Raw genomic sequence first — 107,555 nt, forward strand, 5'->3', positions numbered from 1 at the left:
TGGTACCGGAGGTCGGAATCGAACCGACACGGGGTCGCCCCCGCTGGATTTTGAGTCCACGCATATTCACTATAATTATTTATATTTTTCAACGTGTTACTATCAACACCCCTTGTCTTTCTCCTTTTTTGTTCCACTGTCCGTGCGCCCTTTTACTTTACAGGGTAGCCATGATCGACATCGTCATCAACGAAGGCTCTACCTCCTACCACACCCTGCATTTTCTCAGCCCCGATGGCCGCACACATGTACAGCCCGAGGCCCTGCGCTACTGTTACAACTCCTCAAACGGCGCGGAAATCATCCCCTGGACATCACTGCCGGCCGACGCCACAGAGATAGTCATCCCCGGCGCTGCCAACCTCATCGGCGAGGGCGAGCCCTGGCGCCACCTCACCATCGAGGCTACCCACGACGGTGGTCACATCATCACTGGGGAGGCCCGCTACCTCCTGCGCAACCTCAAGGGGCACTGATTTTCCTCGGCCCACGTTTTTCCCCTTTACAATGTATCTCAATTGAGATACATTGTAACCATAAGAGATGGCCATAAGGGCCGCTCATAGTATGCCTCAGGAGGCGACAATGATCCAGCAAGACATCACCACCCTGCGACTGAGCATCCAGCGTCATTCCACCGTTGAGTCCACAAGCGAGTGGCAGGCCGACGGCCGCCATCGGCTGTACGTCAACCTCGACGGTCTGTCCCGCCGCTACCGTGGCGACTCCAGCGCCAAGATTTGGCTCGACCTCAAAACCGGGCGGCTGTACTGGACTGGGGGCAAAGGCATAAATAGCTCGGCCTTCCTGGCTAGCCGCGAGCAATTCCTGGCCGCATTTCCGGCCACCCTCGTAGAGTAGGACAAAAAAAAGAAGAGCCAGGGCCGCTTCAGCGACCTGGCTCTTAGAAAAAACAAAACAGCTAAGGTTTCAATTCACGCCCCACGAAAGGGCGACACGTACATGATCATATTGCCCCAGGAGTCTGAGGCTGTCAAGGAGGATGTATGCCTGTCGGAGCAGTGATGTACAAACTCGGCACGTTGTGCCGAGTGCTTTGGCCTGGGGCAGGGGAGATGCCGTCAACCGTCACTGAGGTGGTCCTGACGAGGCCGGCGTCCGGATTGGCGTTGGCTCTCAAATCGAGAGCCAACGCCAACACTAAACAAGGGGCAGTGATGGATATCGTCTCCTCCTTGTCCGATATCACAGATCCTCCCAACGGAGTATCGGCTGAGGATCAGGGACAATTTTGGCTCGGCTACTATCACTACCTGACAGCAATCGAATATGCGCGTAAGTATGGGGCTACCGAGCTCTGTAGAGCTGGTGAGGCTCTGTACGGGGCCAGATGGCAGAGCGACCTCAGTAGGGCGCTGGGTCTTTCTGATCCCAGCCGGCTGCGGCAATGGCTATCCGGCGCGCGTCCTATCCCCGTCGGTGTATGGGCCGACGTCTGCACCCTCCTCCGTCAGCGCCAGACCAGCATTGATATGATCCTCGCGGGGCTTGATACAGGGACCGCTGGCTAGCCTCTGTTTATCATTTTTTCTGATACGGGCGGCCGCTCCGTCTTTTCACGCCTGTCGCAGGCAGTGGAGCATGAGCACCGGGCGTGATTCCCACCGGCTGGCCGCTTCCCAACGGTCCGGCCGACAATCCTGCACGGCAAATACCTGGCGGAGTGGTTTTCCGGGTTTTCACCCTGCCGATCCCGGCTAATGCAGCGGTTGTCCGTGTTCGTCAAGGATCATGTTGGCCTCCATTCCTGCTGTGCTTTTAGATGGAAAAGTATTCCATTCTTTCCAGTTCTTTCTGAATGTTGGGTATGTTTTCCGGGAAGGACCGGCCCGAAGATTCGTTCTCGATTGTGTTCAGCACGTTGGTTGCAGTCTCTTCGACTCGGGATTCAGGATGCAGGAAAACAGGGAAACACCCCCGGCCGCCATTGAACGTGTCCGTTAAAAAAGCATCCCACTCCGCCTTGATCGATCTGGTTGCGCTCAGGTATGGGGCCAGATCGTTTCCGGTCCGGTAGCCTTCCATAAAATCAAGAGCCAAGTCTTGCGTTTTGCTGCGCAACCACCGGACCTTTTGCCGCAGCTTTTGCCGTTCGGCCAGCGCAACCTTGAGCCCGCACTGAGACTGCGGCAAAAGTGCGCCCGCATAAAACCCATTATCGTCTTGATGCACTGATGCGAAGTTCAGCCTGTTGGTTTCCTGAGCACAAAGGGAGACGAAGGCGCTCTTGCAGCAGGATCGATCCGGATTGGATAGCAGGACCGCCTTGAGCAGTTGTTCGGCCTCATCCGGGGTCAAGGTCAAGATATCCGCGCCTGGAAGGGAGACAAAATAGTTGATTCGGGTATTGCCGCGCTGCTCTTTAGTAATGGTGGTTCGTTGAGAAAGTTTCTGCAATTTTTCAGACAACTGCGCAGGCTCTACTTCCGGTCTGATTCCTCCGGCTGGCGGGAGGAGTGCTTTGGTGTATTCAGAAGTGTGGACCTCTCTGCCTTCGCACAGAGACGCACACGGTCTTTTGGGTACGGTCAGGCGGGAGCCATCACGAGATATCTCGAAAAAACAGCTGTGGCCGTTGGTGACGTAATCGCCGATGACAAGCGAAGGGGATTCCTTTACTTTAAATACGACGCTAACTCGTTCGGCCTCCTTGGACGACGCAAAAGAAAAATTGTCTTCAATTCCTCGAAATTCAATGATGGATGAGTACTTGTCAAGCCCCGGACAGGCAGCCTCCACTTTGGGCCAGGCGGTTTCGACAAGTAACTTTACTTCAGGGGACAGACTGTCCAACTGAGTGGTTTTGCTCAGCAGCTGGCTCTTTTGCCTTTCCGTTTCAACGACCCGATCCTTTTTCTCTCTTTGCTCTGCAATTACGCCTAAAAGGATGATGCCGCCGATTATCAGCCCGGAAATGGCATAGATTCGTTTGTTGATCCGTCGTCGCCTATCGCGCTCTTCTTTTTCCATTGATCCCCCCGTCTTAAAATACCTTGAATGGCCTCACCACTTTGCCCTGGTGGCTGTATTCCCAATCGCGGCGGCCAAGTTTTACGACGATTCGCCGGCCGTGTTCATCAAGAATCATGGCATTCTCCGTTTTCGTCTTGTTTGGGTATGTTCACTTCTTGACATTTATTCACTGGAATTAGACACTTTCGATAGGGGTCCAGGTACCACATTTCCGCCGCCCCTTTTTTTAAGCGCCTCTCTCAGTTCATCTTCTTTTAGATGCTTCCAGAGCCGGTAATCTGGTTCTGTCATGAGAAACTGTTCCAGCTTGGCGGCGAAAGATTCTACTCCTACCTGGTTGTCTTCGTAGGTCTCCTCCAGGAAATCAAATAGGTATTTGAATCTGATCACAAGCTCTTTCCTTCGGCCCGTGGGGCCAGCGCTGTACGCATTCCCCGGTTCTGCAACTTTCGATGTCTTGGATTTATCGCTGGCCGTCTGAAGTTCCCGACAAAGCTCATCTTTGGTTATCGATAACCTATCCCTGACTACATCGAACCACCGCTCTGGTATCTTTTTGTCTTTTTTTGCTTTCGAGAGGTTTGTCCCTTCTATCCCAAGGATTTCTTTTGCGAATCTTGTCTGAGATTTTTTGGAAGCCTTAACCATTCTCTCAATAATTAGAGCGGCGTTTTCGTATTTTTTCCCGTTTTCTTCGAAGGGCATTATTTTCTCCTTGACCGATAGTCTATCGATAGGCTATCGGTATAGCCATGAGAGCAAACGAGATTAGGGCGGAATTGATCCGCCGAGGCATAAAGGTTTCGACAGTGGCCTCTTCGCTGGGCATTGCGGCTGCGTCTGTTTCCCAGGTCGTTGCCGGGGTTAAGTCCACTAGATACGTTCAGGAGTATATTGCCGCCGCCATCGGCCTGTCGTGGGAAAAGGTTTTCCCCGTCGACAAGGAGCCGAAATGCTGACCGCCGGCAATATATCGGCGCCTTTTGTTTTTTTAATGAGGGCAAATGGAAACTCCAGTTTGGAATGATTTTCTGAGAGAGACTGTTGGCGACTGCGTGCCGCTATTGCAAGCTTTCATGGGCAAACGCTTAATGAATGGTTCCGCTCTCATGCTTGGCGACCTCCATAACTCCACGGGCAAGCCATGCAAGGATACCGGGAGCCTCTTTTCTGAAGTCGGTGATTAGTTTTTGTGCTTCGTGGTCAGGAACGATGTCGTCCCATGTGCCGCCAGGATGAGATTTTCTGAAATGAGACAGTAGTTCTGCAACTTCTGCTTTTGGTTTTCCTGATACTTCGGAGATTGTTTGAATGAATATTTCGGCTCTTGTCATGCGTTCTTTCCGCTTTGCAAAGGCTAACAAAAATATAAGCAACTCTACCAGATAGTTTTTTTGCAAACAATGTCAAACCCAAAGCAAATCGACAAGGAAGCCACCCTCAAGGCGATCAAGGACCGGGGATATTCCGTTTTGGGGCTCGCCCGCCGGTTCCGATGGAATCCGGTGCTGTTCTATCAGACTCTCGGGGGCCAGCGCGGCAAGACCGACCGGGCCGTGGAGAGCGCCCGGATCATCGATGAGCTGGACCGGCTGGACCTGCTGGTCTATCGGGAGCAGTGCGTGCATGAGCCGCACAATACAGCGGCCGCGTGACGGGGACCATTTGTGATGACGCCTGAAAACAAACACCTGGCCGACCCGTTCGAGGTCATGGATTCCGTGCTCCGCCGCGGCGACGCCCAGCGGTTGGGGCAGCGGATGCACGTATCGGCCCAGCTCATCCGCAACTGGTGCCGTCCGCCGGAGACGGAAGAGGAGTACACGTCCACCGGCCGGCCCGGGCCGCTGCAACGCCTGGGCGAAGTCATCGACTACGTGATTATCGAGGACGGTTCTTCGGAGCGCGCCCATCCCCTCGGCCATCATATCGCCCGCCGTCTGGGCGGTGTGTTCGTGCCCCTGCCGCCGGCATGCCGATGCGTTGATTCCGAGATGCTGCGGCACATCTCGGCGGTACTGCAAGAGACCTCGGCTGCGGTGGAGAAGGTGAGAGTGGCCTGGTGCGAAGAGACGCCGCGCGCTTTCACTTGCCGGGAGACCAGGGAGACCACGGCCGCGATCCAGGAAGCCATGGGCGCGCTCCAGGCCATGATGAACTGGGTGCGGGAGCAGGCGGATAAATGAACCGGATCGGGAATGCATTGTCGGACAGGGAAAAAACCCTGATCTACGTGAGCCTGTGCCCCCATTACGGCCCGTCGCTCTGTCCGGATTGGCCGGCCGGCGTGCAGCGCGAATTGACTGCCGCCCTGGATAAATTACGGCTCGAACTGTACGGCGATCTGTCGGATGAGCAGATCCTGTCCCTGGTGCGGGGCGAGCTGAAGGTGCAATCGTGACTCAGGATACGATCGAGCGCAGGCTGGCGCAGCTCGAAGCCAAGCTCGACCGGCTGCTGGCCGCGACCGGGGACAAGCCGGCCGGGCCGAACATGAGCCTGGCCGAGGCTGCCGCGTACCTCGGATATTCCACCCATCATCTACGCCGGCTGGCGGTGGAGAAACGGATGATTCCCTGCCGGCAGGTGGGGAAAGGCGGCAAGTTGAGCTTCAGGAAAGCGGATCTGGACGCTTTCGGTCGCCAGGATGCCGTCAGGCCGGTGCGCAGGGGCCGGAAACGGCTGCCGGCCAAGATACCGATATTGTGATTTCAGGCCCTGACCACGAGGAGGCGACACGAAATGTACGATGTGATGATCGACCTGGAAACAATGGGCACCGGCCCGAACGCGGCGATAGTGGCCATTGGCGCGATTGAGTTCGACGCGGCCGCCGACAGCCTGGGCCGCGCGTTCTACCGCGCGGTGGACCTCGCAACCGCAGTCGCCGACGGTGGCGAGATCGATGCCGGCACGGTGATGTGGTGGCTGCGCCAGAGCGCCGCTGCGCGCATGGATATTTCCGGCGGCGGGCGGCCGCTGCGGCAAGTGCTCAGCGAGTTCTCGGCGTGGCTGGGGGACGGCCTCGGCGAGGATCGGCGTGTGTGGGGGAACGGGGCCGGGTTCGACAACGTGATCCTGGCCCAGGCGTACCGGCGGGCCGGGTTTCCCGTGCCATGGTTGCCCTGGAACGACCGCTGCTACCGGACGGTGAAAGCGATGCGGCCGGACGTTTTGATGGAGCGCGTCGGCACCCACCATAACGCCCTCGCCGACGCCATCTCACAGGCGCGGCACTTAATGGCGGTGCTGAGAACGATGTGAAGGAGGGGCCAACATGAGGAAGACCAGAAAATCGTGCCGGGAGAAAAAACGATATGCCAGCCAAGCGGCGGCAAATCGCAGGGCAGTTGAACTCAACCGCAAGGGCGTGCGGATCAAGCCGTACTGGTGCCCGGTCTGCGGCGGTTGGCACATGACGCACCGCTCGCCGACGGCAGTGCTGAACGAAGCCTTTGTCGAGGCGGGTCTGGCGCCTGTGTATGTGTGAGGCGCCGAAGCTCACCGTCCTCGACCTGTTTTAGGGCATCGGCGGGTTTGCGCTTGGGCTGGAGCGGACCGGCTGATTCCGCACGGTGGCATTCTGCGAAATAGAAGAATTCCCGCGCCGGGTGCTCCGTAAGCACTGGCCTGATGTGCCGATTTTTAAGGATGTGAGGACGTTGCATGCCGGAGACCTGCCCGAACCAGTTGACGTTATTTGCGGAGGATATCCATGCCAAGATCTGTCAACAGCAGGGAAACAACAAGGTTTTCATGGGGAGAGGTCGTCGCTTTACACGGAAATGCTCCGTCTTATTGGCGAGTGTAGACCAAAATACGCGATTTTTGAAAACGTCCCAGGGCTGCTTGACGGAGATAACGGGAGGTGGTTCGCAAAGTTTCTGTATGACTTGGCCTCTGTCGGGTTTGATGCGGAATGGGACAGTTTACCGGCGTCGTTCCTTGGAGCCGACCATCGTAGGAAAAGAATATGGATTATTGCTTACCCCGTCGGCGCAACAGTGGAGGGCGTGGACATTCAAAAATCCCTTCTCGCTTATACGAAAAAGGCATTCGGATGGGAACTTGCAAGAGCGGTTGATGCGTGTATACCAGCGGATGATTACGCCCGAATGCGTGGAACACATGATGGGGTTCCCGCCATCATGGACCGACTTAGAGCGTTAGGCAATGCCGTGGTTCCACAAGTGGTTGAAGTGATCGGGCGGGCGATTCTGGCCGCCACTGCTCAATACAAATAACCGCCATGAGCCGTTTGCCGGACAATATCTTTATCGTCCCGCGCCGTGGAATGATGGGCCAGATCGAGCTGGGAGCCGACTACATGATGACCGTCATGAGGCGGGCAAAAAGAATGAATCGGGTCTGCAGGGTTCATGGCCGCCGGTCCGAATTGAGGGGCACGCGACAGATGGCTCTCCCCTCCCCCTTCGAGATCAAGCTGGGCGGTCCACGTAAAACGGAAAGCCCATGAGCAACAAACCATCGCCGAGTCGCGGTGAGTATTTGAGGGGCAATTGGAAACGCGGGTGTGAGGTCGCGGGAGAGTGTTTGCCCTGTTTTACCGTAAACCTTTGGTTGACGCGATGCGGAAGAAACAAGTCGAAACAATGGAATGGCTCGGCATGCTTTCCAGGTTGGTCAGGGCCGCCGGACATCGTGTCGCAGCGGCCGATGAACACGAGCTTGCCAGATTGGTGCAGGTCCACCGTGAATTAGAGGCTGCCGTACATGTGGCGGTCGAAGGACAGCTTGCCAGCGGCAGGTCATGGACGCACATCGGTCGGGCTCTTGGCATATCAAAACAGGCGGCGTTTAAGAAATTTGCTCGAAAGCAAGGCACCCTTTGCCGAACGCAACAACCGGCGAAGGGCGCTGAGTACCCGACCATCAATCAGGCAACAGGAGCATAGCTGTGGAACGGGAAACAATCATGTGCGTGTGGCGCGAGGGCAGTTTCGATCCCGATGAACTCGTTGAGAGCCGATTTCTCGGCGGGTTGGTGTGCGCTCGGTGCGACGCCGACGAAGGGTCGAGGACTTTGGGCGAGGGCATCCGCCGGTTGAAGCATCGATCGGCCAGATCAATCGAACAGGGTGTGGGGCGGGTGAAATGACGCGGGACATCATCGCCATAGATGCGGATGCAGCCCTGATGGTTGCGAGGGAGCGGCAGCGCCGGGCCGAGGAAGGGGAGCAGATCGCCGTCCACAATTACACCCTGGCCGTCAAGCGGATCAACAAGCTGACGGCGGACCTGGTCCGCGCCCGGCAGCGGAATGCCGAGTTGTTGCGGCACACCAAGGAGGCATCATGCCCAGTTTGAAAGCGCTGATCGCCCTGGCGTATCTCTGTGGCGTGATCACCGGATGGATCGCGGCGGTCATCGCTATCTCCGCCTGGATTGCCTGACAGCGGGGCGCCGATGGGCTGGGCAAGGGATCATCTGGGCGAGGGGCAGCGCCGCGCCATCGCCAAGTCGCTGTTCGAGGTGGAGAGCGAGAAGGGCGCGTGGATGAACGGCAAGTGCCCCCTGCACGCCGATGACAATCCATCGTTCGGATACAACGCCGCCGAAGACGTGTTCCATTGCCTGGCGGCGTGCACCGACGACGGCGACCTGATCACCTTGTTTTGCCGGGTGAACGGCTACAACGACAAGGACGGCTTCAAGCGGTTCAAGGAACAGTTCGGCGACGGCTCGTACACACCGCCGCCGAAGCAGGTCGCGGCCGCGGGGAAATCCGGCAAAAAATCAGCGCAGATTGATCCGAAAATAGCGGCCGCCATCGTGGAGCACATGGCCGGCGACTGGGAGCTGTTTCCGCCGTTGCCCGATGGCTGGATCAATCGGCTGGCCACGGAGAGGGCCTGGACCAAGGAAGGCATCCGCAAGCTCGGGTTGCGGCTCCAGACGCACCGTCGGGACAAGCAGACCGGCGAGCTGAAGGAGGTGCGGGTCGAGCATCAGCGCATCGCCATTCCGGTCCACAACGACGACGGCGCGCTGGTCAACATCCGCCTCTACCTGCCGGGCGACAAGATCAAAATCTATTCCTGGGCGCCGGGCAGCGGCGAGGCCAGGCTCTTTCCCCCGCCGTCATCCTGGGCGCCGGACGGCCCGATCGTGTTGGCTGAGGGGGAGCCGGATACCATCTGCGGCATGTGCCAGGGCTTTCTGGCCGTGACGCAGACGTCGAAGACCAACAGGTGGAGCGCCGCGCATCTCAGGCCGTTCAAGGGCCGCGACGTGATCATTGCCTACGATGCGGATCAGGCCGGGCAGCGCTACGCCGAACGCGCCGCAGTCAACTTGGGCAAGGTCGCCCGGTCGGTGCGGGTGATCTGCTGGCCGGATTTCATGCTGGATGCCGCCGGCAACCTGCCCAAGGATCACGGCCAGGACCTCACTGATTTTTTCGCGCGCCACCGCCGCACCGGCAAGGATTTCGAAGCCCTGTGGACATCGGCCAGGGCGATGGAGACCGAATCTTCAGGACCGGAGTTGGGTTCGGCATGGCAGTTTTTCGAGGAAGGGGTCAGCGGCAAGATGGGCTTCAAGAGCCGCCTGCTGGCCGACCGCATCCTCAAGGATATCCCGCTTCTGAGCGATCCGCTCACCAGCCTGACCTACCGATGGTCCGGCAAATTCTGGGAGCCGTACGAAACCGATCAGGTGCGACGCCTGGCTATCGAATACCTGGGCATTGAGGCCACCAAGGGGCGGGTCGAAGACGCTGTGTTCCAGGTGCGGATGATGAGCACCATTCCGCACGGGCGGAAGCTCAACGATACGCCGGATCTGATCTGCATCAGGAACGGCATGTGCCATATCGACACCTTCGAGGTGCGGCCGCACGCCAAGGATTATTACGCCACCATTCAGATCGACGTGGATTTTGATCCGCATCATCCGGCGCGGTGCGATCGGTGGTTGCGGTTCCTGCTGGAAACCATCGTGACCCCGGCGGCGATCAATCAGTTACAGGAGTTCTTCGGGTATTGCCTCACCCGGGAGACGCGGTTCGACAAATGCCTGTTGCTGCTGGGGCCGGGCAGCGACGGCAAGAGCAAGGTTGTTAAGGTGCTACGGCAGATGGTGGGGCCGGCGAACACCGCTGCGGTGTCGTTCGAAAATTTACAGGATCAGTTCCACCGGGCGACGCTCTTCAACAAAATGCTGAACGTGTCCACCGAGATCAGCAACAAGGCCATGGAGAGCGACTATTTTAAGGCCATTGTCACCGGCGACCCGGTCAACGCGGCCTTCAAGAATGTGGATCCTTTTGAGTTCACGCCGTTTGTCAAGCTCTGTTATTCAATGAACAAGATGCCCAAGGTGATGGACAACTCGGACGGGTTTTACCGGCGGCTGCTACCTATATCGTTCAAAAACCAGTTTTTCGAGAACGCCGACCATTACCTGGAGGAAAAGCTGCTCGCCGAGTTGAGCGGCATCTTTGCCTGGTCCTTGGTGGGGCTGAAGCGGCTGCGCGAGCGCGGTGGCTTCTCGACGTGCGAGGAGACCAGGGACCTGCTGGCTGATTATCGACGGTTGAACAACCCCGTGTACGCCTTTGTCGAGGATCGCTGCTTGCTGGACGCTTCGCCAGGTTCGTACACGGATAAGGATGGCCTCTACAAGGCATATGCCACCTATTGCCGGGAAAAGGGCTATCAGCCCTATCATTACGAGAATTTTTTCCGGGAGCTGAAGGCGTCCACCGCCAGTCTCCGGGACTACAGGCCGCGCAACGGCGACGGCAAGCGGGAACAGTGCATTCGCGGCCTCATCCTCAAGCAGGGAGAGGCCGACGGGCCGCCCCTTGCCGGCTGGGGTGCCGACAGTTGATCACACTTCAAAATCATGATGGGGAACGATGGAACGCGAAGAAGTCACAATGGAGACGCTCAGGCGGTTTTGCTCTGCCAATGCCAAGGACACCGGTTTTGTCCGTCCATGGATGTCCATTCCGTTTTCGTTCGGTGGGTTCTCGTATGCCACAGATGGTGTTGTTTGCGTACGGGTGCCGCGTCTGTGTGGTTCGAGACAATTATCAGAAGATTTCCAATTTGCTTCCGCTGTTGAACATTTATTTGCTCAATCTCCGGCAGGAATATGGACCCGGCCCCCTTCAGTTCCCCTGCTTGCCGAATATAAAACCTGCGATGAATGCGACGGCCTCGGGAAAAAAAAGATGTGTCCCGAGTGCGGGGGTAGCGGCAAGATTAGAGTTCCAAGCCTGATACAGTTTGGCGATCCTGCCAGCGGCCCGATATTCGGTGGCCAGACATACGCCATCAATTCTGATGTTTTGGAAAAGATTACGACGTTGCCGGGATTGGAGATCAACACGTCTCCTGTAGATTGCGGGGTATTCCATTTTCGATTTCGTGGTGGCGCCGGTGTTTTTATGGGGGTGAGGATGCAATCGTGGAACAGATCCATCTGAACTATCAGGCGCCAACAGTGCTGGACGCTGCCGGCAATGTCCCCGTGGGAAAGACGCTATATGAGCAACGCTATGCAAACATAGTGGCTTCCGGAGAGATGCTCCGGCGATTCAAAGCGTTAGCCGCCCTCCGGGATCTCCCTTTGGCGGAGAAGATTGCAATGGCCAACTCAAGGATTCGAGAGTGGTATGAAGCCTTCGATGGGCAGGTTGCGGTGAGTTTTTCCGGCGGCAAGGATAGCTCGGTCCTGCTGCACTTGGCACGGACCATGTACCCGGATATCCCGGCTGTATCCGTGAATACGGGGCTGGAATATCCCGAGATCGTGCGCTTGGTAAAATCCACTCCGAACACTGTTATTTTGCGCCCGAAGATGCCTTTTCATCGGGTGATATCAGTCTATGGATGGCCATTGGTCAGCAAAAAGGTCGCGCTCGGCATATCGGTGCTGCGCAACCCAACAGGACGCAACAAGAATATCGTGCGACTGTATGAATCCGGAATCAACAGGTTCAACCAGCGCGTCAATGGGTTCCGGGTCCCAGACAGGTGGAAATTCCTGGTGACGGCTCCGTTTAACTGCTCGGATAAGTGCTGCGCGGTCATGAAAAAAGAGCCGATCCGTCGCTATGCACGTGAAAGCGGCCGTGTGATGATGGTCGGAACACGTGCCACGGACAGCAAGATGCGTGAGCGAGCCTACTTGCTGGCCGGTGGTTGCAATGTGTTTGATGCGAAGACACCTAAATCGACTCCGCTCGGGCCGTGGACAGAACAGGATGTCCTGGCATACATCCGCGCCCACCAGGTGCCAGTCGCCTCCGTGTACGGTGCCTTGCGCGAAAAGGATGATGGCAGACTGGAGTTCTCCGGTGTGAAAGGGACTGGCTGTGTCTTTTGTTGCTTCGGGCTGCACCTGGATGGGCCTCGCAACCGTTTTATCAAGTTGCGAGAGACACATCCGAAACTGTGGGACTATTGTATCAATAAACTCGGACTAGGGGAGGTGTTGGCTTATATGCGCGCACATTGCCCGGACAAACGAATGAAACAATGTTTTCTCCCCCAAGCTCCGGCGATTTCGCAGGGGAACCTGTGGGCACAGGGGGACGAGGATGTCTAAAGAGCGACCCATACTGTTCAACGGCCCGATGGTGAAAGCGATACTTGACTCAAGAAAAACTCAAACCCGGAGGATAATCAAGCCGCAGCCTGATGAAGTCCCCCTCGGGGTGAATTGGAGAGGATGGTGCTATCCAACCATAGAAAATTTGGGCGCAACCGCGCATTGCCCATACGGCCAACCAGGAGACAGGCTGTGGGTGCGGGAAACGTGGGGTAAGACCATCGAAGGGACAGTGTGTTTTCGGGCAGACGAGCCAATGTCTATAGTCACAAGATGGCGTCCATCCATCCACATGCCGCGCTGGGCATCACGCTTGACGCTCGAAATCACAGGTGTGCGCGTCGAGCGATTGCACAAAATTAGCACCGATGATGCGATAGCCGAGGGGCTCAACTGCTTAACAAAAGACGGGACGTTGTACAAATACGGAATAGCAGATCGTGATGGACTGCCAGGAAATGATGATTACGGCTGGCACTGGAACTTATGGAAGAGTGATCCGCGATTAGCTTACCGAACTCTATGGGAAACCATCCATGGCCCCGGTTCGTGGAATGCCAATCCCTTGGTGCTGGTGATCGAGTTTCAGAGGGCCGCGTGATGGATGGAAACAATATCCTTCTCGATTTTGCCGCCGTCCCCTCCCCGGACCCCTCCCTTTTGTTTGGCCGGCCAAGTCTGAGCCGCCCGTGGTCAGGGGTTGGTCAGGGGTTGGTCAGGGGTTGGTCAGGGTCAGCCACTATTAAAAATAAACGGATTTATACGCTGTTATGAATTGTGGTCAAGGTGGTCAGGGTGAAAAACAACTTATCGCACATGTGCGCGTGCGCGCGCGCGTTAGACAGCGTTTTCTGATTTGTTTTTTCATTTCAATAGAAAATGCCCTGACCACCTTGACCAAATCGGAATATCAAATAGTTGCGAGACGTTTTACCTTGACCACCACCTTGACCAACCCTGACCAAAACAGAAAAAAGGCAACAAGACAAGGAGTTAACCCTTGACCACTGATCCCATTGCCACAAAATATCCATCCCTCTTCACTCTGTTCGGCGGTTTGCCGGTAGCCGAGGGCGCCGTGGGTACCTGTGAGCATGAGCAGCCGCAACAGCGGGATGATTCCCCGTGTGAATCATCTGGGCTCGAAGCTGACTTGAAAGAGCTGTCAGAGATCATGCGGCAGCATCCGGTGAGGCCGTACAGATCATCAGACGGGTTGGCGGTGGGCATCAAGTATGACCTGGCATGGGCTTGGCAACATTGGGACGGCGTGTTCGCCCGCTTCTGCCAGCTCTTCTGGTTGCACGTCGACGTGATATGCGTCCGCCACTGGGACACCATGCAGGTCATCGACCGTGCGGACGCGATGGACCGTGTGGGTCCCTCTGGCGATTTCCCCGCCTACGGATCAACGAACCCCGGCGCTCGGGTCAGTTTATAACTCAATGATATCGCGGAATAATGGAAAGTTTAGCCCTCTCCCCTGAAATTGCCGCCGCTCCGGACGCGCTCGACCTCGCCGCATGCAGAGCGCATTGGATCGGGCGGCTCCACGGATCCATCCCTCGGTGCCCGGTCTGCGAGTCTGCCCTGACCGCGCGGCAAACTGAGCGGTTCGCCGTCGGGGGGCGGATACATTGCAACTGGTGCGATAGCTGGTTCACCTATCGGACAGGCACTCTCTTCCATGGGACCACGGCAGACGACCGACAGTTGTTTCTGCTGGCCCTATTGATCGCCGCCGGGTGTTCGGTGGCGGTGACGGCTGCCGCGTGCCGGCTGTCGGAAGATACGGTGCGCGTTTGGCGCTGCCGCTTTGAGGCCTTGGCCCAGGCAGGACGATGATGGCCCCGGACACCATCAAACAGGCGTACCGGAATCGAGCCGAGGCGTTCGATCAGTTCGTTTCCGCCGGCCAACTCCCGGTCAAGCGGGCAAAGTTTTACGAAGATTGCAAACGCCTGAAGATGGTTCAGCTTGACAAAACCATCCTGCTGGCTGATTTGATGGCCTATGCCAAAACCGAGCTGCGCATCGACCCGGTCAGCGGCCAGTCCCTGGCGGACAAAAGTCGCGCCTCGGAAAAGGAAGATCTAGAAATCCGCAAGCTGCGTGCCGACGTTGAGGCCAAGGAGTCGGCAAACCGCAAGGAAGACGACCGGTGGATGGAGGTGGTGGAACATGAGCGGCAGATGGCCGCCTTCGCGGGGCTCATGGAGGAGTCCCTGTTGACCATCGCCGCAATCAAGCTCTCCGAACTGGTGTATCTCTGCGGCGGTGATCAGCGGCGGGCCGGAGAATTCAATCAAGGCCTGCGGGATCTCATCGCTTCGGCTATGTCCGAAGCCGTCAAGGAACAGACCAGAACTATCACATTCGATGGAGACGATGATGCCTGAATTACAGCAACTCACCCTGATCGCACCCAGGCGGCAGCACGTGCGCCCATGGTGGCCGGCATCCTGGCGCCGATCCGTATCAGGGCGAGAGGTTGAATTGATCATCCCGGCTCCCGTCCGCCGGCGGTGCAAGGCACCAAAAAAGCTGACTCCAAGCGAATGGTCGGTTCTCCGGCGCCGGCTTCCGTCAGCAGACGCTTCGCCCGGCCCGTATCGCCCCGAGCTTGCCCGGTACGCCGCTCAAGTCATGGATACCTGGGCGTTGCCGTGGGTGCGTGAAGTGTGGCTGTGCGGGGTCGACCAAGCGAGCAAAACCAACACCATGCTGTCGTGTATCGGATGGTCCATAGATCAGGCGCCCGGGAACATTTTCTACCAGATGCCGGACGAAGGCTCATCAAACAAGATCATGGGGCAGAAGCTCATCCCCATGTTCAGGGAGTCGCCCAGCTTGGCCATGCATCTCAGCCCCCGCGCCGACGATACATCGCTGGCAATGGTCAAGTTGTCCAACGGCGTGTCCATCATGCCGTCCTGGTCAGGATCTCCGACCAGTACCGCCACCTTCACGGCAACCTATACCTTCACCGATGAAGTCGATAAGGCCCGGATGGTGGGAAAGGAGTCAAGCCCAATCGATCGGATCCGGAAACGGATCCGTACCAAACGGTTCGGCAAGAATTTTTTTGCCTCCAGCCCTGCCGGCATGTGGATTTACAAGGGCGCCATGTCTTGCGTGCAGGTGTGGGAGGCCGGGGCCCGGTGCCCGGAATGCGGTGAGTTGATCCGAATGGATGAGGATCACGTCATCATCCCGGATGGCGCCACGGAAGAGAGCATCAAGGCCGAGCCTGAGACCGTCGCTTATGCCTGCAACGCCTGCGGTTCGCTGTGGGATGAACGTGCGCGCCGGCATGCATGTGAGCGCGGCGGGTGGGTGTGCATCAAGGGGCAGGATGTCTCCCGGCCGGTTGATGTCGGCTTCACCCTGCCGGCTTTTCCTTTGCCGGACGTGTCCCTGGCCGAGATCGCGGTGATAATCCTGCGGGCCAGGGCCGGTGACGTCTCGGCTCGGCGCGACCTGGCGCACAGTATCAAGGCGGTTGATTATCAAGAGGATGCGGCCGCTATCGAGGGAGATTTCATCTTGCGGTTGCGCGACGACCGGCCGGAAGGGCTGGTGCCATCCGTGCCTATCGCCGCCATCACGGCAGTGGCGGACATGCAGAAGCGGGGTTTATGGTTCTCCATCCGGGCCTGGGGGTTCGGCCTGGAGCAGGAAAGCTGGTTGTTGCGCGCCGGATATGTCGATTCCTGGGAGTCGTTGCGCCGCTTGTTCTACGAGACGGAATTTCAGGATGTCCACGGCGGTAGGTACGTCATTACCCTGCGGGGAATCGACTCGGGCGGCGGTGAGAGCGAGCAGTACGTGGACATCAGCCGTACCGGCGAAGCCTATTTGTTCGCCTGCGCCAACTCCGGCATCGTGTTGTTCAAGGGTGTGCGGACCCTGGCCAGCCCGTACAGGATGACCGTGATCGATCGGTTACCGGGGACCAACAAGCCCCTGCCATCGACCCCACAGCTCTATACCCTCAATTCCAAGCATTACAAGGACCGCCTCGCCGCCAAGATAATGGTGGACCCCAACAGCCCCGGCGCCTGGCATCTGCACAGCGGCTACACTGCCGCCCAACTGGAGATGCTGCACCGCGATCCCGCCACGAAAATGGATCACAACCTGGGCGAATTCGCGCGGCAGATGGCCGCCGAGGGCAAAGACGAGAAAGGGGGGTTCTGGGTCAATCCCAAAAACCGCCCCAACCACTACTGGGATGCGGCCTATATGGAGATGGCCTTGGTGGATATCGCGCAGGTTAAATTCTGGAAACAGCCGGACTTGGCCGCCCAGGGCGGCAGACGGGTGCTCAGCACCGGAATATGATGGAGGATCGCATGAAGCAGAGGGAAATGATTGAGGTGAGGGCAAGGGAATCGTCGCCGGAGCGCCCGGAGCAAATTACCGTGTCGGATATCAACGCGACCAAGCGCGCGTTCATCGAGCGCAACCTGAGCCTGAGCCCGGAAGAAGCTGGCGCAATGTTCGGCAAATCGGCCCGCTGGGCTCTGGGCAAAGTCAAGGACGGCGTGTTTGTCGCCATTGACGGCGAAGCCAGGAGGGCACCAGGCGGCGGCGTGCTGGCGTCCAGGTATCTGCGGATCACCGCCGAATCGGTGGAAGCCTACAGACAATCGATCCAGATCGATCCGGAGCAGTGGGGAGAGTGATATCCGCAACTGAGCAGATGCCGCTCTTCGGTTGATTGGCCTTGTTAGCAGTTTCTGGAGGGAAAGTTGAAAGTTTGAGCGGAGGGATGAGTGGGAAAACAAACAGGAATATCCTGGACTGATCATACTTGGAATCCGTGGCAAGGGTGCCGTCCAGTGTCTCCAGGTTGCGCGAATTGCTACATGTACCGCGAAAAGCGCAGATATGGGCAAGATCCGGCAACCGTGATGAGATCAAGCAGGGAGACGTTCAACGCTCCGTTGAAATGGATGGATCCTGCAAAGGTGTTTGTGTGTAGCTGGTCCGACTTCTTTATTGATAATGCAGACCAGTGGCGCGATGAGGCGTGGAAGATCATGCGGAAGACTCCTCATCTTACCTTTCAGATTTTGACGAAGCGGCCAGAGAATATTGCCGGAAGGCTGCCGGATGGTTGGCCGTTTCCGAATGTGTGGATTGGGATAACTGCCGAGAACCAAGAGATGGCTAACAAAAGAATCCCGATTTTGCTGAAAATTCCGGCAGAACTTCGGTTTGTCAGTATTGAGCCTATGGTTGGACCAGTCGATCTTACAGATATCGTCTCCGGTGAAGAAGGGGATGAGCACCACTTCAATGCGCTGTTTTGCGATGTTGACATAGAAGACGATGTGGACTTCGGAGGACGCACAGTTGGTTGGGTGATCGTCGGTGGAGAAACAGGTCAGAAAGCTAGGACTATGCAACCCGAATGGGCTCTGGCTGTCAAGGAACAGTGCTGTATCTTTGGAACTCCATTTTTTATGAAGCAGATGTCGGGAAAAAAACCAATTCCTGAATATCTGTTGAAGCGGGAATTTCCAGGATTGATTGCAGAATAACGTCCTGGAACGAAGCGATGCAGTTCGGCATACGCTCGATCAAGGGCCGTGCACTAGCTACTATGGTCTACAGACTTTGCAGGGGACATATCCGGCGGCAATTGCTTGCGTTCGGGAAAAGAAGGTTGCGGTGCAGTGTTTGCAGCCGGCGTATCGGCAATCGGGCGAATGAAACTTGCGGGTATTCGTGTTGCCGATAAACATCCCCCCAATGTCGGCGGCCACCGCGGCCTTGGCCATCTGTTTGCCGGTTGCTCCGCCGTGGCGCCATTCCCAGGGTGGGATAATGTTGGATTCCTGCCAGATGCCGATCCTGGCGTTCTTCGCCGCGGCCTCACTGTTCTTCCAAGCGGCGCAGAACGACTCCTCGCAGTATTTGGTATACACCCAACTCCAGCCCTCGCCGATCATGGCTTCGTTCACGCTTTTTTCCCCGGCGTAGACCATGGCAACGGTGCGGCCGTAGCGGTCGCGGTCCATGGGCCGGATGGTGATGTCGCCGCCGGCGATGAGGCGCTGCACCGCCCTGGTGGCCTGCTTGCCTCCGGGCTGGTCCGTTTCCGGAGCATCGATGCCGTACAGCCTGATTTCAACCAGCTTGCCCTCGATCGTTGCCTTGAGCGAATCGCCGTCGACAATGCCGATGATCTTAGCGGGGACAGCGACGGCCGTGGCCGAGGCGAAAAGGATCAGGGTCGTGACGAAATATCTGATGCATTTGGTACCGAACATTTTGAAGGCTCCTTGTTTGATTGACCGATAATTCAAGGTATCACAAATCACGATGATGCTGTAAGGGCCGTTTCGGTTCCGAAGCGGCCTTTTTCTTTTTTTCGCCCTCCATTTTTTTTTGTTTTCGTGACGCTAGCCCTACACTAGCCCTACTCCAGGCCCCTTCTGCCCTGCCCAAAAAGCCGGTACCCTCCCGCATAATCAAGGAGGCTCCATGCCGGACGATAACGGAATCACCCTCTCCGAAGCCAAAAATCAGCTTTCCAAATGGCTCGCCGCCGATGCGGCGGTGTCGGAGGGGCAGGCCTACACCTTGGATAACGGCGGATCCGGCGGCGAGCGGCGACAGCTCACCCGTGCCGATGCCGGCGAGATCCGCCGCAATGTCGAATTCTGGGACAGCAAGGTCCGCCAGCTCTCGCGCGGCGGTATCCGCGTCTATGGAGTGATTCCGCCGGCATGAGCAGAATACAGCCGCAGAAAAACGGTTTTCTGAACCGCCTGTCCACCGGATACGACCGGCTGGTGGCAGCCTTTGCGCCGGAGCGGGCCGTCCGCCGGTTGCAGGCGAGGATGACCATGGCGGCGGCTGACGAATTTTTCGGCTCGGGCGGATTCGACGCCGCCGATCGGTCCAGCCGGGAAATGTCCGAGTGGAACCCGTTCGGCACCGATGCCGACAGCGCGATCCTCGGCGGGCTGGACACTATGCGCGCCCGGTCCCGAGACGCGGACCGCAATCAACCCCTGGCTGGCGGCCTGATCAACACTGCGGTGCTCAACACCGTGGGCGTCGGGCTGGCGCCCCAGGCCCGCATAGATCGCGCTGTCCTCGGCCTGTCCGAGGACAGCGCGATCGCGTGGCAGAAGCTGGTGGATTGGCGATGGTGGCTGTGGGCCGGATCGAAGGACTGCGACTTGGCCCGCAAGCTCACCTTCAACGGATCGTGCCGTCTAGCCCTGCGCGCCCGGTGCGTGGACGGTGAATCGCTCACCCTGCTGCCCTACCGGCCCTTGGCCGGGCTGTCTAATCCCATCCGGTTGCAGGCCGTCGAAGCGGACCGGCTCTCTAACCCCGGCTTGGCCCCGGACTCCGCTACCATGGCGGCCGGCATAGAAAAGGATGCAGACGGCGCCCCGGTGACCTATCACATCATGCGCGGCCACCCCGGCAACGTGCTGTATGCCGATTCCCGCCGCTGGCAGTGGGACGCCTATCCCGCGTTCAACGCGCAGACTGGCTTGCCTAATGTCGTCCATTATTTCCGCACCGAGCGCGCCGGCCAGAGCCGCGGCTTCCCGTTGCTGGCGCCGGTGCTGGAGCCGCTCAAGGACCTGGCCCGTATGGGCAAGGCCGAACTCAAGCGGGCGGTGGTGAGCGCCTTGTTCACCGTGTTCATCAAGTCGGTCGGCGGCGGCGGACTGGCCAACATGCCGGCCGCTTTGCCCGGCAGCATCGCCTATCCCGGCGGCATGCGGGTGTCGACCAACCCCGGCGAGCAGAGCGCGGCCACCACCGGCAACATGCGGCTCGGGTACGGAGCGGTGTTGGGGCTGGAGCCCGGCGAAGAAATCCAGGTTGCGGACCCCAAGCTGCCCAACGCCAATTTCGACCCGTTTTTCCTGGCCAACGTGCGCCAGATCGGCATGCGGGTGGGCATCCCGTACGAAGTCCTGATCAAGCACTACACGTCGTCGTACTCGGCGGCGCGGGCGGCAATCGAGGATGCCCACCGGTTTTTCCTTTTTCTGCGGGCCGAAATGGTGGAGGACTACTGCGACCCTATCCGGACGGTCTGGTTTTCCCAGGAGGTGGCGCAGGGCACCATCTACGCGCCTGGCTTTTTCGCCGATCCGCTCATCCGTGCCGCTTGGCTCAACTGCGACTGGATCGGCCCCTCCAAGCCAGTGATCGACCCCACCAAGGAGGTGGAAGCCGCGTCCCTCCGCGCCGAACTGGGCATCAGCACCCTGGCACAGGAGACGGCCGCCATGACCGGCGGCGACTGGGAGGCCAACATCGAGGAGCGCGGCCGGGAGGAACGGCGGCGGCGTGCGGCCGGACTGGCCGCGGCTGAACCGTCCGCAGCAGCCAACCCTGACCTGCCCGAAGGAGTCGAAGCACCGTGAGAAATCTGCGCATCGCCGAGTTGCTCTTCAACCGGCCGCTGATGATTGCCAAGGAAAAACTCGACGTGCTGCTGCATGTGTTCGGCCAGCGGGCCGGCATCGACCTCATCGGGTTGCCAGCCGTCGAGGCGGTGGCAATGGATGATCGCGCGCGTGCCCGAGCCGGCTATCAGGTGCACAACGGGATCGGCATCATCGGTATCCACGGCCCGCTCATGCACCGAGTGCTGGCGATGGACTTTCCCTCGGGCGGGCCAACCACCTATGCCGATATCCGCCGGGCTTTCGACACCGCCCTGGCAGACGACGGAGTGCAAGGCATCGTCCTTGATCTCGATTCACCCGGCGGCGAGGTGAACGGGGCCTTCGACTTGGCCGACCATATTTTCCAGGCGCGCGGCATCAAGCCGCTGACCGCCGTGATTAATGAATCTGCCTTTTCCGCAGCCTACTTGCTGGCCTCTGCTGCGGACAAGATAGTGGTACCCCGCACCGGGGTGGCCGGGTCCATCGGCGTGATCGCCACCCATGCCGATTTTTCCCGCGCCGAGGATGCTGCCGGCATCACGGTGACCCACATCTTCGCCGGGGCGCGCAAGGCGGATTTTTCCCCGCACCGGCCCTTGGACGCCGAGGCCGCACGGGTGTTACAGGAGATGGTGGACGGTACCTACGACCTGTTCGTGGAGACCGTAGCGCGCAATCGCGGCCTCTCGACCGGAGAGGTGCGCGACACGCAGGCCGCCATATTCGAAGGGCATAAAGCCGTGACCGCCAGGCTGGCGGACGAGGTGGCCGCCGTCGACCGGGCGATAGCCACCGCCCGCAAGGGCAAGGGAACAAAACTGATTGCCGCAGCATCGGCACGAACCAGGGAGAAGACCATCATGAATGTGCAGGAATTGAGAGAGACCCATCCGGATCTGGTTGCCCAGGTCGAAACAGAAGCGCGCCAGGGCATGATCAGCAAGGCAGAAGCCGACGCTGGCCGCACCGAGGCGATCACGGCCGAGCGCACCCGGGCGTTGGCCATTCTCGGTATGCCGGGCCCGGCGGCCCAAGCCCACAGGGACCTGCTTATCCAGGGGATCGAGGCCGGCCAGAGCGCGGGCGACGTAGCCCTGGCCATCCAGCACAAGGAAGCGGAGCTGCTCGGCAAAATGGCCACGGGCATGAAAGAGGGCGCCCCGCCGGCCGCCCCCGCCGCTGAACCCGGCGGTGCCACCGTGGCCGAGGCCCAGGCGGCCGTCGCCGGCGAGGAAATGGTCAAGGCTGCCGCCGCCTGGAACGCGCGCAACTGATCACGGCATCCATCAATCACTACGGAGGAACGGACATGCCCGAGTACACCCCTGACAACCTGCTGGCCGGCAACGAGTTCCCGGCCCTGGTGACGGCAGTCACCATCAAGAGCGGCCAGAATCTTCAGCGCGGTGCCGTGCTGGGCGAGATCACCGCGACCGGAAAATATCAGCTCGTGGACAAGACCGCAGAGGACGGCTCCCAGACGGCCAAGCACATCCTGGCCGCGGATGTGGACGCCACGGCGGCGGATGCCCCCGGCGTCGTGTATGACACCGGCATTTTCAACCCGGCGGCCCTGATTCTGGCTGCGGGCACCGTGGTGGCCGACGTGTCCGCCGCCCTGCGCAGCCGCAGTATTTTCCTGCGCGCTGTGCGTACCCTGTAATTTTCAGGCCATCTTACCTGACAACAAGGAGAAGCGACCATGCCCCTCGACGATTTTCTGAAGCGCTCCATGCACACCGCCATTGAGCGGATTCCGGTGCCAACCAAGTTCCTGCGCCAGCGTTTTTTTGGCCGGACCTTTACTTTTGGCACCCGCCACATCGATATTGATCTGGTCATGCCCAAGCGCGGCATGGCTCCCTTCGTGCACCCCATGCACCCCGGCAAGCCGACGGCCAGCCAGGGCTTCACCATGAAGACCTATATTCCGCCGACGCTCAAGCCCACCAAGTTGATCACCCCGGAGGATCTGGATTCCCGCCGGCCCGGCGCCACCATCTACGATGAGGGCGACGAGCAGCCGGTGGCCCTGTCCCAACTGCTGGGGGAAAAGATCGCGGAGAACAACGACGAAGTCGCCTTCCGTTGCGAGTGGATGGCGGCCAAGGCACTGTTCTCCGGCCAGATACCGGTGGTGGGCCCCGGCTATGATCACATCATTTCCTTCGATTTGCCTGCCGGGCACAACATCGTGCTGGCAGCCGGCGCAAAGTGGGATCAGGCCACGGCCACACCCTGGGACGATCTGGTGGCCGCATGCCGGGCCAACCGCGACGACGGCCAGGTGGTGAGCGACACCGTGGTGTTCGGTTCCAATGCCTGGAAGCTGTTCCGGCAGTACCTGTTAGCCGAGGAAATGATGAACCAACTCGACCTCAAGCTGGGGATGATCGCACCCATGCCGGTGGACAAGTACACCACCTATCTCGGCTCCATCCGGGATGCGGACATGAGCGTGGATCTGTTCGCCTACAGCGCCCAATACGAGGATGACGACAACGCCATGAAGCCGTTCGTGCCTGCGGATGAGGTCTTCGTCGGGTCGAGCCAGGCCACCGGCAATCAGGAGCTATACGGCGCCATCCTCAACCTGCACGCCCAGAGCCGCCGGGGACAGGTATTCCACGATTACGAGGTGAAGCGGAATCCTTCGTCCATTGAGATCCTGTCGCAGTCGGCGCCGTTGGTGGCCCTATTGGAGCCCAAGGCGGGCACCAGGATCAAGGTGGTCTGATCCACGGCGCCGCGAAGATTCATAACGCCTGAAGCTTGAATGAATTGTTAGCCGTCATTGGCTAGGAGACACGAATGGAAACGAATCATACGCCAGGACCGTGGACTTGCTACGCGGACTTGCCGAGTACCGGCCCAAACTGGCACATCGTGACGGCCAATAGCCGTATGCGCGTTCTGGCTAATGTGCATATTGAGCCTGGTAACAAAATGGACGCGGCCAACGCCAGATTGATTACCGCAGCGCCTGATCTACTTGCTGTGCTTCAGGAGTTGCGCGAGTCCGCCGAATACTGGAGTGAGTACGACGTGCCTTGCGGCATTGTCGAACGGATGGATGCCGCGCTTGCGAAGGTGTACGGCATGACGGCTAACAAGGAGGACAAATGATGGCAAAGAAGATGCTCACCTGTGAGGTGCTGGCCACCATCAAGGGCCTGGACCCCAAAGACCCGCAGGGATACACCCGCGCCGGCACCACGGAGCGCCCGGTATTGGTCGAGTTGGCCGACAGCGCCGACACGCAGGCACTGATCGCTGCCGGTGCGGTGCGGATCTGGCCCGGCCCGCAGGAAAAGCCTGCCGCCCCCGCTGCCGGGCCAGATCTCAAGAGCCTGCGCAAGATCGAGGATGTCTTGACGCGGTTCGTCGATCGTTGCCGTGGGGAACTGGAGAGCGCGGTCGATGCCGATAAGGGCGCTCTCCAGACCGCCCTAGACGGCGCCGAGTCCGATCTGTCCCTGGTGCGTGAGCTCATGAAATAAGCGCTGCGATCTTTTCCGGAGGGGTGAGCATGAATGACCTGATCCTGGCCGCCGCTGTGGGTGCGGCGGCCGGCTGGCTGGTACCGAGGGCGCTGACCAAGCTCTTCGGCACCGTGTACCGCACCGAGAAGGAATGCCGGCAGTGCGATACCAGGCGCGCTGTATACGATATCCGGACGATGGTGCAGGAACTGGCCATAAAGGCCGGCGTGCCGGTGTCCGAGGCCCTGAAAGTGGGCGCCGACCTGGGGGACGGACCGTGATCACCGCCGACCGGCTCAAGAGATGGTTTCCCCGCATCCAGGATCCGGCGGCATGGGCGGCGGCAATCACTGCCATCTTGCCCGGTTACGAGCTTGTGTCCCCGATGCGGTTGGCCGCCTTTCTGGCCCAATGCGGCCACGAGTCCGGCGGCTTCACTGTGCTGGTCGAAAATCTCAACTACAGCTCGACCGCCCTGGAGCGGGTCTTTCCTAAATATTTTCCCAGCGGTTTGGCCGCTCAGTATGCCCGGCAGCCGGATCGGATCGCCAACCGGGTCTATGCCGACCGGATGGGGAACGGGCCGGAATCATCCGGCGACGGTTGGCGGTTTCGGGGCCGCGGCTGCATCCAGATCACGGGCCGGGAGAATTACCGGCGGTTGGCTGCCGCCCTGGACAAGACAATCGCAGAGACCGTGCCCTATCTGGAGACCATCGACGGGGCAGTGGAAAGCGCCTGCTGGTACTGGCGCATGCGCAATCTCAATCCGCTGGCCGATGCCGGCGACATGGTGGCCCTGACCCGCCGGATCAACGGCGGCCTCCACGGCCTGGATGCCCGGCAGCATCTGTATACGCAGATCCTGCACACTCTGACACGCGCAAGCGAGGAAATATCATGAGACTTTACGTTATGTTGTCCCTGTTGCTGTTTGCCCTGTCCCTCTTTCCCGGTGTGATTCTGGCCGCCGACAATCCGGTGGGCGAGGCTGCCGCCGGGATCCTCACCGGGGTGGTATTCCCGGTGCTCACCGCCCTGTTACTCGGCCTGATCGGGGTGGTGCTCAACAAGGTGCGGCAGAAATTTAACCTGAACATCTCGACCGCCCAGCAGGAAATGCTGGAGAGGTTGGCGGTTCAGGGCATCGCCTATGCCGAAGAGCGGGCCGCCGTGGCGATCAAGAGCGGACTGACCCAACTCACGGGCAAGGAAAAGCTTGATATGGCCATCGCCCATATCCTGGCCGCTGCGCCCACGGTTTCTCCGGATACGGCGGCCCGGCTGGTCGAGGCCCTGCTGGGACGGTTGACCGGGGTCGGCGCGACCGGGTTCGAAGCGATCAAGTGACGGCTCTTCTTCTTGAAATCCTGGCCGCCCTACTCCCTTTCCTGCTGGACTGGTGGCAGGGGCGGCAGCAACCGGAGGCACAGAGCAATGCGCGTATTGACAGATCCCGTCAGACGCTGGCCGAGGATAACGGCGCTGGTTTTGATGCTGTGGCTGCCGATCAGCACGACAGGGTGCGTGCCTCGTTACGTGGTGATTGACGGCGAGGAGACGATGACGGTGAAAAAGTCGACCCTCGACCATCTCTATCAGGACAACGAGCAGTTGCTTCAGGCCCTGGAGGCCTGCCGGAATGGCCGTTGATCCGTTCGAGGTGGGCCGTCTGGCGCTGGCTGACTTCGGCGTGGCGGTGCAGGTGACGCCGGCGGGCGGCGGCGAGCCGTACGTAATCGCCGCCTTGCTGGCCACCAGGCCGGAAGATATCCACCTTGGCCAGTCCCAGGGGCATCTGGGCGGCCATGTGTTCCGGTGCCTGCCCGAGGCGGCGGCATTGCTGAACGAAGGCGACCTGCTCGCCGTGGATGGCCATGAGTATGCTGTTTTCGAAATCTTCAGTTTTCCGGGGCAATTGACCGAAATCAGGGCGTTGGTGAGATGAGCATGCAACCACTGATCAATAGCGGCCTCCTTATCGAGGTCGACACCAAGCCGCTGGCTGGGCTGTTCGCCCCGCTCAAGCCGGAGCGATTGCGCCGGGCGGCGCAACGGGCGGCAAAACGGACCCGCGATTGGTTGCTCACCCAATTGCGGCGGGAGCTGGCGGCGGCCACCAAGGTGCCGCAACTCGTGTTCAAGTCGCGGTTTCGTAAGGGCAGCCAGGGCGGCGACGACCCGGGCGGCAGTGCTATTTTGTGGATCGGCGTCAATCCGGTGGTGGCCTCGAAGATAGGGCCGGGCGTCATGACGGCAAAGGGCGTGCGGGTTGGTCGCCGCACCTTCGATCATGCCTTTCTCGCCGTCATGCCGACAACCGACCATCAGGGCATTTTTATGCGCCGCGGCGCGGGCCGGTTGCCGATCGTCAAGGTGGTTTTACCCATAGATGCCGAGGCATGGGACCTCCTGTCCAAATACGAGGCCGCCGCCGGCCGCATGTTCGGCCAGCGCCTGGAGCACGAAATCAATTTCGAGTTGGGGTTGACGAAATGACACCGTTTAGCTTCGAAACCTATTTCGCCACCCTGATCGCCTTTCTGCAGGCGACCTTTCCCACTGTGCCGACGGTGGCGGAGTATCCGCGGCTACGGAAAAAGATCGAAGCGCCGGCCATTCTGGTCGAGTTGGCCGACCTCACCCCCCTGGACGATGCCGGCACCGAGCAGTTGTGCCTGGCCGCGCGTTTCGAGGCTCGCATCGTGTTCGATCAGGTACCGATTGCCGGCGGCAACCAGAACCTGGCCGCCTTGAGCCTGGCCGCATCGACGGCCTTGGCCATCTACCGGCAGGGGCGCATCGTTGCCGGCGGCGCCGCCTCGGCGAAGAACTTCAAGCTCGAACCCGATCAATTCAAGCCGGACCTGGCCGGATATGCCGTCTGGCTGGTGGAGTGGGTCCACGACCTTCGCCTGGGCGCATCGGTGTGGGACGGCGAGGGCATCAGGCCATCGACCATCTACGTCGGTTATGCCCCGGAGATCGGCGCCGGGAACGAAGGACGATACGACGAGGTGGCGCCGTGAGCGATGTGCTGTACCGGGCGAGTGAACTGGAGCGCCGGCTGGAGAATATGCTGCGGATCGGCACGGTGGCCGAACTGGACGAAGGCGGCGCCCGGGTGCGGGTGCGCGCCGGCAACCTGCTCACCGCCTGGCTGCCCTGGCTGACCCGCCGGGCCGGCGAGGATCGGGATTGGTGGGCGCCGGAACCTGGCGAACAGGTGCTGATCCTGGCGCCTTCCGGAGACCTCGCCCAGGCCGTGGCCCTGCCGGCCCTGTACCGGCAAAATTACCCGGCCCCTGCCCAGAGCAGAACCACGCGGCGGGAGACGTACAGCGACGGCGCCGTTGTGGCATACGACCGCGCCGGCCATCATTACCTCGTGGATATCCCCGCCGGCGGATCGGTCACCATCCGCTGCGGGGCGGCGAGCATCGTGCTGACCGACGCGGGCGTGCAGATTGCCGGCCCGAGGGTCGACCTGAACTGAGGGGTGGCCATGCCGGCGGTGACGCGACTCGGAGATATGTGCAGCGGCCATGGCTGCTGGCCGCCGCGGTCCAGCACCGGCGGCAGCCCCGATGTCTACGCCGACGGCGTGCCGGTGCATCGCCAGGGGGATGGATGGGCGGCCCATACCTGCCCATCCATCCCGGAGACGCACGCCAGCACGCTGGCGGCCGGCAGCGCCACGGTCCACGCCAACGGCAAGCAACTGGGTCGGGTGGGCGACCCGGTGGCCTGCGGCTCGACCGTGGCCACGGGCAGCGGCACGGTCTTTGCCGGCGGCTGACCGCACTGAAAACAGCAAACATGGAGGCCTGTATGCCCAGGTATTTAGTCAACAAAGCATTTCCCCAGCCCTCCGGCGCGATTGCCCGGCAGGGCGAAACCGTGGAACTGACCGAGCGGCAGGCCAAGTATCTGCTGCTGGCCGGCAAGATCAGCCCTGCGGCCCCGGTCGGCAAGAAAACGCCCGAGACCGCCAAGGCCGCCAATACAACCGCACAGGAGAACTGAGCCATGCCCGAGACCTTCCTGCACGGCGTGGAGATCGTGGAGATCGACAACGGCCCGCGCCCCATCCAGACCGTCCGCTCCAGTGTCATCGGTCTCATCGGCACCGCACCGGATGCCGATGCCACGGCCTTCCCCCTCAACACTCCGGTGCTGATCGCCGGCAACCGCCTGGAGGCGGCGAAACTCGACACGGTGGGCGATGGCGACGGCACGCTGCCCGATGCCATCGACGGCATCTTCGATCAGGCGGGCGCCGTGGTGATCGTGGTGCGCGTCGAGGAAGGCGCCGATGCCGCCGCGACCATGGCCAACGTCCGGGGCGGGGTGGACGCGGAAACCGGCACCTATACCGGGGTGCACTGCTTCCTGGCCGCCGAAAGCGTGCTCGGCTTTGCGCCGCGCATCCTCTGCGCGCCGGGCTTCACCTCGCAACGGCCCGAGGACCTGCCCGACAACCCCGGCACCTATCTGGCCAACCCGGTGGTATCCGAGCTGTTGGGGATCGCCGACCGGTTGCGGGCGGTGATCATCGCCGACGGTCCCGACACCAACGATGCCGATGCCATCGCCTATGCCGGCGACTTTGGTTCCAAGCGCGTTTATGTGGTTGATCCTGGCGTCAAGGTGATGGCGGTCGACGGCTCGATTGCGACCGAGCCCGCCTCGGCTCGGGTGGCCGGGATGATCGCCAAGAGCGATGCCGAACGCGGCTTCTGGTGGAGCCCCTCCAACCGGGATATCTACGGCATCGTCGGCACCACCAGGCCGGTAGATTTCACTTTGGGGGATGCCAATGCCAGAGCCAACCTCCTCAACGAGCAGAACGTGGCCACCATCATCCGTCAGGACGGCTACAGACTGTGGGGCAACCGGACCCTGGCCAGCGATCCCAAATGGGCGTTTCTGTCCGTGGTCCGTACCGCAGACATGATCAACGAGAGCCTGCTGCGGGCGCACCTCTGGGCCGTAGACCGGAATATTACCAAGACCTATTTCGACGATGTGCAAGAGGGCGTCAATGCCTACCTCGATCATCTGACCGCTCAGGACGCCATTCTGGGCGGCAAGTGCTGGGTCGACAAAGATCTCAACACCCCGGTGGCCCTGGCCGCCGGCAAGGTGTTCTTCGACTTCGACTTCACCCCGCCTGCCCCGGCCGAGCACGTCACGTTCCGCAGCAGGCTGGTCAACGACTACTTTGCAGAGGTGGTGTGATGCTGGACGATATCCTGCGCAATTTCAGCCTGTTCGTTGATGGCCGGGGCTATGCCGGCAACGTGGAGGAACTCACTCCGCCCAAACTCACCATGAAGACCGAGGAAATGCGGGCTGGCGGCATGGATGCGCCGGTCGAGGTCGAGCTTGGCATGGAAAAGATGGAGTGCAGCTTCACCTTGACCCGGTACGACAAGGAGCTGCTGAAGCTCTTCGGCCTGGCGCCCGGCTCCACGGTGCCGCTCACCATGCGGGGCTCGGTGGAGTCGGAAGACGGCACCAAACTGCCGGTGGTGATCAACCTGCGCGGCAAGATCAAAGAGCTGGAACCGGGCAACTGGAAACCCGGCGACAAGGCGACGCTCAAGATCACCGTAGCGTTGCGCGCCTACAAGTTCACCCATGGCAGCGAGGTGGTCCACGACATCGACGTGCTCAGCATGCGACGGGTGATCGGCGGGGTGGACCAACTGCTGCAAACCAGGCTGAATATCGGCCTGTAACTACCTATCAAAAAGAAGAGGGCTAAAAAATGGCGACAATCACGCTGAAGGACCCGGTCACGGTGGCCGGGCAGGAATACAAGGAACTGACCATGCGCGCCCCCAAGGTGCGGGACATGTTGGCTGCGAGTAAGGGGGGCAAAAACGATGCCGAGCAGGAACTGGCGCTCTTTGCCAATCTTTGCGAGGTGGCGCCGGATGTCATCCTTGAGTTGGATATGGCCGACTACGTCAAGATGCAGGGGATGTATAAAGGTTTTTTGTCCTGAGTGCGGATGAGGCGCGGCGAGGGATGGTTATGCTGGCGCACATCACCGGATGGCAGCGCTCTGAGTTGCTGGAGATGGACGGTGAAGAGCTGTGCGCTGATCTGGCGGCGGCTATCGCCGCGGGAATCTGTAACAGGCCCTGATCATGCGGAATGCAAAGGCGGTCATTACTGCGACGGGGAGCACCAGCGGGATGGCGACGACGAACCCGGCGAGCATGGCCGATCCCAGATTGGTGGCCGGTGAGAGATGCAGCACGAACCCGGTCATCGCTGCCCAGGTCAGGGCGAAGATGACCACTCCCGGAAAGAGATGAGGCATGGAAAAAGGCGTAGCGATAGGCGTTGTCATTGGCGCGGCCCTCTCGGGTAGTTTCGGCGGGGTTATTGGTTCCGCCAAGAAACAGTTTAACACATTGGGTGAGACGGTCAAGGATCTGTCGCGCCAGCGCGGGCTGATCGAACGTTTCGATGCGGACCAGGCAGCCCTGGAAAAAGCCCGCCTCAAACTCGCCGCGGCCCGGAAGGAGGTGGTCCAGCTTAAGCTCGCCCTGCGGAGCGACCCGGCGGACGCCGGCACCGCGAAAGCACTCGCCCAGACCGAGGCCAGAGCGGAGAAACTGGCCATTGCCCTGGACAAGCAGCGGCAAAAGCTACGCCAGAGCGAGCAGGCCATGCGCGCTGCCGGGGTCGAGGCTAAGGACCTGGCGGCCCAACACATCAAGCTGGGGCAAACGATCGACCAGACCAGAGCCAAGCATGCCAAGCTGGGACAGGCTCTGGCGCGAAAAGAGGACGCTGGCCAGAAACTCGGCGAGATGCGCGGCAAGGCCCTGGGCATGGTGGGCGCGGCGTACGGCGTCGGCCGGATGATTGGCCGTGCCGCCGATTTCAATTACGATCTGCGCATGTTCGGCAATGTAGCCAATCTTGACGACGGCCGGTTGGCTCAGATCAAGGTGCAATTACAGGATATTGCTGCCGCGACCGACCAGAAGCCAGGTCGATTGCTGGAGGGGCTCAACACGCTCACGGCCAAGGGCCTGGACCCGGACCGCGCGTTGGCCTCCATCGGCATCATCGGCAAGACGGCCACTGCCACCGGCGCCGATGTCAATGACCTGGCCACCACCGTGTACACCTTGATTGATACCATGGGGCTGAGCCCGGATGAATTGCCGCAGGCCCTCGATATGCTGGCCGCCGCCGGCAAGGAGGGCAGCTTTGAGCTGAGGGACATGGCGCAGTATTTCCCGATGCTGACCGCCCAGGCTAAATCCCTGGGGTTGGTCGGCATGGAGGGGATCGCCACCATGGCCAGCGCGTTGCAAGTTGCCACGAAAGGGGCGAGCGATCCCAGCACCGCTGCCAACAATTTTCAGAATTTTCTCGCTAAACTGACGGCCCCGGACACCATCAAGCGATTCAAGGGGTTCGGGGTTGACCTTGAAGAGGCCGTGAAGGGCGCGCTGGCGGCCGGCAAGAACCCGATTGAAGAGATGATCCTGCTGATCAATGAACTTACCGCCGGCGACAAATTCCGTATCGGCGAACTCTTCGGCGATATGCAAGTGATCAACTTTCTCAATCCGATGTTGCAACAGTTGGAGGAATTCAAGCGGATCAAGCGGGAGGCATTAGGGGCCAGCGGGATTGTGGATAACGACTTTGCCCGCATTGCCGCCGAAAACAAGGTGCGGACAGAGGCTTTCGGAATCGCGGTTGACCGAGTGGGGTCCGCCTTTGCCAATTCGTTGATGCCGGCAGTGAATTCGGTCTTGAAACCCCTGACCGCTATTGCCAACTGGATCGGCAAGACGTTGGAGGAGTTCCCCCAGATCGGGCAGGTGGTGGGCGGGGCGGCCACAGCAATCGGTGTCTTTGCCGGCGGCCTGGGGGCGGTGACGGCGGCGACATGGCTGTGGAACGCCGCCCTGCTGGCCAACCCCATCGGTGCAGTGGTGGCGGCTGTGGGGGCTGGTGCGGCCTTGGTGGTAGCGTATTGGGAACCTATTTCCGGTTTTTTCGGCGAGATGTGGGCCGACATCAAGGCCTTGTTCGCCGATGGATTGAACTATATCGGCGAGATGTGGGCGAAGTACAACCCCGGAGCCCTGCTGGCCAAGGCTAAAGACAGCCTGGTTTCCTTCGTGACTGGCATGCCGGCACCGGGAGAGGCCCTGGTGGCCAGTGCTGCTGGTGCCGGACGCCAGGTGGAACGGGGATTACCGCCGGGCGTGGCCCCGGCTCTGGCCACCAGGGCCGGGGCCGGCCAGGGAAGGATGGCCACCGTCCACAACCAGCAGCGCTACCAGGTATCGGTGCACGCCGCGCCGGGCATGGACGAACGGGCCGTGGCCGCCGAGGTGGACCGGCAGTTGCGGGAGCGGGAGCAACGGGAAGCGGCGCGGCTCCGAGGGGTGCTCTATGATTATTGACATCATGATGGCGCTGGGGACCTTCCGCTTCGGCCTCTCCACCGCCGCCTACCAGCAGCTCCGTCGGTCCACGGCCTATCGCTGGCCGGTGCAGGAACGGCTGGGCCGCCTGCCGGCCCGCCAGTTCGTGGGACCGGGCGACGATACCGTGGAGATCGATGGCGTGATCTACCCCACCTTTGCCGGGGGGTTGGCCCAGCTTGACCACATGCGCGCCCTGGCCGGCACGGGGGAGCCGCAATCCCTGATCGACAGCCGGGGGTGGGCCTGGGGCCGCTGGTGTATCGAGCGGGTCGAGGAGACCCGCACCGAGTTCGGCGCCGGAGGGCCGCTCAAGATCGAGTTCCGCGTGGCCCTCGGGCGGTACGGGGAAGATTGATGGCCGCGCGCTACCTGACCAGCGATGGCGACATGCTCGACTGGATATGCCACCGCCATTATGGCCGCACCGCCGGCGTGGTGGAGGCGGTGCTCGACGCCAACCCCGGCCTGGCCGATCTGGGGCCGGTGTATGCGGCCGGGCTTGAAATAGTGCTGCCGGATGTGCCGCCGGCGCAGACTGTGCAAACGGTGAGGCTCTGGGACTGAGATGACCCCTGATTTCCGCGTGACAGCCGACAGCAAGAATATCACCGAGGCGATCCGCTCCCGGTTGCTGGAGTTGCGGGTGCGCGACGAAGCGGGGCTGGACAGCGATACCTGCGAGATCCGTCTGGATGACCGCGCCCCCCATATCGCCCTGCCGCGCACCGGCGCCAAGCTCGAAGTGCACCTCGGCTATCGCCAGACCGGCCTGGTGGCCATGGGCAAGTGGACCGTGGACGAAGCCGGCGTATCCGGTCCGCCGGCAACCCTCAACCTGCGCGCCCGTGCCGCCGATCTGCTCGCCGCCATCAAGTCGCCGCGCGAACGGAGCTGGCCGGACGGCACCACCCTGGGCGCCCTGGTGACCACCATCGCCGGCGCACATGATCTTGTCCCGGCGGTGTCGGCCACGCTCGCCGGCATCGTGCTGCCCCACATCGACCAGACCGAGAGCGACCTCAACCTGTTGACCAGGCTGGCGCGCGATCACGACGCCGTGGCCAAGGCCGCCGGCGGGCGGTTGCTCTTCTGCCCGCGCGGCGAGGCCAAGAGCGCGGGAGGTACACCCCTGGCCCGGATCGAGCTGACTTGGACTGACCTGGGCACGTACGAGGCCGTCTATACCGAGCGCGGCAAATACAGCGCGGTGATCGCGCACTGGCAGGACGTGCAGGGCGGCGAGCGGATTCCGGTGAAGGCCGGCGCGGGCGAACCCGAGCTGACCTTGCGGCGCACCTACCCGGATGAAGCCACCGCCTGGGCGGCAGCGAAAAGCAGGCTGTCGGCCCTGGAACGAGGCGCCGCCACCCTACGGCTGAGTTGTCGAGGGAATGTCCGTCTGATGGCCGAGGCCCGGCTGGTGATCTCGGACGTGCGGCCGGGCGTGGACGGCGAATGGAGCGTGGTGCGGGTGGAGCATGTGTACAACGGCCAGGGCTACCATTGCGAGGTGGAGGCCGAAACGCCCAAGGAGGATGCATCATGATCGGCATGGACAGCGGCACCGGCAAGCACCTGGAAGGGATAGCCCATCTGCGCCAGTCGGTGCGGGACATCCTGACCACCCCCCTCGGCAGCAGGGTGATGCGGCGGGACTACGGATCCCGACTGTTCCGCCTGATCGATGCCCCGCTCACCCCTGGCCTACTGGTGGATCTGTACGCCGCCACCGCCGAGGCCTTGGAGAAGTGGGAGCCTCGTTTCCAGTTGATCCAAGCAAAGGCGGAGAGTGTTGCTGACAGCGGGCGGGTGGTCATGATCCTGGAGGGCCGTTATCTGCCGGACGGCCAGCCGATAACTCTTGACGGCATCGTGGTGCAATAATGGCCGGAGCATTCACCGCAGTGGATTTGTCCAAGCTGCCGTTCCCGGCGGCGGTCGAGGAACTGGATTTCGAATCGATCCTGGCCGCGCTGATAGCCGATCTGCAAGAGCGGGATGCGTCGTACTCGGCCTTGGTGGAGAGCGACCCGGCATACAAAATCCTGGAGGTGTGCGCTTACCGGGAGATGCTGGTGCGGCAGCGCAACAACGAGGCCATCAAGGCAGTGACGTTGGCCTGCGCCGCCGGATCCGATCTGGACCAGATCGCGGCCCGCTACAACGTCGAGCGCCTGACCATCGTCCCGGCCGCTCCGAACGCGATCCCGCCGACCCCGGCGGTGATGGAATCCGATACCGAGCTGCGCCGCCGGGTTCAGCTGTCGTTCGAGGGCTTCAGCACGGCCGGCCCGGAAGGCGCCTATATTTTCCACGCCCTCGGCGCTGACGCGCAGGTGCTGGATGTGAGCGTGCACGCCCCCACCTTCGCCTCGGTCGAAGTGTCGCCCGAGGCGAAGGCCCTGCTGCCCGAAGGGGCCATGGTGCTCCAGGTGGTTGATGATGCCGGCCTGGCGGATCCAATGCCCGGCGATGTAGCCATCGCGGTGCAATCCAGGGACGGAGCCGGGGAAGCCCAGCCGGAGCTGGTGGCCACGGTGGCCGCCACGCTGTCGAGCGAGACGGTGCGGCCGCTGACCGATCACCCGAGGGTGCGGAGCGCCACCGTGGCCGAATACTCGGTCGAGGCCGTGCTGACCTTTTTCCCGGGCCCGGACCGGGAGGTCGTCATGCAGACCGCCCTAGTTGCGCTCGAATCGTTTGTCGAGCGGCAGCATCGCCTCGGTCGCGATGTGACGCTGTCCGGACTGTACGCCGCTCTGCATCAGGAGGGCGTACAGAACGTGGAGCTGATCGCGCCGGCAGCCGGCATTGTCGTGCCGTGGGATACCGTGGCCTACTGCACCGGCATCGACCTGACCGACGGGGGCACCGATGAGTAGCCTGCTGCCGCCGTCCGCCACGGCCCAGGAACGGGCCCTGGCCGAGACCATTGCCCGCATCTCGGACGTGCCGGTGTTGGTGCGGGAGTCCTGGAATCCCGACACCTGCCCGGCGGCCCTGCTGCCCTGGCTGGCCTGGGCCTTTTCAGTGGACGAATGGCAGAGCGAGTGGAGCGAGGCTTCGAAACGCGCCGTGATCAAGACCGCGCTGTATGTCCACAAAAAGAAGGGGACGTTGTCCGCGCTCAAGCGTGCGGTGGAACCGCTAGGCTATATCATCCGCATCGTCGAGTGGTACGAGGAGGATCCGCCGGGCGTGCCCTACACGTTCCGCCTGGAGGTGGGGGTGCTCGACAAGGGCATCAACGAAACCATCTACCAGCAACTGGAGCGGATCATCCAGTGCTATAAGAACGTGCGCTCGTACATGCAGGCCTTGACGATAAAGGGCGAGGTGAGGGGGGCTCTCCGGCTTGCCGCTGCCATGACCAGCGGTGTGGACACTACGGTGTATCCGTGGAGCGCATCGGCGGTGGAAAGCGTGGGCGGCATGTATTGGGGCGCCGCTGAACAGTCGGTCGATATCGTGGCCGTTTACCCGGATTTCTGAAGCGCGGTGATGGGTCGCGGGAGAGTGTGCGCTCTGTTTTACCGTAAACCGTTGGTTGACGCGATACAGTAAACAAGTCATCACATGGAGGGAGCAGTGCCGACATACTATACATTGTTGACGGCGGTGGGCCGGGCGAAAATTGAAAACGCCATCGCCCTCGGGCAGACGATCGAATGGACACACATGGCCGTGGGCGACGGCAACGGCAACCCGACCGTGCCGACGGACACGCAAACCGCCTTGCTGCGCGAGCGGTATCGTGCGGGCGTCAACTCGCTGACTGTCGATGCGGAAAACCCTCAATACGTGGTGGCCGAGCTGATCATCCCCGCCAACGTCGGCGGATGGTTGGTGCACGAGGTGGGCATCTTCGACAGTGATGGTGACATGGTTGCCGTGGCCAACTTCCCGGTGACGTACAAGCCGGTGCTGGATGAGGGATCCGGTCGGGACTTGGCGATCCGCATCCTGGTCGAAGTGGCCAACACCGCAGCGGTGACGCTCAAAATCGACCCGACCCTTGTGCTGGCGTCAAGGCAGTACGTGGATCAGTCCGTCGCTGCCCATGAGGCCAAGTCTAACCCGCATCCGCAATACGCCACCAAGACGGGCGTGCAGGCGCAGGCACATACTTCCTCTGCGGCCGGTGGCACTGCGGACGCCATCACCGCCAGCTTTACGCCGGCCATCGGCGCGCTGACCAACGGCATGATGCTCCTGGTGCGGGCTGGCGCAGCCAATGCCACGACGTCGCCGACATTCACCCCCAACAGCGGGCCGATCACCGCCAAAACAATCGTCAAAGGCAATGGACTGCCGCTTGTAGCCGGCGACATCGCCGGCGCTGGGCATTGGCTCGCGCTGCAATACGACAGTGCGCTGGATAAATGGGCGCTAATCAACCCGGCGTCGAGCGTTGTTACCCGCCGCGTTGACGGCATAACGGCCATTACTGTGGAGGAGGAATAAAAATGTACGGTGTGCCCCGTTACGGTCTGCGCACGCGGGCCGATTACGATCTGTTGCAGGGCCTGGCCACCAAGGGCGAGATCCGCCCCCAAGGCGTGGCCACGCTCAAACGGCACTGGGAGGGCCTGTTGGCCAGCCGGTGGGTCTATGACTACGATCGCGATCTGGCCGACGGCGAGGATCCGGACGGCGAACAGCCTGAATACTTGGTGCTGGCCGGTGACGATGGCCAGGGTGGACTCCGGCGCCGGCAGATGATGCGGATCGAAAGCCCTCATGCGGAGATTTTCCGTCTGGGCTACACGGTTAGCGACGTGGAACAAGCAATTGCTGATCTGGAGGCTATCTGATGGCGCAGCGGACGTATGCAATCCCTGCTCAGGGAGCGGGACATTTCGGGCTGATGGGATCGATCGTGGCGGCCGGGGCTATGCGCCTGGATATCCCAGAGGGTGTTTTGAATATCGGCGGCAACGGCAAGGGCTACGTGCTGGAAGAGCGCACAAACTGGGACCCGACCGCCATGGCCAACCAAGATGGCTCGCTGGATGGCCTGGCGCTGGGCGATGACGTGTATCTGTACGCCGTTCAGGGCGACGACGGCCGCGCCGACCTGGTGGCCAGCACCAATATCACGGTGCCCGGCGGCTACACGGCCGCCACCAGCCGCAAGGTCGGCGGATTCCATTATGGGCGCGTGCGTACAGTGGCGCAACGCTACGACACCGGCATAACGCCGGCGGTGCAGATCGTCCCTAACAGCGTGTGGGATCTCGGGCATCGCCCAACCTGCGACCCGACCGGCATGGTCGAGGTGGTGCCGGGCAGCCTGTGGGTGGACATCTACTTAAACAGCGAAGGTAGCGGCACCTGGCCGGAGAATGTCCCAGTGAGCCGCTACGGCGCTCAGCCGATCCGGAACGATATTTATGCGGCGGTTGATTTTCACCTGCTGGCCCGTAATGCCGGCAAACGCCTGCCAACGGTCGAGGAATTCCTGACGTATGCCGAGGGGGCACCGCAAGGCGCTAATGCCAACAACAACACAGCCTGGGCGGCCGCCACCAACACAGGCCCGACTACCACCGGCGCGATTGCCAGGGCGGTCTCTATGTTCAATGTCACGGACGCGGCCGGGAATTTGTGGGATTACATCGATAATCATCACGATATTGGAATTGAAAACATAATTATGTGGAAAGCCGATATCGTGAATGTGGGCAAAGATGCCGCTCGCGCACGCGGACAGTCGTATGTCTACGTTTTTGATGCCAGTTCAGCCGCTTCTTGGCGCTGCTTCGTAGGTGGCGGGCCATTCAACTACGGCGCCTACTGTGGCGCTCGGTGCCTGCACTCCGGTGCGATCCCGTGGGTTGCGGGCGGCAGCGTGGGCCTGCGCTGCGTCTGTGGCGCCCTGTGACATGAGCCCTGGCGCGGTCCCGCGGCAGCGGGGCCTGGCTATCGTGAATAAGGCCGAACGGCTGATCAATAGCCTGGCACCGTACATTGATAAGATCCCTAAACATCAACGCTACCGCTACGCCATGCGGCTAGAGGACGCGTTGTGGGAGCTAGCGCTACGCTTGATCGAGGCTGCGACGAGTAACCAAAAAAGCAAAATTTACCGCGCGGACGAACAGGTTCGTTATATCCATGCCCTGCTACGGCATGCTGCGGAGCGCAAACTGTTGGGCATCAAGCAGGTGGGCGATGCCAGCAAGCAATTGTCCGAGATCGGCGCCATGATCGGTTCCTGGCGTCAACGCTTGTGTACTTGATTAGGGGTGGGTCGGGTTTCGACGCTTCTTGGCGCTGCTTCATAGGTGGCGGGCAATTCAACAACGGCGCCTACTGTGGCGCTCGGTGCCTGAACTCCAATGCGAACCCGTGGAATGCGAACGGCAACGTGGGCCTGCGCTGCGTCTGTGACCACCATACCAGAGAAGGCGGCAACGGGGTTGCCGTCGCCTGAGATCCCTAGCAGGGGGTCAGCCGATCCATCCCGGTCCCGTTCCGGCGGGCCGAACACGATAGCCCGGACGGCGTGAGTAGCGTCAGCGAAAGCCCCTCCCGGGCGCTTTGTTAAATGATGATCATGGGAAGCAAAAATAAGCATCTAATCGAACAGATCGTAGACTGGGATAATTTATTGATGGCCCATCGCTTGGCCCGTCGCGGCAAGCGTGACCGTCAGGAGGTTGCCGCCTTTGAGGCAAATTTGTGGGAAGAGCTGGGCGCCCTTCAGATGGGGATGTTGTGGGGCACCTATTTCCCTGGCCGGTATCGTTCCTTTATTGTCTACGAGCCGAAGCGCCGCGAGATCCTTGCCGCGCCTTATCGAGATCGGGTGGCGCAACATGCCATCTGTAATATCTGCGGGCCTATCTGGGACCGCGCCATGATCTTCGACAACTACGCCTGCCGCGTTGGCAAGGGCACGCATCTGGGAGCGGATCGCGTAGAAAAGTGGCTGCGCGGCATGGTGACCACTGGCGACGCTTGGGTGCTGAAAATGGATGTGAACAAATATTTTTTCTCTATCCGGCATGACCTGGCCAAGTCTGTGATTCGTGACCGCATCCGGTGCGCTGGCACGCTGCGGGTGTTAGACGCCATCATCGACAGTACCGCCGATCCGGCCGACCCTGATCCAGTGGGCATTCCAGTGGGTAATCTAACCAGTCAATGGATCGCCAATCTTGTAGGCAACCGCATCGACCAGTGGGCCAAACGTTTATTGGGCCTGCGCCGGTACGCTCGATACATGGATGACATGGTAGTGTTGGTGAGCAGCAAGCAAGGGGCGCTGGAGTTGCGCGACGCCTTCGACGACAAGCTGGCCAGCATGGGACTGCGATTCAGCAGGGCCAGCGTGCTGCCGGCCAGTCGTGGTGTAAATTTTCTTGGATATCGAATCTGGCCGCACAAGCGACTGCTACGCAAAAACTCCGTGCGTCGCATGAAGCGCCGAATGCTGGAAATGGAGTGGCAATATGCTATAGGCTTGATCGACATGGCTTATGTCAGAAGGCGCATAGCATCTTGGGTGGCCCATGCGAGCCACGCGAACAGCGCAACGATACGGAGGTTGGTGCTGGGAAGCGCAGTGTTTAAGAGGCAGATAAACGCTGGCTAAAACGTGCGGACTTTAATAGCCGCCACATCAGCTATACAGGCCGCTAAAATGTTCCCTTGATCCCTAAATCTCCTATCCGGTCCACGGCCGCTCTTTTGTGCTCATCAAGGAGGTGGGTATACCGCCGCACCATTTGCAACGTGCGATGCCCCAGGATTTCCGCCAGGGTGCGCATATCCACACCCCGCATCAGCATCCAGGAGGCGGCGGTATGCCGCAAATCGTGCATGTGTAGCCACGGCAATCCGGCGGCCTTTTTGGCTTCGTTGAACGATTCCCTGAACACCTGGGATGGAATTATTGCCGCATAACCTGTTGCCTGCCGGTCGGTCATAAACACCAGATCATCGTCTTTCCGGTTCTTGACCAACGGCCGTAACGCCTCGGCCGCCGCCTCGGTCAGTTGCACCCTCCGATAGTCCTTGTTTTTGGTGAGTTGCAGGTCGATGGTTCGCCGATCGATATCGATCTGGCCGCACCGCAGGGCCGCCGCTTCGCCGGGACGCATGGCCGTATGCAGCAACACCAGCACGTACGGGTAAAGCAAGGGGTTGCTTCTGGCACGGCATTGGGCGAGCAGATCCTGCATCTCTTTTTCTTTCAAAAAATGTGTACGGCCAGGCGGTGGCGCGGGGCGTTCGATGTCGTTCACCGGATTTTCCACCGGTAACTCCCACTCTTTTTTCGCTTTGCGGAAGAGATGTGAGAGCAGGGCCAGTTCCAGTCGAACCGAATAGGCGGATACTTCCTGCATCCGTTCATCCCTGTACGCAGCCACCATCGAGGGCGTGATCTCTGGCAGCAGAGTTTCCTTTCCCAGCCGCTCCCGTAACACCTTCATGCACCACTTTTCCCTGGCCTGAGTGGTGGTTGCCTTGGTACTGGACACATTGATTTCGTACCGCTCCAAGGCCTGGTCCAGGGTGATATCAGCCCGCCGGGGATCATTGTAGCGCTTGGCTTTGATTGCCGCTTCTACCTCTCTGGCCCAGTCCCTCGCCATAGCCATGCGATCGAACGTCCGGGCAATGGGAGGATGCCCTTTCAGCCGCACCGTGGCCGTGTACGTCGTGCCCTTCTTTCCTTTCCGAGTCTGGATCCGTGCCACATCGCCGCCTGTCTGTTGCCTTGTTCCATTTTTGTTCCACTCACTACGGAAAAAGATAGCAAGAGACAGCAAAAGACAGCAAGAGAAAATCTTGACTGCATAAAACAGAAAACGGGTTTTCTCCGCGCCACGGCTGAGAAAACCCGTTGTTTCGTTTGGTACCGGAGGTCGGAATCGAACCGACACGGGGTCGCCCCCGCTGGATTTTGAGTCCAGTGCGTCTACCAGTTTCACCACTCCGGCGTAAATGTGGGGCTTCTATTTACCGTATCGGCCTTTTTGCTGTCAAGGGGAAAGCTGGGACGGACCGGAGGGCGGCCGGCCCAAAAAAACGTTGCAATTGACGGCAAGCATGGCAGAGTGCGGCGAGACCGGCAACACGCCTCTCCCCTTAATTTCCAGAGATTCCGGCATATTTTTCCGTCCGTGCCGCCGCAGCCCAGCCATGACCGCATCCCCGCCGCCCACCACTCCCCGCGCCGCCGCCGTCGAGATCCTCTGCCTGTGGGCCACCACCCACAACTCGGTGGATATCCTCTTCCAGGCGGCCGTCGAGCGGCTGGCCGACCTCGACCGGGGCCTGGTCAAGACCCTGGTCTACGGCGTGCTCCGGCAGAAGGAGTATCTCGACCACATCCTCCGCTCCTTTGCCAAGCACCCCCTGCGCAAGATGAAGCCCCGCACCCTGATGACCCTGCGGGTCGGGATCTATCAGCTTTTGTTCTTAAGCCGCATCCCGGAATCGGCGGCGGTCAACGCCACGGTCAACACGCTCAAGGAGGCCGGCCAGCCCCCCTGGCTGATCGGCTTCGTCAACGGCATCCTCCGCGCCGTGGCCCGCAGCCGGGCGACCCTGCCCACCGCCGACCAGCTGGCCGCGGCCGAGCCGCCGCTGCTCAATCATCCCGCCTGGCTGCTCGAATGCTGGCAGGCCCGCTTCGGCCCGGAAACGGCGCGGGCCATCTGCCGGATCAACAACACCGAACCGCCGCTCTCCCTGCGGGTCAACGCCCGCCGCACCAGCCGGACCATGATGCTGGAAGCGCTGACGAAAACCGGCATCGCCGCGCGCAAAGGGTTGTACAGCCCGGCCGGCCTGATCATCGACGCCTTTCCCGGCGCCATTGCCTCCCTGCCCGGCTACGAGGAGGGCCATTTCCAGGTGCAGGACGAGGCGGCGCAACTAGCCTCCCTGCTGGCCGGCCCGCTGCCGAGCGGCTGCCGCGTGCTCGACGGCTGTGCCGGCCTGGGCGGCAAGACCTCGCATCTGGCCGAAATGCTGCCGCCGGACGGCGCCATCGTCGCCGTCGAACCGGACCCGCGCCGCTACCGCCTGCTGCGCGACAACCTCCGCCGCCTGGGCCACGGCAAGGCCGTGCTGCCGGTGCGCACCGACCTGCGCAGCTATGCCGCCGGTCGGCCCCAACCCTTCGACGTCATCCTCATCGACGCCCCCTGCTCGGGCACCGGTGTCATCCGCCGCCAGCCCGACATCCGCTGGAACCGCCAGCCCGAGGATCTGGCCACCTACCAGCAGGCCCAGGTCCATCTGCTGGAGATCGCCGCCACCCTGCTCAAACCCGGCGGCATCCTCCTCTACGCCACCTGCTCGCTGGAGCCCGAGGAAAACCAGGAGGCGGTCCGGCTGTTCCTCGAACGCTGCCCCCGCTTTTCCCCGGAGAGTGCCGCGCCGTACCTGCCCGAATCTGCGCGCCGCCTGGTCTATCCGTCGGGGTTCTTCAGCCCCAGCCCGGCCGACGGCCTCGACGGCTTTTTCGCCGCCCGCCTGATCGATGGCCGCAACTTGTAGTTTGTGCCGACAATGTTTATAGTCGCAAGCCACAGCGATCACCCCAAACCACCAAGGAGAACCCGTTCATGGCAGGAATCAAGTCAACCATGGATCTGGTCATGGAGCGCGCCGCCCGCATGGGCATGGCCACCCCGGACGAGATGCGCCACGAGGAAAACCTGAAAAAGGGCATGCAGTGCACCGCCGAATATCTCAACGGCACCAAGCCCTCCCTGCTGGCCCTGCTGGACGAGCAAGAACCGGCGCGGCAGACTTCCATTCGCAAGGGCATGCTGGCTTCCCTTTTGCGCAACCTCTTTCTGCCCCGCGACGAAGACGGCATCAAGCGGCTTGAGCGGGCCGTGCAGGGCATCGTCGAACTCAGCCGGAACTCCGCCGACATCGCCGCCCTCTGCCAGGAGCTGCAAACCATCGCCACCCAGTACGGCCAGCATCGCACGCAACTGTACGAGCAGCTCAAGGAGCAGATGCGGATGCAGATCGAACAGCTCCTCATGCGCAAGGGCATGAAGGCCGACGGCATGAAGATCGACCCCACCATGGAGCCCCAGTTCAAGGACCAGTGGTCCCGCCTGGAAATGGATCTTGACCGGCAGTACGGCCAGGCCCTGGAGCAGTTCAAGGCCCAACTGCACGAGTGGACCGGGGCCTGACCATGACCGCCATTCAGGTTGACCGGCTCGTCCGCGCGCAGGCCCTGCTGCGCCGGAAGAACATCGACGCCCTCCTGGTGTCGCAGCCGCACAACCGCCGCTATCTGAGCGGCTACACCGCCCCGGATCACGGCATTCAGGAAACCAGCGGCTTTTTGCTCATCCCCGGCGACGGCCAGCCCTTTTTGCTCACCGACTCCCGCTTCACCCTCCAGGCCGAGGCCGAAGCGCCGCTGTACCGGGTGGAGCTGTACAGCAAGGGGCTGATCAAGCTGCTGGAGCGGCTGCAGAAAAAAATCGGCTTCCGGGCGCTGGCCTTCGAAAGCGACTACTTCCTCCATTCGGCCTTTCTCCGCCTGGCCGATTTCTGCGCGAAAAACAGGCTGATTCTCCGGCCGGAAAGCGGGCTGATCGAGCAGATGCGGCTGATCAAGGACGAGGACGAACTGCGCCTCTTGCGCCAGTCGACCGCCTTGAACGAGCAGGTCTTCCAGTCGGTGCACCGGACCATCGAACCGGGCATGACCGAACGCGAGATCGCCCTGGCCATCGAGCTGACCATGCGGGAGATGGGCGCCGAGGGGCCGAGCTTCGACACCATCGTCGCCTTCGGCACCAATGCCGCCCGGCCGCACGCCGTGCCCACCGACCGCGAGTTGCAGGCCGGCGACCTGGTGCTGATCGACATGGGCCTGGTCTTCAAGGGATACTGTTCCGACATGACCCGCACCTTTGTCTTCGGCAAGCCGGACCAGACCTACATCGACCGGCACCGGCTGGTGCGGCGGGCCATGCTCGCCGGTCTCGGCGCCATCCGCGCCGGGGTCACCGGGGCGGCGGTCGACCGGGCCGCGCGCCAGGTGCTGGCCGACGGGGGCTACGGCAACGCCTTCGGCCACGGCCTGGGCCACGGGGTGGGCATCGCCGTCCACGAGGAGCCGCGCCTGTCGCCGCGCTGGCGCAAGCAACTGCGGGCCGGCATGGTGGTGACCGTCGAACCGGGCCTCTATCTGGCCGACTGGGGCGGCATCCGCCTGGAAAACATGGCCGTGGTCACCGAACAGGGCTGCGAGGTCCTCAACCGCGACACCACCGGCCTCGATCTGTAAAAAATCGTTCCCCGCAACCACACAATCCACGGAACCCGCATGTCCAGCAAGTTCTTCGTCCTCGACACCAACGTGCTCCTCCACAACAGCGACGCCATCACCTGCTTTGCCGACAACACCGTGGTCCTGCCGATGACGGTGATCGAGGAGTTGGACAAGTTCAAGAAGAACAACGACGAACTGGGCCGCAACGCCCGCGGCGTCATCCGCTGCCTCGACCGGCTGCGCGGCCAGGGCAGCCTCGGCAAGGGCGTGCCGACCGACGACGGCGGCGTGGTGTGGATCACCATGGAAAAGGAGGAGGACTGCGGCACCTGCATCGACCTGACCATTCCGGACAACCGCATCATCGCCACCGCCTTCCGGCTCTTCCGCGAAGGCAAGCGGGTGATCTTCGTGTCCAAGGACATCAACGCCCGCCTCAAGGCCGATGCCCTGGGCATCGAGGTCCAGGATTTCGAGCGGGAAAAGGCCGACTTCGACCGGCTGTACACCGGCTGGCGCGTCCTTATGGTCGAAGGGGCCGTCATCGGCCGCCTGCACCAGGACAAGGAGGTGGAACTGGCGGACCACTCCTTCCAGCCCAACGAATTCGTCCTCCTGAAGGAGGCGGGCAACGAACGGCACACCAAGGTCGGCCGGGCCGTGGGCGCCACCCGGCTGCGCGCCCTCGATCCCCGGTACGACAGCGCCTTCAAGCTCCGCCCCCGCAGCCTGGAGCAGCGGGCGGCCCTGGAGCTGCTGCTCAATCCGGACATCTCCCTGGTGTCGCTCATCGGCCAGGCCGGCACCGGCAAGACCCTGCTGGCCCTGGCGGCCGGCATGGCCAGTACTCTCAAATCCGACCAGTACGAAAAGCTGCTGGTTTCCCGCCCGATCATCCCGCTGGGACGGGACATCGGCTATCTGCCCGGCACCAAGGACGAGAAGATGAAGCTGTGGATGCAGCCGATCTTCGACAACCTCTCCTATCTGATGGGTCTGACCAACGGCGGCAGGCAGGACGCCGCCGCCGAGCTGGGCATCAAGCGGCTGCTCCGCGAAGACCGGATCGAGCTGGAAGCGCTCACCTATATCCGCGGCCGCTCGATCTCGCGCCAGTACGTCATCGTCGACGAGGCCCAGAACCTGACCCCGCACGAGGTCAAGACCATCATCAGCCGGGCCGGCGAGGGCACCAAGATGATCCTCACCGGCGACCCGGAGCAGATCGACAACCCCTACCTCGACGCCAGCAGCAACGGCCTGAGCTACACGGTGGAGCGGCTCAAGGGCCAGGAGGCCTGCGGCCACATCACCCTGGTCCGCTCCGAACGCAGCCATCTGGCCTCGCTGGCCGCCGAATACCTGTGATGCCCGCCGCCCCGAAACCGCCAAGGATTACGCCATGCGCCAATACCTGATCGACGAGATCTCCTTTCTCGAACGCGACAACCTCGACAGCTACCTCAAACGGACCCTCAAGCCGGGCGGCCTGGAGGGGGTTTTCTTCCTGGCCATCCCGCCGGACCTCATCGGGCCGGAACAGCTGGGCCACGAGGACTGCGGCCCCTTCTACTGCACCGTTCTCCTGGAGCAGACCTCGATCCGCTTCGAATTTCTGGTGCGCAGCGCCAGCACCATGCACTGCTCTTGCATTGCCCAGGCGACCCCGGCCCAGCGCCAGTTCATCCTCGATTTCGCCGACCGCATGCTGGCCGAGGAGATGATCCGGGCATGAAGGCCACCGACATCCCGCTGGAGGAGCGCATCATCTTCGCCCCGGACCTGGCCGATCCCCATGCCGCCATCGCCGCCACGCGCCGGAAAGTCGCCGCGGTTTCGAACTGAATCCCCCACGACCAGGAGGCCTTGCATGTTGATCGATCTCTTACGCAGCCGCAGAAGCATCCGCCGGTTCACCGAGCAGCCGGTCGAGCCGGAAAAAATTGACCTCCTCCTGGAGGCGGCGCTCCGTTCGCCCTCCTCCAAGGGCAACAATCCCTGGGAACTGATCGTGGTCACCGACCGGGAGATGCTGCGACGGCTGGCGGTGGCCAAGGCCCACGGCGCCACCTTCCTCCAGGGCGCGCCGCTGGCGATCGTGGTCTGCGCCGATCCGGTCAAGAGCGATGTCTGGGTGGAGGACGCCGCCATCGCCGCCACCCTCGTCCACCTCGAGGCCACCGACCTCGGCCTGGGCAGTTGCTGGGTGCAGATCCGCCTGCGGCAGCGCGAAGACGGCAGCGATGCGCAGGCCTACCTGGCCGATCTCCTCGGTTTGCCCGAAGGGGTGATGGTCCTGGCCATTGTCGGCATCGGCCATCCGGCCGACAGCAAGAGCGGACATCCTTCTTCTTCCCTGCATTTCGACCAGGTCAGCTTCGAACGGTTCGGCCGGCGCAGATGATCCCGTCTCCGGCCCGGTCGCTCCATCCCTGGCCCGGCAATCAAACGGCCCGCCGATAGCGCGGAAATGCATCGGCCGCCGCGATATTTTTGGTTCGCACCTTGATTTTCTCTTTTTCCCTGTGCGATAATGGCCGTAGCAATTGAGTGCCGTCATTTCGTGCGCCCGGCACTGTTCGACTCTTTTCATCGATAAGGCGAAGATTATGCGTTGCCCTAAATGCGGCTTTATTTCCTTTGATCACCTGGAAACCTGTAAAAAGTGCCAAAAATATCTCGGCGACATCGTGGCCGAACTCAACGGTACCACGTATGACGCCGCGCCTCCGCTGTTTCTGACCATCGCCACCGCGGAGGAAGAAACCGTCCCGTTTTCCTCGCAGCAGGCCGGGGAGCGGGAAACGTCCTCCATGTTTACGGATGAGCAGGTGTTTGCAATGGAAGGGGACACCGGGGATGACGTTGCACTCGACCAGGAAATGCCCCAGGAGACCGAACGGCACGAAATAGAGTTTGCGGGGTTTGACGAGGAATTGGAGGTGGACCTGGGAACCATCGCCGAAATGTCGGCCCAGGATGAGTTTACGCTCGAGGAGGAGCTTGCCGACGACGAGGCGCAGCCGTCCCTGCCTGCCATGGATTTCGGCGATCTCGACATTTCGGACCTGGCGCCGCCCCCCGCAACGGAACAACCCGAACCCATCCGCTTCGAGGAACCGCCGGTGTTGAGCGATCTGGAACCCGTGGCGGCCCTCTCCCCCACGCCGCCGTCCGTGCCGCCAGTTTCTGCTTCCCGCAAGAGTCAGGGCGGCCTTGAAGATCTCAACTTCAACGGCCTGGATCTCGAATCCCCGGCCAAGCTGGTCAGCGGCAGCGCCGCCGGCAAGCGCTTCCTCCCCTCGGTGAAAACCGGCACCGCCCTCGACAAATTCGATATCGACCTCGGCGAACTCTTCACCGACAACAAAAAATAAAAAAATCTTGACAATAAACCTGCCTTCTTGCTAAGTATGCAGGCCTTCAGATTCGGGTGCCGAGATAGCTCAGTCGGTAGAGCAACGGACTGAAAATCCGTGTGTCCCTGGTTCAAATCCTGGTCTCGGCACCAATACAAGCAAAGGGTTGCGGCGTATCGCCTGCAACCCTTTTTTTGTCAATGCCGATTCGGCGCCTACTTCGTCACGCCAAGGTACTTTGAACTTCCGTTTTTCGTGTAATCACATGCCAAACCGAAATCTTCGATAATCAATATTCAATTTGTCTATCCGCAGACGGAGTGCATGCCGGGTCATGCCGAGTTCACGTGCGGCGATGCTCATGTTGCCCCGGCTTGTCTTCAATGCGTCCACGATTATTTCGTGGGCAACAGTATCAAGCCTGGCCTGTAGACCGACCTTGACGGCCGTACCGGAAGCGCTGGCGGTCTGGAGCGAAGGGGGAAGATTGAAGGCATGGATCACGTGGTCGTCAGCCAGAATCGCGGCGCGCTCAATCACATTCTCAAGTTCCCGCACATTGCCGGGCCAGTGATAACTCATGAGCAGATCAAGCGCTGGTGTCGTGATCCTTTTGATTTCCTTTCCATTTTCCTTAGCGAATCGGGCCGCGAAGTGATCGGCCAAGGTAATGATATCGCTGCCGCGTTCGCGAAGCGGCGGGATCATGATCGGAAAAACGTTCAAGCGATAAAATAGATCCTCACGAAATTGACCCTCAGCCGACAATGTCGCCAAGTCCCTATTGGTGGCGGTGATGATGCGAATATCCACCTTTATCGGCCGATTGCCGCCTACGCGCTCAAACGTGCGCTCCTGCAGGACGCGCAGGAGTTTCGTCTGCATGGCCAGGGAAAGTTCCCCGATTTCGTCCAGAAAGATCGTGCCCCCGTCGGCCTCCTCGAAACGGCCGATGCGCTGATTGCTGGCGCCGGTGAATGCCCCTTTTTCGTGCCCGAACAGTTCGCTTTCGATCAGGTTTTCGGGAAGGGCTGCGCAGTTGAACTTGATGAACGGACCGCGGGACTGGGCGCTGGCATAATGGATCGCGTTGGCGACCAATTCCTTGCCCACTCCGCTTTCCCCGAGAATCAGCACGGTCGTCTTGGTCTGAGCGATCCGTTCGATCATCGCGTGAATTTCACGCATGGGCTTGGAATCGCCAATAATGTTATCCGGCCGGTATTTCTTCTTCAGCGCGTCCTGGAGGCGCTGATTTTCATTGAGCCAATACGAACGCTCCTCGTTCTCAAGCAAAAAAAGCTCGGCTGCATGGGCGGTCATCGTCGCAATGATTGTCAGCACCTCAAGCACACGATTAAGAAACTCCTGTGAAGCGGTGTTGATTTCGGCGCTGATGGTTCCCAAGACTTTTTTTCCACGGACGATCGGCACGCAAATAAACGAAAGACGCTGATGGTCGCCGGCGGACATGCTTTGAGTGCGGTTGAGGAACTTCGGTTCATTGCCGATCTCGGGAATGATGACGGCTTTCCCGGTTTCTACGACTTCGCCGGTAATGCCCTCGCCGGGCGAATAAATGCCGCGCCGCTCCTCTTCAGAGGTGAGGCCGATGCTTTTGTGAATAAAAATTTTACCCGTTTTGCGACTGTATAAATTCACCATGCCACGAATAACGCCCAAATTGCGCTCCATGATCAGGAGGAGGATGTCTATGGCCTGGGAAAGACTTTCGCTGTCATCGAGGACCTTGCTCAATTGAAAAAGAGGCGGCAGCACCTTGACCCGGCACACTTCCCCCATCACGAAGCTGCAGTCGCGCTTTTCGGAGTGCATGGTGGTGTTCTTCAATTCACGATCTCGAGACATAATTCGGGCAGCCGCAGCATGTTCTGACATCCGTCAACCTGTAAAAAACAAGATAAAACTTAGGTAGATACCACCAGCTTCCCCTGTATCCGCATCGATGAGCCGTCCGGGAAAGCCGGTGTGCTTTTTGTCGTTCAGGTTTTGTGGGCGCATCTTCCGGAAAGAAATTCCTTGAAAATACGGTTTACGTCCAGGCCTTGTTCGCGGGCCATCCTTGCCCTGATATCCGCAAGGAATGTGGTGATTTGTTCGTCGTCCAGAGTGAGGGACTCAAGCCCGGCAAGGTAGCGCACAGCGGCCCGGCCGGAATGCTTGCCAAGGATCAATTTTCGCTGACCGCCGACGATCTCGGGCGGGAAGAGTTCGTAGGTCTCGGAGGCCTTGAGCAGGCCGTCGACATGAATGCCCGATTCGTGATGAAAGATATCGCTGCCGATGATGGGTTTCTGCGGCGGTATGGGCCGCCTGCAGATCTTGCCGACCTCCTCGCACAATTGCTTCAGAGCAATGAAATCAAAGGTACCGTAATACCCCTCGATAAAGTGCAGCGCGCCGACGAATTCTTCCAGCGGCGTGTTGCCGGCCCGCTCGCCGAGTCCCAGGAGCGAGCAGGAAACCATCTGCGCCCCGGCTTTCCAGGCTGCCACCGCATTGGCCGTCGCCATGCCGAAATCGTCATGCCCATGAAAATCAATCGGAACCGGCAGGCAGCCCGCAAGATACGACACGACCGCTGCGGCGCGGTCCGGAGTCAACACGCCCAACGTATCCGCATAACGCACCCGCGAGGCGCCTGATTCGACGGCAGTTGCGAAGACTTCGCGCAAAAATTCGGGATCGGTGCGGGAAGCATCCTCGGCGCCAAAGGAGATGATCGCCCCTTGCTCGACCGCAGGGCCAACAACCCGCTTGATGCGATCGAGAATCCATGCCCGGTTCTTGCCGAGCTTCAGGTCGATGTGCGTGGGACTGGTGGGTATGGAAACATGGACATGCCTGACCCCGCAGGCCAACGACGCGGCGATGTCTGCCTCAACGAGCCGGTTCCACGATAAAATTTCAGCCGCAAGACCGGACCGGACAAGTTGGGCAAGGACATGCTGTTCTGCTGGTCCCATGGAAGGGATGCCGGCTTCGATCACGCCAACGCCGAGCATATCCAACTGCCGGGCAATCAGGATTTTCTCATCGCTGGTAAAATAAAGACCAGGACTTTGCTCGCCATCGCGTAGCGTTGTGTCGAGTAAAACAGGGGGGTGCGTTCTCAACGATTGTTGACTGGCTCGTGGATTCAACATACGCACAGTGAGGGAGAGTTCACACAATCAAGAAGAGACAGCATCGTACCATCCAATTCTGCGAGCAACCGCGCTTCTTTTTTGATTTATATTTTTTTCGAGATAACGCAATGCGCAACATTGCGCTCGCTAACTCTCATAGCATCCCCGGCCGCCACCGCCACAGACACTGCTTGTACAGCGGATTCCGGCTTGTTGCCGTACAGCGGGACGAGCGAGGATTTCAGGGCGGGCCATGGAGTGAAGATTGCCACCGGTGACGATCAAACGAAGCGCGTCGACGATCAAGCCTTCAACAATATACACCATGATTCCCTTGTTGACCAAGATCTTGAAGGGCGCCTCACCGATGCCGGGAACCAGCAACCAGCCGCAATCCGAGAGAACCTTGCCCAATTCCATCCATCGCCCCAGGCCCTTGCTGGGGATCGGAATGGCCCGTCGTTCCACCAGTTCGGGCTCAGCGGCGCCAGCCCGATAAATAAGAAGCGATAAGGCCTTTCCCAGGGGTTGGTTGATGCTTTCCCCGTCCGTCGAGGCAATGGCCACATGGGGACGCGCGGGATTGTAGTCGTGTCGTATCAGTTCCTCGGCCATGTGCAGGTCTTTCATGGTGTTTCCCTTTCCTGGTGCAAACGTTCCTTTGTCGGATGATTGCCAATTTTTCTCTGCAATCCTCCTCCTCAGGAGGATCTCGTTTTCGCCACTTCCAAAGGAAGGACAGCTGAATAACAGCAGCAATCGTGCCAAAAAATATCCGGCCGCGCTTTGCGGCACAGTTTTCAGGCCATATAAATATTCATCGTATTTTCAATGAATTACCAGAAAAGAACCGCAACTTCAAATTGTGCGCAGCGGGGCGAACTGTCCCGAATCGCACAAAAGGCGAGGAAATGGAAGAATCGGGACAGTTGTTTGGGGGCCAAAGATGGGCAAAAAGGGGGAAACAGGCGTTGATTAAAAATTAATTATTTGAAATCAACATATTACACTCTTGGCATCATGATTGCTTTATGAGGCGGCATGCAGGCGGGACCCAAACAACCCCACCCAACCCTCGAATCATTTCCATAAGGAGTACGAACATGCCTCCAAGAAAGATCGCCTTCTACGGCAAGGGCGGAATCGGCAAGTCCACCACCCAGCAGAACACCGCTGCCGCGATGGCACATTTCCATGACAAGAAAATCTTCATCCACGGCTGCGACCCGAAGGCCGACTGTACCCGCCTGGTTCTCGGCGGCAAACCGCAGGAAACCCTGATGGACCTGCTGCGGGAAAAAGGTGCGGAGAAGATCACCAACGATGCGGTCATCAAGACGGGCTTTCACGGTATCCAGTGCGTGGAATCCGGCGGACCGGAACCGGGCGTGGGCTGCGCCGGCCGCGGTATCATCACCGCCATCGATCTCATGGAGAACAACGGCGCCTATTCGGACGACCTGGATTTCATCTTCTTCGACGTTCTGGGCGACGTGGTCTGCGGCGGTTTCGCCATGCCGATTCGCGACGGCAAGGCCCAGGAGGTCTATATCGTCGCCTCCGGCGAAATGATGGCCATCTATGCGGCCAACAACATCTGCCGCGGCCTGCTCAAGTATGCCAAGCAAAGCGGTGTGCGTCTGGGCGGCATCATCTGCAACAGCCGCAAGGTCGATCGCGAGCAGGAACTCATGGACGAATTCACCTCGGCCATCGGCACGCAGATGATCCATTTCGTGCCGCGCGACAACGTCGTCCAACGAGCCGAGTTCAACAAGAAAACGGTCGTTGATTACGACGCGGACGAGAACCAGGCCCACGAGTACGGCGAGTTGGCCCGCAAAATCATTGAAAACGAGATGTTCGTCATTCCCAAGCCGCTCAACATGGACGAACTCGAGGCGATGGTGGCCAAGTACGGCCTTGTCGACTGATCCCTCAACAATCATAAGGAAAACAGCACCATGAAAATGATCCGAGCGATCTTGCGACCCGAGTCGGTCGACAGTGTGGCCGATGGCCTGGCCGAGGCGGGCCTATTTTCCATGACCAAGATGAACGTCTTTGGCCGGGGCAAGCAGAAGGGCATCACGATTGGAACGATGCATTATGACGAACTGTCGAAGGTCATGCTGATGTTGGTCGTCGAGGACGGCAAAGTCGACGAGGTGTTGAAGCTCATCAAGTACAAAGCCTACACCGGCAACTTCGGTGACGGCAAGATCTTCATCTCACCCGTCGACGACGCGGTCACCGTGCGGACCGGAGCCAGAGGGCTGTGAGCAGCGGCGCCCATCGGGCGGCAGATCTGGTGCTGCCCGGCGGCGCGCTCCCGGTGAAGCGATCCATCATCTCCTGATGAAAAAGGGCACCAAATGAAAGAAATCATAGCAATTATCCGGCCGAAGAAAGTCGGCCCCACCAAGAAGGCCCTCGCGGAAATGGGATTCCCCAGCATGACGGCCATGGCCGTGCTCGGTCGTGGCAAGCAACGGGGAATCGCCGGCGAGATTGCCTGCGATGTCCCGGTCTCCCTGCAGGCGCAAGCCAGATCCGGCGGCATGAAGTATGTCCCCAAACGGTTGCTCTCCCTGGTTGTCGCCAACGAAGACGTCGAGGCGGTCATCGCGACCATCGTCAAGGTCAACCAGACCGCGCAGATCGGTGACGGCAGGATTTTCATCTGCCCGATTGACAACGCGCTTCGCGTCCGCACCGACGAGACCGGTGAAAGCGCCATCAAGTAAGATTTTCACCACAATGAGGTTATCCCATGCCGTACCATGAGTTCGAATGCAGCAAATGCATCCCCGAAAGAAAACAACATGCCGTCATCAAGGGGCCCGGCGAGCAGTTGACCGATGCGCTGCCCCAGGGCTATTTGAACACCATACCCGGAACCATCTCGGAACGCGGTTGCGCTTATTGCGGCGCCAAACACGTGATCGGCACGCCGATGAAGGATGTCATCCACCTCAGCCACGGACCGGTGGGCTGCACCTACGACACCTGGCAGACCAAGCGGTACCTGAGCGACAACGACAATTTCCAGCTCAAATACACCTTTGCCTCGGACATGAAGGAAAAGCATGTCGTCTTCGGTGCGGAGGGGATGCTGAAACAGAATATCATCGAGGCGTTCAAGGCGTTTCCCCACATCAAGCGCATGACCATCTACCAGACCTGCGCCACGGCCCTGATCGGCGACGACCTGCATGCCGTTGCCCAGGAGGTCATGGATGAACTGCCCGACGTGGACATCTTCGTCTGCAACTCGCCCGGCTTCCGCGGCCCGAGCCAATCCGGCGGCCACCACACCATCTGCATCGCCTGGTTCAAGGAAAAGGTCGGGACCTTCGAGCCGGTCCGGGAAGGCGAATACATCATCAACTACGTCGGCGAGTACAACATCCAGGGCGACCAGTACATCATGGAGGATTTCTTCGAGCGCATGGGGATTACCGTCAACTCGACCTTCACCGGCAACGGCTCCTACGACGATCTGCGCGCCATGCACCGCGCCCACCTCAACGTGCTGGAGTGCGCCCGTTCGTCGGAATACCTGTGCAACGAACTCCGGGTCAAATACGGCATCCCGCGTCTGGACATCGACGGGTTCGGCTTCAAGCCCCTGGGCGACTCGCTCAAAAAAGTCGCCCTGTTCTTCGGCATCGAGGACCGGGCCCAGAAGATCATCGACGAGGAGACCGCCCGCTGGCAGCCGGAACTGGACTGGTACAAGGCGCGGCTGCAGGACAAGAAGGTCTGCCTCTGGCCCGGCGGCTCCAAGCTGTGGCACTGGGCGCACTGCATCCACGAGGAGATGGGGGTCAAGGTGGTTTCGGTCTACACCAAGTTCGGCCACCAGGGCGACATGGAAAAGGGTATCGCCCGCGTCGAGGAAGGAGCCCTGGCCATCGACGATCCCAACGAACTGGAAGGTCTGGAGGCCATGGAAACGTTGCAGCCGGACATTATCTTCACCGGCAAGCGCCCCGGCGAGGTGGCCAAGAAAATCCGCGTTCCCTACCTGAACGCCCACGGGTATCACAACGGTCCCTGGAAGGGCTGGGAAGGCTGGGTGCGCTTTGCGCGCGACATTTACAACGCCATCTACTCGCCCATGCACAAACTCTCCAAGCTGGATATCAGCAAGGACGAGATCCCCACCACCATCGGCTTCGAGACCCAGCGCATGCTCTCCGACGTCAACCTCAGCGACGAGATCAAAAACAACAAGGAGTTACGCGAATATACCGGCAAGTGGGATTGCACCAGAGACCTGATCAAAAAGCCGGCCCCCCGGTCCGATGAGCCGCAGCTGGCCATAGCCGCCTAAGGGAGCGTACGATGGATGAAGCACTCATGAAAGAACGGGTTGAGCAGATGGTGGATGTCATCATGAAGAATTGCCTGTGGCAATTCCACTCCCGCGCCTGGGATCGCCGCGATCAGAACGAAGGCATTCTCACCAAGACCATGCAGTTGCTGTGCGATGAGCGCGTGGTCCTGGAGACGCCGGCGGACCGGTGCTACTGGGTGGATGCGGTCTGGCTGGCCGATGAGTACAGGGCCCGGTTCGATTGGCTTTCGGGCTTGAGCAAGGACGACATCAAGGTGCTCATGAAGGCCCTGCACGAACGCATGGATTTTCTCATGATCGACGGTTCGCTCAATCTCGAACTGACCGATCAGCACTATTAACCCCAGGCACGCTCCCGAAGGAGAAGCATTATGTTCTGTGAATTAAAAGAAAAATCGCGGGTCGGCACCATCAATCCCATCTTCACCTGCCAGCCGTGCGGCGCCCAGTTCGCCAGTATCGGCATCAGGGACTCGATCGGGATTGTCCATGGCGGTCAGGGGTGCGTCATGTTCGTCCGTCTGCTCATCTCCCAGCACCTCAAGGAGAGCTTCGAGCTGGCGTCCTCGTCGGTGCATGAGGAAGGCGCGGTGTTCGGCGCCACCCGCCGGGTCGAGGAGGCGGTGGATGTCCTGCTCATGCGCTATCCCCACGTCCGGGTGGTGCCGATTATCTCGACCTGCTCCACGGAAATTATCGGCGACGACATCGACGGTGTCTGCAACAAGTTGAACGAAGGCCTGCTCAAGGAAAAGTATGCCGATCGGGAAGTCCATCTGATCCCCATTCACACGCCCAGCTTCATCGGCAGCATGATCTCGGGCTATGACCTGGCGGTGCGGGATTTCGTCAAGTTCTTCGCCAGAAAGGGCGAGCCGAACGGCAAGATCAACCTGATCACCGGCTGGGTCAACCCGGCGGACGTGACGGCCATGAAGCACCTGTTGGCCGAAATGCAGGTCGATGCCACGGTGCTGTTCGAGATCGAGGCCTTCGATGCCCCGCTGATGCCGGAGGGGAACCACGTCGCCCACGGCGACACCACCGTGGAGGACCTGATCGGTACCGCCAACGCCGTGGGAACGATTGCCCTCAACCGGTACGAAGGTATGAAGGCCGCGAAATACCTGGAGAACGAATTCGGCGTGCCGGCGATCATCGGGCCGACTCCCATCGGTATCCGCAACACCGACACCTTCCTGGCGCATCTGAAAGCGTTGACCGGCAAGCCGATTCCGCAATCCCTGGTGGAGGAAAGGGGCCGGGCCATCGACGCCATCACCGATGTCGCCCATATGTTCCTGGCCGACAAGAAGGTGGCGATCTTCGGCGCACCCGACCTGGTCATCGGCCTGGCCCAATTCTGCCTGGACATGGAGATGCGACCGGTGCTGCTCCTGCTCGGTGACGACAATTCGAGCTACGGTGACGATCCCCGCATCAAGGAATTGCAGGAGCATGTCGATTTCGACATGGAGATCATCACCAACGCCGACCTGTGGGAACTGGACCGACGGCTCAAGGACGGCATGGAGTTGGACCTGATCCTGGGCCATTCCAAGGGCCGATTCGTTTCCATCGACAACAAGGTGCCGATGCTGCGCGTCGGTTTCCCGACCTACGATCGGGCCGGCATGTTCCGCCATCCGGTTCTGGGCTATGCCGGCGCCACCTGGCTGGCCGAGCAGATCGCCAACACCATCTTCACCGACATGGAATACAAGGGTATCCGCGAATGGAGCCTGAATGTCTGGTGAAAAACGCAGCCCCGGACATCGCTTGGATAGGCAGCGGCCGGGAAAGGTGGGCCGATTGGAACCGACCGGATCATCCTTGACAACCTTAACGGCGAAATCGCGGCAGTCCGGTCGGGAAACGGCAGAAAGGGCCGCCGCGATATCGCCATCCACTTTGTATTGACGAGGGCAGGCCGCCATGCCGAGAGCAACGGATCGGTGTATCGACGATTCCATCTTCCTGTTCGATGACCTGCCCGAAGAGCTGTATTATTTCGCCTACGGTGCCAACATGAACCCCCGGCAGATCCAGCAGCGGTGCAGCACGGCAAAGGTGGTCACGGTGGCGCGGTTGCCCTGCTATCGCATCGATTTTTTCGGCCACTCCAAAATCTGGGATGGCGCCCTGGCGACCGTGGTCCGCGATCCGGAACAGGAGGCCTGGGGCGTGGTGTACGAACTCAGCACCACGGATCTGGAACGGCTCGACGCCTGGCAGGATGTGCGCATGGACGGCACCGGCCCCTATTTTCACTATCCGGTGCGGGTCACGGGCGGCGATGGACGAACCTACACCGCGCTGCTGTATGAAAAGAGCATCCTCGGGGAACCGAGAAAACCGAGCAAACCATACCTGGATTTTATCGTGGCGGGTGCGGCGACCCATCAATTGCCCGCCGGGTATATCGAGCTATTGCAACACATGGCCGCCAGACCGGCATCCTATCCGGTGCCCAAACCGCGAATGTACAATCCGGAAAGCCTGCTGGCCTGGGATTGTTCAAGTTGTGCGGAATGAACCGGCGGTTATCTCTTGTTCAACAAATCTATCCCTCTCCACGAGAGGTAAACGGTGAAAGAATATGTCCACTGACCTGAATTTTCCCCATGGAGCACTACGGCGCAAAGATCGGGAGATCACTGACCGCTCTGAAATGGAATCCATCATCCGGTCTGCCAAAACGATGTATATGGCGCTGGCGGATAACGACACGCCGTTCCTCGTTCCCCTGCATTTCGCCTTCGACGGCACGGCGCTCTATTTTCATTCGGCCAAAGCCGGCACCAAAATCGAACTGCTGAAACGTAACCCGGTTGTTTGCTTTGCGATTTCAGACTACTTCGGAGTGGAGGAAAGCGAGTATCCCTGTGATTTCGAGGCGCGGCATCGCACGGCCATTGGCATGGGCACAGCCTGTTTTGTCGATGACGACACTGAAAAGATCAAGGCCCTTGATCTGATCGTTGCTCAATTCACCGAGAAAAAATTCACCTACCCACAAGCCAAGCTTGATGCGACCATGGTCGTCCGTATTGAGATCGATTCGCTCAAGGGAAAGAAGTACGCCCCTGTTGAGGATTAATCGCTGACCTCGCAGGCAACGAGGAAGAGGCGATCCGGTATTTTTCAATCGTACTGCGAGGTTGCCTCGTAGCGGCAGGATGGCGGTTAGGGGGTCAGGGGGCGACACCTTGTCCGATACCTTTCTTGCCACGCGCATTCTCCGCTACGGTCGCCCCCCTCCGTACCAGGGGACGCCATCGCCTCCTTTCTCCGCGCCTGTGAACATCCCGCCTTCGGCTTTACCGGCAGGCCCGAAACTGCCCTCTTTTTCCTCGAATATCTCCATGCCGGACCGGTGCCGAGAACCCGACGAGCCCCCGCCATTGCCAGTGCCTGCCTTTCCTCGCTTCGACGCCGCCAAACCGAAACCGGCGGCTTTGCCCGCACCCATCTCGCCATCGCTCCCATGGACAACACCTCTCGCGCCGTCCATGGCTTGCCCCTCCTGAAAACGATGGGCATGCTCTAGTCCGCGCCATCCTCCCCCTCACCCGGATCCCCGGATTGATTCCACCTGCACACGGCTACGTTTCCATTGACCTGTAACGATGGCTACATTATTATCGATATTAAATGGTATATATTTTGGCAACGGATAATCATATTCAGCTGAACAAGAGCAATATGTCCCGGCCGATGCGCTTGCAATGCGCACCGTGCTTTCCGGCTTATTCTTCGGCTGGACCACTGGCCTCCGTTCCACTGGCTCGCCCGTTGGCGCCGGTGTCGCAACAAGGGTCGACTTCATAAAAAATACATAGTTACTATCTAAAGGAAGATAAAGGAAGACGCATGGAGATACAAAACTGGTTGCTGCTGACGTATAAGGTGCCGCCGGAGCCGGCCAAAAAGCGTATTTCCCTGTGGCGTAAGCTGAAAGGCATGGGCGCGGTCTATCTGCAGAACGGCGTGTGCCTGCTGCCGAAAACCGACGATCACACCCGGAGGCTGAAAATGCTGGAAAATGAGGTCGCGGAGATGGGAGGCGATGCGGTAATCCTGGAAACGGTGGCCCTGGACAAGGCCCAGGAAAACAAGGTGGTGGCCAGGTTCAAGGCCGACCGTGACGAGGAATACGTGGAGTTCCTCGACAAGTGCAAAGATTTCGAAGCGGAAATCGCCAAGGAAACAGCGGCGAACCACTTCACCTACGCCGAGTTGGAAGAAAACGATGCCGATCTGAAAAAATTGCACTCCTGGCTGGAAAAAATACGCAAGCTCGACTTTTACGGCGCCAATCTCGCCAAGGATGCGGAGAATCGGCTGGCGGACTGCGAGACCCTGCTGGACGCCTATGCCCAGCGCGTCTTCGAAAACCAGGACGAAAATCGCTAGGGCGATGCCGATTTATGCCTTCTGCATGAATCGAATGCCATGATTGGACGACTTGAGGGAGCGAAGACCATGCAGACCTCTGCCGATTCCCAGGCGGGAGCGAAGAAGGAAGAACCGAAATCCTGGCTCAACCGCACCGTGGTGGGCGCCGGCATCACCAGTGCGCTGGGCGATTTCTGCTATGAAACCACCACGGTCATCTTGCCGGGATTTCTGGCGGTGCTCGGCCTGCCGCCTGCCGTCCTGGGGACCATCGAGGGCCTTGCCGACGCGGTCGCCAGTTTCACCAAGATGCTCTCCGGCTTCATTGCCGACAAACTCGGCCATCGCAAACTGTTGGTCGTGGTCGGCTACAGCCTGACCCCCATCGGGCAGATCCTGATTGCCCTGGCCGCCGGTTGGCCCCTGGTCCTCTGGGGGCGGATCATCTCCTGGTTTGGCAAGGGACTGCGCGGCCCCCTCCGCGACGCCATCGTCATCCAAGCGGTGCGGCCGGCAACCCGGGGCCGGGCCTTTGGCTTCCATCGGGCCGCCGATACCGTCGGCGCCGTGCTCGGCCCCATGCTGGGCATTGCCCTGCTGGGGTGGGCGCAAGGCTGGCATGGACTCAATGCCGCCGTCCCCTTCCGGGTCGTGTTGTGGCTTTCCGTCATTCCCGGCGCCCTTGCGGTCGTCGCCTTTTTCGCCCTGGTGCGCGATCCCGAACACTCGCCCAACCCGGCCTTGCGGTTTTTTCATACCCTGCGGGGATTGCCGCGGCGGTTCAAAGGCTACCTGGCGGCGGTCGGCATCTTCGGTATCGGCGACTTTTCCCACAGTCTCCTGATCCTGGCCGCCACCCAGTTGCTGACTGCCTCCATGGGCGTGGTCCATGCGGCGCAGGTGGCTGGTCTCCTGTACGTCTGGCGCAACGTGGTCCAGGTGGTGGCGTCCTTTCCCATCGGCGTCCTGGCCGACCGTTTCGGCCATGTGCCGATACTGGTTGCCGGATACGTGCTCGGCGTGCTCGCCGCCCTGCTGACCGCCGGCGCTTTTCTTTTCACGGTCGACAGCGTCCCGTTCCTGGGGGGAATCTTCCTGGTCGCCGGCTTGTACACGGCGGTTCAGGAAGCCCTGGAATCGACCGTGACCGCCGAGATGGTGAGCCAGGATCTCCTGGCCACTGCGGTCGGTGCCTTGGGCACCGTCAACGGCACCGCCAAATTCGTGTCCAGCACCGCGGTCGGCGTACTGTGGACCGCGATATCGCCGGTGTGCAGCTTCGGTCTGGCCGCCGCCCTCATGGCGGCAGGTACGGTCATGCTGGCGCGAGCGAACCGGTAAAAGCAAGGCCTGGGCGCGGTCATCATCGACCGGATGCGAGGCGCAAAATGCAACAACCTGACCAAATACCCATTTTTCATTTGCCCCTGCCATGCATGTATGTTTATGATTCCGACATAGTATTGAGGCGATGGGGTTCGCCGAAAACGCTTTGCCCGCAAAGCTGATGACTCCTACTTCTTCGATCGAAGGGTAGGAGTTTTTTTATGCCGAAAGAAGGGGTAGGCAGGAACCGCGCATTGTCCGGTGATCACCGTCAAATAAACGGGCTGTGCCGCTTTCTGCACGGCGGGGTGCTGTCCGCACCGAACGAGAATGCAGATGTGCCGAAAGGATTGTACAAGGGTAATCTGGCAAGGGGCTTGAGGATCGCCCCGGAGAGCGATTGAGGGGAGCAGGTTTCCGATGATGGCGGGATACAAGTGGTTGTTGGTCATGGCGGGTGGCAGTCTGGGCGCGGCGAGCCGGTATGGAATAGGCCTCCTGACCGCCCGGCTGTGGGGCACCGGATTTCCATACGGCACCCTGGTGGTCAATCTGGCGGGCTGCTTCATCATCGGTCTGCTGTTCGCCCTGGCGGACCGTTCCCGGCTGCTCACCCCGGATATGAGGCTGCTGCTCATCACCGGCTATCTCGGTGCCCTCACCACCTTTTCCTCCTTTTCCATAGAAACGGTCAATGCCGGCCGGGCCGGTCTCGTGCTGCAATCGCTGACCAACATTCTGATCAATAACGTAGGCGGGCTGACGCTCACCTACCTGGGCCTGCGTTTAGGCAGTCTGCGCTGGGGGATGTGATGCTCAACTACAAAGCCATCGAGATTTTCACCAACGAGGACGCGCGGTACCAGGGCAAGCCGGTCGCCGATGCCGTCATCGACTCGCTCCGCAACCTGAAAATCGCCGCCCGCTGCATCGTCACCCGCGGGATCGCCGGCTGCTATGAAAACGGCGAGGTGGCCACCGGCCGGGTGGAGGTCCTTTCCTTCAACCTGCCGATCCGCATCTCCATTGTCCTGCCGGCCGCGGAGACCGAACGGGTGCTGGCCGAACTGGACCCGCTGGTCGGCGACGGCATCATCGCGCTCCACGATCTCACCGTGGTCAGCCACAAGGCGGCCAGCACCTTCTTCCCGCGGCAGCTGACCGTGCGGGACGTGATGACCGTAAACCCGGCACGAGTCACCGCCGAAAGTCTGGCGAGCGAAGCGGCCCGGCTGCTCCTCTCCTCGATTTTTACCGGGCTGCCGGTGGTGGACGCCCGGGATCGTCCTGTGGGCGTGGTCACGCAGGGCGATCTGATCGCGAAGGGCGGCTTGCCCTTGCGCCTGGGCCTGTTGGCCGAGTCGGAGCAGGACGAGAAAGAAGCCGTCATGGCGACGCTTGCCCGCAAACGGGTCCGGGAGATCATGACCGCGCCGGCAATGACCATCCCGGAAAATCGGCTGCTCACCGACGCCGTCGACGCGATGATGACGAAACAGCTGAAACGCCTGCCGGTGGTGGACAAAGAAGGCCGGCTGGTCGGCATCCTTTCCCGGCTGGACATCTTCAGGACGGTCATGCGCGAAGCCCCGGACTGGGACGCCTTCCGGGCGCAGAAGATCGAGGTGAACAACCTGCGGACCGTCAAGGACATTCTCCGGCGCGACACCCGGACCGTTTCTCCCGACACCACCATCGACCAGGTGATCCAGACCGTGGACGGCAACGATATGCAGTGCGTGGCGGTGGTCGACGACCGCGGCACCCTGATCGGCACGATCGCCGACAGCGACCTGCTCCACGCATTCAAGCCGGACCCGGAAGGGGTGCGGGCCCTGTTTGCGCGTCTCTCCCGACCGTCCGGCAAGGACCTGGCGTACCGGCTGGCCGGCACTACGGCCCGCGCGGTCATGCGCACCGACGTGTCCGCTGTGCGGGAGACCATGGCCATCGGGGAGGCGATCCGGCTGATGACCGAACAGCGGCTGAAGCGTCTGCCGGTGGTGGACGAGACCGGCCGCTTCCAGGGGATGATCAGCCGAGACTCACTGCTGCGGACCGGCTTCAGCCAACCCGGCCCCAGAACGTAACACTTTATATTTTTTATTATTTCATTGTATGCCCCCACCGGACCACCGGCCCCTGCCGAAAAACGCAAAAAATTCTTGACTCAAGAATATCGTGGCGTTATAAAAGTGAGCTTTACTAAAAAAGTACAGGTCGGCTTCTCGCCCGCCTCGGCGAAAAAGGCATGCGGCTGAGCGTTTTTTCGAGTGAGAAAAAACACTTCCCCTTTTTCTCTCCACCTTTGGCCAGCACCACAGCATTGCGCATGGAGTTGCAGAATCTGCTGTAACTCCTTTTTTTATTACAGGTTGAAAAAAACGCCCCCCACATCGCTACGCGGCACGGGGTAAGCGATCAGCAAGCGGCATTGAGGAACGCGTCATGAAAAAAGATTTGACCAACGTGCGGAATATCGGCATCAGCGCCCATATCGATTCGGGCAAGACCACGCTGACGGAGCGCATTCTGTTCTACACCCAGCGGATCCACGCCATCCACGAGGTCCGGGGCAAGGACGGCGTCGGCGCGACCATGGACTCCATGGAGCTGGAAAAGGAACGCGGCATCACCATCCAGTCGGCCGCCACCTACTGCACCTGGAAGGATTGCGATATCAACATCATCGACACCCCCGGCCACGTCGACTTCACCATCGAGGTCGAGCGCGCCCTGCGCGTGCTGGACGGCGCAGTGCTGATCCTCTGCTCGGTGGGCGGCGTCCAGTCGCAGTCGATCACGGTCAACCGGCAGATGACCCGCTACAAGGTGCCCCGCATCGCCTTCATCAACAAGTGCGACCGCACCGGCGCCAATCCCTTTCGGGTCACCCAGCAGCTGCGCGACAAGCTCGATCTCAACGCGGTCATGCTCCAGCTCCCCATCGGCCTGGAGAGCGACCTCGCCGGCATGATCGACCTGGTCAGCATGAAGGCCATCTACTTCGACGGCGACCAGGGCGACCAGATCCGCCATGCCGAGATTCCGGCGGAACTCAAGGATGAAGCCGATGCCAAGCGGGAAGAGCTGCTCGATGCGGTGTCGATGTTTTCCGACGAGCTGATGGAAGCCATGCTGGAAGAGGGCGAAATCCCGGAGGCCATGATCCACGACGCCATCCGCAAGGGCACGCTGAGCCTGGAACTGACCCCGGTGATGATCGGCTCCGCCTACAAGAACAAGGGCGTGCAGCTGCTGCTCGACGCGGTCACCGCCTATCTGCCGTGCCCCACCGACGTCGAGAACACCGCCCTGGACCTCGACCGGAACGAGAGCGAGGTGGTGGTCAGCAACAACCCGGCCGACCCGCTGGTGGCCCTGGCCTTCAAGCTGGAGGACGGCCGCTACGGACAGTTGACCTATATCCGCACCTACCAGGGCGTGATCCAGAAGGGCGACACCATCATCAACAGCCGCACCGGCAAGAAGGCCAAGGTGGGCCGACTGGTGCGGATGCACGCCAATGAGATGGAGGAGATCGAGGGCACCGGGTCCGGCGACATCGTGGCCCTGTTCGGCATCGACTGCGCCTCGGGCGACACCTTCTGCAGCCCGGGCCTTAACTGGTCGATGAGTTCGATGCACGTGCCGGCGCCGGTCATTTCCCTGGCGATCAGGCCGGTGGACAACAAGGCCCAGATCAACATGTCCAAGGCCCTGAACCGGTTCACCAAGGAAGACCCCACTTTCAAGACCTACGTCGACCACGAAACCAACGAGACCATCATCTCCGGTATGGGCGAGCTGCATCTCGAGGTGTACATCGAGCGGATGAAGCGCGAGTACAAAGCCGAGGTCGAGGTGGGCGCGCCGCAGGTGGCCTACCGCGAGACCGTCACCCAGCGGGCCGAGTTCGACTACACCCACAAGAAGCAGACCGGCGGTTCCGGCCAGTACGGCCGGGTGGCCGGCTTCATCGAGCCGCTGGCGGAAGGCGAATACGAATTCGTCGACCAGATCGTCGGCGGCGTGATTCCGCGCGAATACATCCCCTCCTGCGACAAGGGCTTCCAAAAATCCCTGGAGAAGGGTACGCTGACCGGAGCGCCGATCACCGGCGTCCGGGTGACCATCAACGACGGTTCCTTCCATGCGGTCGACTCCTCGGACATCGCTTTCCAGGTGGCCGCCATCAACGCCTTCAAGCAGGGATACGCCAAGGCCGCGCCGGTGATCATGGAGCCAATCATGAAGGTGGCGGTGGAAGGCCCCTCCGAGTTCCAGGGGGCGGTCATGGGCAGCCTCAACCAGCGCCGCGGCGTGATCATCGGCACCTTCGAGGAGGGCAACTACACCGTGGTCGAGGCGGAAATGCCGCTGGCCGAGATGTTCGGCTACTCCACCACCCTGCGCTCCCTCACCCAGGGCAAGGCGGAATTCACCATGGAATTCGCCACCTACAAGCAGGTGCCCAAGGGAGTGGCCGATGAACTGATCAAGGCCTTCGCGGCGCAGAAAAAAGACGCGTGAGCAGCGCCGGCGGTTGCCGCCAAGCACAGAACAGCATGAACCGAATGAGGTGAGTTATGGGATATGAACCGCTGATCCAACAGAATCCGCTGCGGGTGCTCGACATGAGCCGGGAGAACAACCAAATGGGCCTGGTCATGGCCCGGGCAGGCCTCGGCAAGACTGCGCTCCTGGTGCAGATCGCCCTGGACGCCATCCTTCGGGGTAGGCGCGTCATCCATGTCAGCATCGGCGAATCGATCGACAAGACGAAGAAATGGTACGACGACATCCTCGCGTCCATTCTCCAGGAGCACAGTGTCACCCGGCCGCATGAACTGATCGACATGGTCGCCCGTCACCGGATGATCATGACTTTCAAGGTGGCCGCCTTCACCCGGTCCCGTCTGGAGGAGCGTTTGAACGACTTGGTGCTCCAGGATATTTTCCGGCCGAACTGCCTGATCGTCGACGGCTTCGACTTCGAGAAAGCGGACCGCGAGGCCCTGGAAGACATCAAGAACCTGATGGAAAACATGGGCATGCAGGCTTGGTTCTCGGCCATCTGCCACCGCAGCGATCCCCGGATCTCGCCCGCAGGCGTGCCCGCACCCTGCCACGAACTCGACGATCTGTTCGACATGATCATCCTGCTCAAGCCCGAGCACGACGCCACCATCCAACTCGACATCATCCGCAACTACGGTGAGCAGGTCACGGACGGCAAGGGCCTGCGCCTCGACCCCACCACGATGATGGTCAAGGAAATGTAACCACCCGCACGGGGCTGCCACGCGGCGGCCCCTTTCTTTTTTGTCCACGTCCGCATGCGCTTCCGTCCCTGCATTGATCTCCATCACGGCACGGTCAAACAGATCGTCGGTTCCACCCTGGCCGACGATCCCGCCGCCCTGCGGACCAATTTCGCCTCCGACCTGCCGCCCTCCCACTATGCCGCCCTCTACCGCCGGGACAACCTCGCCGGCGGCCATGTCATCATGCTCGGGCCCGGCAACGAGGAGGCCGCCCGCGACGCCCTGGCCGCCTGGCCGGGCGGCATGCAGGTGGGCGGCGGCATCACCGCGGCCAACGCGGTCCACTGGCTGGAACAGGGCGCCTCGCACCTCATCGTCACCTCCCATGTCTTCCACGATGGCTTCCTCGACCGGGAACGGCTCGTCCGCCTCGGTCGGCTGGTCGGGAGAAAGCGGCTGGTGCTCGATCTGAGCTGCCGCTGGCGGCAGGACGGCTATTACGTGGTCACCGACCGCTGGCAGAACTTCACCGCCCTGCGGATCAGCCCGGAAGCGCTCGAGGATTTGGCCGCATTCTGCGACGAGTTCCTGGTCCACGCAGTCGATGTCGAAGGCAAATGCATGGGGATCGACACCCGCCTGCTCGACCTGCTGGCCGTCTCGGTGCCGGTGCCCACGACCTACGCCGGCGGAGTCGCCTCCCTGGCCGACCTGGAACAGATCCGCATCTGCGGCCGCGGCCGCATCGACGTCACCGTGGGCTCGGCCCTCGATCTCTTCGGCGGATCGGGGCTGCGCTACCAGGACGTGGTGGCCTACCATGACCGGATCAACGCCGCCTGAAGCGGGCCGGCCCGAACTGGCCGAGCTGAAGCTGCTCCTTCCCGCCGATCTCCATCGCGCCTTCCAGCGCTGCCTGTGGATCCGGGTCAACGAGACCGGCCGGACGCCGCTCCAGGTCATGGAAGAGGTCATCCTCGATTTTCTCAGAAAACACGGATGTTAATCAACCCGGCAAAAACCGCACCGTCTGCTTGACCTGCCCATCGCCTTCATTTATTATAGCCCGATTCCAACACCCCGGTGTTCCGAGCCCTCTGCCCCCTTTGCGTGTCGTCCCGATGAGTGAACGGAAGACAAAACTGGACAAGATTCGCGCCTTTGTCGACAAAATGCCGAGCCTGTCCACCACGGTCAGCAAGGTTCTCGAAATCTGTAGCCGCACCGACACCTCCCCCAACGATCTCAACAAGGTCATTTCGCTGGATCCGGTGCTGACCGGCCAGGTCCTCAAGCTGATCAATTCGGCCTATTATTCACTGGTCAACAAGGTCACCTCGCTGACCCGGGCCATCATCATGCTGGGGCTGAACACGGTGAAGAACCTGGCCCTGTCGACCGCGATCATCCGTTGCGTCGGCCAGGTCAAGAAATCCAAGGCCCTGCCGATCAAGGACTTCTGGGCACACTCCATCGGCGTCGGCGTCATGGCCAAGCTGCTCGCCGCCGAACGCGGCCTGCCGCTGATCGAACGGGAAGAGTACTTTGTCGCCGGCCTGCTCCACGATCTCGGCAAGATCCCCTTCGGCGACGAATACGCCGAGGTGCTGGTCTTGGCGAAAAAAGCGCAGGAGCCCCTGGTGCGTCTGGAGAAGCGGCATCTGGAGATCAACCACGAGGAAGTCGGCAAGATGATCGCCTCCACGTGGAAACTCAACGCCGTGATCACCGACGCCATCTGCCACCACCACGCGCCGGAAGAGGCCGCCCCGGAGCACCGGGCCCTGGTGGCCACGGTGGCCCTGGCCGATTTTTACATCTGCCTGTTCGACATCGGCTATGCCGGCAACCGCTATCCCGACGAGGCGCAGCTGGAAACGCTGCTGACCCTGTGCGGCCTGGAGTGGTCGGCCGTGGCAGGCCTGTCCTCGGCGGTGGATGCGGAAATCAAGAAGGCGGAAATTTTTCTCCAGGTCTGACGACCTTGGAGCGACGCAGCGACGAGGGAGGGGGCATGATCACGGTCAAATTCTGGGGGGTGCGCGGCTCGATCCCCTGTCCGGGCCCGCACACCATGAAATACGGCGGCAACACCGCCTGCATCGAACTCCGTTTCCCGGAAGTGAACCGGCATATCATCATCGACGCCGGCTCCGGCATCCGCGAACTGGCCAACTTCATGCTGGCCAACGACCTGCCCAAGGGGCCGATTGCCACCGAGATCTATCTCACGCACACCCATTGGGACCACATCATGGGCTTTCCCTTTTTCGTGCCCGTCTACATTCCCGGCACCCGCATCAAGGTCTTCGGGCCGGTGACCTATGAGGACGAACCCCTGGAAGCGGTGGTCGGCGGGCAGATGAAATACCGCTATTTCCCGGTCAACATGGGCGAACTGGCCAGCAGCATCGAATACCTGCGGTTGAAGGAGGAACCCCTGCTCGACCTCGGCGACGGCATCACCCTGTCGACCGCGATCATCAACCACCCCATCACCGCGCTGGGCTACCGCTTCAGCTTCCGCGACGCCGTCTTCTGCACCGCCTACGACACCGAACCGTTCCGCAACCTCTTTGTCACCGATCCCGATCATCCCGACTACGACGAAGTGATGGCGCTGGAGGGCGAAGAGGCGGCCCGGGAACAGAATCAGGTGCTGGAGAATTTCTTCAGGGGTGCCGACCTGCTGGTGCATGACGCCCAGTATACCCGGCAGGAGTATGAGAAAGGCAAGGTCGGCTGGGGCCACAGCCCGATCGAGGATGCCATCGACGCCGCCACGCGGGCGGGGGTGAAACAACTGGCCCTGTTCCATCACGACCCGGAGCGCAGCGACGACCAGCTCGACCAGATGGCGCACACCTACTGCGCCGCCGGGCATGCTGGCTCCATGCGGGTTTTTTTCGCCCGCGAAGGGCAGGAAATCGTTTTGTAATTGCTTGGCCCGCCGGCATGGCCGGGCGGGCCGGAAAAAGGAGTCCGTCATGTCCCAGATCACGCTCGATTGCATCGGCCTTGCCTGCCCCCAGCCGGTCCTGCGCGTCAAGGACGCCCTGGAGCAGGGGGCGCGTCGGCTCGAGGTCCTGGTCGACAACGAGGCCTCGAAAAACAACGTCCTCCGTTTCGCCCGGAGCCAGGGGCACGCCGCCGACAGCGTCGACCGGCCCGACGGCTGTTTCGCCATCGCCATCACGGCCGCCGCCGAGCCGGGGACGCAGGCCGTCGACCCGGCCGCCTACCGCTGCGACCTGCCGACGTCGCCCCGGCTGGTCTACGTCATCTCCTCCGACTCCATGGGCCGGGGCAGCGAGGAATTGGGCTGGGCCCTGCTCCAAACGTACATCCAGACCATCAAGGAGATCAGGCCGCTGCCGGCCACGATCCTCTTCTACAACAGCGGCGTCAAGCTGGTGGCCACCGAGTCCGGGGCCCTCGACGCCCTCAGACAGTTGCAGGCTCTGGGGGTGGACATCCTCGCATGCGGCACCTGCCTGGATTTCTTCCAGCTGAAATCAGCCATCCAGGTCGGCCAGATCTCCAACATGTACGATATCATGAACGCCATGGCCAGCGCCGACAAGCTTGTCAGCCCGTTCTGACCGGCCAGCCCTTTTACTCCTTGACCACCTGATGGCCTCCCTCCACCTTCCGGATTTGACCTGTCGACCGTTATGACACTGCCCACCCGACTTTACGCCCAGCGATCATGGCTCTTCGCAGCCGCCTCCTTCCTGTTGCTCCTGTCCCTGACCACCCAATGTCAGGCCAAAAAGGCCGCCATCGAGGAGTTCAACGCCGACCGCAACCAGTTGATCGCCCTGATGCTCAGCCAGCAGCTTCCGGCCCAGCATTTCAGCCACCATCCCCTGGACGACGACCTCTCCCGCCGGGCCTTCGACCTCTACCTCCGTCAGCTCGATCCGAGGAAGCGGTTCTTGCTCCAGTCCGACGCCAAACAGCTCCGGGCCTTTGCCGATCATATCGACGACGAACTGAGCAGAGGCAAGATCGTGCTGGTCGATGCCGGCATGACCCTGCTCAACGACCGGATCAGCCAAGTGGAAAAGATGATCGATCCGATCCTGAACCAGGGATTCGACGTCGACTTGAAGGAAACGCTCGAGATCGAGCCCAAGAAGCTGGAGTTTGCCGAAAGCCTGGAAAAGCTGAAGGATCGCTGGCGGGTCGCCCTGAAAATGCAGGTTCTGGAAGCCTATTTCGATCTCCTGGAGGCCAAGGGCAAGCAGCAGCCCGACATCCTGAAAAACATTCACCCGAAACAGCATCCGGCGGAGATGAAGGAGTCGATCAAGAAGGTGCGCGAATCCACCCACCGGGCACTGAACCGGCTGGCGCACCAATCCCGCCAGGATCATTACGACCGCTATTTCGATGCCGTGGCGCGGGCCTTCGACCCCCACTCCGACTACATGGCCCCCACTTCCAAGGAGGATTTCGATATCCAGATGAGCGGCTCCCTCGAAGGGATCGGCGCCCTGCTGCGCGAAGACGAAGGGCTGATCAAGGTGGTGCGGATCATTCCCGGCAGCGCGGCCGAGAAGCAGGGCCAGCTCCAGGCCGAGGACACCATCCTGGCCGTGGCCGAAAAAAACGGCGAACCGGTGGACATCGCCGAGATGCGGATCCGTGAGGCGGTCAGCCTCATCCGGGGTCCCAAGGGCACCGAGGTCCGGCTGACCGTGCAGAAGCCCGACGGCACCAAGCGGGTCATCCCCATCATCCGCGACGTGGTCCGGATCGAGGAGACCTATGTCAAGTCCACGGTGGTCAAAAACGGCAAAACCGCCATCGGTTACCTGCGCATTCCCAGTTTTTACCGGGACTTCACGGCCCAGAGCAATGGCGAGGAGACCCGCAACGTCAGTGACGACACCCTGGCCGAACTGGTCAAGCTGAAGCGGCAGAAAATCAACGGCCTGGTCCTCGACCTGCGCAACAACGGCGGCGGCGCCCTCGCCGACGCCGTGCAGATCTCGGGACTGTTCCTGCCCGGCGGTCCGGTCGTCCAGGTCAAGGATTCGCAGGGCTCCATCCGGGTCCTCGAGGACGAGGACCGCGACGTGGTCTACGGCGGTCCGCTGATCATCCTGGTCAACCAGTTCAGCGCCTCGGCCTCGGAAATCGTCGCCGCGGCGCTCCAGGATTACGGCCGGGCCTTCATCATCGGCAGCGAGCATACCCACGGCAAGGGCACGGTGCAGGCCATGATGGACATGAACAAGAATCTGCCGCTCCTCCATTTGCAGAATTACGACGATCTGGGAGCGCTGAAGCTCACCATCCAGAAATTCTACCGGGTCAACGGCGGTTCCACCCAGTACAAGGGGGTCGAACCCGACCTGACCGTGCCCTCGATGTTCGACTACCTGGAAACCGGTGAGAAATACATGGATTATTCGCTCCCTTGGGATCAGGTGGCTCAGGTCGACTATGCCCCGTGGCGCGGAGACCGGCTGCCGCGCGACCAGATGTGGATGGCCGGCAAGCAATGGATCGAGGACAGCTCCGCTTTCAGGAAGATCAAGGAGGAGACCCAGAAAGCCAAGGTCCGGGCCAAGCAGACCACCGTCACCGTCGCCCTCGACGCCATGTGGCAGGAGCGGGAAGAGGTCAAGGCCACCCGCAAGGAGGCCAAGGCCGCCGGCCTGATGCAGGAGGACGGCGAGGACGATGACACCCAGGCCCCGCCCGAGCAGAAACTCGACAAGCTGGTGGCCACCGATCCCTATATCCAGGTGGCGATGTTTCTGCTGAAAGAAGGTCGCTCCGGCGGCGGAACGGTCGGAACCGTCCGCTAACTTTTATCTTGAAACAAATCGGTAATCATGCTAGAGCATGCTGTGCATGAATCGTCATTCATTTTTCATGGGCGAGAGATGATTGATATACTGACAGAATTGCACCGGCCGTCTCAACCCGCAGGGCTCTGCGGCCGCCGTGACCGCAGACGATGGAAGTAACCGAAGCACTGACCAGCAAAAAGCAGGAGATCCTCTCTGTGTGGATCGAGCGGACCCTCGACAGCTACATCGCGCCAGGTTTTTTTAAAAGCGCCAAGGATCCCTTCGCCAACCCGGTGGGCAGCAATATCACGGCGGGATTGACCGCCCTGTTCGACTTGCTGGTGGCCAAGGCCGATCTCCAGGCCTGTGCCAAGCCGCTGGATCAGGTGGTCCGGATCCGGGCGGTCCAGGAGTTCACCCCGGCGCAGGCCGTCGCTCCCTTTCTCGAGTTGAAATGGGTGGTGAAGCAGGTGCTCTCCGGCGACAAGGCGACCCGGCCGCTGTTGGGCAAACTGGATGCCCTGGATTGCGATATCGACCGGATGGCGCTGACGGCCTTCAATATCTACAGCGAATGCCGCGAGCAGTTGTACCGCAACCGGATTCGGGAACTGAAAAGCGGCAGAGCCCTGCTCACCGATGCGGCTTGCCCCTCCGCCCTTCTGCGGCGGGAGCAGCCGGGTGCGGATGCTACGACCGAACCGTGAACGGGTGTGACCCGCCGGAGGAGGGCTCCACAGCGGGAATCTGGAGCGCGCTTCCGGCTTGTACGTAACTTGGACGTTATCGTTAACTTGAATGCGAAGGAGTGATCGATGAAGTACGCCTTCCCTTTGGCGGCAGTCATTGCCCTGGTGTTGTGTGCGCTGATCCTGGTGCAGATACCGGGAATGCAATACCTCTTTGGTGTTGTCATTCCGTATCTGGCCATGGCGCTGTTCTTAGGCGGTTTTTGCTACCGGGTCATCCATTGGGGCAAATCGCCGGTTCCCTTCAAAATTCCCACCACCTGCGGCCAGGGCTATTCGCTGCCCTGGATCAAGCACGACAAACTCGAGGCCCCGGTCAACGCCGCCCAGGTCGTGGCCAGAATGTTTCTTGAAATCGTGTTCTTCCGTTCGCTCTGGCGCAACACCAAGGCCACCGTCTATGCCGGCCCGAAACTGACCTATGAATCGAGCAAGTGGCTGTGGCTGTTCGGCATCATGTTCCACTACAGCTTCCTGGTGATCGTCATCCGTCACATGCGGCTGTTCCTCGACCCGGTGCCGGGTTTGGTTGCCTTCGTGGAGATCGGCGACTCGCTTCTGCAGATCGGCGCGCCGGCCATGTACATGACGGACGTCACCATCGTCCTCGCCCTGCTGTTCCTGTTCGCCCGCCGGCTGACCAACCCCCAGGTGCGCTACATCTCCCTGATGAACGATTACTTCCCGCTCTTCCTCATTCTGGGGATCGTGGCGACGGGCATCCTGATGCGCTTTTTCCTCCGCGCCGACGTGGACATCAACGCCATCAAGCAACTGGCGGTGGGACTGGTCACCTTCTCGCCGACCATCGTCACCGAGATCAGCCCGCTGTTCTATGCCCACCTCTTTCTGGTGTGCACTCTGCTTGCGTACTTTCCCTTCAGCAAGCTCATGCATATGGGCGGCGTCTTCCTCAGCCCGACCCGGAATCTGGCCAACGATTCCCGGATGAAACGCCACATCAACCCCTGGAATCCGGAGATCAAGCCGCACTCCTACGCCTCCTACGAGGACGAGTTCCGCGAGGATATGGTCGAGCAGGGCATTCCCGTCGAGAAAGAGTTGCCGTCGCAAGGCTAAGACTAACGCTGGATAATTCAAGAGGATAAGGACAGAGCAATGGCAGTAGTAAAGGTAGATAAGCTGGCACGGAGCGTTGCCGAGGGACCTTCGCTGATGACGGGCTCCATCCCGACCAAGAATTGGATGGATGTACCTGCCGTATTCAAACCCGGAAATTACGCCTACCCGGCCAAGGCTGAAGTCATCAGATATCTGGACAGCCAGAAGGGCGTCAGTTTTCCCAACGCCCGCGAATGGAGTCCCGAGGACGACGACTGGAAACTTCCCGAAAACTGGAAGGAAATCATTCTTCAGGGTTTGGCGGACCGGCTCGACCGCTTCCGTTCCCTGAAAATTTTCATGGACTGCTGCGTCCGCTGCGGCGCCTGCGCCGACAAGTGCCACTTTTTCCTCGGCACCGGCGATCCCAAGAACATGCCGGTGCTGCGCGCCGAGCTGCTGCGCTCGGTGTACCGCAAGGAATTCACCCGGGCCGGCAAAATCCTGGGCAGGATGGTCGGCGGCCGCGAGATGACCGTGGGCGTGCTCAAGGAATGGTTCATGTATGCCTACCAGTGCACGGAATGCCGGCGCTGTTCGGTCTTCTGTCCCTACGGCATCGATACCGCCGAGATCACCATGATGCTGCGCGAGTTGCTCCACATGGTGGGCGTGGGCATCAACTGGGCCATGGAGCCGGTCGCCAACTCCAACCGCACCGGCAACCACATGGGGCTCACGCCCCAGGCCTTCAAGGGCAATGTCGAGTTCCTCTGCGACGACATCGAGAACCTCACCGGCATCCGAGTCAACCCGACCTTCAACCGCAAGGGCGCCGAGGTGCTGTTCATCACCCCCTCGGCCGATGTCTTCGCCGAGCCGGGCATCTTCACCTGCATGGGCTACCTGCTGCTGTTCGAGGCCATCGGCCTGGACTACACCTGGTCCACCTATGCCTCCGAGGGCGGCAACTTCGGCCTCTTCACCTCCAACGAGATGATGAAGAAGCTCAACGGCAAGATGTACGCCGAAGCCAAGCGACTCGGGGTCCGCTGGATCCTGGGCGGCGAGTGCGGCCACATGTGGCGCGTCCTCCACCAGTACATGGACACCATGAACGGCCCGGCCGACTTCCTCGAAGTGCCGCGCTCCCCGATCACCGGCACGGTATTCGAGAACGCCGCCTCGACCAAGATGATCCACATCTCCGAATTCACCGCCGACCTGATCAAGAACAACAAGATCAAGCTGGACAAGAGCCGCAACGCCCATGTCGTGCCGACCTTCCACGATTCCTGCAACCCAGCGCGGGCCATGGGCCTGTTGGATGAACCGCGCTACATTCTGGACAACGTGGTCGACAACTGGTTCGAGATGCCGCCCAACACCATCCGCGAGCAGACCTTCTGCTGCGGGTCGGGCACGGCGCTCAACACCGACGAGATCATGGAGTTGCGCATGCGTTCGGGGCTGCCACGGGCCAACGCCGTCCGCTATGTCCACGAAAAGCATGGCGTTAACACGCTCGGCTGTGTATGCGCGATCGACAGGGCAACCCTGACAACCCTCATGAATTACTGGGTGCCCGAGGTCCAGGTGGCCGGTTTGAGCGAGCTTGTCGGCAACGCATTGGTGATCGAAGGTGAACAACGACAAGACCTGACCGAAGGGCTCAGGACCTTGGTTTAACTGACCGGCAGGAAGGGAGGAAGAGCGATGTATGATAGCGGTAAGATAATCCCGGGACTGATCATTTTCGTCCTGTTTATTACCATACCCATCTGGTACAACCGCGGCGGCGCCGGGACCGAGCCACCCAAGCCCGTGTTGCCCAAGGATGCCAAGACCTGTGTGCTGCCGGCGGCAGAAATCCGCGCCGAGCACATGAAGCTGCTCAACGTCTGGCGCGACGAGGTGCTGCGTGACGGCCAGCGGGCGGCAGTGACTGTAGACGGCAAGGAATACCCGAAGAGCCTGATGCTGAACTGCATGAAATGCCACACCAGCAAGAAGCAGTTCTGTGACACGTGTCATACTTATGCATCGGTTCGTCCCTATTGCTGGGACTGCCACCTGGCCCCTGTTGAGTGAACGGCGAAGGAGGAAAAAACACATGGATACAAATAGAAGAAATTTCCTCAAGGTAGCCGGCCTTTCCACATTGGCGGGCCTTGGTGGAACTGCGGTAGTTGATCGGTTGGTGACGGGGGCCGGCATGGCTCAGGCCAGTACCGAGGCAGGCCATGGCGCCGAACACGCCGCGCCGGCAAAGGCGGGCGCCAACCGCTACGGCATGGTCATCGACATCAAGAAATTCTATCAGGACCCGAGCCTCGGCGAAAAGGCGATCCATGCCTGCCACCAGGTGCACAACGTGCCGAATTTCCAGGATAAGCGCGACGAAATCAAGTGGATTTGGATGACCAAGTTCGAGAACGCTTTTCCGGAGAAGCCGAACCTGTACCGGGACGAGGCCACAGCGACCAACACCCTGCCGATCCTGTGCAACCACTGCGACAATCCGCCCTGCGTCCGCGCCTGCCCGACCAAGGCGACCTTCCGCTATGAGGACGGCATCATCGGCATGGATTACCATCGCTGCATCGGCTGCCGTTTCTGCATGGCCGCCTGTCCCTATGGCAGCCGCAGCTTCAACTGGCGCGATCCCCGGCCGTTCATCGCGCACGTCAATCAGGACTATCCCTCCCGGACGCGCGGTGTCGTGGAGAAATGCAACTTCTGCGTCGAGTTGGTGCAGGCCGGCAAACTGCCAGCCTGTGTCGAGGCGGTCAGCGACAGCAAGGCACTCGTGTTTGGCAATCTCAACGACCCGAACTCCGAGATCCGGAAGATCCTGAAAGAAGCGCACACCATTCAGCGCAATCCTTCCCTCGGTACCTTACCTTCCGTCTTTTATATCGTGTGAGGCCCCCATGTTTGAAAAAGCATTAAAAGGAAACAATTACTACTGGATGTGGCTGGCCTTCCTCGGCTTTTTTATCGCGGTGGCGGCTGTCTGCTACCTCCGCCAGTACTTTTACGGTCTCGGCCTCACCGGCATGACCCGCGACGTCTCCTGGGGGATCTACATCTCCCAGTTCACCTTCCTGGTCGGCGTCGCCGCCGGGGGTGTCATGCTGGTGCTTCCCTACTACATTCACAACTTCAAGGCCTTCGGCAAGATCACCATCCTGGGCGAATTTTTGGCCATCGCCTCCCTGCTGATGTGCATGATGTTCATCATGGCCGACCTCGGCCAGCCGCTACGGGGCCTGAACGTCCTCTTTTACCCCACGCCGCATTCCATGCTCTTCTGGGATATGTGCGTGCTCTGGGGCTATCTGCTCCTCAACGCCCTGTGCGGCTGGGTCATCCTGACCGCGGAGCGCAAACAGGTGCATCCGCCGAAGTGGATCTACTTTTTCGTCTACCTGTCGATCCCCTTCGCCTTTTCCATCCACACCGTCACCGCCATGCTCTACTGCGGTCTACCCGGTCGCCACTTCTGGCTGTCCGCGATCGTCGCCCCCCGCTTCCTGGCCTCGGCCTTCGCCGCCGGTCCGGCCCTGATCGTGGTCATGGCCCTGATCCTGAAACGGGTCGCCAACTTCGATGCCGGCAAGCAGGCCATCGACAAAATGGTGACCATCATCACCTATGCGGCCATCGCCAACATGTTTTTTGTCGGCCTGGAGTTCTTCGTCGGCTTCTACTCGGACATCCCCGGCCACAAGCACACCCTGCAGTACCTGTTCTTCGGGCTGGAACACCACGGTCATGTCTACAATAACTTGGTGCCGTTTATGTGGGGCTTCGTGGTGCTCTTCCTGGTGGGCATCGCCCTGATCACCCATCCCCGCACGAGAAGGGAAAACGATCTCTGGCTGGGTCTCGGCTGCGCCTCGATCTTCCTCGCCTTCTGGCTGGACAAGGGCATCGGCTTCGTGCTCGGCGGCTTCGTCCCCACGCCGACCGAGGAGATCGTCGAGTATTATCCGACCTTCAACGAGATCTTCATCACCATCGGGGTCTGGGCTGCCGGATTCTTCATTCTCACCATCCTCTACAAGATCGCCATCGGGGTGGAGCACGAGATCGAAGCCTGACACCCGTCGTCAACCCAAAAAAACCCCCGAGCCACTCGGGGGTTTTTTTTTGCCTCGTAATGATCGGTTGGCCGTTTACAGACCGGCAGCGGTGAGATACAGGCGCCAGAGCGTGTGAATCTGTTCCTGAAAAAAGAGATAGGAAAGCGCGGCCAGGGCCAGAAAGGGACCGAAGGGAAGACGGGTCTGACCGCCTTTTTTTTGCCGGAACATGGCGGCGATGCCCACCAGGCTACCGACCAGGGAACTGGCAAAGACCACGTAGAGCAAGCTTTGCCAGCCGAGGAAAGCGCCGATCATGGCCAGCAGCTTGATATCGCCGCCGCCCATCCCCTCCCGGCCGGTCAGGGCGTAGTACCCGTAGGCGACCGCGTAGAGCAGGCCGCCGCCCAACAGGATGCCAAGGCCGGACTGCTGCCAGGTCACGGCAGGGACGAAAAACGAGCCGATAAAGCCAAGGACAATGCCGGGGAGGCTGATGCGATCGGGAATTATTTGATGATGGATGTCGATAAATATGATAACCAGCAGGGCAGCGCAAAAGACGAAATAGAACACGGACGCAAGGCCGATGCCGAACCGGTGGGCGACCAGCGCCGCCAAGCCGGCCATGGCCAGTTCGACCAGCGGATACTGCCAGGAAATGGCCACCTTGCAGGTGCGGCAGCGGCCGCGCAGCACCAGGAAGCTGAGCAGCGGGATGTTCTCGTACCAGGCCAGCGGCTGCAGACACCGGGGGCAATGGGACGCCGGAAAGACGATGGAGGCGCCCTCCTTCGGCAGCCGGAGGATGACCACGTTGAGAAAGGAACCCACCACGGCGCCGAGCACCGCAGCCATGACGAGCAGAGTCGATTGCATGATTGATAACCACCTGTTGATTGTTCAGAAAACCACGGTTCACCCGTGATCTGTTGTATCGTTTTCCATGCCCGAGTACCAGGAAAATTCCATAGTCCAGAAGATTGATCGGCTCGCCGAAACCTTGTACCGGCTGACCCTGCGCGCTCCCCTGATCGCCGCCGCCGCCCGGCCAGGGCAGTTTGTCATGGCGACCTGCGGCCCCACCCTCGATCCCCTGCTGCGCCGCCCTTTTTCCATTCACCGCTGCAGCGGGCCGGAAACCATCCAACTCCTGATCCGGGTGATCGGCCGGGGCACGGAGCTGCTCGCCCGCTGCCGACCCGGCGAAAGCGTGAGTCTGATCGGACCGCTGGGCCGGGGATTTCGCCTTCCGGCGCCGACCACCCCTGTCTGCCTGGTCGGGGGTGGCATCGGCATCGCGCCCCTGCTCTTCTGGGCCGATCGATTGGATGCGCCTGAGCGCTGCGCCGTGCTGCTCGGTTCGCGCACCGGCGAAGAACTGACAGAGCTGACCGCGGCATTCAGCCAACTGGGCTGTCGGGTCGAAACCGCCACCGACGACGGCTCCCTGGGCCATCACGGCCTGGTAATCGATCTGCTCATCCCTCATCTGACCACGGTGAGCAAGGTCTATGCCTGCGGCCCCCATCCGATGCTGGCCGCGGTGGCAGCGGCCTGCCGGAGCGCCCGCGTTCCCTGCGAGGTTTCGCTGGAAGCGCATATGGCCTGCGGTCTGGGCGCCTGCCTCGGCTGCACCGTCCCGGGCGCCGACGGCCGCTATCTCCATGTCTGCAAAAACGGGCCGGTGATGGCCGCCGAGGAGGTGGCATGGAACCGGTGACCGCCGCTCCCGATCTGTCCGTCTCCCTGGGGCCGCTGGCCCTGGCCAACCCGGTGCTGACCGCCTCCGGCACCTTCGGCTACGCCGCCGAATTCGCCCAGCTCGTGCCGCTCTCCCGCCTGGGCGGCGTGGTGGTCAAGGGGATCTCGCTGGCGCCGCGGTCCGGCAATCCGCCACCGCGCATCGTCGAAACGCCCTGCGGCATGCTCAACGCCATTGGCCTGGAAAATGTCGGCGTGGAACGGTTCATCAGCGACAAGATGCCCTTTCTGCGCACCTGCGGCTGCCGGGTGCTCGTCAACATCCTCGGCGACTCGGTCGAGGACTACGCCACCCTGGCCGCGAAGCTGACCGGGGTGGCCGGCATCCACGGCCTGGAAGTGAACATCTCCTGCCCCAACGTCAAGAAGGGTGGGGTCGCCTTCGGCACGGTGCCGGAAATGGCGGCGGCGGTCACCCGCGCGGTCAAAGCGGCCACCGATCTGCCGGTCATCGTCAAACTCTCGCCCAATGTCACCGACATCGTGGCCATGGCCCACGCGGTGGCAACAGCCGGTGCCGATGCCCTCTCCCTGATCAACACCCTGATCGGCATGGCCATCGATGCCCGCACCCGGCGGCCCAAGCTAGGCAACGTCATCGGCGGCCTGTCCGGACCGGCGATCAAACCCATTGCCCTGCGCATGGTCTGGCAGGTGGCCGCGGCGGTCGACATCCCGGTGATCGGCATTGGCGGCATCGGCACCGCCGAGGATGCGATCGAGTTTCTCCTGGCCGGGGCCACGGCCGTCCAGGTGGGGACCGCCAATTTTTACAACCCGGCGGCGGCCGGAGAGATCGTGGCCGGCATCGAGGACTACCTGCGGCAGCAGGGTGAATCCTCGGTCCGGGCCATTATCGGCTCGCTGCGACTGGAGGCGTAAGGCATGGCGCGAAGCGGCCTGATCTGCGTCTCGGTGCTGGCCGAGGACTGCGCCGGCGTGCTGGCGGCGGTCGCGCCTGCGGCCGAACTGGCCGACGTAATCGAGATCCGGCTCGACGGCCTGCGCGAACCTCTTGACCCCGCCTGCATCGCCGCGCTCGCTAGACCGGTGCTGGCCACGAACCGGCCGGTCTGGGAAGGCGGCCGGTTCGTGGCCAGCGAGGAAGAACGGCTCGACCAACTCGACGCGGCCCTGCAGGCCGGCGCCCGCTATGTCGATATCGAGCTGCGGACCGCGCCGGAACTGCGGGCCCACCTGCAGACAACGGCCCGCGCCTGTGGCGCCAAGGTGATCGTTTCCAGTCACGATTTTACGACCACGCCCCCGGCCGACCGGCTGAGCGCCACCCTGCGGCAGATGATCGCCTGCGGCGCCGATATCGGCAAAATCGTCACCACCGCCGCCTCGCCCGCCGATGCCCTGTGCATCCTCGCCCTCCAGCAGGAGGCGATGGCCGCCGGCTTCCCCCTCTGCGCCTTTGCCATGGGCGAGGCCGGCACGATCACCCGCCTGGCCACCCTCCGCCTCGGCGGCTTCATGACCTACGCCGCCCTGAGTGCGGTCCAGGCCACCGCGCCGGGCCAGATCACCATCCACGATTTGCGCCAACTACTCACCCTGCTCGACACCGCGCCATGATCGACGGCCATACCCACCTCTTCGGCATCATCGGCGATCCGGTCGAACACTCTTTAAGTCCGGCCATGCACAACGCCGCCTTCGCCCACCTGGGGCTCAACGGGATCTATGTGCCCATGCGCCCCACCGATCTGGCCGACGGTTTCCGCGGCCTGCGCAGCCTCGGCTTTATCGGTGTCTCGGTCACCGTGCCGTTCAAGGTGGCGATCATGGACTTCCTCGATGCCATCGATCCCGTGGCCCGCAAGATCGGCGCGGTCAACACCCTGGTGTTCGCCCGGGCCGGCGCCACTGTCCGCTGCACCGGCCACAACACCGACTGGCTGGGTGCGAACCGGGCCCTGGCCGAGGCCATCGATCCCGCCGGCCGCACCGTCCTGGTGCTCGGTGCCGGCGGTGCGGCCCGGGCCGTGGGATTCGGCCTGATCGAGGCCGGCGCCCGAGTCCTGCTCGCCAACCGCACCGAGGCCAAGGGCCGGGAACTGGCCGACCAGATGGGATGCCGCTTCATTCCGGCCGCCGAACTGGCCCAGGTCCGGGCCGATGCCCTGATCAACACCACCTCGGTGGGTATGGCGCCCCATGCCGACACCATACCGATCGACCCCGAACTGCTCCCCCGTTTCCGGGTGGTCATGGACATTGTCTATGCGCCGCTGGCAACCCGGCTGCTGCGCGAGGCCGCCGCCCGCGGCTGCCGTACCATCGACGGCCTCACCATGCTCCAGTACCAGGGGGCGGCCCAGTTCACCCTCTGGACCGGCCGCGAAGCCCCCCACGCGGTCATGCGCCAGGCCTTGCTCGACGCCCTGCAGGGCCGCCACTCCTAACGCTTTTTTCGATTCGAGCCGAGATGATCGCCATTACCCCTGTCCGCACCCTCGATGCCATGGTCACGGTTCCCGGTTCCAAGAGCCTGACCCAGCGCGCCCTGATCGCCGCCGCCCTGGCCGAGGGATCGTCCCGACTGCTCGGCCCGCTGGCCAGCGACGACACCCGCTACACCATGGCCGCCCTGCGGGCCATGGGGGGCGACTGCGACGACCGCGATCCGGACTGCTGGCAAGTTCAGGGCACCGGCGGCCGGATCGAAGAGCCCGCCGGCGACCTCTTCCTCGGCAACAACGGCACCGCCACCCGCTTCCTCACCTCGGTGGCGGCGCTTGGCCACGGCCGCTTCCGCATCACCGGCAGCGAACGCATGGCCGAACGGCCGATCCTGCCCCTGATGGAAGCCCTGCGCGGCTGGCAGGTGCACATTGCCAGCGATGCCGGCACCGGCTGCCCGCCCCTGACCATCCAGGCCAACGGCTTGGCCGGCGGCCGTACCGTGCTGCCCGAGGGCAAGTCGAGTCAGTACCTCTCCTCCCTGCTCCTGGTGGCGCCCTATGCCGCGGCCCCGGCCGAGCTGGAGGTGCGCGGCGAAATCCTCTCCAAGCCCTACGTCGAGATGACCCTGGCGGTGATGGCCGATTTCGGCATCCGGGTCGAAGCCGCGCCGGCCCTGAATTTCTTCCGCATCCCCCAGGGCCGCTACCGGGGCCGGACCTACGCCATCGAGGGCGACGCCTCGGGGGCCTCCTATTTCTGGGCGGCGGCGGCGGTCACCGGCGGCCGGGTCGTGGTGACCAACGTGCCGGTGCCTTCCCTGCAGGGCGATGCCAGGCTCCTGCCCTATCTGGCCCGCATGGGTTGCAGCATCGAGCAGACCGAATCCGGCATCGCCGTGACCGGGCCGGAGGTCCTCGAAGGGATCGAACTGGACATGGGCGACATGCCCGACGTGGCCCCGACCCTGGCGGTGGTGGCCGCCTTTGCCGAGGGCACGACCATCATCAACAATATCGCCCACCTACGGATCAAGGAGTGCGACCGCCTGTCCGCCGTGGTCAGCGAGCTGCGCAGACTGGGCGCCGAGGTGGAGGAGGAGCCGACCCGGATGATCATCCACGGCAGGAAGGGCGGTGCCAATCTGCACGGCGCGACCATCGCCACCTACGACGACCACCGCATGGCCATGAGCTTTGCCGTGGCCGGTCTGCGCATCCCCCGCGTGAACATCGCTGGCGAAGAGTGCGTGGCCAAATCCTTTCCCGATTTCTGGGAGCGGTTCGGCCGGATGGCCGAATCAGGACAAGACGATTGAGACCACCGGGTGCGAACACGCGAACGCGTCCGGACATGAACAGTGAAAATCAAAGGGGGAAAGATGATGGCGAGGAGCACACGGCGGCTTGCCGGGATCGCCGGCGGTTTGGCGCTGCTGGCAGGGTTATGCGGTTCGGGATGGGCGGCGACTCCGGGGTCGCACTACACCTACGGCGTCGAGGGCGTGCTGGGCGCGACCGTTGGCCCGCCGGGCTGGCATTACCGCATGTACAACCTCTGGTACTCCCCGAACGAATATAAAAACAACAGCGGCGACACCGTTCCGGGCACATTCGACCTCAATGTCTTCGCCTCGGTGCAGCGGCTCATCCATGTCACCGGCATCAAGATCCTGGGCGCCGACTTCCTCTACGATTTCGTCGTGCCCCTGGTCGACCAGGAGTTCACCCAGGGCGCCTTTTCCGACAGCCACTCCTTCACCGTCGGCGACATCGAGATTGAGCCCTTCGCCCTGGCCTGGCACCAGCCCCGCTGGGATGCGGTGTTCGCCCTGGCGGTGATCGTCCCCACCGGCCATTACGAGGCAACGGAACCGGCCTCGCCCGGCCTGGGCTACTGGTCCGGCCGGCTGACCCTGGGCGGCACCTATTATTTCGACGAGCAAAAGACCTGGTCGGTCAGCCTCCTCACCCGGACCCTGATCAACGGCGAACAGGAGGACACCGATGTCAGGCCCGGCTCCGAATTCGTGGCCGAGTACGGCATTGGCAAGGAATTTCAGGTCAACAGCACCTGGATGATCCGCCCCGGCCTGACCGGCGCCTCCTACTGGCAGATTGCCGACGACAGCGACGACAACCCGGCCTACGGTATCTTCGCCGATCAGCACAAGCAGGCCCATGCCGCCGGCGCCGAAATCAACGTGTTCTACCTGCCCATGCTGTTCCAGGTGAACCTGCGCTATCTTCAGGAGTACGGAGTCGAGAACGGCCCGGAGGAATCGCGCTTCATCGCCACCCTGACCAAATCCTTCTGAACGGCCCGCTGCCACCGCCGGCTTTCCCCTTTCCGGGGAAGCCGGCTTTTTTTTACCGTCAAAACAGTACTTGTTCCAGCTTCAGGAACGCGTTGATGCAACGGCGAATGTTGGCAGAAATTGACTTGTCGTTTCGAGTGGAAGCGGGAAATCTCCTACCCTGACAAGATTTCTCCGCGCTGCGCGCGTCGCAATACCTGTGCAGGAGAAAGGCATTCAGTTAGCCGGCCGCCGCCGGCCCGCGTCACGGCGTAAACTGCCCCAGGCCATCCTGCTCGGCAAAGATCTTCGCCAAATTGTTGTCGATGACGTAGATGCAGATTTCCTTGGCTCCCTGGCGGCTGTAGCCGAATTTCTTCTGCAGATTCTTCATCATGAAGCGGACATCGCTGCGGATCTTCTTGTCGTAGGTCTTGAACGATTCCTGGTCGAACTCCTTGACCGCCCGTCGGAAATTCTCGTTCTCCAGGAAGGGATCGAGCACCTTTTCCTTGAGGTTGTGGATATAGCGCTCGTAAAGGTGGTGGTAGAGTCCGGTTTCGGTGATGGGGAGATTGTCGCGCAGGATCTCCTGGGTCAGGGCGGTGGTGTACGCCTTCTGCACACTGGCGCGGAAAGCGGCGGCAGCGCTGGCGGGGATCATCAGCCGCGATTCGATCCGCTGGAAAAAGGCTTCGTTGATCTCCAGCCGCTCGCCGGTGAACCGGCAGGTCTCCACCGTTCCCGGCTCGAAATTGACCGCGAACATATAGTTCTGGATATCCCTGGCGATCTGCTCCTCGTTGTAGTCGTACAGCGACTCCTTGACCGACTGCAACACGCCGTAGTTGTACATCCGCAGCAGGGAATCGAGAAAACCCATGGGCAGGATGGTCTTGTCCTTCTTGCAGTATTTGCGGAAAAACTTGCCGAGCATCGACATGTCGATCAGTTTGTCGTCCCGGGCGTAAATCGAGTAGAACTCGTTGAACATCCGGATGGAATCGCGACCGGACAGCCCCTGCCAGCCGTCCTCCTCCGACTCGGAAATGATCTTGAGCCGTCGTTTGGAGGTAAACCGCTCCACGTCCTCCTCGGTCAGCCAGGGCGGAATATGACCGGCATAGATCTCCATCTTGAGCAGTTGCAGGTTGTGGTCACAGTAGAGTTCGTACTTGTCCGGGTCCTGGATCCATTCGAGCATGGCGTCCGACTTGGTCCGCAGGCGGGTGGCCACGATCACCCGGGCGAAGTTGTGCAGGACCCGCGGCAGGAAGCTGTCGTCGATATGGGCGCCGAACACCTCCCGGTATATCTCCACTTCGGTTTTGATGTCGAGGACATAGGGAATATTGACATACTCGATCCGGTCGGCGAAGGCGGCCAGGTCGGTGAGCACCTTTTTGTCCTCCGGGTTCATCAGGGCGAAAAAGAGGCTGTTGACCCGTTCCTCGACATGATCGACCTTGTGCACGCCGTCGCTGACGATGTTGTGCAGGTCCATCAGCCGCTCGGTGTTGTGCGACTTGACATCCATCAGGGCGTAGATGCCGTTGTTGATCTTGGCATAGCCGGAGTAGAGGTAGGGCACCTTGCCGGCCGGCGCGAACAGGCCGTTTAAGATGCGCTGCACCTCGTCGTCGGTGCGGACCGTGCGCTGCGAGCGCCGGTCGCCGGGGTTGAACACCGAAATGCCGGCTCCCAGCCGCCGGTTGAACACATAGGGCCGGGCAAAGACCGACTCCAGCACCTTGAGGGGATCACCCTCCTTTTTCAGCAGTTCCTGATAGAGCGACAGGCAGATGGTGCAGGGTTCCTCGCGGAAGACCCATTCATACCGCTTTTCATGGAAGAGCTGGGCCTTGAACCGGTCGTCGTCCAGCAGTTCGTCGAGAAACTGTCGGCGGATGGCCTTGGGAATGATCAGCAGAGGATGGTCGTGGCTCGGGCAGGGCAGGGTCAGCCAGTTGGCCGTGAGCCCCTTTTCGCTGCCGCTGTTCGCCCCCATCTCGCCTTCCCGCCCCTCCTCCTCGCCCAGCAACTGCGGCAGCTTGCCGGCCAGGGTGGCGATCAGGTGGACGCCACCGGCCAGTTCGGGCACCGGCAGTCGCCACACCACCTCGTAGCGGGTGCCTTCCGGGGTATTGGCATACTCTTCGAACTTGCGGAGCAGGTTGTTGAGAAAGGTCGACTTGCCGCTGCCGTGCGGGCCGTCGAAGATGTAGATCTTGTTCTGCTGGTCGCCGACCGAAAGCGATTCCACATGGCGGATCAAGCGGTTGGCGAACAGACGGTCGGCAAAGAACGGCCGGTCCGACCCCTTGACGAACAGGCGGCAGCAGTCGTAGTTGAGGTAACTGATCGACTCCGGATCGTCCGGATACTCGTCGCCGCCGTTGCTGACATAGTGATGAACCATGTCGGCATAGACCTGGGCGACGTTGCGGATATTCCGCTCGGGCCGTTCAACCACCTCGCCAAGGAACTCGGTAAAGGACAGCTCGTCCTGCCGGTGCCGGTCATCCCTGTACTCTCTGAGGGTTGCCAAGGCCTTGCTCAGTGCGCCCATCCTCTCGTCTCCCTGTTGCCGCCCGCCGCGCCGTCCCGTCATTCCGCCAGGGTGCGCGCCAGCGTCTTGTCCTTCATGGTATAGCGGAACCGCTTCCACTCAATGATCCGTTTCGGCGTCTCCTCCCGCACCTGGCCGTCATCCTCCCTGTTCGCCTTCACCGGGATGGGAACGCTGGTGTAGAGGTGCACCTCGCCGCCCCAGAGGTATTCCAGGCCCAGCATCACGCCGGAAATGAAATCGCGCAGCAGCGGCTTGCCCTCGAACTGATGGTCGAGCACCAGGACGTTGTTTTCATCCACCCTGACCTCGACCCGCGGCGGATGGTAGAGGCTGTCCGCCACCATCTGTCTGTAGTCGGCGGCCTTGCGACTGCGGACGTAGTACTGCCAGGTCATCCGTTCCTTGTTCAGCCGCTTGCCGACCACGAACAGCCGGTGCTGATCGACGAAATCCTGATCGATGAACTGGTTGACGAACATCGAATCGCAGTAGTTTTCGCGGATGTGGAAGATGTAGTCCCGCCCCTGGCCGGTGGCCCGGTCGAACTGCTGCCGCTTGCGCCGGTCGTGCGTCTGGAAGTAGGCCAGGCCGGTGCGGCCGCGGTCGGCCTGCTGCTCCAGGTACTGGAAAAGCCGCATGCCCAGGGCGTAGGGGTTGAGCCCGACCCGTGGCATGGAGGTCACCTTGGCGTTGACGATGGCGTAGTCGACCTCGTGCCCCCTGATGCGGTCGTCACCCAGGAACAGGGTGTCGTGCCAGTAGGAGGCCCAGCCCTCGTTGAGGATCTTGGTGCGGATCTGGGGCTGGAAATAGAGCGAGGTCGAGCGGATCACCTCGAGGATCATCAGCATCCAACGGTTCTCCTCGCGGTTGAGGAAGGGCGAGTACTCCATCAGGAACCGGAGCGGGTCGGTCCGGCCGACCTGCTGTTTCTCCTGCACTTTCTTGGCGTGCAGGGCTTCCAGTTCCCGGTGCTTCTCGGTCACGCTCTTGAGGAAACGCAACTCGCCGTCCTCGGGGAATTCCCGGCGCATCCGGTTGTAGCGCTCGATTTCCTTGGCATAGAGGCTCACCGCCGGCTTGGGTCCGCGCTGGAGGAAGATGTCGAAGTAGTAGTCGAGCAGGCTGAGCGGTCGCCCGCCCTTGGCGCCGCCGTCAGTCTCCGCCAGCAGGTCGAAATACCCCACCAGGTTGTCGATGGTGCGGGCGAATTCGATCACGTAGTCGACCCAGCGGCCCTTTTCCGAGCGCAGCTTGGCGAACAGGCGCTTGTCGGCCAGGGCCCGGCCGGCGAAGTCGTAGTCCCAGGTGTGGCGGAAGAAGAGGTTGTTCTGGAACAGATCGATGTGGCCGATGACGTGATAGAAGATCATCACGTTGAGCCAATCCGGGTTGTTGTCGTTGTAGTAGGAGATCGGCGGCCGGGTGTTGATCACCGTCTCGTAGGGGTTGTTGGGGTAGAGTTCGTAGCGCCCCTGCTCGCGCAACACCTCGACGTCCTGCACCCAGTAGTCGTAGAGGGTGGGAATCATCACCTTGGGCCCCAGCGCCACCATATCGCGGTTGGTGACGATGTACTCCAGGGTTTCGTCCCCGAAACGCAACCCGGCCTGCCGGGCGCGTTCCTTGCACCCTTCCATGATCCGCTTGGCATGCTGACTGATCAGTTCCATATCGCACCGGCAGCGGGCTTCCGCCCCGCGTCAAGAAATCAGACGTTTTATTCCCTCGATGACCCGGGCCTCGGTGCTGTCCTTGGACATCACGTCCAGGCGGAGCAGCTCCTTCTTCGCTTCCAGCAGGCCCGACTTGGTCAGGTACTTCTCCACCTCGCTACGGCGGGAACCCTCCAGCCCGTTCTCGGCGATGGTGATCCCGATCCGGCTGGCGTAGACGAGCATCTTCTCCAGCTCGGGCAGGGTTTCCTCGCCGTAGGTGTCCCAGTCGTCGCCGTCGGTACCGTGGAAGACATAGATCGAATAGTCGCGGGTCAGCTCCTCTTCGGCCACGATCCGATTGACCAGCCGGTAAGCAGAGGCCACCTGGGTGCCGCCGGCCACCTGCATCTGGTAATAGGACTGGAAGTTCTCCACCTCCCTGGCTTCGGTGTCGTGGAGGATGAACCGGGTCTCGACCTGGTTCTGGTACTGGTAGCTCAGCCAGGCGTAGATGAGCACGTGCTGGTTGACCACCAGTTCAGTCGGCTTGCCGGCCATGGAGCCGGAGTAGTCGCGCACGAAAAAGACCACGGCCTGGGACTCGTAATCCTTTTCCCTGGAGAGGATGCGATAAAGCCGGTCGTTGGGCGACACCATCAGGGCGCCGGCGTCGACCGGCGCGCCCGCCTGCACCCGGCCCAGGGCGATATTGGTTTGCAGCACCCGCCTGAGCGTCCCTTTTTTGTCGAGGATCTGGCCGAAGCCGCGGTTCTTGTCGGTAAGGTCGTAGGCAAAGCGGGTGAGCGACCGTTTCTTGCCCTTGTCGCGCAGGTTGGGCAGGGCGAACTGCTCGGTCAGCACGCGGCCCAGGTCGTAGACCGTGGATTCCAGTTCATGGGCCCCGCCCTGGCCCTGGCCGCTCCCGCTGCCGCCGCCCTGCTCCTCGCGCACCGGCTGTTCGCCGATGACCTCGCCCTCTTCGCCCTCGCCGGCACCGCCTTCGCCCGGGTCCTGGCCCTCGCCCTCCTCGTCCTCGGGAACGCTGTCGTGGATCAGCTTTTCCTCCACCGTGGTGGGAATGACCACCACCTTGTCGTCGCCGTCGCGGCCGGGCTTGACCAGCTTGCCGATGCGGATCTTGCGGGGAAAGCCGTCCTGTTCCCGCTGAAGATCGCGCTGGAGGAGGTGGTCGAGCGATTGCGCCGCCACCATCGAGGCCACCGGCGAGGGCAGCCCCTGGGCGAACAGGTCCGGATCGACGTAACTGTAGAGGGAACGGGCCGCCGGCGCCGGGCCGGGCAGATGGACATCAGCCGCGCCGCTTCGTTCGGCCAGGGCGAGTTCATATTCGATCACCCGCCGCTGCTCCGCGCTCAGTCCCCGCGCCTCCAACTCCTGCGCCAGTTGTCGCAACGTCTTCATGGCCGCCTCCGTGTTTGCCTTCGTCGCGGCACGGCGTCAGTTCTCGTCCACCTGGGTGCAGAAATATTCGATGGTTTTCTGGGCGCAGGTGAGGCAGTAGCCGAGCTTGTTAAGCATGGTGTCGATCATCCGGTCGTAGAGTTTCTGGTTCTCCTCGTTGGTCCGGTTGGCCAGGGCGCCGATCAGGCTGCCGGCGCCGGCGATGTCCGACTTGAGGCGCACGTCGGTGACCGCCTTGACCAGCTCCAGGTTGTCCATGAAGTCGTAATCCGGGTTGACCGAGATCTTCTGGCCGTAGATCTTGCGGATCGAGGTGCGGAAGGAGTCCTTCTGTTCGCGGATCTTCAGGCCCAGGCAGGCCTCCACCGAATCGATGTAGCGTTCGTCGATCTTGAGCGCCACCAGCTCACCGGTCTGCGGGTTCTTGTACTTCCACATCCGGTCCGCGCCCAGGTTCTCGGCGTCGATGCCGATGATCATGTTGACGTAGTTGAGCACGTCCTTGCGGATGGCCAGCGGCTCGTCCATGTAGGCGTTGAACATCTCGGTCATGATCCGCTCGCGGTAGAGCCCCCTGGCGATCTTGAGATCGTCGAGGAACTTGGCGCGGTCGGCCGCCTCGGAGACGTAGTCGAGGATCACCCGCTCCAGGGCGGTGAACACGTCGTAGGCGAACATGCACCGGCCCTCGTTGGTCTCCGAGCTCTCCAGCATGAGCTGCATGGTGCGGCCCAGGTTGCGCTGGCCCAACCCCTTCTGGCCGAAGCGCTTGGTGATGTCGTGCTCCTGGTTGAGGGTGTCGATGACCTCGGAAAGCGTCTTCAGGCTCTTTTCGCCGGCCACCTCGCCAGCGGCCAGCTTCATGGTCTCGATCGGGGTCAGCTTCTCCGAGCGGGGCAGGCGGGTGAGGACCACGGCCACCGAGGCGGCATAGTTGAGGTTCGGGTCCTGGTGCATGGTGTTGCCGGTGAGCGTGGTCTTGGCCTCGTTGCCGATGGCGTAGGCGGTCAGGTCGTGCTGCTGGCGGTAATCGGTGTTGTGCGAGACGTAGCAGATGCGGCAGCGGTCGATGATCGGCGCCTCTTCCTTCTCGGCCAGGAAGCGGTTGAACTCCGAGTTGTTGCTGGTGGCGATGATCAGGGTGTCGATGGGCCAGCGGTAGCCGTCGATCTCGATGGTCCGGTTCTGGATGATGCCCAGGTAGACCTGCACCAGGTCCTTCTTGTTCTTGTAGATCTCGTCGCTGAAATGGATGCCGCCGCCGGCCACCCGCGCCAACGCCCCGCGCCGCAGGTCGAAGCGGTAGGGGTTGTTGGTGTCGGTGATGTGCAGCATCCGCTGGATCGACTCCTCGCCCAGGAGGTCCACCGCCGAGGAGGTGATCTTGTCCTTGGCCGGATACTTGCCGGTGACCGTGCCCAGGCTCTCCACCAGCGGCACCGGCACGATCTCGATGCTGTGCAGCATCGCCTCGATGTCGCCGCCGGCCATGGCGCGGATATCGTTCCAGATGTAGGCCGAGCAGGCCCCCAGCGGTCGGTAGTTCTCGCTCCACTGGGCCAGCAGCTTGTCGCCGACCCTGCACTTCTTCGCCAGATGCGCCAGGGACTCGTCGCGGCTCTCGAACAGGTTGAGGGCCAGGATCATCGGGTCCTCGTAGGTCTGCGACTCGATGGCTTTGATGGCGCCGTAGCTGCCCACCCGGTCCAGGCCGGTGAAGCGGAAGCTGTATTTCCTGTTCTTCGGCTGGGCCAGAAAATTGCGGTACAGGGCGCACAGATATTCGACCAGAAAGGTCTTGCCATTGCCCGGCTCGCCCACGAGGACAAAGGCCATCTCCTTGGAGGAGCCCCCCTGGGAGGCGTCCTTGACAAAGGAGACGAACGAGTTGATCTCGTCGTACATGCCGATGATGTGTTTTCTGCCTTCGCGAAAGATGGTGAAATCGAAGGTGGATTTGCCGTTGACCGTGACCTTGTTGATCTCCTTTTCCAGGATCATCCGGCTGACGCTCTGAAAGGCGTTCTCAAAGACGCGTTCGCCTTTTTTGACAGCTTGAATGTGGCTATACAGCGAAGTGTGTCTGGGGTCGGTCATCATGCGCCTCCTTGACGAGGTGGAGAGAGGGGTGCCGCAGTGGATTCAATACACTTATTATTGCTATAACCTCCACAGAATTCAAGGGGTTATTCATAACGATCCCACATTATGCGTCCCGACGGGAAAGCCGGATGCATCCAAGGGGGCGGGGAGCGCGCCAAAACGCACACAAGGGGAAAGCGTCCGCGCGGGTCGACCGCCGTTGGCAAAGGAGACGGAGCAGGGGGAAAACGCCCTGCCGTTCGCATGCGGCGAGCGCGGATCATCCGCGGCAACCGGAGGCCAACGGGCCAGGATCAGGACGATTTTCGAGATGAATCGCCGGCGGGCAAGGCGGCCGGATCGTACCGCCCCGTGCCGGCCTCGAACGGGTTGATGTCGGGGTACAGGAATGGGGAACGGCTCCGGCGCGCGGCGGCGCGCAACAGAGGGGTATCGGACGCGGATGCGGGGGGTGCGGCGGCATCGCCGGCAAACGATGCGCCGCCGTCCATCCCGGACATGGCAACCGGCAGGACTCCGCGTCCCGACGCATTTCCCGGCTCCCGGCATGGAGCCGTTCCTTCCTGGGAGATCGGGGCGTCCGCGCATCATGGCTCCGGTCTCCCGCCGCACCGGTCCGGGGAGATGCCGCATCGTGCGGCCAAAAAAATCCCCGGACCATTTGTCAATGATCCGGGGATGCCCTGGTTTATCCACGTATCGGCACCGTCCCCCTGATCCGCGGGGGGAGGCTGTCACGTCTCAGGCAGGTCTTCTGACTTCCGGTTCGTCCTCCCGTCGCGTCTTCCCGGCCTTCCGGCCAGTGACTGTCTGCGGCGTTCGTCCCCGGTTACAGCGGCGGGCCCGTCTCCGATTCGCACGGAGTTCCCTTGTTATCCTCGGCGAGGAACCTGAAACCTGTGTGGCACGAAACCTGATCGCGCCATGAAAGTCAAGCCGAATTTTGCCCTCGCCACAACGCCGGCCGTTCGGGACGGCGGGCGGACGGATTGCGGCCAAGGCATTCAGAATCCTTGCTGATCGGGGCGGTAATCGTTATGGTGGACATAGAAAGAGAGCGTCTGCGGGCCGCCGGCCGGACCGGCGGCCATTGCCACAATGTGCCGGCCTCTTTCCTCCGCCGCCCCGCCCTCAGCCGATCGTCTCCGGAATTGCGCATGGAAAAGGACAAGAAACGGAAATTCGCCCACGCCATTTCCATCAGGATCGCCCTGCCGGCCCTGCTCACCATTGTCCTGTTCGTCACCGCCACCTTCGTCGTCATCCTGCCCTCGCTCAAGGAGAACCTGCTGGCCAAGAAACGGGAGATGCTGCGGGAGATGAACACCATCGTCTGGGACATGATCGCCTCCTACGAAAAAATGGAGCGGGAGGGAGCCATGACCCGCCAGGAGGCCCAGCAGACCGCCCTGAACATCATCCGCGATCTCCGCTACGGGCCGGTGAACAAGGATTACTTCTGGGTCAACGACATGCAGGGGCTCATCGTCATGCACCCCTACCGGCCCGACCTGCGCGGCGAGGCCGTGCCCGACGTCCGCTATCCCATGGGCAAGAATCTGCTGGAGGAGTTCGTCAAGGTGGTCAGGAACCAGGGGGCGGGCTATGTCGACTATCTCTTCCAGTGGCAGGACGATCCCGAGAAAATCGTGCCCAAGCTCTCGTATGTGCGCGGCTTCGAACCGTGGGGCTGGGTCATCGGCACCGGCCTCTACGTCGAGGACGTCAACGTCGAGATCGGCCTGATCGCCAAGCAGCTCAACGCCATCGCCTCGGTCATCCTGCTGCTCGTCTCCTTCCTGGCCTTCTACATGATCCGCCACACGGTCCTGGCCGACCGGGTGCGCCGCATCATCTGGGAGGAACGGGAGCGGCTGCTGAACGCCCTGGAGGAGAGCAACGAACGGTTCCGCTCGCTGGTCGAAACCACCAGCGACTGGATCTGGGAAATCGATCCCGACGGCGCCTACACCTATTGCAGCCCCAAGGTGCGCGATCTGCTCGGTTTCGAGCCCGAGGAACTGATGGGCAAGCACCTGGTGGACCTGATCGCCATCCGGGAGGTGGAGCGGACCAGCCGGATTTTCCGGAAACTGATCGACTCGCACAAGCCGTTCAGCAGCTTCGAAACCGTTTGCCTGGCGCGGGACGGCCGGATGGTGGTGATCGAGAAAAACGGCGTGCCGGTGTTCGACGACAACGGCGAACTGCTGGGATACCGGGGCGTGGCCCGCGACATTTCCGAACGCAAGAATGCGCTCGAGGCGCTGAAGAAGAGCCGGGACGACCTCCACTCCAGCCTGGAGGAGACGGTCAAGTCGCTGGCTCTGGCGGCGGAGAAGCGCGATCCCTACACCGCCGGCCACCAGATGCGGGTCGACCGGCTGGCCTGTGCCATCGCCCGCGAGCTCGGCCTGTCCGAGGACCGGATCGAAGGGCTGCACTTCGCCGCCCTGCTCCACGACATCGGCAAGATCAGCCTGCCTTCGGAATACCTGGCCAAACCGGCCCGCCTCTCCGCCCAGGAACGGGCGATTATCAAATGCCACACCGAGGTGGGCTACGAGATCCTCAAGAACATCCCCTTTCCCTGGCCGGTGGCCGACATCGTCTACCAGCACCACGAGCATCTCGACGGCTCGGGCTACCCCAGGGGGCTCACCGCCAAGGAACTGCTGCTGGAAGCGCAGATCCTGACCGTGGCCGACGTGGTCGAGGCCATGAGTTCCCACCGGCCCTACCGGCCCTCGCTCGGCCTGGAAACGGCCCTGGAGGAGATCCGCGCCGGCCGGGGTACCCTCTATAACGCCGAATGCGTCGACGCCTGCCTGAAGCTGATCGCCGAGAACAAGGTCGATCTCAGCACCGCCGCCTGGTGATGCCGGCCGGCGCGCGCCCGGAAGACCGCTGTTATTTCCGCCTGTCCACCGGCGAGTATTCGCAGCCCATCAGGCCGCAGTATTCGCCCACGTACTGGGCCTGCGGCCGGTAGAGCGCCGGCTTGCCCTGGACGTCGGCGAACTGCTCCTCGATGATGTGGGCGCACCAGCCCGCCACCCGAGAGATGGCGAAAATCGGCGTCATGAGGTCGGTGGGGATGCCCATCAGATAGTAGACCGGGGCCGAGTTGAAGTCGACGTTGGGCAGGATGGTGGTTTTGCCCTGCCTGGCGAAGATCGCCAGCGCGGTCTCCTCGATCTTCTGGGAAATGGCCGCCCATGTGCCGCCGGTCTGCTCGCCCAGCCGCTGGCCCATCCGCTTGAGGTAGACCGCGCGGGGATCGCCGGTCTTGTAGATGGCGTGTCCCATGCCCATGATCCGCTCGCCCCTGGCCAGCTGCGCGCTGACCCAGCCCTCGATGTCCGGCTCGTTTTCCAGTTTGAGCAGCATCTCCATGACCTTGGCGTTGGCGCCGCCGTGCAGGCTGCCGGAGAGCGCTCCCAGGCCGGCGGCCACTCCGGCGTAGAGGCTGGCGCGGGTGGACACCACCTCGCGGGCGGCAAAGGTGGAGGCGTTGAAGGTGTGGTCGGCGTGGAGGATCAGGCAGACGTCCAGGTCCTTGGCCGTGGCCGGATCGGGCCTTTTCCCCTGGAGCATCCAGAGGAAGTTGCCGGCGTGATCGAGGTCGGGATCGGGTTCCAGGACCGGCTGACCGTTGCGGATGCGGTGCCAGGCGGCGACCAGGGTCGGCATCTGGGCAACCAGGCCGATGGAGCGGTCGAGGCAGACCTGGCGGTCCAGCGCGTCGCCCTGCTCCTCGGCCATGGCCAGCAGGGGCACGCAGGCCTGGAGGACGTCCATGGGCCGGGCGTTTTTGGGCCAGTGGCGCATGGAATCGAGCACGTAGCCGGGAACCCGGCGCATGTTCCTGACCTGGCGGGTGAAGGCCTCCAGGTGCTCGGCGGCGGGCAGGGTGCCGAACAGGAGCAGGTAGACCGTTTCCATGAACGACGACCGGTCGGCCAGATCCTCGATGCGATAGCCCCGGTAAATCAGCACCCCCTTTTCGCCGTCAATGAAACTGATCGCGGAATCGGCCACGGTCACCCCGCGCAGGCCGGTATTCTTCACCCGGATTGCCTCGCTCATCGCACTACGCCTCCAGCTCTCTTGTTCTCGTTGGGATAGTCGGCCCCTCGTCATCGCCCGATCCGGAAGGGGTATTGCGTTGTACTGGAGAATATGAGGAAATTCAAGCCGTTTTCCCGCCCACTCCATCGCTTTCCCGCGCGTCTTCACCGCTGGCCGGTGTCTCCTCCTGTTCCGCCTCGGCGACCGGTGCCGCCGCTGTTTCAGGGGCGGCAACCGCCGGTGCCGGCGGCGACTCCTCCCCCTCGCCGTTCCCGAACAGGGGGCCGACATCGGGCAGGTAGGCCTCGAAGGCCCTGCCGTAGATCTCCCAGATGGTGATGAACAGGGCGGCGACGATCGGGCCGATGATGATGCCCAGGATGCCGAACAGGCTGATGCCGCCCAGGGTGCCGAAGAGGACGAAGAGATCATGCATCTCGGTGTCCTTGCCGACCAGGCGGGGCCGCAGGACATTGTCGAGGTTGCCTGCCACCGCGCCGCAGAGCACCGCCAGGATGACCACCCCCAGCAGTTCCCCCTTCAGGGCGAGGATGATCAGGGCCGGCACCCAGACGAGGGCTGTGCCGAAGGCGGGAATGATCGACGTCACCGCCATCACCGTGCCCCAGAACACCGGCCCCTGGATGCCGGCCAGGGCGAAGGCCGCCCCGCAGATCCCGCCCTGGAGGGCGCCGATGATCAGGGTGCCCTTGAGGGTGGCCTTGGTCACCGAGGTGAAGCGGCGCAGCAGGCGGCGCTCGTCGCGGTCCTGCAACGGCAGGAAATAGAGGATCTTCGTCAGCAGCACGTCGCCCATGGTGAGGAAATAGAACATCACGTAGAGCATGATCACGCTGCCGAACACCGCGTTGACCGTCTGCATGGTCACAGCGGAAAGACTGTTGATCAGAAAGGTGGAGATGTTGCCCACCACCAGCCCGGCCTTCTCGATGATCAGGGCGCGGTAGGGAAGGATCTGCTTGTAATACGGTATCTTTTCCAGATAGGCGGTCACCGCGGTCGGCTCGTGGATAAAGGACTGGACCCAGGGCGTGACCGACTGGCTGACGCTGATCGCCTGGGCGACCACCACCCCGATCAGGAGCGAGAGCGGGATCAGCACCAGCAGGACGATGCCGACGATGACTAGGATCGAGGCCAGGTTTTCCCGGCCGCCGATCTTGCCGGTCAGCCAGCGGTGCGTCGGGCTGAGGATGGCGGCGAAGATACCGGCCATGAAGATCGGCATGAGAAACTGCCGGATCATGCCGAGGAACAGGGCCGAGATGAGGAGCACCAGGGCCAGGAGCACGCTTTTGTTGATCAGTTCGCGTTTCATGGGAGTGCCGGCGCGGCAGTGTTGGTTGGGTTGTTGGACAAAGCGGGTGGGCCGCGGAACCGGTGCCGCCCGGTCAGCGAACCAGGGCCGCCGCCCGGACCAGGGCACTGGTCAGACGGGAGAGGTCCTCCGGCGCGATGATGTAGGGCGGCATCAGGTAGAGCAGCCGGCCGAAGGGGCGGATCCACACACCCTGTTCGACGAAAAACCGCTGCAGCTCGCCCATGTCCACCGGTTTTCTGGTTTCGACCACGCCGATGGCGCCCAGCACCCGGACATCGGCCACGGTGGCCAGGTCGCGGGCCGGTTCCAGCTCCGCCTGCAACTGGCGGCCGATGGCCACGACCCGTTCCTGCCAAGGACTGTCCAGCAAAAGCCGGATCGAGGCGCAGGCCACGGCGCAGGCCAGCGGATTGCCCATGAAGGTGGGGCCGTGCATGAACACGCCCGGCTCGGCCTCGGAGATGGCGGTGGCCACGGCGGTGGTGGCCAGGGTGGCGGCCAGGGTCATGGTGCCGCCGGTGATCGCCTTGCCCAGACACATGATGTCCGGGGCGACGTCCGCGTGTTCAGCGGCGAACAGGGTGCCGGTGCGGCCGAAACCGGTGGCGATCTCGTCGAAGATCAGCAGCACCCGGTACCGGTCGCACAGCCGCCGCAGACCGCGCAGGTATTCGGGATGATAGAACCACATGCCGCCGGCGCCCTGGACAACGGGCTCGACGATCACCGCCGCGATCTCGCCATGTCGGTCGGCCAGCAGCCGGGCCATGGGCTCCAGGTCGCGCTCGTCCCAGGCGGCGCCGAACCGGCACTCCGGCCGGGGGGCGAAGAGCTGGCGCGGCAGGGAGCGCTCGAACAGGGTGTGCATGCCGGTGACCGGATCGCAGACCGACATGGCATGGAAGGTGTCGCCGTGGTAGCCGCCGCGCACAGTCACCAGCCGGTGCCGTTCGGGACGGCCCATGGCCTGCTGGTACTGCAGGGCCATCTTCAGGGCCACCTCGACGCTCACCGAGCCGGAATCGCAGAGAAAGACCTTGTCGAGCGGGGCCGGGGTCAGCTCCACCAGCAGGCGAGCCAACTCCACCGCCGGCTCGTGGGTGAGGCCGCCGAACATGACGTGCGCCATCCGCCCGGCCTGCTCGGCCAGGGCCCGCACCAGCACCGGATGGCTGTAGCCGTGAATGGCGCACCACCAAGAGGACATGCCGTCGATCAGCTCCCGCCCGTCCGCGAGCCGGAGGCGCACCCCGGCGGCCGAATCCACCGGATAAACCGGCAGCGGTCTGGTGGTCGAAGTGTACGGGTGCCAGAGGTGGTCCCGGTCAAAACCGAGCAGGCCGTCGCTGTCGGCGCTCATGGTTCGGGGCGTTCGAAGGTGAAGCCCAGGGCCGAGAGCTGCGCCAGATCCCCGGCGATGGACGAGCCGGTGGTGGTCAGGTAGTTGCCGACGATGGCGCCGTTGGCCCCGGCGGTGAAGCAGCGGTACTGGTCCGCCCCCAGTTGCTGCCGGCCACCGGCCATACGGATCACCGCATCCGGATTGATGCAGCGGAACAGGGCCACCGTGGTCAGCACCTCGTCGACCGACAGCGGCGCCAGTTCGGCCAGCGGCGTGCCGGGGATGGGGGTGAGGATGTTGACCGGGATCGATGTGACTTCCAGATCGCGCAGTTCCAGGGCCATGTCGATCCGGTCCGTCATGGCTTCGCCCATGCCGATGATGCCGCCGGAGCAGAGCGACATCCCGGTCTGCCGGGCCAGGCGCAGGGTCTCGACCTTTTCCTCCCAGGTATGGCTGGTGCAGACCTGGGGGAAGAAGTTCCTGCTCGCCTCCAGATTGCAGTGGTAACGCCGCACCCCGGCCGCGTACAGGCCGGCGGCGATCTCCTCGGTGAGGAACCCGGTCGAGGCGCACAGCAGCATGGAGGAGGTGGCGGCCATGGTGTCGAACAGGCGGGTCAGTTCGGCCAGGGTGGCCGGCGACAGGCTGCGACCGCTGGTGACCAGCGAGATGCGGTGCACGCCGTGGTCGTCGTTGTCCCTGGCCTGGACTAGGGCCTCGTCCTCGGCGATGGCCTCGTAGGATTCGATGCCGGTGCGGTGCCGGGCCGACTGGGCGCAGAAGCGGCAGTTCTCGGTGCAGTTGCCGCTCCTGGCGTTGATGATCGAGCAGAGGTCGAAGCGCGCGCCGCAAAAATGGCGACGGATGGCGTCGGCGGCCTGCCACAGGTCTTTCCGGTTGCTGTCCAGCAAACAGAGGGCCGTGGCCCGGTCGATCCGGCCGCCGGCGAGAATGGCGTCGTACGCCCGTTGTACCGTGGTATCCATAAGTATCTGAACGTAAACGAAGGGAATTACTTCCGGTTAGCGGAGATGTCCTTGGGGGGCCCGTGGACGATCATCTCGGCGATGGTCAGCTTGATTTTCGGCAGACGACCGCGCCGGTCGGCGAGAAAACGGGTTTCGAGCTGCGCCAGCCGCTGGTAGAGGACGGTCCGGTCCATGGCCGGGGCATCGGCTTCGGCCGGATAGCTGTCGGCAACGATCTCCTGGCAGCGGAAACAGCCGGGAAAGCGGAGCAACTGGCCATCCGGCCGGGTCAGGGTCGCGGGCACGCCGTGGGTGCGGCAGATCATCAGCCGATGCGAATAGAGCCCGCACAACCCGGAGTCATTGAGCGGACACATGAGCTGCGGCCGCTCGCCCCTGGCGATCAACTCCCGGCTCCGGGCCACGTAGTCGCGCGCCCGCTGCATGATCCGGTCCAGGCGGTCGTCGTCCAGGGCCCGGATGCCCTCCCACAGGTAGGCCCACTCGCTGTAGGTGTGATGGAGGAAATAGGAGTCGCAGCAGTTGTCCGGACATCCCGCGCAGGTCAGGGGCAGCTCCCTGGCCACCTCGTCGTAGACCGTGACCATGGAGCCGTAGATTTCGCCGATCTCGCAGGAGAGTTCCGGCGGGAGAAACAGTTCTTTCATGTATGGTTGCCGCCGGAGCGGGGTTCTTCGAAGGATTGCACCTGATAGGTCGAAATATGCAGCCGTCCCGAGCGCCAGGCGTCTTCGGCCAGGCCGGCCTTGCGGCAGAGGTGGCCGAGAAACTGTTCCGGCTCGGGCAATTGCCGCCACACCTGGGGCAGGAAGGTGGCGCCAGCCCCGCCGGGCCCCTCGAGGATGACGCCGTCGATTCCCGGTCGGAGCAGGCGGAGGAGCTGGTCGGCGTCTTCACAGGACAGGGGCCGGGGCTCGGTCAGGACGGAAACCTCCACATGGAGTTCGGCCAGCTCGGCTGCGGTCAACGGTTGAAAACGGTGGTCGTGGAAGGCCGCGTTGAGGGCATGCCGGCGGACACCGTCGACAACGGGCTCCACCCCGGTGAGGCTGCCGATGCAGCCGCGCAGGGCGCTCCGTTTGTGCAGGGTCACGAAGACGCCCCGCACCTGCTGCAATTCCGGCTGGCGGCGTTCCCCGGCGTCAACCGGCCGCGACGGCGCGACCTCCAGATGGTGTTCGATCTGCTGCCGCGCCCAGCGGACGAGAACCTGTCCCTGTTGTGGTGTGAGCATTGCCTGTCCGTGTTCTGTGGATTCGGTCATAAGAGGGAATGTACTCTATTGTACCGGCCGCTTCTGTCAACAGAATTGTGACAGAAGAGTGGCACGACAAGCAGTTGCGCGGCAAAAAATCGAAAATGGCGGAGGAGATGGAATCGACGGGGAACCCAGGTCGGACAACCGGCCGGGGAGCGAGCGGAGCCCTGCCCGCCGCTCCGGCACGGGCTAGTGGGGCAGGGCTAGGCCCTTCAGGGACAGTTCGCCCGAGGAGTTGAAGGGGACATCCTTCTTGAAGCCGTGGATGCCGATGCGGGCAGTGCCCTTGAGCGTGTAGGGCACCGGCCTGTCCTTGCTGGGCAGCTTGCCGGCGGAATGGAGCAGGTCCGCCACCGAGGCGACCATGTCCAGCACCGAGGCGTACACCTCGACCGGCACCAGGGCGGTGCCGAAGGCCGGCACGGTCTGGCTGCCGTCGCCGATGCCGCTGGCAAAGTGACGCTGGTTAATCTCCAGGTCGCAGTTGACGCCATGGATATCCAGGGGGACATCGTTGGGGTTCAACACCCGCAGTTTGATCAGAAAAACCCCCTCCATGGCCTTGACCTCCTGAATGCGGATATCAGCGACGGAAATCTTGGGATCTTCCTTGAGACCGTACATCTTCGCACAGCCGTTCAACAGCAGCAGAGAGCAAAAAAGAAACAGAACTCCAACAGTTTTCGCGTACAGTTCGGGAATACGCATGACCGCTCCTTCGTGAAAAAATCAATGGCCCATTTGTACCCATGGGCCTGGACAAAGTCAACAGCTCTCTAGAACTGTTGACGCGCCGGCGAGAACACGGTATCAATAGCCCGGCGCGGAGAAGTGCCGGAGCGGTTGAACGGGACGGTCTCGAAAACCGTTGTGGGGGTAACTCCACCCAGGGTTCGAATCCCTGCTTCTCCGCCATGTCATTGTCCAACACCATCTGAAGATATCCATCAAGCCCGCAATTCGACAAGGATTGCGGGCTTTTTGCGTCCAGGGGTGTCCGTTGCAATTTGAGCAAATCTGGTTATATTTGTTGGTACTATCAGGGGTATGTACCAACACCCCTCATGTTGGTACCAACACGGTACCAACAGTTATTTAAAAAATTCCTGCCATTTCGATACGTTCGAACAACAAAACGGTTTTCTTCGCAACGGGAGGCACCAACATGGGCGGAATGACCAACAAATTAACCGAACTGGCGCTAAGAAACGCCAAACCAGGAACAACGACCAAGAGGTTGGCGGATGGTGGCGGATTGTTTCTGGAAGTCAGGCCGAACGGCTCCAAATATTGGCGCATGGCGTACCGGTACGGCGGCAAACAAAAGCTGCTCGCCTTGGGCGTCTATCCCAACGTATCGATTGCCAAGGCACGAAAAAGCGCCCAACAGGCAAAAGAGCAACTTGCAGAGGGTGTTGATCCGGGCCTCGTCAAAAAAATCCGCAAAGGTACCAACGCAACGGACAATACCTTTCAAGCCGTTGCCGAAGAGTGGCTGGAGAAATTCAAGCATCAGTGGACAGAAAGCCACCTGAAGAGCATCTCCGGCCGCCTGCGCCGCGACATTTTTCCATGGATTGGCGCGCGCCCCGTTGGCGAGATATCAGCACCGGAGTTGCTTTCGGCTTTGCGTCGCATTGAGGCTCGGGGGCACCTGGAAAATGCCCATCGGGCACAGACCAATGCCGGCCAGGTCTTCATGTATGCCATTGCCACCGGCCGGGCGGAGCGTAATCCGGCCGCTGATCTTCGAGGCGCGATCCCGCGACCCAATGTCAGCCACATGTCCTCCATCACCGACCCCAAGCAGGTTGGAGAATTACTCAGGGCGATTGACCGATATCCCGGCTCGCCGATCACACGCTGCGCCTTGCAGCTGACGACCCATGTCTTTTTGCGAAGCAAGGAGATTCGTTTTGCTGAATGGTCGGAATTCGATTTTGAGAAAGCGGAATGGCGTATCCCCCTTGCCAAGATGAAAGGGCGCAAGCGGGATAAAGAAATCAGCGGTTCAGCTTTTCATCTGGTGCCTTTGGCAACCCAGGTTATTGATATCCTGCGGGAGGTACAGGCATTGACCGGCCAGGGAAAATATCTCTTCCCCGGCCTGCGATCAACGACTAGGCCAATGAGCGATGCAACCTTGACCAATGCTCTCAGGCGCATGGGATACAGTCAGGAAGAATTGCATGTCCATGGACTCAGGGCAACTGCCAGAACACTTATCCGCCAGGAGCTTGGTTTCGATGAAGAACCTATTGAACGCCAACTCGGCCACGCAGTCAAAGGCCCCCTGGGAGCAGCCTACAACCGAGCGGATTTTATCGAAGAGCGCAAACGTATGATGCAGGCCTGGGCCGACTATTTGGAGAAGCTAAAGACTGGCGAAATATCGTGAAAAAATGCCGCAACACCCTGAGGATGAGCGTTTTCAATATGGTTACGGCAGGACGGCTTGGTGGACGCTGGCCGGGTTTTCGACAATCTCATACCCCATAGCCCGATAACCACGCTGGCGTTTGTCCCACATCCGGGCGAGCTGCGGTTGATCAGGTTCGACGTAATCGAGAATTCGAACATTCTGCTTCCCGTCATGCTCCCGATGCAGGCGCCCGGCATACTGTTGCAGCGTTCCTTTCCAGGATATCGGCATAGCCAGCACCAGGGTATCCAACGGTGGGTGGTCAAACCCTTCACCGATCAACCGGCCGGTCGCCAGCAAGACTCGCGGAAGAGCGCCGTCCAATGCTGCAAGTTCTGCCAGGGTGGCGACTCGCTCTTTCTTGGTCAGACGACCATGCAACACGAAGCAATGGACGACTTCATCCCCAAGCGCGTCGCGCAGGAATCGTAGATGTTCGGTCCGTTCGGTCAGCACCAGGATTTTGCGCCCTTCTCGATACGCCGCCATGACATCAGCGGCGATCCGGCAATTCCGCTGCATATCACCCACCAGGATGCGGAAAACCTCCTGGATGGGGGCGTTCAATGGCATCTCGGGCACAGGCAAAAAGTTTGGCAATACCTCCAACTTTGTTGGTGCATTTTCCGCCGTGGTTGCACTGTGGCGTATCGGGCCGCACTGCATGAAGATGATCGGCTGATGGCCATCACGCCGAACAGGTGTAGCCGTCAGGCCAATGACGTACCGAGCCTTGGCCTGTTTGAGGATTGATTCGAAGGAAAAGGCCGAGAGATGATGACATTCATCGACGATGATCTGCCCGTAGCCATCGAGCAGTTCGGCCAAATCTTCCCGGCGCGACAGGGATTGCATGACGGCGATGTCGATCTTGTCGGTCGGTTTCTTCTTACCGCCACCAATGCACCCCAGTGCGTCTTTGGGAAGCTCAAGGAAACCGGTCAACCGTTCCTGCCATTGCCGCAGCAGTTCGGTGCGGTGGACCAGCACCAGCGTACTCACCTTGCGCCGGGCGATCAGGGCGGCAGCGGTAATGGTCTTGCCGAAAGCGGTGGGGGCGCACAACACACCGATCTCATGCTGCAGCATGACCCGCATGGCTGTCTTCTGATCCGTCCTGAGTTTACCGGTGAATCTGGCCGCAATTTTGTGACCAGGCAACCGTTCATCCTCAACCTTTGCGTTGATCTCGTTTTCCTTGAGGAGCACAAGAATCCTATCAAGACATCCTCGGGGTAGACCGATGTGTTGGGGGAAATTCTCGGCACAACCGATAAGACGCGGCTTATCCCACACCGGCAGGCGCATGGCCTGGGCCTTGTAAAACTCCGGGTTCTGAAAAGCGGCCAGGCGGATCAGGCGATTCGCCAGCGGTTGGGGGAGGTCTTTCTTGGCAATAAAGATCTGGTTGGCCAACACCAGTGAAAGCGATTCCGGAAGCGGTCCGGGTATCCGGGTTGGGTTGGTGGGCGGACGTTTCCACGGTTTGCCCTCTTCCTCATCTGCTGAAAAACCGACATCAAGCGGGCTGCGACCCTGGCTTGCACGCTCAATGGCTCCTTCCAGTTCCGCAGCAGTCAATGGCTGTAGTGTGGCCAGAAATGCCCATTGATCGGCAAAGGGAGCGAGTTGTTCATCCACAAACACGCTTCTTCCTTGTTCGCGGGGTTTCTTTTGCAGGGGGAGCGCAATCAGATTGCCGAATCCACCCTTGGGCAACGTATCTTGGTTAGGGAACAGACGGTCATAACTGGCCAGGGACAACTGTCGGGTGCGATTACAGGTGGAGCTGATAAGCGCGGCGCCAAGCTGCCTGGCTGAGCGGGCCGGAACCGGTTTGGCAAAGAAGATCCAGGCGTGTGCACCGTTGCCGGACCGTGAGATTTCCAGCGCCGCTGCTATCGCCAATTCCTTGCAGGACTGCATGAAGGCCTTGGCGTCTTCCCGCCAGTCAGCCTCATCGAAATCGACGGCAAGAAAGAAACAGGTATCATCCGGCAACAGTGGATAAACACCTATGGTGTGCTGACCGGCCAAATGATCATAGAACACCTGGTTGGTCAGCGGCAGGAGCAACCGGTGCGCACAATTGCCGCATTTGACTTTCGGTTTACAGCACAATCCAGGCTTCCACTCGTTGCCGCAAACCGGTGAGTATCCCGAAGCGCCTTTGACCGACTCCCAACGCCTGGGATAGACATCCTCGCGTCCCCGGAACAGCCGACGAAACAGGACGATTTTATCTTCGATGGTGAAGTGAGATGGGACTTGAGCGAGTTCCTGCGGCACGGCGACCAAATCAGAGGTGCTTGGTCCTTCCCAAGCAATACCATGCTGGGCCAGCAGCGCCTTGAGGTGGGCGTTCTCCTCATGCAGCTTCCTGAGTTCATCTTGCACATTCAGGAGCAGGTCACTTTTCGGTAAATCCATACTCCGCCATCAACTCGCCCATGTCGCTGCTCACGCCCCAACCCCAATCGTCGGCTTGATAGTGAACACTATCAAGCCGCTCCAGATAGTGTTCTTGTTGATCCGAATCAAGCTGTCGGATCCATTTCAAAGCCTGCTCGAACATTCGCACTAGAGCGTTGAAAAACACCTCGTCATCTACGCTGCAAAATCCGAGAAAATCCCGGCAAGACTCACAATAATATACCGATAACTCAGCCAGCCCGTCGGCATGACCAACGGCTCTTTTGTAATCCGAGATCGCCTTCTTGGCCTTGGAGACTGAATAATCCTGGTTGCGCATAACATCGGGACAGACCCAGCGGGAGATGGTCGCCTTATAGGGTTCGAGAACATCTTCACCTAGCAGCCCGTTGAAAAACCCCGTAACCCTGTAAAACCTATTGCCCCAATCCCCATGTGCGGTAAATTGATTTTATCATTTCACAACAAGGAGTTATTACCGTATGGCGATTGGTAGACGCAAACCCAAGCAACAGACAATGTGGGTCAACCAGCATCAGCTTCCCAAGGGCCAAGGGCATCCCTTTTACTCCCGGCTCAACGATCTTCTCGCCAAGGATGGTTTCGACTCTTGGGCGGAAGAGCTCTGCGCCCCGTGTTTTGCCAGCAAGGGAAGGCCCTCCATT

General features: G+C 61.3%; 119 protein-coding genes, 4 tRNA genes, 1 pseudogene and 2 riboswitches. Of the genes and pseudogenes, 98 read left to right on the plus strand and 26 right to left on the minus strand.

The features are described 5' to 3' along the window. A tRNA-OTHER gene (locus Q362_RS23525) sits at window positions 1-146 on the minus strand. 24 nt (window positions 147-170) lie between these two features. Here Q362_RS23525 and Q362_RS0108565 point away from each other — a divergent pair. Both Q362_RS0108565 and Q362_RS0108570 read left to right on the plus strand, forming a co-directional pair. Continuing rightward, complete coding sequence (locus Q362_RS0108565) at window positions 171-476, plus strand: hypothetical protein (protein ID WP_028318346.1); 306 nt, start codon at window positions 171-173, stop codon at window positions 474-476. A 109-nt stretch (window positions 477-585) separates the two neighbouring features. Then, on the plus strand, window positions 586-861 hold the full coding sequence (locus Q362_RS0108570; RefSeq protein WP_028318347.1) for a hypothetical protein: 276 nt from the start codon (window positions 586-588) through the stop codon (window positions 859-861). A 918-nt stretch (window positions 862-1,779) separates the two neighbouring features. On the opposite strand, the gene Q362_RS0108580 is transcribed toward Q362_RS0108570, so the two are convergent. The 3 genes from Q362_RS0108580 to Q362_RS23530 all read right to left on the minus strand — a co-directional run bounded on the left by Q362_RS0108580 (window position 1,780) and on the right by Q362_RS23530 (window position 4,328). Then, window positions 1,780-2,991, minus strand: a complete 1,212-nt coding sequence (locus Q362_RS0108580) for a hypothetical protein (protein ID WP_028318348.1) — start codon at window positions 2,989-2,991, stop codon at window positions 1,780-1,782. A 165-nt stretch (window positions 2,992-3,156) separates the two neighbouring features. Next, complete coding sequence (locus Q362_RS0108585) at window positions 3,157-3,699, minus strand: hypothetical protein (protein WP_028318349.1); 543 nt, start codon at window positions 3,697-3,699, stop codon at window positions 3,157-3,159. A gap of 383 nt (window positions 3,700-4,082) precedes the next feature. Next, the gene (locus Q362_RS23530; protein WP_157469983.1) at window positions 4,083-4,328 is read right to left on the minus strand and encodes a hypothetical protein; all 246 of its coding nucleotides are present in this window, start codon (window positions 4,326-4,328) and stop codon (window positions 4,083-4,085) included. A 69-nt stretch (window positions 4,329-4,397) separates the two neighbouring features. Here Q362_RS23530 and Q362_RS0108600 point away from each other — a divergent pair, with 69 nt between their 5' ends. From Q362_RS0108600 to Q362_RS19885, 19 genes are all read left to right on the plus strand, one after another. Beyond that, the gene (locus tag Q362_RS0108600) at window positions 4,398-4,649 is read left to right on the plus strand and encodes a hypothetical protein (protein ID WP_028318352.1); all 252 of its coding nucleotides are present in this window, start codon (window positions 4,398-4,400) and stop codon (window positions 4,647-4,649) included. Between the two features lie 15 nt (window positions 4,650-4,664). Then, window positions 4,665-5,180 carry a hypothetical protein gene (locus Q362_RS0108605; RefSeq protein WP_028318353.1) on the plus strand — a complete coding sequence of 172 codons (516 nt, stop codon included), beginning with the start codon at window positions 4,665-4,667 and terminating at the stop codon, window positions 5,178-5,180. Further along, a complete protein-coding gene (locus Q362_RS0108610) occupies window positions 5,177-5,395 on the plus strand; it encodes a hypothetical protein (RefSeq protein WP_028318354.1) in 219 nt (72 codons plus the stop codon). The genes Q362_RS0108605 and Q362_RS0108610 overlap by 4 nt, the downstream gene beginning before the upstream one ends. Further along, entirely contained in the window at window positions 5,392-5,703 is a 312-nt protein-coding gene (locus Q362_RS0108615; RefSeq protein ID WP_028318355.1) for a helix-turn-helix domain-containing protein, read from the plus strand. Before Q362_RS0108610 ends, Q362_RS0108615 begins: the two co-directional genes overlap by 4 nt. Before the next feature lie 33 nt (window positions 5,704-5,736). Next, window positions 5,737-6,258 (plus strand): 3'-5' exonuclease, encoded by a 522-nt coding sequence (locus Q362_RS0108620; protein ID WP_028318356.1) that lies wholly within the window; start codon window positions 5,737-5,739, stop codon window positions 6,256-6,258. 13 nt (window positions 6,259-6,271) lie between these two features. Next, window positions 6,272-6,484 carry a hypothetical protein gene (locus Q362_RS19860; protein WP_035216165.1) on the plus strand — a complete coding sequence of 71 codons (213 nt, stop codon included), beginning with the start codon at window positions 6,272-6,274 and terminating at the stop codon, window positions 6,482-6,484. An 85-nt stretch (window positions 6,485-6,569) separates the two neighbouring features. Then, on the plus strand, window positions 6,570-7,238 hold the full coding sequence (locus tag Q362_RS22180; RefSeq protein ID WP_084312490.1) for a DNA cytosine methyltransferase: 669 nt from the start codon (window positions 6,570-6,572) through the stop codon (window positions 7,236-7,238). Between the two features lie 306 nt (window positions 7,239-7,544). After that, on the plus strand, window positions 7,545-7,910 hold the full coding sequence (locus Q362_RS19870; protein ID WP_157469985.1) for a hypothetical protein: 366 nt from the start codon (window positions 7,545-7,547) through the stop codon (window positions 7,908-7,910). A gap of 2 nt (window positions 7,911-7,912) precedes the next feature. Further along, window positions 7,913-8,113: a hypothetical protein gene (locus Q362_RS24245; RefSeq protein ID WP_028318358.1), complete on the plus strand. Its 201-nt coding sequence runs from the start codon at window positions 7,913-7,915 to the stop codon at window positions 8,111-8,113. Then, window positions 8,110-8,322 carry a hypothetical protein gene (locus Q362_RS0108645; protein ID WP_028318359.1) on the plus strand — a complete coding sequence of 71 codons (213 nt, stop codon included), beginning with the start codon at window positions 8,110-8,112 and terminating at the stop codon, window positions 8,320-8,322. The genes Q362_RS24245 and Q362_RS0108645 overlap by 4 nt, the downstream gene beginning before the upstream one ends. A 99-nt stretch (window positions 8,323-8,421) precedes the next feature. Further along, entirely contained in the window at window positions 8,422-10,848 is a 2,427-nt protein-coding gene (locus Q362_RS0108655) for a phage/plasmid primase, P4 family (RefSeq protein ID WP_028318360.1), read from the plus strand. 28 nt (window positions 10,849-10,876) lie between these two features. Next, window positions 10,877-11,449 (plus strand): hypothetical protein, encoded by a 573-nt coding sequence (locus Q362_RS23535; RefSeq protein WP_035216166.1) that lies wholly within the window; start codon window positions 10,877-10,879, stop codon window positions 11,447-11,449. Next, complete coding sequence (locus Q362_RS19880; protein ID WP_211248469.1) at window positions 11,431-12,573, plus strand: phosphoadenosine phosphosulfate reductase family protein; 1,143 nt, start codon at window positions 11,431-11,433, stop codon at window positions 12,571-12,573. The genes Q362_RS23535 and Q362_RS19880 overlap by 19 nt, the downstream gene beginning before the upstream one ends. After that, the gene (locus tag Q362_RS24980) at window positions 12,566-13,177 is read left to right on the plus strand and encodes a hypothetical protein (protein ID WP_084312492.1); all 612 of its coding nucleotides are present in this window, start codon (window positions 12,566-12,568) and stop codon (window positions 13,175-13,177) included. Before Q362_RS19880 ends, Q362_RS24980 begins: the two co-directional genes overlap by 8 nt. A gap of 399 nt (window positions 13,178-13,576) precedes the next feature. After that, the gene (locus tag Q362_RS0108670) at window positions 13,577-14,017 is read left to right on the plus strand and encodes a hypothetical protein (RefSeq protein ID WP_028318361.1); all 441 of its coding nucleotides are present in this window, start codon (window positions 13,577-13,579) and stop codon (window positions 14,015-14,017) included. A gap of 400 nt (window positions 14,018-14,417) precedes the next feature. Beyond that, window positions 14,418-14,975, plus strand: coding sequence for a hypothetical protein (locus Q362_RS0108680; RefSeq protein ID WP_028318363.1), 558 nt, complete (start codon window positions 14,418-14,420; stop codon window positions 14,973-14,975). After that, window positions 14,968-16,920 (plus strand): terminase gpA endonuclease subunit, encoded by a 1,953-nt coding sequence (locus tag Q362_RS0108685; protein WP_281172879.1) that lies wholly within the window; start codon window positions 14,968-14,970, stop codon window positions 16,918-16,920. The genes Q362_RS0108680 and Q362_RS0108685 overlap by 8 nt, the downstream gene beginning before the upstream one ends. Window positions 16,921-16,931: 11 nt before the next feature. Beyond that, on the plus strand, window positions 16,932-17,264 hold the full coding sequence (locus Q362_RS0108690) for a hypothetical protein (protein WP_157469987.1): 333 nt from the start codon (window positions 16,932-16,934) through the stop codon (window positions 17,262-17,264). A gap of 90 nt (window positions 17,265-17,354) precedes the next feature. Beyond that, entirely contained in the window at window positions 17,355-18,125 is a 771-nt protein-coding gene (locus tag Q362_RS19885; protein ID WP_084312496.1) for a DUF5131 family protein, read from the plus strand. Between the two features lie 60 nt (window positions 18,126-18,185). On the opposite strand, the gene Q362_RS0108700 is transcribed toward Q362_RS19885, so the two are convergent. Further along, a complete protein-coding gene (locus Q362_RS0108700) occupies window positions 18,186-18,857 on the minus strand; it encodes a thermonuclease family protein (RefSeq protein WP_051553946.1) in 672 nt (223 codons plus the stop codon). A gap of 214 nt (window positions 18,858-19,071) precedes the next feature. Here Q362_RS0108700 and Q362_RS0108705 point away from each other — a divergent pair, with 214 nt between their 5' ends. From Q362_RS0108705 to Q362_RS0108800, 20 genes are all read left to right on the plus strand, one after another. After that, window positions 19,072-19,320, plus strand: coding sequence for a DUF6148 family protein (locus Q362_RS0108705; RefSeq protein WP_035216168.1), 249 nt, complete (start codon window positions 19,072-19,074; stop codon window positions 19,318-19,320). Beyond that, window positions 19,317-20,987, plus strand: a complete 1,671-nt coding sequence (locus Q362_RS19890) for a phage portal protein (RefSeq protein WP_051553948.1) — start codon at window positions 19,317-19,319, stop codon at window positions 20,985-20,987. Before Q362_RS0108705 ends, Q362_RS19890 begins: the two co-directional genes overlap by 4 nt. After that, window positions 20,984-22,288, plus strand: a complete 1,305-nt coding sequence (locus Q362_RS22190) for a S49 family peptidase (protein ID WP_051553952.1) — start codon at window positions 20,984-20,986, stop codon at window positions 22,286-22,288. Before Q362_RS19890 ends, Q362_RS22190 begins: the two co-directional genes overlap by 4 nt. A 35-nt stretch (window positions 22,289-22,323) precedes the next feature. After that, window positions 22,324-22,677: a head decoration protein gene (locus Q362_RS0108720; protein ID WP_028318368.1), complete on the plus strand. Its 354-nt coding sequence runs from the start codon at window positions 22,324-22,326 to the stop codon at window positions 22,675-22,677. Between the two features lie 39 nt (window positions 22,678-22,716). Further along, complete coding sequence (locus tag Q362_RS0108725) at window positions 22,717-23,751, plus strand: major capsid protein (RefSeq protein WP_028318369.1); 1,035 nt, start codon at window positions 22,717-22,719, stop codon at window positions 23,749-23,751. Between the two features lie 74 nt (window positions 23,752-23,825). Then, complete coding sequence (locus tag Q362_RS19900; RefSeq protein WP_035216170.1) at window positions 23,826-24,140, plus strand: Rho GTPase-activating protein; 315 nt, start codon at window positions 23,826-23,828, stop codon at window positions 24,138-24,140. Beyond that, window positions 24,137-24,514, plus strand: a complete 378-nt coding sequence (locus tag Q362_RS0108735) for a hypothetical protein (RefSeq protein ID WP_028318370.1) — start codon at window positions 24,137-24,139, stop codon at window positions 24,512-24,514. Before Q362_RS19900 ends, Q362_RS0108735 begins: the two co-directional genes overlap by 4 nt. Before the next feature lie 29 nt (window positions 24,515-24,543). Beyond that, the gene (locus Q362_RS0108740) at window positions 24,544-24,777 is read left to right on the plus strand and encodes a hypothetical protein (RefSeq protein WP_028318371.1); all 234 of its coding nucleotides are present in this window, start codon (window positions 24,544-24,546) and stop codon (window positions 24,775-24,777) included. After that, window positions 24,774-25,400 carry a glycoside hydrolase family 19 protein gene (locus tag Q362_RS19905; protein WP_051553954.1) on the plus strand — a complete coding sequence of 209 codons (627 nt, stop codon included), beginning with the start codon at window positions 24,774-24,776 and terminating at the stop codon, window positions 25,398-25,400. The genes Q362_RS0108740 and Q362_RS19905 overlap by 4 nt, the downstream gene beginning before the upstream one ends. Then, on the plus strand, window positions 25,397-25,846 hold the full coding sequence (locus Q362_RS0108750) for a hypothetical protein (RefSeq protein ID WP_157469989.1): 450 nt from the start codon (window positions 25,397-25,399) through the stop codon (window positions 25,844-25,846). Before Q362_RS19905 ends, Q362_RS0108750 begins: the two co-directional genes overlap by 4 nt. Before the next feature lie 87 nt (window positions 25,847-25,933). Further along, window positions 25,934-26,149 (plus strand): hypothetical protein, encoded by a 216-nt coding sequence (locus tag Q362_RS0108755; RefSeq protein WP_028318373.1) that lies wholly within the window; start codon window positions 25,934-25,936, stop codon window positions 26,147-26,149. Next, entirely contained in the window at window positions 26,139-26,444 is a 306-nt protein-coding gene (locus Q362_RS0108760) for a head-tail joining protein (protein ID WP_028318374.1), read from the plus strand. The genes Q362_RS0108755 and Q362_RS0108760 overlap by 11 nt, the downstream gene beginning before the upstream one ends. Before the next feature lie 2 nt (window positions 26,445-26,446). Continuing rightward, window positions 26,447-26,995: a hypothetical protein gene (locus Q362_RS0108765; RefSeq protein WP_035216172.1), complete on the plus strand. Its 549-nt coding sequence runs from the start codon at window positions 26,447-26,449 to the stop codon at window positions 26,993-26,995. Next, the gene (locus Q362_RS19910) at window positions 26,992-27,525 is read left to right on the plus strand and encodes a hypothetical protein (protein ID WP_051553956.1); all 534 of its coding nucleotides are present in this window, start codon (window positions 26,992-26,994) and stop codon (window positions 27,523-27,525) included. The genes Q362_RS0108765 and Q362_RS19910 overlap by 4 nt, the downstream gene beginning before the upstream one ends. Beyond that, the gene (locus tag Q362_RS0108775; RefSeq protein WP_028318376.1) at window positions 27,522-27,992 is read left to right on the plus strand and encodes a phage baseplate assembly protein V; all 471 of its coding nucleotides are present in this window, start codon (window positions 27,522-27,524) and stop codon (window positions 27,990-27,992) included. Before Q362_RS19910 ends, Q362_RS0108775 begins: the two co-directional genes overlap by 4 nt. Window positions 27,993-28,001: 9 nt before the next feature. Further along, window positions 28,002-28,295, plus strand: coding sequence for a PAAR domain-containing protein (locus Q362_RS0108780; protein ID WP_028318377.1), 294 nt, complete (start codon window positions 28,002-28,004; stop codon window positions 28,293-28,295). Window positions 28,296-28,327: 32 nt separating this feature from the next. Beyond that, the gene (locus Q362_RS0108785; RefSeq protein ID WP_035216176.1) at window positions 28,328-28,522 is read left to right on the plus strand and encodes a hypothetical protein; all 195 of its coding nucleotides are present in this window, start codon (window positions 28,328-28,330) and stop codon (window positions 28,520-28,522) included. Window positions 28,523-28,525: 3 nt separating this feature from the next. Beyond that, complete coding sequence (locus Q362_RS0108790; RefSeq protein ID WP_028318379.1) at window positions 28,526-29,737, plus strand: phage tail sheath subtilisin-like domain-containing protein; 1,212 nt, start codon at window positions 28,526-28,528, stop codon at window positions 29,735-29,737. Continuing rightward, window positions 29,737-30,240 (plus strand): phage major tail tube protein, encoded by a 504-nt coding sequence (locus Q362_RS0108795; protein WP_028318380.1) that lies wholly within the window; start codon window positions 29,737-29,739, stop codon window positions 30,238-30,240. Before Q362_RS0108790 ends, Q362_RS0108795 begins: the two co-directional genes overlap by 1 nt. Before the next feature lie 29 nt (window positions 30,241-30,269). Next, a complete protein-coding gene (locus Q362_RS0108800) occupies window positions 30,270-30,509 on the plus strand; it encodes a phage tail assembly protein (protein ID WP_028318381.1) in 240 nt (79 codons plus the stop codon). Window positions 30,510-30,620: 111 nt separating this feature from the next. On the opposite strand, the gene Q362_RS0108805 is transcribed toward Q362_RS0108800, so the two are convergent. Continuing rightward, complete coding sequence (locus Q362_RS0108805; protein ID WP_028318382.1) at window positions 30,621-30,830, minus strand: hypothetical protein; 210 nt, start codon at window positions 30,828-30,830, stop codon at window positions 30,621-30,623. Between Q362_RS0108805 and Q362_RS22195 the strand changes: the two genes are divergently transcribed. The 12 genes from Q362_RS22195 to Q362_RS0108865 all read left to right on the plus strand — a co-directional run bounded on the left by Q362_RS22195 (window position 30,829) and on the right by Q362_RS0108865 (window position 40,570). After that, window positions 30,829-32,946, plus strand: a complete 2,118-nt coding sequence (locus Q362_RS22195; RefSeq protein WP_084312498.1) for a phage tail tape measure protein — start codon at window positions 30,829-30,831, stop codon at window positions 32,944-32,946. The two genes, Q362_RS0108805 and Q362_RS22195, sit on opposite strands and share 2 nt — an antisense overlap. Then, the gene (locus tag Q362_RS0108815; protein ID WP_035216178.1) at window positions 32,936-33,325 is read left to right on the plus strand and encodes a phage tail protein; all 390 of its coding nucleotides are present in this window, start codon (window positions 32,936-32,938) and stop codon (window positions 33,323-33,325) included. The genes Q362_RS22195 and Q362_RS0108815 overlap by 11 nt, the downstream gene beginning before the upstream one ends. Next, on the plus strand, window positions 33,325-33,534 hold the full coding sequence (locus Q362_RS0108820) for a tail protein X (protein WP_028318384.1): 210 nt from the start codon (window positions 33,325-33,327) through the stop codon (window positions 33,532-33,534). The genes Q362_RS0108815 and Q362_RS0108820 overlap by 1 nt, the downstream gene beginning before the upstream one ends. Window position 33,535: 1 nt before the next feature. Further along, a complete protein-coding gene (locus Q362_RS19920; RefSeq protein ID WP_035216179.1) occupies window positions 33,536-34,516 on the plus strand; it encodes a phage late control D family protein in 981 nt (326 codons plus the stop codon). Further along, window positions 34,513-34,854 (plus strand): GPW/gp25 family protein, encoded by a 342-nt coding sequence (locus Q362_RS0108830; protein WP_028318385.1) that lies wholly within the window; start codon window positions 34,513-34,515, stop codon window positions 34,852-34,854. The genes Q362_RS19920 and Q362_RS0108830 overlap by 4 nt, the downstream gene beginning before the upstream one ends. Continuing rightward, complete coding sequence (locus Q362_RS0108835) at window positions 34,854-35,852, plus strand: baseplate assembly protein (protein ID WP_035216180.1); 999 nt, start codon at window positions 34,854-34,856, stop codon at window positions 35,850-35,852. Before Q362_RS0108830 ends, Q362_RS0108835 begins: the two co-directional genes overlap by 1 nt. Next, window positions 35,845-36,462 (plus strand): phage tail protein I, encoded by a 618-nt coding sequence (locus tag Q362_RS0108840; protein WP_028318387.1) that lies wholly within the window; start codon window positions 35,845-35,847, stop codon window positions 36,460-36,462. Before Q362_RS0108835 ends, Q362_RS0108840 begins: the two co-directional genes overlap by 8 nt. Window positions 36,463-36,558: 96 nt before the next feature. Further along, window positions 36,559-37,434, plus strand: a complete 876-nt coding sequence (locus Q362_RS22200) for a phage tail protein (RefSeq protein ID WP_169737389.1) — start codon at window positions 36,559-36,561, stop codon at window positions 37,432-37,434. A gap of 11 nt (window positions 37,435-37,445) precedes the next feature. After that, window positions 37,446-37,784 (plus strand): hypothetical protein, encoded by a 339-nt coding sequence (locus tag Q362_RS0108850; protein ID WP_157469991.1) that lies wholly within the window; start codon window positions 37,446-37,448, stop codon window positions 37,782-37,784. Further along, window positions 37,784-38,854, plus strand: coding sequence for a phage major tropism determinant (locus Q362_RS22205; protein WP_028318389.1), 1,071 nt, complete (start codon window positions 37,784-37,786; stop codon window positions 38,852-38,854). Before Q362_RS0108850 ends, Q362_RS22205 begins: the two co-directional genes overlap by 1 nt. Before the next feature lie 43 nt (window positions 38,855-38,897). Next, entirely contained in the window at window positions 38,898-39,212 is a 315-nt protein-coding gene (gene avd, locus Q362_RS0108860; RefSeq protein WP_211248471.1) for a diversity-generating retroelement protein Avd, read from the plus strand. Between the two features lie 308 nt (window positions 39,213-39,520). Then, window positions 39,521-40,570: an RNA-directed DNA polymerase gene (locus tag Q362_RS0108865; RefSeq protein WP_211248472.1), complete on the plus strand. Its 1,050-nt coding sequence runs from the start codon at window positions 39,521-39,523 to the stop codon at window positions 40,568-40,570. 43 nt (window positions 40,571-40,613) lie between these two features. Here Q362_RS0108865 and Q362_RS0108870 read toward each other — a convergent pair whose 3' ends face one another. Then, the gene (locus Q362_RS0108870) at window positions 40,614-41,864 is read right to left on the minus strand and encodes a tyrosine-type recombinase/integrase (protein ID WP_157469993.1); all 1,251 of its coding nucleotides are present in this window, start codon (window positions 41,862-41,864) and stop codon (window positions 40,614-40,616) included. Then, a tRNA-Leu gene (locus Q362_RS0108875) sits at window positions 41,835-41,921 on the minus strand. Before Q362_RS0108875 ends, Q362_RS0108870 begins: the two co-directional genes overlap by 30 nt. 202 nt (window positions 41,922-42,123) lie before the next feature. Here Q362_RS0108875 and rsmB point away from each other — a divergent pair. The 6 genes from rsmB to Q362_RS0108910 all read left to right on the plus strand — a co-directional run bounded on the left by rsmB (window position 42,124) and on the right by Q362_RS0108910 (window position 47,642). Then, window positions 42,124-43,488 (plus strand): 16S rRNA (cytosine(967)-C(5))-methyltransferase RsmB, encoded by a 1,365-nt coding sequence (gene rsmB, locus Q362_RS0108880; RefSeq protein WP_028318393.1) that lies wholly within the window; start codon window positions 42,124-42,126, stop codon window positions 43,486-43,488. A 68-nt stretch (window positions 43,489-43,556) separates the two neighbouring features. After that, window positions 43,557-44,144 (plus strand): DUF6657 family protein, encoded by a 588-nt coding sequence (locus Q362_RS0108885; RefSeq protein ID WP_028318394.1) that lies wholly within the window; start codon window positions 43,557-43,559, stop codon window positions 44,142-44,144. Between the two features lie 2 nt (window positions 44,145-44,146). Continuing rightward, complete coding sequence (locus tag Q362_RS0108890; RefSeq protein ID WP_028318395.1) at window positions 44,147-45,253, plus strand: M24 family metallopeptidase; 1,107 nt, start codon at window positions 44,147-44,149, stop codon at window positions 45,251-45,253. A gap of 39 nt (window positions 45,254-45,292) precedes the next feature. Beyond that, complete coding sequence (locus Q362_RS0108895; protein ID WP_028318396.1) at window positions 45,293-46,606, plus strand: PhoH family protein; 1,314 nt, start codon at window positions 45,293-45,295, stop codon at window positions 46,604-46,606. A 34-nt stretch (window positions 46,607-46,640) separates the two neighbouring features. Beyond that, window positions 46,641-46,973, plus strand: coding sequence for a hypothetical protein (locus Q362_RS0108900; protein ID WP_028318397.1), 333 nt, complete (start codon window positions 46,641-46,643; stop codon window positions 46,971-46,973). A gap of 135 nt (window positions 46,974-47,108) precedes the next feature. Further along, the gene (locus Q362_RS0108910) at window positions 47,109-47,642 is read left to right on the plus strand and encodes a nitroreductase family protein (protein WP_028318398.1); all 534 of its coding nucleotides are present in this window, start codon (window positions 47,109-47,111) and stop codon (window positions 47,640-47,642) included. 40 nt (window positions 47,643-47,682) lie between these two features. Here Q362_RS0108910 and Q362_RS24050 read toward each other — a convergent pair whose 3' ends face one another. Then, window positions 47,683-47,910: a hypothetical protein gene (locus tag Q362_RS24050; RefSeq protein WP_169737390.1), complete on the minus strand. Its 228-nt coding sequence runs from the start codon at window positions 47,908-47,910 to the stop codon at window positions 47,683-47,685. Window positions 47,911-47,928: 18 nt separating this feature from the next. On the opposite strand from Q362_RS24050, the gene Q362_RS0108915 reads away from it, so the two are divergent. Together Q362_RS0108915 and Q362_RS0108920 are read left to right on the plus strand one after the other, a co-directional pair. Further along, entirely contained in the window at window positions 47,929-48,615 is a 687-nt protein-coding gene (locus Q362_RS0108915; protein WP_169737391.1) for a hypothetical protein, read from the plus strand. Window positions 48,616-48,673: 58 nt separating this feature from the next. After that, window positions 48,674-48,749 (plus strand) — tRNA-Phe (locus Q362_RS0108920). Between the two features lie 109 nt (window positions 48,750-48,858). Here Q362_RS0108920 and Q362_RS19935 read toward each other — a convergent pair. The 3 genes from Q362_RS19935 to Q362_RS0108935 all read right to left on the minus strand — a co-directional run bounded on the left by Q362_RS19935 (window position 48,859) and on the right by Q362_RS0108935 (window position 52,514). After that, on the minus strand, window positions 48,859-50,448 hold the full coding sequence (locus Q362_RS19935) for a sigma-54-dependent Fis family transcriptional regulator (protein ID WP_245590185.1): 1,590 nt from the start codon (window positions 50,446-50,448) through the stop codon (window positions 48,859-48,861). 152 nt (window positions 50,449-50,600) lie between these two features. Beyond that, on the minus strand, window positions 50,601-51,764 hold the full coding sequence (locus Q362_RS19940; protein ID WP_084312502.1) for a LeuA family protein: 1,164 nt from the start codon (window positions 51,762-51,764) through the stop codon (window positions 50,601-50,603). Between the two features lie 129 nt (window positions 51,765-51,893). Beyond that, window positions 51,894-52,514: a NifB/NifX family molybdenum-iron cluster-binding protein gene (locus Q362_RS0108935; RefSeq protein WP_169737392.1), complete on the minus strand. Its 621-nt coding sequence runs from the start codon at window positions 52,512-52,514 to the stop codon at window positions 51,894-51,896. Between Q362_RS0108935 and Q362_RS23545 the strand changes: the two genes are divergently transcribed. The 27 genes from Q362_RS23545 to dsrP all read left to right on the plus strand — a co-directional run bounded on the left by Q362_RS23545 (window position 52,508) and on the right by dsrP (window position 78,824). Next, window positions 52,508-52,732: a hypothetical protein gene (locus Q362_RS23545; protein WP_157469997.1), complete on the plus strand. Its 225-nt coding sequence runs from the start codon at window positions 52,508-52,510 to the stop codon at window positions 52,730-52,732. The two genes, Q362_RS0108935 and Q362_RS23545, sit on opposite strands and share 7 nt — an antisense overlap. 117 nt (window positions 52,733-52,849) lie before the next feature. Continuing rightward, a complete protein-coding gene (nifH, locus tag Q362_RS0108940; protein ID WP_035216184.1) occupies window positions 52,850-53,680 on the plus strand; it encodes a nitrogenase iron protein in 831 nt (276 codons plus the stop codon). A gap of 30 nt (window positions 53,681-53,710) precedes the next feature. Next, window positions 53,711-54,028 carry a P-II family nitrogen regulator gene (locus tag Q362_RS0108945; RefSeq protein WP_028318402.1) on the plus strand — a complete coding sequence of 106 codons (318 nt, stop codon included), beginning with the start codon at window positions 53,711-53,713 and terminating at the stop codon, window positions 54,026-54,028. Window positions 54,029-54,121: 93 nt separating this feature from the next. Next, entirely contained in the window at window positions 54,122-54,493 is a 372-nt protein-coding gene (locus Q362_RS0108955) for a P-II family nitrogen regulator (RefSeq protein WP_028318403.1), read from the plus strand. 26 nt (window positions 54,494-54,519) lie between these two features. After that, window positions 54,520-56,085: a nitrogenase iron-iron protein, alpha chain gene (gene anfD, locus Q362_RS0108960; RefSeq protein WP_028318404.1), complete on the plus strand. Its 1,566-nt coding sequence runs from the start codon at window positions 54,520-54,522 to the stop codon at window positions 56,083-56,085. A gap of 11 nt (window positions 56,086-56,096) precedes the next feature. Continuing rightward, window positions 56,097-56,450, plus strand: a complete 354-nt coding sequence (gene anfG, locus Q362_RS0108965; protein WP_028318405.1) for a Fe-only nitrogenase subunit delta — start codon at window positions 56,097-56,099, stop codon at window positions 56,448-56,450. A 30-nt stretch (window positions 56,451-56,480) separates the two neighbouring features. Next, entirely contained in the window at window positions 56,481-57,866 is a 1,386-nt protein-coding gene (gene anfK, locus Q362_RS0108970; RefSeq protein WP_028318406.1) for a Fe-only nitrogenase subunit beta, read from the plus strand. Between the two features lie 178 nt (window positions 57,867-58,044). After that, window positions 58,045-58,644, plus strand: a complete 600-nt coding sequence (locus Q362_RS0108975; RefSeq protein ID WP_051553968.1) for a gamma-glutamylcyclotransferase family protein — start codon at window positions 58,045-58,047, stop codon at window positions 58,642-58,644. A gap of 64 nt (window positions 58,645-58,708) precedes the next feature. Next, entirely contained in the window at window positions 58,709-59,209 is a 501-nt protein-coding gene (locus Q362_RS0108980) for a pyridoxamine 5'-phosphate oxidase family protein (protein ID WP_028318408.1), read from the plus strand. A gap of 773 nt (window positions 59,210-59,982) precedes the next feature. Then, complete coding sequence (locus tag Q362_RS0108990) at window positions 59,983-60,525, plus strand: Chromate resistance protein ChrB (RefSeq protein ID WP_028318410.1); 543 nt, start codon at window positions 59,983-59,985, stop codon at window positions 60,523-60,525. A 69-nt stretch (window positions 60,526-60,594) separates the two neighbouring features. After that, window positions 60,595-61,848, plus strand: a complete 1,254-nt coding sequence (locus Q362_RS0108995; protein ID WP_028318411.1) for an MFS transporter — start codon at window positions 60,595-60,597, stop codon at window positions 61,846-61,848. Between the two features lie 117 nt (window positions 61,849-61,965). Beyond that, window positions 61,966-62,031, plus strand: a riboswitch (Fluoride riboswitch). Between the two features lie 222 nt (window positions 62,032-62,253). Beyond that, window positions 62,254-62,646 carry a fluoride efflux transporter CrcB gene (gene crcB / locus Q362_RS0109000; protein WP_028318412.1) on the plus strand — a complete coding sequence of 131 codons (393 nt, stop codon included), beginning with the start codon at window positions 62,254-62,256 and terminating at the stop codon, window positions 62,644-62,646. Then, window positions 62,646-63,923: a DUF190 domain-containing protein gene (locus tag Q362_RS0109005; RefSeq protein WP_028318413.1), complete on the plus strand. Its 1,278-nt coding sequence runs from the start codon at window positions 62,646-62,648 to the stop codon at window positions 63,921-63,923. Before crcB ends, Q362_RS0109005 begins: the two co-directional genes overlap by 1 nt. A 358-nt stretch (window positions 63,924-64,281) precedes the next feature. Continuing rightward, window positions 64,282-66,366, plus strand: coding sequence for an elongation factor G (gene fusA, locus Q362_RS0109010; RefSeq protein ID WP_028318414.1), 2,085 nt, complete (start codon window positions 64,282-64,284; stop codon window positions 66,364-66,366). 56 nt (window positions 66,367-66,422) lie between these two features. Continuing rightward, a complete protein-coding gene (locus tag Q362_RS0109015; protein WP_028318415.1) occupies window positions 66,423-67,118 on the plus strand; it encodes a hypothetical protein in 696 nt (231 codons plus the stop codon). Between the two features lie 54 nt (window positions 67,119-67,172). Then, window positions 67,173-67,943, plus strand: coding sequence for a phosphoribosylformimino-5-aminoimidazole carboxamide ribotide isomerase (gene hisA, locus Q362_RS0109020; protein WP_028318416.1), 771 nt, complete (start codon window positions 67,173-67,175; stop codon window positions 67,941-67,943). Continuing rightward, window positions 67,921-68,106, plus strand: coding sequence for a hypothetical protein (locus tag Q362_RS19945; protein ID WP_035216185.1), 186 nt, complete (start codon window positions 67,921-67,923; stop codon window positions 68,104-68,106). Before hisA ends, Q362_RS19945 begins: the two co-directional genes overlap by 23 nt. Before the next feature lie 115 nt (window positions 68,107-68,221). Next, a complete protein-coding gene (locus Q362_RS0109030; protein WP_028318417.1) occupies window positions 68,222-69,079 on the plus strand; it encodes an HDOD domain-containing protein in 858 nt (285 codons plus the stop codon). 35 nt (window positions 69,080-69,114) lie between these two features. Then, window positions 69,115-70,038: an MBL fold metallo-hydrolase gene (locus Q362_RS0109035; protein WP_028318418.1), complete on the plus strand. Its 924-nt coding sequence runs from the start codon at window positions 69,115-69,117 to the stop codon at window positions 70,036-70,038. Between the two features lie 49 nt (window positions 70,039-70,087). Then, window positions 70,088-70,702, plus strand: a complete 615-nt coding sequence (gene yedF / locus Q362_RS0109040; RefSeq protein WP_028318419.1) for a sulfurtransferase-like selenium metabolism protein YedF — start codon at window positions 70,088-70,090, stop codon at window positions 70,700-70,702. 72 nt (window positions 70,703-70,774) lie between these two features. After that, a complete protein-coding gene (locus Q362_RS19950) occupies window positions 70,775-72,922 on the plus strand; it encodes a carboxy terminal-processing peptidase (RefSeq protein WP_051553971.1) in 2,148 nt (715 codons plus the stop codon). A gap of 152 nt (window positions 72,923-73,074) precedes the next feature. Continuing rightward, window positions 73,075-73,614 (plus strand): RsbRD N-terminal domain-containing protein, encoded by a 540-nt coding sequence (locus Q362_RS0109050; RefSeq protein WP_028318420.1) that lies wholly within the window; start codon window positions 73,075-73,077, stop codon window positions 73,612-73,614. A 108-nt stretch (window positions 73,615-73,722) separates the two neighbouring features. Next, window positions 73,723-74,736 (plus strand): sulfate reduction electron transfer complex DsrMKJOP subunit DsrM, encoded by a 1,014-nt coding sequence (dsrM, locus tag Q362_RS0109055; RefSeq protein WP_028318421.1) that lies wholly within the window; start codon window positions 73,723-73,725, stop codon window positions 74,734-74,736. 39 nt (window positions 74,737-74,775) lie between these two features. Further along, window positions 74,776-76,407, plus strand: a complete 1,632-nt coding sequence (gene dsrK / locus Q362_RS0109060; RefSeq protein WP_028318422.1) for a sulfate reduction electron transfer complex DsrMKJOP subunit DsrK — start codon at window positions 74,776-74,778, stop codon at window positions 76,405-76,407. Between the two features lie 27 nt (window positions 76,408-76,434). Further along, window positions 76,435-76,809, plus strand: a complete 375-nt coding sequence (dsrJ, locus tag Q362_RS0109065; protein ID WP_028318423.1) for a sulfate reduction electron transfer complex DsrMKJOP subunit DsrJ — start codon at window positions 76,435-76,437, stop codon at window positions 76,807-76,809. 22 nt (window positions 76,810-76,831) lie between these two features. Beyond that, entirely contained in the window at window positions 76,832-77,644 is an 813-nt protein-coding gene (dsrO, locus tag Q362_RS0109070) for a sulfate reduction electron transfer complex DsrMKJOP subunit DsrO (protein ID WP_028318424.1), read from the plus strand. Window positions 77,645-77,651: 7 nt separating this feature from the next. After that, window positions 77,652-78,824 (plus strand): sulfate reduction electron transfer complex DsrMKJOP subunit DsrP, encoded by a 1,173-nt coding sequence (dsrP, locus tag Q362_RS0109075; protein WP_028318425.1) that lies wholly within the window; start codon window positions 77,652-77,654, stop codon window positions 78,822-78,824. A gap of 75 nt (window positions 78,825-78,899) precedes the next feature. On the opposite strand, the gene Q362_RS0109080 is transcribed toward dsrP, so the two are convergent. Beyond that, window positions 78,900-79,685, minus strand: a complete 786-nt coding sequence (locus Q362_RS0109080; protein WP_028318426.1) for a prepilin peptidase — start codon at window positions 79,683-79,685, stop codon at window positions 78,900-78,902. A gap of 67 nt (window positions 79,686-79,752) precedes the next feature. Between Q362_RS0109080 and Q362_RS0109085 the strand changes: the two genes are divergently transcribed. The 6 genes from Q362_RS0109085 to Q362_RS22210 all read left to right on the plus strand — a co-directional run bounded on the left by Q362_RS0109085 (window position 79,753) and on the right by Q362_RS22210 (window position 85,296). Beyond that, window positions 79,753-80,529, plus strand: a complete 777-nt coding sequence (locus tag Q362_RS0109085) for a dihydroorotate dehydrogenase electron transfer subunit (protein ID WP_051553973.1) — start codon at window positions 79,753-79,755, stop codon at window positions 80,527-80,529. After that, window positions 80,517-81,452: a dihydroorotate dehydrogenase gene (locus tag Q362_RS0109090; protein ID WP_028318428.1), complete on the plus strand. Its 936-nt coding sequence runs from the start codon at window positions 80,517-80,519 to the stop codon at window positions 81,450-81,452. The genes Q362_RS0109085 and Q362_RS0109090 overlap by 13 nt, the downstream gene beginning before the upstream one ends. Before the next feature lie 3 nt (window positions 81,453-81,455). Beyond that, a complete protein-coding gene (gene aroD / locus Q362_RS19955; protein ID WP_051553975.1) occupies window positions 81,456-82,151 on the plus strand; it encodes a type I 3-dehydroquinate dehydratase in 696 nt (231 codons plus the stop codon). Then, window positions 82,148-82,981, plus strand: coding sequence for a shikimate dehydrogenase (locus Q362_RS0109100; protein WP_028318429.1), 834 nt, complete (start codon window positions 82,148-82,150; stop codon window positions 82,979-82,981). The genes aroD and Q362_RS0109100 overlap by 4 nt, the downstream gene beginning before the upstream one ends. Before the next feature lie 23 nt (window positions 82,982-83,004). After that, the gene (gene aroA / locus Q362_RS0109105; RefSeq protein WP_028318430.1) at window positions 83,005-84,297 is read left to right on the plus strand and encodes a 3-phosphoshikimate 1-carboxyvinyltransferase; all 1,293 of its coding nucleotides are present in this window, start codon (window positions 83,005-83,007) and stop codon (window positions 84,295-84,297) included. Window positions 84,298-84,360: 63 nt separating this feature from the next. After that, window positions 84,361-85,296, plus strand: a complete 936-nt coding sequence (locus Q362_RS22210) for a SphA family protein (RefSeq protein WP_245590186.1) — start codon at window positions 84,361-84,363, stop codon at window positions 85,294-85,296. A gap of 244 nt (window positions 85,297-85,540) precedes the next feature. Here the strand turns inward: Q362_RS22210 and Q362_RS0109115 are convergent, their stop codons facing one another. From Q362_RS0109115 to Q362_RS0109130, 4 genes are read right to left on the minus strand one after another with little or no spacing between them, the layout of a single operon-like run. Next, window positions 85,541-87,844, minus strand: coding sequence for a serine protein kinase PrkA (locus Q362_RS0109115; RefSeq protein ID WP_028318432.1), 2,304 nt, complete (start codon window positions 87,842-87,844; stop codon window positions 85,541-85,543). Window positions 87,845-87,882: 38 nt separating this feature from the next. Next, complete coding sequence (locus Q362_RS0109120) at window positions 87,883-89,520, minus strand: SpoVR family protein (protein WP_028318433.1); 1,638 nt, start codon at window positions 89,518-89,520, stop codon at window positions 87,883-87,885. Window positions 89,521-89,550: 30 nt separating this feature from the next. Continuing rightward, window positions 89,551-90,927 carry a DUF444 family protein gene (locus Q362_RS0109125; RefSeq protein WP_028318434.1) on the minus strand — a complete coding sequence of 459 codons (1,377 nt, stop codon included), beginning with the start codon at window positions 90,925-90,927 and terminating at the stop codon, window positions 89,551-89,553. Window positions 90,928-90,963: 36 nt separating this feature from the next. After that, window positions 90,964-93,024 (minus strand): serine protein kinase PrkA, encoded by a 2,061-nt coding sequence (locus Q362_RS0109130; RefSeq protein ID WP_157469999.1) that lies wholly within the window; start codon window positions 93,022-93,024, stop codon window positions 90,964-90,966. Window positions 93,025-93,757: 733 nt separating this feature from the next. Continuing rightward, a riboswitch (cobalamin riboswitch) is annotated at window positions 93,758-93,939 on the minus strand. A gap of 128 nt (window positions 93,940-94,067) precedes the next feature. Between Q362_RS0109130 and Q362_RS0109140 the strand changes: the two genes are divergently transcribed. Continuing rightward, complete coding sequence (locus Q362_RS0109140; protein ID WP_245590187.1) at window positions 94,068-95,909, plus strand: cache domain-containing protein; 1,842 nt, start codon at window positions 94,068-94,070, stop codon at window positions 95,907-95,909. Window positions 95,910-95,940: 31 nt separating this feature from the next. Here Q362_RS0109140 and Q362_RS0109145 read toward each other — a convergent pair whose 3' ends face one another. The 7 genes from Q362_RS0109145 to Q362_RS22215 form a co-directional block, all read right to left on the minus strand. Next, window positions 95,941-97,119, minus strand: coding sequence for a citrate/2-methylcitrate synthase (locus tag Q362_RS0109145; RefSeq protein ID WP_028318437.1), 1,179 nt, complete (start codon window positions 97,117-97,119; stop codon window positions 95,941-95,943). 103 nt (window positions 97,120-97,222) lie between these two features. Next, the gene (locus Q362_RS0109150; protein WP_028318438.1) at window positions 97,223-98,440 is read right to left on the minus strand and encodes an AI-2E family transporter; all 1,218 of its coding nucleotides are present in this window, start codon (window positions 98,438-98,440) and stop codon (window positions 97,223-97,225) included. Window positions 98,441-98,513: 73 nt separating this feature from the next. Next, window positions 98,514-99,803 carry an adenosylmethionine--8-amino-7-oxononanoate transaminase gene (gene bioA / locus Q362_RS0109155; RefSeq protein WP_028318439.1) on the minus strand — a complete coding sequence of 430 codons (1,290 nt, stop codon included), beginning with the start codon at window positions 99,801-99,803 and terminating at the stop codon, window positions 98,514-98,516. Next, complete coding sequence (bioB, locus tag Q362_RS0109160) at window positions 99,800-100,774, minus strand: biotin synthase BioB (RefSeq protein WP_028318440.1); 975 nt, start codon at window positions 100,772-100,774, stop codon at window positions 99,800-99,802. Before bioB ends, bioA begins: the two co-directional genes overlap by 4 nt. Before the next feature lie 26 nt (window positions 100,775-100,800). Beyond that, window positions 100,801-101,424 (minus strand): hypothetical protein, encoded by a 624-nt coding sequence (locus Q362_RS0109165; RefSeq protein WP_028318441.1) that lies wholly within the window; start codon window positions 101,422-101,424, stop codon window positions 100,801-100,803. Continuing rightward, on the minus strand, window positions 101,421-102,011 hold the full coding sequence (gene amrA / locus Q362_RS0109170; RefSeq protein ID WP_028318442.1) for an AmmeMemoRadiSam system protein A: 591 nt from the start codon (window positions 102,009-102,011) through the stop codon (window positions 101,421-101,423). The genes Q362_RS0109165 and amrA overlap by 4 nt, the downstream gene beginning before the upstream one ends. A 213-nt stretch (window positions 102,012-102,224) precedes the next feature. Then, window positions 102,225-102,743 carry an LEA/WHy family protein gene (locus tag Q362_RS22215; protein WP_051553976.1) on the minus strand — a complete coding sequence of 173 codons (519 nt, stop codon included), beginning with the start codon at window positions 102,741-102,743 and terminating at the stop codon, window positions 102,225-102,227. Window positions 102,744-102,860: 117 nt separating this feature from the next. Between Q362_RS22215 and Q362_RS0109180 the strand changes: the two genes are divergently transcribed. Next, window positions 102,861-102,950, plus strand: a tRNA-Ser gene (locus Q362_RS0109180). Between the two features lie 250 nt (window positions 102,951-103,200). Next, a complete protein-coding gene (locus Q362_RS0109185; protein ID WP_028318443.1) occupies window positions 103,201-104,433 on the plus strand; it encodes a tyrosine-type recombinase/integrase in 1,233 nt (410 codons plus the stop codon). 42 nt (window positions 104,434-104,475) lie between these two features. Here Q362_RS0109185 and Q362_RS0109190 read toward each other — a convergent pair whose 3' ends face one another. Then, on the minus strand, window positions 104,476-106,887 hold the full coding sequence (locus tag Q362_RS0109190) for a TOTE conflict system archaeo-eukaryotic primase domain-containing protein (RefSeq protein WP_028318444.1): 2,412 nt from the start codon (window positions 106,885-106,887) through the stop codon (window positions 104,476-104,478). Beyond that, window positions 106,868-107,209, minus strand: a complete 342-nt coding sequence (locus Q362_RS0109195; protein WP_028318445.1) for a hypothetical protein — start codon at window positions 107,207-107,209, stop codon at window positions 106,868-106,870. Before Q362_RS0109195 ends, Q362_RS0109190 begins: the two co-directional genes overlap by 20 nt. A gap of 163 nt (window positions 107,210-107,372) precedes the next feature. Here Q362_RS0109195 and Q362_RS0109200 point away from each other — a divergent pair. Beyond that, window positions 107,373-107,555 (plus strand): annotated as a pseudogene (locus Q362_RS0109200) (transposase); the annotation flags it as partial.

Origin of the sequence: Desulfobulbus elongatus DSM 2908, from assembly GCF_000621145.1 — a bacterium.
GTDB lineage: Bacteria > Desulfobacterota > Desulfobulbia > Desulfobulbales > Desulfobulbaceae > Desulfobulbus > Desulfobulbus elongatus.

Coding starts and splice junctions, on each gene's coding strand:
- Q362_RS0108765 (WP_035216172.1), top strand. CDS start 26,447: ATGCAACCACTGATCAATAGCGGCCTCCTTATCGAGGTCGACACCAAG.
- Q362_RS0109115 (WP_028318432.1), bottom strand. CDS start 87,844: ATGGGCGCACTGAGCAAGGCCTTGGCAACCCTCAGAGAGTACAGGGAT.
- Q362_RS0108800 (WP_028318381.1), top strand. CDS start 30,270: ATGGCGACAATCACGCTGAAGGACCCGGTCACGGTGGCCGGGCAGGAA.
- Q362_RS0108735 (WP_028318370.1), top strand. CDS start 24,137: ATGATGGCAAAGAAGATGCTCACCTGTGAGGTGCTGGCCACCATCAAG.
- dsrO (WP_028318424.1), top strand. CDS start 76,832: ATGGATACAAATAGAAGAAATTTCCTCAAGGTAGCCGGCCTTTCCACA.
- Q362_RS22215 (WP_051553976.1), bottom strand. CDS start 102,743: ATGCGTATTCCCGAACTGTACGCGAAAACTGTTGGAGTTCTGTTTCTT.
- crcB (WP_028318412.1), top strand. CDS start 62,254: ATGATGGCGGGATACAAGTGGTTGTTGGTCATGGCGGGTGGCAGTCTG.
- Q362_RS19910 (WP_051553956.1), top strand. CDS start 26,992: ATGACACCGTTTAGCTTCGAAACCTATTTCGCCACCCTGATCGCCTTT.
- Q362_RS0108760 (WP_028318374.1), top strand. CDS start 26,139: ATGGCCGTTGATCCGTTCGAGGTGGGCCGTCTGGCGCTGGCTGACTTC.
- Q362_RS0108725 (WP_028318369.1), top strand. CDS start 22,717: ATGCCCCTCGACGATTTTCTGAAGCGCTCCATGCACACCGCCATTGAG.
- Q362_RS0108990 (WP_028318410.1), top strand. CDS start 59,983: ATGGAGATACAAAACTGGTTGCTGCTGACGTATAAGGTGCCGCCGGAG.
- Q362_RS0108600 (WP_028318352.1), top strand. CDS start 4,398: ATGTCAAACCCAAAGCAAATCGACAAGGAAGCCACCCTCAAGGCGATC.
- Q362_RS0109190 (WP_028318444.1), bottom strand. CDS start 106,887: ATGGATTTACCGAAAAGTGACCTGCTCCTGAATGTGCAAGATGAACTC.
- Q362_RS19940 (WP_084312502.1), bottom strand. CDS start 51,764: ATGTTGAATCCACGAGCCAGTCAACAATCGTTGAGAACGCACCCCCCT.
- Q362_RS0108580 (WP_028318348.1), bottom strand. CDS start 2,991: ATGGAAAAAGAAGAGCGCGATAGGCGACGACGGATCAACAAACGAATC.
- Q362_RS0108945 (WP_028318402.1), top strand. CDS start 53,711: ATGAAAATGATCCGAGCGATCTTGCGACCCGAGTCGGTCGACAGTGTG.
- Q362_RS23530 (WP_157469983.1), bottom strand. CDS start 4,328: ATGACAAGAGCCGAAATATTCATTCAAACAATCTCCGAAGTATCAGGA.
- Q362_RS19890 (WP_051553948.1), top strand. CDS start 19,317: ATGAGCAGAATACAGCCGCAGAAAAACGGTTTTCTGAACCGCCTGTCC.
- aroA (WP_028318430.1), top strand. CDS start 83,005: ATGATCGCCATTACCCCTGTCCGCACCCTCGATGCCATGGTCACGGTT.
- Q362_RS0108790 (WP_028318379.1), top strand. CDS start 28,526: ATGCCCGAGACCTTCCTGCACGGCGTGGAGATCGTGGAGATCGACAAC.
- Q362_RS0108785 (WP_035216176.1), top strand. CDS start 28,328: ATGCCCAGGTATTTAGTCAACAAAGCATTTCCCCAGCCCTCCGGCGCG.
- Q362_RS0108610 (WP_028318354.1), top strand. CDS start 5,177: ATGAACCGGATCGGGAATGCATTGTCGGACAGGGAAAAAACCCTGATC.
- Q362_RS0108740 (WP_028318371.1), top strand. CDS start 24,544: ATGAATGACCTGATCCTGGCCGCCGCTGTGGGTGCGGCGGCCGGCTGG.
- Q362_RS0109015 (WP_028318415.1), top strand. CDS start 66,423: ATGGGATATGAACCGCTGATCCAACAGAATCCGCTGCGGGTGCTCGAC.
- Q362_RS19860 (WP_035216165.1), top strand. CDS start 6,272: ATGAGGAAGACCAGAAAATCGTGCCGGGAGAAAAAACGATATGCCAGC.
- Q362_RS0108910 (WP_028318398.1), top strand. CDS start 47,109: ATGTTGATCGATCTCTTACGCAGCCGCAGAAGCATCCGCCGGTTCACC.
- Q362_RS23535 (WP_035216166.1), top strand. CDS start 10,877: ATGGAACGCGAAGAAGTCACAATGGAGACGCTCAGGCGGTTTTGCTCT.
- Q362_RS0108685 (WP_281172879.1), top strand. CDS start 14,968: ATGCCTGAATTACAGCAACTCACCCTGATCGCACCCAGGCGGCAGCAC.
- Q362_RS0108805 (WP_028318382.1), bottom strand. CDS start 30,830: ATGCCTCATCTCTTTCCGGGAGTGGTCATCTTCGCCCTGACCTGGGCA.
- Q362_RS0109005 (WP_028318413.1), top strand. CDS start 62,646: ATGCTCAACTACAAAGCCATCGAGATTTTCACCAACGAGGACGCGCGG.
- Q362_RS0108980 (WP_028318408.1), top strand. CDS start 58,709: ATGTCCACTGACCTGAATTTTCCCCATGGAGCACTACGGCGCAAAGAT.
- nifH (WP_035216184.1), top strand. CDS start 52,850: ATGCCTCCAAGAAAGATCGCCTTCTACGGCAAGGGCGGAATCGGCAAG.
- Q362_RS0109140 (WP_245590187.1), top strand. CDS start 94,068: ATGGTGGACATAGAAAGAGAGCGTCTGCGGGCCGCCGGCCGGACCGGC.
- bioA (WP_028318439.1), bottom strand. CDS start 99,803: ATGAGCGCCGACAGCGACGGCCTGCTCGGTTTTGACCGGGACCACCTC.
- aroD (WP_051553975.1), top strand. CDS start 81,456: ATGGCGCGAAGCGGCCTGATCTGCGTCTCGGTGCTGGCCGAGGACTGC.
- Q362_RS0109080 (WP_028318426.1), bottom strand. CDS start 79,685: ATGCAATCGACTCTGCTCGTCATGGCTGCGGTGCTCGGCGCCGTGGTG.
- Q362_RS0108955 (WP_028318403.1), top strand. CDS start 54,122: ATGAAAGAAATCATAGCAATTATCCGGCCGAAGAAAGTCGGCCCCACC.
- Q362_RS24980 (WP_084312492.1), top strand. CDS start 12,566: ATGTCTAAAGAGCGACCCATACTGTTCAACGGCCCGATGGTGAAAGCG.
- dsrJ (WP_028318423.1), top strand. CDS start 76,435: ATGTATGATAGCGGTAAGATAATCCCGGGACTGATCATTTTCGTCCTG.
- Q362_RS0108795 (WP_028318380.1), top strand. CDS start 29,737: ATGCTGGACGATATCCTGCGCAATTTCAGCCTGTTCGTTGATGGCCGG.
- Q362_RS0108720 (WP_028318368.1), top strand. CDS start 22,324: ATGCCCGAGTACACCCCTGACAACCTGCTGGCCGGCAACGAGTTCCCG.
- Q362_RS0108705 (WP_035216168.1), top strand. CDS start 19,072: ATGCCGGACGATAACGGAATCACCCTCTCCGAAGCCAAAAATCAGCTT.
- anfG (WP_028318405.1), top strand. CDS start 56,097: ATGGATGAAGCACTCATGAAAGAACGGGTTGAGCAGATGGTGGATGTC.
- Q362_RS0108680 (WP_028318363.1), top strand. CDS start 14,418: ATGATGGCCCCGGACACCATCAAACAGGCGTACCGGAATCGAGCCGAG.
- Q362_RS19950 (WP_051553971.1), top strand. CDS start 70,775: ATGACACTGCCCACCCGACTTTACGCCCAGCGATCATGGCTCTTCGCA.
- Q362_RS19900 (WP_035216170.1), top strand. CDS start 23,826: ATGGAAACGAATCATACGCCAGGACCGTGGACTTGCTACGCGGACTTG.
- Q362_RS0108975 (WP_051553968.1), top strand. CDS start 58,045: ATGCCGAGAGCAACGGATCGGTGTATCGACGATTCCATCTTCCTGTTC.
- Q362_RS0108815 (WP_035216178.1), top strand. CDS start 32,936: ATGATTATTGACATCATGATGGCGCTGGGGACCTTCCGCTTCGGCCTC.
- Q362_RS0109050 (WP_028318420.1), top strand. CDS start 73,075: ATGGAAGTAACCGAAGCACTGACCAGCAAAAAGCAGGAGATCCTCTCT.
- Q362_RS0109130 (WP_157469999.1), bottom strand. CDS start 93,024: ATGACCGACCCCAGACACACTTCGCTGTATAGCCACATTCAAGCTGTC.
- Q362_RS0108655 (WP_028318360.1), top strand. CDS start 8,422: ATGGGCTGGGCAAGGGATCATCTGGGCGAGGGGCAGCGCCGCGCCATC.
- Q362_RS0109090 (WP_028318428.1), top strand. CDS start 80,517: ATGGAACCGGTGACCGCCGCTCCCGATCTGTCCGTCTCCCTGGGGCCG.
- Q362_RS0109030 (WP_028318417.1), top strand. CDS start 68,222: ATGAGTGAACGGAAGACAAAACTGGACAAGATTCGCGCCTTTGTCGAC.
- Q362_RS0109165 (WP_028318441.1), bottom strand. CDS start 101,424: ATGAAAGAACTGTTTCTCCCGCCGGAACTCTCCTGCGAGATCGGCGAA.
- yedF (WP_028318419.1), top strand. CDS start 70,088: ATGTCCCAGATCACGCTCGATTGCATCGGCCTTGCCTGCCCCCAGCCG.
- hisA (WP_028318416.1), top strand. CDS start 67,173: ATGCGCTTCCGTCCCTGCATTGATCTCCATCACGGCACGGTCAAACAG.
- Q362_RS0108755 (WP_028318373.1), top strand. CDS start 25,934: ATGCGCGTATTGACAGATCCCGTCAGACGCTGGCCGAGGATAACGGCG.
- Q362_RS0109035 (WP_028318418.1), top strand. CDS start 69,115: ATGATCACGGTCAAATTCTGGGGGGTGCGCGGCTCGATCCCCTGTCCG.
- Q362_RS0108605 (WP_028318353.1), top strand. CDS start 4,665: ATGACGCCTGAAAACAAACACCTGGCCGACCCGTTCGAGGTCATGGAT.
- Q362_RS0108570 (WP_028318347.1), top strand. CDS start 586: ATGATCCAGCAAGACATCACCACCCTGCGACTGAGCATCCAGCGTCAT.
- anfK (WP_028318406.1), top strand. CDS start 56,481: ATGTTCTGTGAATTAAAAGAAAAATCGCGGGTCGGCACCATCAATCCC.
- Q362_RS22205 (WP_028318389.1), top strand. CDS start 37,784: ATGGCGCAGCGGACGTATGCAATCCCTGCTCAGGGAGCGGGACATTTC.
- Q362_RS0108700 (WP_051553946.1), bottom strand. CDS start 18,857: ATGTTCGGTACCAAATGCATCAGATATTTCGTCACGACCCTGATCCTT.
- Q362_RS0108620 (WP_028318356.1), top strand. CDS start 5,737: ATGTACGATGTGATGATCGACCTGGAAACAATGGGCACCGGCCCGAAC.
- dsrP (WP_028318425.1), top strand. CDS start 77,652: ATGTTTGAAAAAGCATTAAAAGGAAACAATTACTACTGGATGTGGCTG.
- Q362_RS0108890 (WP_028318395.1), top strand. CDS start 44,147: ATGACCGCCATTCAGGTTGACCGGCTCGTCCGCGCGCAGGCCCTGCTG.
- Q362_RS0108750 (WP_157469989.1), top strand. CDS start 25,397: ATGAGACTTTACGTTATGTTGTCCCTGTTGCTGTTTGCCCTGTCCCTC.
- Q362_RS0108645 (WP_028318359.1), top strand. CDS start 8,110: ATGACGCGGGACATCATCGCCATAGATGCGGATGCAGCCCTGATGGTT.
- Q362_RS0109120 (WP_028318433.1), bottom strand. CDS start 89,520: ATGGAACTGATCAGTCAGCATGCCAAGCGGATCATGGAAGGGTGCAAG.
- Q362_RS22195 (WP_084312498.1), top strand. CDS start 30,829: ATGGAAAAAGGCGTAGCGATAGGCGTTGTCATTGGCGCGGCCCTCTCG.
- Q362_RS0109185 (WP_028318443.1), top strand. CDS start 103,201: ATGGGCGGAATGACCAACAAATTAACCGAACTGGCGCTAAGAAACGCC.
- Q362_RS0109195 (WP_028318445.1), bottom strand. CDS start 107,209: ATGCGCAACCAGGATTATTCAGTCTCCAAGGCCAAGAAGGCGATCTCG.
- dsrM (WP_028318421.1), top strand. CDS start 73,723: ATGAAGTACGCCTTCCCTTTGGCGGCAGTCATTGCCCTGGTGTTGTGT.
- Q362_RS0108895 (WP_028318396.1), top strand. CDS start 45,293: ATGTCCAGCAAGTTCTTCGTCCTCGACACCAACGTGCTCCTCCACAAC.
- Q362_RS19920 (WP_035216179.1), top strand. CDS start 33,536: ATGACCCCTGATTTCCGCGTGACAGCCGACAGCAAGAATATCACCGAG.
- Q362_RS0108565 (WP_028318346.1), top strand. CDS start 171: ATGATCGACATCGTCATCAACGAAGGCTCTACCTCCTACCACACCCTG.
- Q362_RS0108865 (WP_211248472.1), top strand. CDS start 39,521: ATGATGATCATGGGAAGCAAAAATAAGCATCTAATCGAACAGATCGTA.
- Q362_RS0108780 (WP_028318377.1), top strand. CDS start 28,002: ATGCCGGCGGTGACGCGACTCGGAGATATGTGCAGCGGCCATGGCTGC.
- rsmB (WP_028318393.1), top strand. CDS start 42,124: ATGACCGCATCCCCGCCGCCCACCACTCCCCGCGCCGCCGCCGTCGAG.
- Q362_RS0109145 (WP_028318437.1), bottom strand. CDS start 97,119: ATGAGCGAGGCAATCCGGGTGAAGAATACCGGCCTGCGCGGGGTGACC.
- Q362_RS22210 (WP_245590186.1), top strand. CDS start 84,361: ATGATGGCGAGGAGCACACGGCGGCTTGCCGGGATCGCCGGCGGTTTG.
- Q362_RS0108690 (WP_157469987.1), top strand. CDS start 16,932: ATGAAGCAGAGGGAAATGATTGAGGTGAGGGCAAGGGAATCGTCGCCG.
- Q362_RS0109085 (WP_051553973.1), top strand. CDS start 79,753: ATGCCCGAGTACCAGGAAAATTCCATAGTCCAGAAGATTGATCGGCTC.
- anfD (WP_028318404.1), top strand. CDS start 54,520: ATGCCGTACCATGAGTTCGAATGCAGCAAATGCATCCCCGAAAGAAAA.
- bioB (WP_028318440.1), bottom strand. CDS start 100,774: ATGGATACCACGGTACAACGGGCGTACGACGCCATTCTCGCCGGCGGC.
- Q362_RS0108830 (WP_028318385.1), top strand. CDS start 34,513: ATGATCGGCATGGACAGCGGCACCGGCAAGCACCTGGAAGGGATAGCC.
- Q362_RS0109100 (WP_028318429.1), top strand. CDS start 82,148: ATGATCGACGGCCATACCCACCTCTTCGGCATCATCGGCGATCCGGTC.
- Q362_RS0108820 (WP_028318384.1), top strand. CDS start 33,325: ATGGCCGCGCGCTACCTGACCAGCGATGGCGACATGCTCGACTGGATA.
- Q362_RS0108900 (WP_028318397.1), top strand. CDS start 46,641: ATGCGCCAATACCTGATCGACGAGATCTCCTTTCTCGAACGCGACAAC.
- Q362_RS0109150 (WP_028318438.1), bottom strand. CDS start 98,440: ATGAAACGCGAACTGATCAACAAAAGCGTGCTCCTGGCCCTGGTGCTC.
- Q362_RS19945 (WP_035216185.1), top strand. CDS start 67,921: ATGACCGGATCAACGCCGCCTGAAGCGGGCCGGCCCGAACTGGCCGAG.
- dsrK (WP_028318422.1), top strand. CDS start 74,776: ATGGCAGTAGTAAAGGTAGATAAGCTGGCACGGAGCGTTGCCGAGGGA.
- Q362_RS0109125 (WP_028318434.1), bottom strand. CDS start 90,927: ATGAAGACGTTGCGACAACTGGCGCAGGAGTTGGAGGCGCGGGGACTG.
- amrA (WP_028318442.1), bottom strand. CDS start 102,011: ATGCTCACACCACAACAGGGACAGGTTCTCGTCCGCTGGGCGCGGCAG.
- Q362_RS0108585 (WP_028318349.1), bottom strand. CDS start 3,699: ATGCCCTTCGAAGAAAACGGGAAAAAATACGAAAACGCCGCTCTAATT.
- Q362_RS0108885 (WP_028318394.1), top strand. CDS start 43,557: ATGGCAGGAATCAAGTCAACCATGGATCTGGTCATGGAGCGCGCCGCC.
- Q362_RS0108995 (WP_028318411.1), top strand. CDS start 60,595: ATGCAGACCTCTGCCGATTCCCAGGCGGGAGCGAAGAAGGAAGAACCG.
- Q362_RS0108835 (WP_035216180.1), top strand. CDS start 34,854: ATGGCCGGAGCATTCACCGCAGTGGATTTGTCCAAGCTGCCGTTCCCG.
- fusA (WP_028318414.1), top strand. CDS start 64,282: ATGAAAAAAGATTTGACCAACGTGCGGAATATCGGCATCAGCGCCCAT.
- Q362_RS0108840 (WP_028318387.1), top strand. CDS start 35,845: ATGAGTAGCCTGCTGCCGCCGTCCGCCACGGCCCAGGAACGGGCCCTG.